This window comes from Inquilinus sp. NPDC058860, from assembly GCF_042743185.1.
Taxonomy (GTDB): domain Bacteria; phylum Pseudomonadota; class Alphaproteobacteria; order DSM-16000; family Inquilinaceae; genus Inquilinus.
On sequence record NZ_JBHYMS010000025.1, the window covers coordinates 1 to 95,567 of the forward strand.

General features: G+C 69.3%; 93 protein-coding genes and 1 pseudogene. 49 read left to right on the top strand and 45 right to left on the bottom strand.

What is annotated here, in order from left to right; translation table 11 throughout:
• A partial coding sequence (locus tag ACFW16_RS18235; RefSeq protein WP_380307510.1) for a sugar ABC transporter substrate-binding protein occupies positions 1-690 on the bottom strand: 690 nt, incomplete at its 3' end.
• Between the two features lie 167 nt (positions 691-857).
• On the opposite strand from ACFW16_RS18235, the gene ACFW16_RS18240 reads away from it, so the two are divergent.
• Complete coding sequence (locus tag ACFW16_RS18240; RefSeq protein ID WP_380307512.1) at positions 858-1,610, top strand: GntR family transcriptional regulator; 753 nt, start codon at positions 858-860, stop codon at positions 1,608-1,610.
• Between the two features lie 5 nt (positions 1,611-1,615).
• On the opposite strand, the gene ACFW16_RS18245 is transcribed toward ACFW16_RS18240, so the two are convergent.
• From ACFW16_RS18245 to ACFW16_RS18255, 3 genes are all read right to left on the bottom strand, one after another.
• The gene (locus ACFW16_RS18245) at positions 1,616-2,725 is read right to left on the bottom strand and encodes a mandelate racemase/muconate lactonizing enzyme family protein (protein ID WP_380307514.1); all 1,110 of its coding nucleotides are present in this window, start codon (positions 2,723-2,725) and stop codon (positions 1,616-1,618) included.
• A 32-nt stretch (positions 2,726-2,757) separates the two neighbouring features.
• Entirely contained in the window at positions 2,758-3,435 is a 678-nt protein-coding gene (locus ACFW16_RS18250; protein WP_380307516.1) for a GntR family transcriptional regulator, read from the bottom strand.
• 138 nt (positions 3,436-3,573) lie between these two features.
• The gene (locus tag ACFW16_RS18255; protein WP_380307518.1) at positions 3,574-4,659 is read right to left on the bottom strand and encodes a LacI family DNA-binding transcriptional regulator; all 1,086 of its coding nucleotides are present in this window, start codon (positions 4,657-4,659) and stop codon (positions 3,574-3,576) included.
• Positions 4,660-4,863: 204 nt separating this feature from the next.
• Here ACFW16_RS18255 and ACFW16_RS18260 point away from each other — a divergent pair, with 204 nt between their 5' ends.
• From ACFW16_RS18260 to ACFW16_RS18275, 4 genes and pseudogenes are all read left to right on the top strand, one after another.
• Positions 4,864-5,670 carry an ABC transporter substrate-binding protein gene (locus tag ACFW16_RS18260; protein ID WP_380307520.1) on the top strand — a complete coding sequence of 269 codons (807 nt, stop codon included), beginning with the start codon at positions 4,864-4,866 and terminating at the stop codon, positions 5,668-5,670.
• 142 nt (positions 5,671-5,812) lie between these two features.
• A pseudogene (locus ACFW16_RS18265) lies at positions 5,813-6,424 on the top strand (amino acid ABC transporter permease); the annotation flags it as partial.
• 141 nt (positions 6,425-6,565) lie between these two features.
• Positions 6,566-7,258, top strand: coding sequence for an amino acid ABC transporter ATP-binding protein (locus ACFW16_RS18270; RefSeq protein WP_380307691.1), 693 nt, complete (start codon positions 6,566-6,568; stop codon positions 7,256-7,258).
• Positions 7,259-7,277: 19 nt separating this feature from the next.
• Complete coding sequence (locus tag ACFW16_RS18275; protein WP_380307522.1) at positions 7,278-8,408, top strand: NAD(P)/FAD-dependent oxidoreductase; 1,131 nt, start codon at positions 7,278-7,280, stop codon at positions 8,406-8,408.
• A gap of 27 nt (positions 8,409-8,435) precedes the next feature.
• Here ACFW16_RS18275 and fhuF read toward each other — a convergent pair whose 3' ends face one another.
• The 4 genes from fhuF to ACFW16_RS18295 form a co-directional block, all read right to left on the bottom strand.
• Positions 8,436-9,182 carry a siderophore-iron reductase FhuF gene (gene fhuF / locus ACFW16_RS18280; protein WP_380307524.1) on the bottom strand — a complete coding sequence of 249 codons (747 nt, stop codon included), beginning with the start codon at positions 9,180-9,182 and terminating at the stop codon, positions 8,436-8,438.
• A 79-nt stretch (positions 9,183-9,261) separates the two neighbouring features.
• Positions 9,262-9,546, bottom strand: coding sequence for a DUF1488 family protein (locus ACFW16_RS18285; RefSeq protein ID WP_380307526.1), 285 nt, complete (start codon positions 9,544-9,546; stop codon positions 9,262-9,264).
• A gap of 91 nt (positions 9,547-9,637) precedes the next feature.
• Positions 9,638-10,504: an alpha/beta fold hydrolase gene (locus ACFW16_RS18290; protein ID WP_380307527.1), complete on the bottom strand. Its 867-nt coding sequence runs from the start codon at positions 10,502-10,504 to the stop codon at positions 9,638-9,640.
• 55 nt (positions 10,505-10,559) lie between these two features.
• Positions 10,560-11,156, bottom strand: a complete 597-nt coding sequence (locus tag ACFW16_RS18295) for a TetR/AcrR family transcriptional regulator (RefSeq protein ID WP_380307529.1) — start codon at positions 11,154-11,156, stop codon at positions 10,560-10,562.
• Positions 11,157-11,246: 90 nt separating this feature from the next.
• Here ACFW16_RS18295 and ACFW16_RS18300 point away from each other — a divergent pair, with 90 nt between their 5' ends.
• Complete coding sequence (locus tag ACFW16_RS18300) at positions 11,247-12,434, top strand: acetyl-CoA C-acyltransferase (protein ID WP_380307530.1); 1,188 nt, start codon at positions 11,247-11,249, stop codon at positions 12,432-12,434.
• On the opposite strand, the gene ACFW16_RS18305 is transcribed toward ACFW16_RS18300, so the two are convergent.
• The 3 genes from ACFW16_RS18305 to ACFW16_RS18315 all read right to left on the bottom strand — a co-directional run bounded on the left by ACFW16_RS18305 (position 12,431) and on the right by ACFW16_RS18315 (position 14,516).
• Positions 12,431-12,922 (bottom strand): GNAT family N-acetyltransferase, encoded by a 492-nt coding sequence (locus ACFW16_RS18305; RefSeq protein WP_380307532.1) that lies wholly within the window; start codon positions 12,920-12,922, stop codon positions 12,431-12,433. The two genes, ACFW16_RS18300 and ACFW16_RS18305, sit on opposite strands and share 4 nt — an antisense overlap.
• A gap of 5 nt (positions 12,923-12,927) precedes the next feature.
• Positions 12,928-13,770, bottom strand: a complete 843-nt coding sequence (locus ACFW16_RS18310) for a hypothetical protein (RefSeq protein ID WP_380307534.1) — start codon at positions 13,768-13,770, stop codon at positions 12,928-12,930.
• A gap of 146 nt (positions 13,771-13,916) precedes the next feature.
• Positions 13,917-14,516, bottom strand: coding sequence for a class I SAM-dependent methyltransferase (locus ACFW16_RS18315; RefSeq protein WP_380307536.1), 600 nt, complete (start codon positions 14,514-14,516; stop codon positions 13,917-13,919).
• A gap of 311 nt (positions 14,517-14,827) precedes the next feature.
• On the opposite strand from ACFW16_RS18315, the gene ACFW16_RS18320 reads away from it, so the two are divergent.
• On the top strand, positions 14,828-16,084 hold the full coding sequence (locus ACFW16_RS18320; protein WP_380307538.1) for an MFS transporter: 1,257 nt from the start codon (positions 14,828-14,830) through the stop codon (positions 16,082-16,084).
• Positions 16,085-16,114: 30 nt separating this feature from the next.
• Here the strand turns inward: ACFW16_RS18320 and hisI are convergent, their stop codons facing one another.
• On the bottom strand, positions 16,115-16,510 hold the full coding sequence (gene hisI, locus ACFW16_RS18325) for a phosphoribosyl-AMP cyclohydrolase (RefSeq protein ID WP_380307540.1): 396 nt from the start codon (positions 16,508-16,510) through the stop codon (positions 16,115-16,117).
• Entirely contained in the window at positions 16,507-17,691 is a 1,185-nt protein-coding gene (metC, locus tag ACFW16_RS18330) for a cystathionine beta-lyase (RefSeq protein WP_380307542.1), read from the bottom strand. Before metC ends, hisI begins: the two co-directional genes overlap by 4 nt.
• Positions 17,692-17,943: 252 nt before the next feature.
• Between metC and ACFW16_RS18335 the strand changes: the two genes are divergently transcribed.
• Positions 17,944-18,357 carry a cupin domain-containing protein gene (locus ACFW16_RS18335; RefSeq protein ID WP_380307544.1) on the top strand — a complete coding sequence of 138 codons (414 nt, stop codon included), beginning with the start codon at positions 17,944-17,946 and terminating at the stop codon, positions 18,355-18,357.
• Positions 18,358-18,372: 15 nt separating this feature from the next.
• On the opposite strand, the gene recQ is transcribed toward ACFW16_RS18335, so the two are convergent.
• Together recQ and ACFW16_RS18345 are read right to left on the bottom strand one after the other, a co-directional pair.
• Entirely contained in the window at positions 18,373-20,196 is a 1,824-nt protein-coding gene (gene recQ / locus ACFW16_RS18340; RefSeq protein WP_380307546.1) for a DNA helicase RecQ, read from the bottom strand.
• 120 nt (positions 20,197-20,316) lie between these two features.
• Positions 20,317-21,456 carry an LptF/LptG family permease gene (locus ACFW16_RS18345; RefSeq protein WP_380307548.1) on the bottom strand — a complete coding sequence of 380 codons (1,140 nt, stop codon included), beginning with the start codon at positions 21,454-21,456 and terminating at the stop codon, positions 20,317-20,319.
• 151 nt (positions 21,457-21,607) lie between these two features.
• On the opposite strand from ACFW16_RS18345, the gene ACFW16_RS18350 reads away from it, so the two are divergent.
• The 4 genes from ACFW16_RS18350 (at position 21,608) to rnk (ending at position 26,075) form a co-directional block, all read left to right on the top strand.
• Entirely contained in the window at positions 21,608-22,057 is a 450-nt protein-coding gene (locus tag ACFW16_RS18350; protein WP_380307550.1) for an RbsD/FucU family protein, read from the top strand.
• 10 nt (positions 22,058-22,067) lie between these two features.
• A complete protein-coding gene (gene rbsK / locus ACFW16_RS18355; RefSeq protein ID WP_380307552.1) occupies positions 22,068-22,997 on the top strand; it encodes a ribokinase in 930 nt (309 codons plus the stop codon).
• Between the two features lie 237 nt (positions 22,998-23,234).
• Positions 23,235-25,286 (top strand): calcium-binding protein, encoded by a 2,052-nt coding sequence (locus tag ACFW16_RS18360; RefSeq protein ID WP_380307554.1) that lies wholly within the window; start codon positions 23,235-23,237, stop codon positions 25,284-25,286.
• A gap of 366 nt (positions 25,287-25,652) precedes the next feature.
• The gene (rnk, locus tag ACFW16_RS18365; RefSeq protein ID WP_380307556.1) at positions 25,653-26,075 is read left to right on the top strand and encodes a nucleoside diphosphate kinase regulator; all 423 of its coding nucleotides are present in this window, start codon (positions 25,653-25,655) and stop codon (positions 26,073-26,075) included.
• Here the strand turns inward: rnk and ACFW16_RS18370 are convergent.
• Positions 26,072-26,785, bottom strand: a complete 714-nt coding sequence (locus tag ACFW16_RS18370; RefSeq protein WP_380307558.1) for an HAD family hydrolase — start codon at positions 26,783-26,785, stop codon at positions 26,072-26,074. The genes rnk and ACFW16_RS18370 overlap by 4 nt on opposite strands.
• Positions 26,786-26,897: 112 nt before the next feature.
• Here ACFW16_RS18370 and ACFW16_RS18375 point away from each other — a divergent pair, with 112 nt between their 5' ends.
• From ACFW16_RS18375 to ACFW16_RS18390, 4 genes are all read left to right on the top strand, one after another.
• On the top strand, positions 26,898-27,767 hold the full coding sequence (locus tag ACFW16_RS18375) for a carbohydrate ABC transporter permease (RefSeq protein WP_380307560.1): 870 nt from the start codon (positions 26,898-26,900) through the stop codon (positions 27,765-27,767).
• Positions 27,764-28,798, top strand: a complete 1,035-nt coding sequence (locus ACFW16_RS18380; RefSeq protein WP_380307562.1) for a carbohydrate ABC transporter permease — start codon at positions 27,764-27,766, stop codon at positions 28,796-28,798. Before ACFW16_RS18375 ends, ACFW16_RS18380 begins: the two co-directional genes overlap by 4 nt.
• A gap of 23 nt (positions 28,799-28,821) precedes the next feature.
• A complete protein-coding gene (locus tag ACFW16_RS18385) occupies positions 28,822-30,282 on the top strand; it encodes an extracellular solute-binding protein (RefSeq protein WP_380307564.1) in 1,461 nt (486 codons plus the stop codon).
• Between the two features lie 65 nt (positions 30,283-30,347).
• Complete coding sequence (locus ACFW16_RS18390) at positions 30,348-31,424, top strand: ABC transporter ATP-binding protein (RefSeq protein ID WP_380307566.1); 1,077 nt, start codon at positions 30,348-30,350, stop codon at positions 31,422-31,424.
• A gap of 275 nt (positions 31,425-31,699) precedes the next feature.
• On the opposite strand, the gene ACFW16_RS18395 is transcribed toward ACFW16_RS18390, so the two are convergent.
• Positions 31,700-31,897, bottom strand: a complete 198-nt coding sequence (locus tag ACFW16_RS18395; RefSeq protein ID WP_380307568.1) for a hypothetical protein — start codon at positions 31,895-31,897, stop codon at positions 31,700-31,702.
• Positions 31,898-32,024: 127 nt separating this feature from the next.
• Here ACFW16_RS18395 and ACFW16_RS18400 point away from each other — a divergent pair, with 127 nt between their 5' ends.
• The 8 genes from ACFW16_RS18400 to ACFW16_RS18435 all read left to right on the top strand — a co-directional run bounded on the left by ACFW16_RS18400 (position 32,025) and on the right by ACFW16_RS18435 (position 42,431).
• The gene (locus tag ACFW16_RS18400) at positions 32,025-32,966 is read left to right on the top strand and encodes a nucleoside hydrolase (protein ID WP_380307570.1); all 942 of its coding nucleotides are present in this window, start codon (positions 32,025-32,027) and stop codon (positions 32,964-32,966) included.
• Positions 32,967-33,273: 307 nt separating this feature from the next.
• Positions 33,274-34,302: an amino acid ABC transporter substrate-binding protein gene (locus ACFW16_RS18405; protein WP_380307572.1), complete on the top strand. Its 1,029-nt coding sequence runs from the start codon at positions 33,274-33,276 to the stop codon at positions 34,300-34,302.
• Positions 34,303-34,398: 96 nt separating this feature from the next.
• Positions 34,399-35,592 carry an amino acid ABC transporter permease gene (locus tag ACFW16_RS18410; protein WP_380307574.1) on the top strand — a complete coding sequence of 398 codons (1,194 nt, stop codon included), beginning with the start codon at positions 34,399-34,401 and terminating at the stop codon, positions 35,590-35,592.
• Position 35,593: 1 nt separating this feature from the next.
• Positions 35,594-36,772: an amino acid ABC transporter permease gene (locus tag ACFW16_RS18415; protein ID WP_380307576.1), complete on the top strand. Its 1,179-nt coding sequence runs from the start codon at positions 35,594-35,596 to the stop codon at positions 36,770-36,772.
• Positions 36,773-36,787: 15 nt separating this feature from the next.
• Positions 36,788-37,555, top strand: a complete 768-nt coding sequence (locus ACFW16_RS18420; RefSeq protein WP_380307578.1) for an amino acid ABC transporter ATP-binding protein — start codon at positions 36,788-36,790, stop codon at positions 37,553-37,555.
• A 500-nt stretch (positions 37,556-38,055) separates the two neighbouring features.
• A complete protein-coding gene (locus ACFW16_RS18425; RefSeq protein WP_380307580.1) occupies positions 38,056-39,234 on the top strand; it encodes a porin in 1,179 nt (392 codons plus the stop codon).
• Positions 39,235-39,674: 440 nt separating this feature from the next.
• A complete protein-coding gene (locus ACFW16_RS18430) occupies positions 39,675-40,847 on the top strand; it encodes a porin (RefSeq protein ID WP_380307582.1) in 1,173 nt (390 codons plus the stop codon).
• A gap of 411 nt (positions 40,848-41,258) precedes the next feature.
• On the top strand, positions 41,259-42,431 hold the full coding sequence (locus ACFW16_RS18435; RefSeq protein ID WP_380307584.1) for a porin: 1,173 nt from the start codon (positions 41,259-41,261) through the stop codon (positions 42,429-42,431).
• Between the two features lie 26 nt (positions 42,432-42,457).
• On the opposite strand, the gene ACFW16_RS18440 is transcribed toward ACFW16_RS18435, so the two are convergent.
• The 5 genes from ACFW16_RS18440 to ACFW16_RS18460 all read right to left on the bottom strand — a co-directional run bounded on the left by ACFW16_RS18440 (position 42,458) and on the right by ACFW16_RS18460 (position 46,344).
• A complete protein-coding gene (locus ACFW16_RS18440) occupies positions 42,458-43,039 on the bottom strand; it encodes a GNAT family N-acetyltransferase (protein ID WP_380307586.1) in 582 nt (193 codons plus the stop codon).
• Positions 43,036-43,896 carry a 3-mercaptopyruvate sulfurtransferase gene (gene sseA, locus ACFW16_RS18445; protein ID WP_380307588.1) on the bottom strand — a complete coding sequence of 287 codons (861 nt, stop codon included), beginning with the start codon at positions 43,894-43,896 and terminating at the stop codon, positions 43,036-43,038. The genes ACFW16_RS18440 and sseA overlap by 4 nt, the downstream gene beginning before the upstream one ends.
• Positions 43,893-44,630 (bottom strand): alanyl-tRNA editing protein, encoded by a 738-nt coding sequence (locus tag ACFW16_RS18450; protein WP_380307590.1) that lies wholly within the window; start codon positions 44,628-44,630, stop codon positions 43,893-43,895. Before ACFW16_RS18450 ends, sseA begins: the two co-directional genes overlap by 4 nt.
• Positions 44,627-45,655 carry a cysteine synthase A gene (locus ACFW16_RS18455; RefSeq protein WP_380307592.1) on the bottom strand — a complete coding sequence of 343 codons (1,029 nt, stop codon included), beginning with the start codon at positions 45,653-45,655 and terminating at the stop codon, positions 44,627-44,629. The genes ACFW16_RS18450 and ACFW16_RS18455 overlap by 4 nt, the downstream gene beginning before the upstream one ends.
• 62 nt (positions 45,656-45,717) lie before the next feature.
• Positions 45,718-46,344, bottom strand: a complete 627-nt coding sequence (locus ACFW16_RS18460) for an NUDIX domain-containing protein (protein WP_380307594.1) — start codon at positions 46,342-46,344, stop codon at positions 45,718-45,720.
• Positions 46,345-46,661: 317 nt separating this feature from the next.
• On the opposite strand from ACFW16_RS18460, the gene ACFW16_RS18465 reads away from it, so the two are divergent.
• From ACFW16_RS18465 to ACFW16_RS18490, 6 genes are all read left to right on the top strand, one after another.
• Complete coding sequence (locus tag ACFW16_RS18465; RefSeq protein WP_380307596.1) at positions 46,662-48,329, top strand: ABC transporter substrate-binding protein; 1,668 nt, start codon at positions 46,662-46,664, stop codon at positions 48,327-48,329.
• 76 nt (positions 48,330-48,405) lie between these two features.
• A complete protein-coding gene (locus ACFW16_RS18470) occupies positions 48,406-49,338 on the top strand; it encodes an ABC transporter permease (RefSeq protein WP_380307598.1) in 933 nt (310 codons plus the stop codon).
• A 9-nt stretch (positions 49,339-49,347) separates the two neighbouring features.
• Positions 49,348-50,238 carry an ABC transporter permease gene (locus ACFW16_RS18475; protein WP_380307600.1) on the top strand — a complete coding sequence of 297 codons (891 nt, stop codon included), beginning with the start codon at positions 49,348-49,350 and terminating at the stop codon, positions 50,236-50,238.
• 4 nt (positions 50,239-50,242) lie between these two features.
• Entirely contained in the window at positions 50,243-52,345 is a 2,103-nt protein-coding gene (locus tag ACFW16_RS18480; RefSeq protein ID WP_380307602.1) for a dipeptide ABC transporter ATP-binding protein, read from the top strand.
• 169 nt (positions 52,346-52,514) lie between these two features.
• Positions 52,515-52,952: a helix-turn-helix domain-containing protein gene (locus ACFW16_RS18485; RefSeq protein ID WP_380307604.1), complete on the top strand. Its 438-nt coding sequence runs from the start codon at positions 52,515-52,517 to the stop codon at positions 52,950-52,952.
• Between the two features lie 250 nt (positions 52,953-53,202).
• Positions 53,203-54,324: a DegT/DnrJ/EryC1/StrS family aminotransferase gene (locus ACFW16_RS18490; protein ID WP_380307606.1), complete on the top strand. Its 1,122-nt coding sequence runs from the start codon at positions 53,203-53,205 to the stop codon at positions 54,322-54,324.
• Between the two features lie 3 nt (positions 54,325-54,327).
• Here the strand turns inward: ACFW16_RS18490 and ACFW16_RS18495 are convergent, their stop codons facing one another.
• Positions 54,328-54,939, bottom strand: a complete 612-nt coding sequence (locus tag ACFW16_RS18495) for a LysE family translocator (RefSeq protein WP_380307608.1) — start codon at positions 54,937-54,939, stop codon at positions 54,328-54,330.
• 260 nt (positions 54,940-55,199) lie between these two features.
• On the opposite strand from ACFW16_RS18495, the gene lpxA (ACFW16_RS18500) reads away from it, so the two are divergent.
• Positions 55,200-55,988, top strand: coding sequence for an acyl-ACP--UDP-N-acetylglucosamine O-acyltransferase (gene lpxA / locus ACFW16_RS18500; RefSeq protein WP_380307610.1), 789 nt, complete (start codon positions 55,200-55,202; stop codon positions 55,986-55,988).
• A gap of 5 nt (positions 55,989-55,993) precedes the next feature.
• Here lpxA (ACFW16_RS18500) and ACFW16_RS18505 read toward each other — a convergent pair whose 3' ends face one another.
• Positions 55,994-57,538: an amidase gene (locus tag ACFW16_RS18505; RefSeq protein ID WP_380307612.1), complete on the bottom strand. Its 1,545-nt coding sequence runs from the start codon at positions 57,536-57,538 to the stop codon at positions 55,994-55,996.
• A gap of 182 nt (positions 57,539-57,720) precedes the next feature.
• Here ACFW16_RS18505 and lpxA (ACFW16_RS18510) point away from each other — a divergent pair, with 182 nt between their 5' ends.
• Together lpxA (ACFW16_RS18510) and ACFW16_RS18515 are read left to right on the top strand one after the other, a co-directional pair.
• Positions 57,721-58,506, top strand: coding sequence for an acyl-ACP--UDP-N-acetylglucosamine O-acyltransferase (lpxA, locus tag ACFW16_RS18510; RefSeq protein ID WP_380307614.1), 786 nt, complete (start codon positions 57,721-57,723; stop codon positions 58,504-58,506).
• 61 nt (positions 58,507-58,567) lie between these two features.
• Complete coding sequence (locus ACFW16_RS18515) at positions 58,568-59,032, top strand: SRPBCC family protein (protein WP_380307616.1); 465 nt, start codon at positions 58,568-58,570, stop codon at positions 59,030-59,032.
• A 95-nt stretch (positions 59,033-59,127) separates the two neighbouring features.
• On the opposite strand, the gene ACFW16_RS18520 is transcribed toward ACFW16_RS18515, so the two are convergent.
• The 5 genes from ACFW16_RS18520 to ACFW16_RS18540 all read right to left on the bottom strand — a co-directional run bounded on the left by ACFW16_RS18520 (position 59,128) and on the right by ACFW16_RS18540 (position 65,197).
• Positions 59,128-60,030: an NAD-dependent epimerase/dehydratase family protein gene (locus ACFW16_RS18520; RefSeq protein WP_380307618.1), complete on the bottom strand. Its 903-nt coding sequence runs from the start codon at positions 60,028-60,030 to the stop codon at positions 59,128-59,130.
• 131 nt (positions 60,031-60,161) lie between these two features.
• Positions 60,162-61,664, bottom strand: coding sequence for an FGGY-family carbohydrate kinase (locus ACFW16_RS18525; RefSeq protein ID WP_380307620.1), 1,503 nt, complete (start codon positions 61,662-61,664; stop codon positions 60,162-60,164).
• Positions 61,665-61,684: 20 nt separating this feature from the next.
• Positions 61,685-62,671 carry an ABC transporter permease gene (locus tag ACFW16_RS18530; RefSeq protein ID WP_380307622.1) on the bottom strand — a complete coding sequence of 329 codons (987 nt, stop codon included), beginning with the start codon at positions 62,669-62,671 and terminating at the stop codon, positions 61,685-61,687.
• 3 nt (positions 62,672-62,674) lie between these two features.
• Positions 62,675-64,180, bottom strand: coding sequence for a sugar ABC transporter ATP-binding protein (locus ACFW16_RS18535; RefSeq protein WP_380307624.1), 1,506 nt, complete (start codon positions 64,178-64,180; stop codon positions 62,675-62,677).
• 51 nt (positions 64,181-64,231) lie between these two features.
• Positions 64,232-65,197 carry a substrate-binding domain-containing protein gene (locus ACFW16_RS18540; protein WP_380307626.1) on the bottom strand — a complete coding sequence of 322 codons (966 nt, stop codon included), beginning with the start codon at positions 65,195-65,197 and terminating at the stop codon, positions 64,232-64,234.
• A gap of 176 nt (positions 65,198-65,373) precedes the next feature.
• On the opposite strand from ACFW16_RS18540, the gene ACFW16_RS18545 reads away from it, so the two are divergent.
• From ACFW16_RS18545 to ACFW16_RS18555, 3 genes are read left to right on the top strand one after another with little or no spacing between them, the layout of a single operon-like run.
• Positions 65,374-66,003 carry a glucose-6-phosphate isomerase gene (locus ACFW16_RS18545; RefSeq protein ID WP_380307628.1) on the top strand — a complete coding sequence of 210 codons (630 nt, stop codon included), beginning with the start codon at positions 65,374-65,376 and terminating at the stop codon, positions 66,001-66,003.
• Between the two features lie 2 nt (positions 66,004-66,005).
• Entirely contained in the window at positions 66,006-66,953 is a 948-nt protein-coding gene (locus ACFW16_RS18550; RefSeq protein WP_380307630.1) for a shikimate dehydrogenase family protein, read from the top strand.
• A 9-nt stretch (positions 66,954-66,962) separates the two neighbouring features.
• Positions 66,963-67,838 (top strand): SIS domain-containing protein, encoded by an 876-nt coding sequence (locus ACFW16_RS18555; protein ID WP_380307632.1) that lies wholly within the window; start codon positions 66,963-66,965, stop codon positions 67,836-67,838.
• A 57-nt stretch (positions 67,839-67,895) separates the two neighbouring features.
• Here ACFW16_RS18555 and ACFW16_RS18560 read toward each other — a convergent pair whose 3' ends face one another.
• The 3 genes from ACFW16_RS18560 to ACFW16_RS18570 form a co-directional block, all read right to left on the bottom strand.
• Complete coding sequence (locus ACFW16_RS18560; RefSeq protein ID WP_380307634.1) at positions 67,896-68,705, bottom strand: DUF72 domain-containing protein; 810 nt, start codon at positions 68,703-68,705, stop codon at positions 67,896-67,898.
• 91 nt (positions 68,706-68,796) lie between these two features.
• On the bottom strand, positions 68,797-69,828 hold the full coding sequence (locus ACFW16_RS18565; protein ID WP_380307636.1) for an NAD(P)-dependent alcohol dehydrogenase: 1,032 nt from the start codon (positions 69,826-69,828) through the stop codon (positions 68,797-68,799).
• Between the two features lie 180 nt (positions 69,829-70,008).
• Positions 70,009-70,518, bottom strand: a complete 510-nt coding sequence (locus ACFW16_RS18570; RefSeq protein ID WP_380307638.1) for a DUF1993 family protein — start codon at positions 70,516-70,518, stop codon at positions 70,009-70,011.
• A gap of 177 nt (positions 70,519-70,695) precedes the next feature.
• On the opposite strand from ACFW16_RS18570, the gene ACFW16_RS18575 reads away from it, so the two are divergent.
• Both ACFW16_RS18575 and ACFW16_RS18580 read left to right on the top strand, forming a co-directional pair.
• Complete coding sequence (locus tag ACFW16_RS18575; RefSeq protein ID WP_380307640.1) at positions 70,696-71,169, top strand: DUF1348 family protein; 474 nt, start codon at positions 70,696-70,698, stop codon at positions 71,167-71,169.
• Between the two features lie 2 nt (positions 71,170-71,171).
• A complete protein-coding gene (locus tag ACFW16_RS18580; RefSeq protein WP_380307642.1) occupies positions 71,172-71,729 on the top strand; it encodes a TetR/AcrR family transcriptional regulator in 558 nt (185 codons plus the stop codon).
• On the opposite strand, the gene ACFW16_RS18585 is transcribed toward ACFW16_RS18580, so the two are convergent.
• The 3 genes from ACFW16_RS18585 to ACFW16_RS18595 are packed head-to-tail and all read right to left on the bottom strand — an operon-like array spanning position 71,716 to position 73,775.
• Positions 71,716-72,624 (bottom strand): alpha/beta fold hydrolase, encoded by a 909-nt coding sequence (locus ACFW16_RS18585; protein ID WP_380307644.1) that lies wholly within the window; start codon positions 72,622-72,624, stop codon positions 71,716-71,718. The two genes, ACFW16_RS18580 and ACFW16_RS18585, sit on opposite strands and share 14 nt — an antisense overlap.
• An 18-nt stretch (positions 72,625-72,642) precedes the next feature.
• A complete protein-coding gene (locus ACFW16_RS18590) occupies positions 72,643-73,206 on the bottom strand; it encodes a GNAT family N-acetyltransferase (protein ID WP_380307646.1) in 564 nt (187 codons plus the stop codon).
• Positions 73,203-73,775 (bottom strand): TIGR00645 family protein, encoded by a 573-nt coding sequence (locus ACFW16_RS18595; protein WP_380307648.1) that lies wholly within the window; start codon positions 73,773-73,775, stop codon positions 73,203-73,205. Before ACFW16_RS18595 ends, ACFW16_RS18590 begins: the two co-directional genes overlap by 4 nt.
• Before the next feature lie 212 nt (positions 73,776-73,987).
• Here ACFW16_RS18595 and ACFW16_RS18600 point away from each other — a divergent pair, with 212 nt between their 5' ends.
• Together ACFW16_RS18600 and ACFW16_RS18605 are read left to right on the top strand one after the other, a co-directional pair.
• Complete coding sequence (locus tag ACFW16_RS18600) at positions 73,988-75,148, top strand: transglycosylase SLT domain-containing protein (RefSeq protein ID WP_380307650.1); 1,161 nt, start codon at positions 73,988-73,990, stop codon at positions 75,146-75,148.
• Between the two features lie 450 nt (positions 75,149-75,598).
• Positions 75,599-76,564: a crotonase/enoyl-CoA hydratase family protein gene (locus tag ACFW16_RS18605; RefSeq protein ID WP_380307652.1), complete on the top strand. Its 966-nt coding sequence runs from the start codon at positions 75,599-75,601 to the stop codon at positions 76,562-76,564.
• Between the two features lie 84 nt (positions 76,565-76,648).
• On the opposite strand, the gene ACFW16_RS18610 is transcribed toward ACFW16_RS18605, so the two are convergent.
• The 6 genes from ACFW16_RS18610 to erpA form a co-directional block, all read right to left on the bottom strand.
• The gene (locus tag ACFW16_RS18610; protein WP_380307654.1) at positions 76,649-79,180 is read right to left on the bottom strand and encodes an ATP-binding protein; all 2,532 of its coding nucleotides are present in this window, start codon (positions 79,178-79,180) and stop codon (positions 76,649-76,651) included.
• A 260-nt stretch (positions 79,181-79,440) separates the two neighbouring features.
• Entirely contained in the window at positions 79,441-80,238 is a 798-nt protein-coding gene (locus tag ACFW16_RS18615) for a sensor histidine kinase (protein WP_380307656.1), read from the bottom strand.
• Positions 80,239-80,465: 227 nt separating this feature from the next.
• Complete coding sequence (locus ACFW16_RS18620) at positions 80,466-81,326, bottom strand: histidine kinase dimerization/phospho-acceptor domain-containing protein (protein WP_380307658.1); 861 nt, start codon at positions 81,324-81,326, stop codon at positions 80,466-80,468.
• Positions 81,327-81,395: 69 nt separating this feature from the next.
• The gene (locus tag ACFW16_RS18625) at positions 81,396-83,531 is read right to left on the bottom strand and encodes an EAL domain-containing protein (protein ID WP_380307660.1); all 2,136 of its coding nucleotides are present in this window, start codon (positions 83,529-83,531) and stop codon (positions 81,396-81,398) included.
• A gap of 144 nt (positions 83,532-83,675) precedes the next feature.
• The gene (xth, locus tag ACFW16_RS18630) at positions 83,676-84,446 is read right to left on the bottom strand and encodes an exodeoxyribonuclease III (RefSeq protein ID WP_380307662.1); all 771 of its coding nucleotides are present in this window, start codon (positions 84,444-84,446) and stop codon (positions 83,676-83,678) included.
• 103 nt (positions 84,447-84,549) lie between these two features.
• On the bottom strand, positions 84,550-84,891 hold the full coding sequence (gene erpA / locus ACFW16_RS18635; protein ID WP_380307664.1) for an iron-sulfur cluster insertion protein ErpA: 342 nt from the start codon (positions 84,889-84,891) through the stop codon (positions 84,550-84,552).
• A 118-nt stretch (positions 84,892-85,009) separates the two neighbouring features.
• Here erpA and ACFW16_RS18640 point away from each other — a divergent pair, with 118 nt between their 5' ends.
• The 3 genes from ACFW16_RS18640 (at position 85,010) to nagZ (ending at position 88,388) form a co-directional block, all read left to right on the top strand.
• Positions 85,010-86,173, top strand: a complete 1,164-nt coding sequence (locus ACFW16_RS18640) for a deoxyguanosinetriphosphate triphosphohydrolase (protein WP_380307666.1) — start codon at positions 85,010-85,012, stop codon at positions 86,171-86,173.
• Between the two features lie 101 nt (positions 86,174-86,274).
• Entirely contained in the window at positions 86,275-87,342 is a 1,068-nt protein-coding gene (locus ACFW16_RS18645; RefSeq protein ID WP_380307668.1) for an SPOR domain-containing protein, read from the top strand.
• 11 nt (positions 87,343-87,353) lie between these two features.
• Entirely contained in the window at positions 87,354-88,388 is a 1,035-nt protein-coding gene (gene nagZ / locus ACFW16_RS18650; RefSeq protein ID WP_380307670.1) for a beta-N-acetylhexosaminidase, read from the top strand.
• Positions 88,389-88,392: 4 nt separating this feature from the next.
• Here nagZ and ACFW16_RS18655 read toward each other — a convergent pair whose 3' ends face one another.
• Positions 88,393-88,953 (bottom strand): flavin reductase family protein, encoded by a 561-nt coding sequence (locus ACFW16_RS18655; RefSeq protein ID WP_380307672.1) that lies wholly within the window; start codon positions 88,951-88,953, stop codon positions 88,393-88,395.
• A gap of 230 nt (positions 88,954-89,183) precedes the next feature.
• Between ACFW16_RS18655 and ACFW16_RS18660 the strand changes: the two genes are divergently transcribed.
• From ACFW16_RS18660 to tatC, 5 genes are all read left to right on the top strand, one after another.
• A complete protein-coding gene (locus ACFW16_RS18660) occupies positions 89,184-89,984 on the top strand; it encodes a segregation and condensation protein A (protein WP_380307674.1) in 801 nt (266 codons plus the stop codon).
• Positions 89,981-90,589, top strand: coding sequence for an SMC-Scp complex subunit ScpB (locus tag ACFW16_RS18665; protein ID WP_380307676.1), 609 nt, complete (start codon positions 89,981-89,983; stop codon positions 90,587-90,589). The genes ACFW16_RS18660 and ACFW16_RS18665 overlap by 4 nt, the downstream gene beginning before the upstream one ends.
• Before the next feature lie 115 nt (positions 90,590-90,704).
• Complete coding sequence (tatA, locus tag ACFW16_RS18670; protein ID WP_380307678.1) at positions 90,705-90,956, top strand: twin-arginine translocase TatA/TatE family subunit; 252 nt, start codon at positions 90,705-90,707, stop codon at positions 90,954-90,956.
• 61 nt (positions 90,957-91,017) lie between these two features.
• Positions 91,018-91,572 (top strand): Sec-independent protein translocase protein TatB, encoded by a 555-nt coding sequence (tatB, locus tag ACFW16_RS18675; RefSeq protein ID WP_380307680.1) that lies wholly within the window; start codon positions 91,018-91,020, stop codon positions 91,570-91,572.
• 3 nt (positions 91,573-91,575) lie between these two features.
• Positions 91,576-92,400 (top strand): twin-arginine translocase subunit TatC, encoded by an 825-nt coding sequence (tatC, locus tag ACFW16_RS18680; protein ID WP_380307682.1) that lies wholly within the window; start codon positions 91,576-91,578, stop codon positions 92,398-92,400.
• Positions 92,401-92,496: 96 nt separating this feature from the next.
• Here tatC and ACFW16_RS18685 read toward each other — a convergent pair whose 3' ends face one another.
• Complete coding sequence (locus ACFW16_RS18685) at positions 92,497-92,955, bottom strand: GFA family protein (RefSeq protein WP_380307684.1); 459 nt, start codon at positions 92,953-92,955, stop codon at positions 92,497-92,499.
• Positions 92,956-93,012: 57 nt separating this feature from the next.
• Positions 93,013-93,483 (bottom strand): VOC family protein, encoded by a 471-nt coding sequence (locus ACFW16_RS18690; protein ID WP_380307686.1) that lies wholly within the window; start codon positions 93,481-93,483, stop codon positions 93,013-93,015.
• Positions 93,484-93,847: 364 nt separating this feature from the next.
• On the opposite strand from ACFW16_RS18690, the gene ACFW16_RS18695 reads away from it, so the two are divergent.
• A complete protein-coding gene (locus ACFW16_RS18695) occupies positions 93,848-94,075 on the top strand; it encodes a hypothetical protein (protein ID WP_380307688.1) in 228 nt (75 codons plus the stop codon).
• Positions 94,076-94,369: 294 nt separating this feature from the next.
• On the opposite strand, the gene ACFW16_RS18700 is transcribed toward ACFW16_RS18695, so the two are convergent.
• Positions 94,370-95,224 carry a hypothetical protein gene (locus ACFW16_RS18700; protein ID WP_380307690.1) on the bottom strand — a complete coding sequence of 285 codons (855 nt, stop codon included), beginning with the start codon at positions 95,222-95,224 and terminating at the stop codon, positions 94,370-94,372.
• Positions 95,225-95,567 lie beyond the last annotated feature (343 nt).

Below are 95,567 nucleotides of genomic sequence, written 5' to 3' on the forward strand. Positions count from 1 at the left end.
GCGCAGCGCGTTGGCGGCGACCACCGACGGCACCCAGGCGGTGCTGACGATGCCGTCGACATCGGCGGCATGGGCGGCGAGATAGGCGTTGATCTTCTCTTCCGCCGGCTCCGGCGCGTCGATGTCGGCGATCACCTGCACGACCTGGGCGCCTTCTTCCTTCGCCGCCTTCTCCACCGCGTCGATGCGCAGCTGGGTGTTGGGGTCGACCAGGAAGCCGGTGACATGCAGGATCCGCTTCTTGCCGGCCATCGCCTTCAAGAGCTCCTTGGTGCCGAGATAGGCGGAGTTGCCGACGTCGGTGCCCAAGCAGAACTGCGCTTCGGACGGGTCCTTCAGGCAGCCGGCGGTGGCGATCACCGGGGCGCCGCTATCCGCCAGCTCGGCCACGGTGCTGACGCTGCCGACCGGGTCGCCGGGGAAGACCAGGAAGGCATTGTAGCCCTGGGTGACCAGGCTCTCGAGCAGCTGGTTCTGGGTGCTCAGCTCCCATTTCTGCGGCACCTTGTAGTCCGCGGCGGCCAGCTTGAAGTCGCGGGCGGCGTCCTTGCCGGCCTGCTCCCAGGCCGAGAAATACGGGTGCGGGCCGCCGGGTACCAGGGCGACGCGGGTGTCGTCGGCGGCAGCTGCGCCGGCCCCCGCCAGCAGCGCCAGACCGGCCAGAATGGCCCTCCGGACATGTCGGGACATCAGATCCTCCCCAAGGTTTCTTATCGGGTGCCGTCCAAGGCGTCAGCGCACTTGAACGGCGCAGCGGAACGCTAGTATCCAAGTGTGCAAGGCGCAATCGAATTGTGGCTCTTCCGGCCGAACAGGTCGGACAAATGGCCGGGGACTGCGCCGTTCGGGAGAGAGAGATGCCGATCGCCGCACCAATCGAAGGACCGCCGATCGCCGCCGCCGAGCCGGATGAGGCATCGGGCGGGCTGCAGGCGATTCGCCTCCGCCTCGACCGCCGCCTGCCGGTCGCCGACCAGGTGCACGAGGCGTTGCGGCACGCCATCGTCGGTGTCCATCTGCTGCCCGGCACCCCGATCAGCGAGAACAGCATCAGCCGGCAGTTCGGCGTGTCGCGCACGCCGATCCGCGCCGCGATCCAGCGGCTGGCGGAGGAGGGGCTGATCGACGTCTATCCGCAGCAGGGCAGCTTCGTCGCCCCGATCCGGCTGGGCGGCATCGGTGACGCGCATTTCGTGCGCCGGGCGCTGGAGGTGGCGGTGCTGCGCGAGACGGCGGAGATCTGGACCCCGGCGATGAGCGCCGCAGCCCGGGCGGTGCCGGCGAAGCAGCGGCTGCTGCTCGAGGCCGGCGACACCGACGGCTTCCACGCCGCCGACGAGGAGTTTCACCACCTGCTGATGAGCTTCGCCAACCGCGAAGGGGTGTGGACCACGATCCAGACCGCCTGGACCCGGCTGGCCCGCTTCATGCGGCTGTTCGGCGGTCCGGACCGGCTGCCGCTGGTGATCGAGGAGCACCTCGCGGTGATCGACGCGCTGGATGCCGGCGACGCGGCGGAGGCCGAAGCACGGCTGGTCTATCACATGGACCGCGCCTTCGTGCTGCTGGACCAGCTGCCCGAGCGCTACCGCCGCTACGTCGTCGACTGAGGCGGTCATCGGCCGCCGTGCCGGCTGCGGTGGACGATGACGCGGTCCAGCGCCTCCCAATCCCACTCGATGCCTAGCCCCGGCTTGTCCGACGGGATGGCCCGGCCGTTCTCGATCCGGATCTCCTCGGTGGTCACGAGGTCGAGCTGCGGGATGTATTCCAGCCAGCGGCTGTTCGGCACGGCGCAGCACAGCGGCAGGTGCAGCTCCATCAGGAAATGCGGGCAGACCGGCACGTTGAAGGCCTCGGCCATGTGCGCGACCTTCAGCCAGGGGGTGATGCCGCCGATCCGGCCGACATCGACCTGGACGATCGAGCAGGCGTCGCTCTGCAGGTAGTCCTTGAACTGCGAGAGGCTGTACATGGATTCGCCGACCGCGATCGGCACGCTGGTCGACGCGACCAGCCGCTGATGGGCGCGCACGTCGTCGGCGTGGATCGGCTCCTCGAACCAGGCGATGCCGACCTCCTGGAAACTGCGCACCCGGCGCACCGCCTCGTCCAGGGTGAAGCCCTGGTTGGCGTCGGTCATGATCTCCCAGTCGTCGCCAACCTGCTCGCGAACGGCGGAGAGGCGGCGCATGTCCTCGGCCACATGCGGCCGGCCGACCTTCACCTTGGTGCCGCCGAAGCCCCGGGCCTTGGCCTGCAGCGCCTCCTCGACCAGCGCCGCCTGGTCCAGGTGCAGCCAGCCGCCCTCGGTGTAGTAGAGCTGGATGCTGTCCTTGGCGCCGCCGGCCAGGCGGTGCAGCGGGATGCCGGTGCGGCGGCTGCGCAGGTCCCACAGCGCCGTGTCGATGGCGGCCAGCGCGATCGAGGTCAGGGCGCCGACCGTGGTGGCGTGGACGCGGTAGAACAGGTCGGGCCAGATCCGCTCGATCTCGTCCGCCTCGCGGCCGATCAGGAGCGGCGCCAGATGGTCGTCCAGCAGCCGGGCGACGGAGGAGCCGCCGGTGCCGATGGTGTAGCTGTAGCCGGTGCCGACGGCGCCGTCCGCGTCGGTGATGCGGACCATCGGCGTCTCCTGCAGCTCGAAGGCCTGCACCGCATCGGTGCGCTTGACCTTGGGCTTGAGGTCGGCCTGCAGGATCTCGACGGAAACGATCTTGGCCACGGGGGATGTCCTCTGCGGTGATGGGATGCCGGTCAGGCCGGCTCGTCGGCCGTCCAGCCGTCGTAACGCTGCCAGGAGGCGCGCAGGTGCCGCTCCAGGGCGCCGGCCGCGCCGTCCTCGTCGCCCGCGGCGATGGCGGCCAGGATGGCCTGGTGCTCGGCGATCACGGGGGCGATCTCCTGCGGCACCTTGGCGAACAGCCGGGCGTGGTGCAGATGCGGGTGCAGGTCGCGCACGCTGCGGGCCAGGATCTCGTTGCCGGTGCCGTCCAGCATGGCCTCGTGAAAGGCCTGGTCGGCCTGGTTGGCGGTCAGGTAGTCGCGCGCCTTGCGGCCCATGCGGCCGCGCTCCATCGCCGCCAGGCTCCGCCGCATCCGCTCGATCGCCGCTGCCGGCCGGCGCCGCGCCATCTGCCGGGCGGCCCAGCCCTCGGTCAGGATGCGATAGGCCAGCAGCTGCTCGAACCAGTCGCGCGACGGCACCGGCGCGACCGAGAAGCCGGCGAAGGAGGAGGACACCACCAGCCCGTCCGCCGCCAGGCGCATCAGCGCCTCGCGGATCGGCGACGAGCTGACATCCAGCTCGCGCGACAGGGCGTCGATGTTCAGCCGCGCGCCGGGCTCATAGACCCGGTCCAGGATGCGCTCCTGCAGCACCTGCACGACCTGGTCGGTCAGGACGACGCGGGAGATGCCGGCCTTCTGGGACATCGCAACTCCTCCCTCAATCCCGGGCGAAATAGCGGTCCGGCCGGGATGGAGTCAATCGTACATCATGGATCGTGCACGATTTCAGGTGCGTTGGGCGAGGCCGGATCGGTGGCAGCTGCCAGCCGCCGGAACCAATCCCTACAAGGGCCCGCCCATCGGATTCCGGAACGCGACCGATGCGCGGGCCACCAGCCTGGTCGGAATCACCATGTGGCGCGCGGGGCCGCCAAATCCCTTCAGCCTCGACACCAGCAGCTCGGCCACCGCCGTGCCGAGCTGATGGACCGGCTGATCGATGACGGTGACAGGCGGGCTGGTGACGCTGGTCCAGTCGGCGTCGTGGAAGGTGATCAGCGACAGGTCGTCCGGGATGGACAGGCGGAGCCCGCGCGCGACCTTGAAGATCTCGAGCGCGATCAGGCTGTCGGACGCGAGGATGGCGGTCGGGGGCTCGGGCGACTTCAAGAGGTTCGTCGCCAGCGTCCGCGTCTCCCCGCGCCCGTTCGCCCCGAGCCAGACCGATCGTCCGGGCGCGGGGATCCGGGCCGTCTCGCATGCTACCAGAAAGCCTTCGATGCGGTGCCGCACGGAGGCGGTGTGGATGTCGGCGAGGTCGCGATAGGTGTGCTCCGGCGTGTCGCAGGCGGTGACGTAGGCGAGGCGCCGATGCCCATGCTCGATCAGCAGGCGGGTCGCGGCCTCGGCCGCCTCGCGGTCGTCGACCGTCACCGTATCGACGGCCAGCTCCGGAATGGCGCGGTCGAGCAGGGCCAGCGGCCGGCCGGAACGCTGGGCATCCCGCAGATGATCGATCTCGCGGGATCGTGACGGGGCGACGATCAGCCCGTCCACCCGCTTGGCGACCAGGGTCCGGATGGCGTCACGCTCGGCCGCGATGTCCTCCCCGGAATTGGCCAGGATCACCGTGTAGCCGGCGGCGCGCGCCACATCGGTGATGCCGCGGACGGCGGCGCTGAAGAACGGATTCTCGATGTCCCCGACCACCACGCCGATGGCGCCCGACCGGCCCGTCGTCATGCTGCGCGCCAGCTCGTTGGGCCGGTAGTCGAGGGCTGTCGCCGCCGCGAGCACCTTCCCGCGCACCGCATCGCTGACGACGCCGTAGCCGCCGAGGACCCGGGCCGCCGTGGCCTTCGAGACACCCGCCGCCCGGGCGACGTCGGCGACGGTGACGGACGGCTTCGCAAGCGGGAACTGTTCCATCGGGCTGCTCTACAGGAGAGATTGACGGCCGGTCAACGCGGCCTTAACAATTCCGAAAAGAGACCGGTCTCATTAAAACGGAGACCGGTCTCTCAAGGAAAGAGATCGGTCTCAGTGGCCGAAAACGCGAGTCCGGCGCTGCGGCCGGGCATGGGCAGGCTGACGGAACACGCAACGGAGGGAGACATGAGGAGATTGGCGGGAATGCTGAAGATGGGAGGCCGGGCGCTTGCCCTCGCGCTGGCTCTGGGCGGCTCGCTTGCGGGGCCGGCCCTGGCCGACTCCAATGCCTATGGCCTGATCGACCCTAAGGTGATCACTGTCGGCACCATGGGCGACGCCAAGCCCTACACCTTCATGACGGCGGACGGTCAGTTCACCGGCTTCGACATCGAGCTGTTCCTCAACGTCGCCGAGCGGATCGGCTTCAAGAAGGACCAGGTCGTCTTCACCGGCCAGGAATTCTCGGCCCTGATGCCGTCGGTCGCCAACGGCCGCTTCGATGTGGCGGTGGCGGCGATCGGCACCACCGAGGCGCGCAGGAAGACGGTCGATTTCTCCGACGGCTATCTGGCCGGCTACCTGTCGGTCCTGACCTCCGACCCGAAGGTCAGCGATGCCGGCCAGCTCGCCGGCAAGCGGCTCGGCGTGGTGCAGGGCACGCTGCAGGAGATCTATGCGGCCAAGAATTTCACTGCGACCGACCTGGTGAAGTTCCCCGACAACAACTCCGCCGTCGTTGCCCTCAACAACGGCACGATCGACGCGCATTTCCTCGATTACGAGGCGGCCAAGGACTATGCCGGCCGCTATCCCTCGCTGAAGGTCGCGATCAACGTCCCCAGCTTCGACGCCCCGGCCGGCTTCGTCATCCGCAAGGGCAACGACGCGCTGCGCACCGCGCTGAACCAGGGGCTGCACGCGGCGATGCAGGACGGCACCTGGAAGACCCTCTACCAGAAGTGGTTCCCGGGCTCGCCGATGCCGGACCAGTACCTGCCCCAGAAATAGGCCGAACCCTGCCCGGCCGCCGCGGCCGGGCAGGCTCTCCTGCCGCAGACGACCCCCGAAGAAACGGCTCCGCATGGACTGGATCGAAACCCTGCGCCGCAGCTTCCTCGACTGGGAGGCGATGGGCGAAGTGCTGCCCACCATGATCGCGGTCGGGCTCAAGAACACGCTGATCCTCGCCTTCGCCTCGACCGTGCTCGGCATCACCATCGGCATGGCGCTGGCCATCATGGGCATCTCGCGCTCGCCCTGGCTGCGCATCCCGGCGCGGATCTACACCGATGTCTTCCGCGGGCTTCCGGCCATCGTCACCATCCTCCTGATCGGGCAGGGCTTGGCCCGGGCGGGGCGGGAGTTGTTCGGGCCGTCGCCCTATCCGCTCGGCATCCTCGCCCTCGGGCTGATCGCCGGCGCCTATATCGGCGAGATCTTCCGCGCCGGCATCCAAAGCGTCGACCGCGGCCAGATGGACGCGTGCCGGGCCCTGAGCATGAGCTACGGCCAGGCGATGCGGCTGATCATCGTGCCGCAGGGCATCCGGCGGGTGCTGCCCGCCCTGGTCAACCAGTTCATCGGCAATGTGAAGGATTCCAGCCTGGTCTACTTCCTGGGCCTGCTGGCGTCGGAGCGGGAGATCTTCCGCATCGGCCAGGACCAGGCGGTGGTCACCGGCAACCTGTCGCCGCTGCTGCTCGCCGGGATGTTCTACCTGCTGGTCACCGTGCCCCTGACCCATCTGGTCAACTGGATCGACACCCGGCTGCGGGTCGGCCGCAGCCTGTCCGGGGCGGGGACCAGCGGCCTGGTCGAGGTCGGCGAACTGAAGGGCGCCGCGAGCGGCGGCGAGGCGGAGATCCGCTTCAGCGGCGGCAGCCTGACCGTGCGCGGCCTCGGCATGGCCTATGGCGAGCATGAGGTGCTGAAGGATGTAGACCTGACCGTGCGGGCCGGATCGGTCACCTGCGTCATCGGCCCGTCCGGCTCCGGCAAGTCGACCCTGCTGCGCTGCCTGAACCGGCTGGTGGAGGTCAAGGGCGGCGACATCCTGCTCGACGGCGACAGCATCCTCGGCATGAAGCCGGACCGGCTGCGCCGCCGGATCGGCATGGTGTTCCAGCAGTTCAACCTGTTCCCGGACCACACCGCGCTGGAGAACGTCGCGCTGTCGCTGACGCGGATCAAGCGCATGCCGAAGGCGGCCGCGGAGCGGATCGCCAAGGCGCGGCTGGCCGAGGTCGGGCTGGCCGGGCGCCAGCACCACCGCCCGTCGCGGCTGTCGGGCGGCCAGCAGCAGCGGGTCGCGATCGCCCGGGCCCTGGCGATGGAGCCCGAGGTCATCCTGTTCGACGAGGTGACCAGCGCGCTCGACCCGGAGCTGGTGAAGGGCGTCCTCACCCTGATGGCAGAGCTCGGCCGGCGCGGCATGACCATGGTGGTCGTCACCCACGAGATGGGCTTCGCCCGGCGGGTCGCCGACCAGGTGGTCTTCATGGATGAAGGCCGGGTGGTCGAGGCCGGCCCGCCCGAGGCGATCTTCGACCGGCCGCAGAGCGAGCGGCTCAAGCGCTTCCTGGCGGAAGTCCTCTAATCCAGGCGGAAGTTCAGTGATGAAAAGCAAAGTCTCGAACGTCGTCGTCATCGGCGCCGGCATCTTCGGCGTCTCCACCGCCGTCCAGCTCGTCCGGCGCGGCGTGGCGACCGTGCTGGTGAATGACGGGCCGGTCGCGAACGGCGCCTCCGGCCGCTCGCTGTCCTGGCTCAACTCGTCGCGCTGGCGCTCCGACGCCTATCACCGGCTGCGCATGGCCGGCATCGACCGCTACCGCAGCCTGGCCCACCGCCATCCCGATGCGGACTGGCTGCGATTCGACGGCGGGCTGACCTGGGACGCCGACGACGAGAGCAACCGGATCGAGGACGCATATCGGCACGAGGTGTCGCTGGCCTATGACGCGCGGCATCTCGCGGCCGCGCAGGTGCCGGCGGTGACGCCCGGCGTCGCCATCGCCGCGATCACGCCGCAGGGGGCGATCTTCAACCCCGGCGAGGGCTGGGTCGACCTGCCGAGCCTGATCCGCCTGCTGGTGGAGGAGTTTGTGGCACGCGGCGGCCGGCTGGTCACCGAGGCCGGGCCGGCGCGCGTGGTCATCGAGGGCGGCCGCGCCGTCGGGGCGGCGACGGCGCGGGGCGGGGAGGTCCGGGCGGATGCCGTGCTGGTCGCCACCGGCCCATCGGTGCCGCAGATGGCGGCGGAGGCCGGTCAGAGGATCGACGACGGCACCCCGGTCTCGCTGCTGGTCACCACCAAGCCGGTCGGCGCGCCGCTGAAGGCCGTGCTGAACACGCCGCGCGTGGCGGTCCGCCCCGCGCCCGGCGGCGCCTTCGTGCTCGATTCGGCCTGGTCGGAGGAAGAGGTCGAGATCCGCCCCGACGGCAGCTACGGGGTGAGGCAGGAGACCGTCGACGGCCTGCTCGCGGAGGCCTCGAAGGTGCTGGAGGGCAACCCGACGCTGGAGCTCGACCGCACCGGCGTCGGCCGCAAGCCGATCCCCGGCGACGGCGATCCGGTGTTCGGCGAGCTGCAGGCGATCCCCGGCTACTTCGTCGCCTTCAGCCACAGCGGCGCCACGCTGGGGCTGATCGCCGGCGAGCTGCTGGCCTTCGAGATCGCGACCGGCGAGCGGCATCCGATGCTGGCCCCGTTCCGGCCGGAGCGCTTCGGGGCCGAGTCCCGATAGCCGGTCGGGCCAAGGGTCGAAGCCGGCTCAGGCGACCTGCCGCGCCGGTGCCTTGCGCAGCCGCGCCCGCAGATGCGGGCAGGTGCCGCATTCGGCGATCTCCGGCAGGCGATAGCGCAGGCAGCACAGCCGGCGCCAGCGCTTGGCCTCGCCGTCCTCCTCGATCGTCTGGATCGGGTCGAACAGCGGGTTCGGCGTGCCGTCCGGCCGCTCGCGGCTGGACAGCAGCCGGCCGGCCTCCGCCGCCAGGCTGCCGTCCGCCAGCGGATGGGCCGCGATCTCGCCCAGGATCCAGTCCAGATAGACCGCGGCGTTGTTCCAGTAGAGGCGGGGCGCCACCCGCGTGTGCCGGGCCCAGGCGGTGATGAAGGGTTCGATATGGCCGTCGATCAGCCGGTCGAAGCGGCGGAAGGCGTCCGGCTCGTCCTCCGGCTCGCCGTCATGCGCCATGCGGAAGGCGATCGGGTGACCCTCCGGCGCGCGGATCACCGCGATCTCGGACAGGCTGATCGGAAAGCGGCGGCCCAGCAGCAGGCTCGCCGCCGTCACCGGCGGCAGCAGCCGGGCGAAATACCATTGCGACCAGAAGGACGCGACGGCGCGCCGGTCCGCCCCGGGATACTGGCCGGCATAGTCGTCCAACACCCGGTCGATCGCCGCCGGGTCGAGCAGGCTCGGGCCGGGCAGGGCGGGGCGGTCGTCGTCCGGCAGCACCACGGCGTCACCGCAATGGGCCAGGTCGCCGGTGAAGATCGGCCGCAGGATCTCGATCATCTCGACGGGTCGGGAATGCGTGTCATTCTCAATTGGCTATCGCAAACCGACGGCGGCTGCAATCGTGGCGAAGAATGTGTCAGCGACGCCGCAGGTCGCGCCCGTCCAGCGTCACATTGGCGTCGGGGTCGAGGCGCCGCTCCTCGATCCGCAGCTCCGCCGCGCGCTCGATCCCGGCGCGGTGGTGATGGTAGATCTCGACCGCCTCGGCCGGCGTCGGCCGATGGCCGAGCAGGGTGCGCAGCGCCGCCGCCGGCAGGAACACCCGGCCGGCATAGTCGCCGACCTCGACGCCGAACTCGACCGCCTGGCGCGTCTCGTTCCAATCGGCGTCGTCGGGGAAGGTGAAGATCGGGCGGGCCATGGCGCCTTCTACCAGCCCGCGGCGCGGCGCGGCAACGTCAGGCGCTGGTGCACTCGTTCCGTACGGGCGCTGAGAGATGGGGGCTCGCTGACTACCTGGCGGTCAGGAATTTGACGACGTCGCCGTCGAACTCCTTCGGGTTCTGCAGCATGCCGAAATGGCTGACATTCGGCAGGATGTGCAGCTCCGCCCCGGGGATGGTGCGGGCCAGGTACTCGGTGTGCTCGCGCCTGATGCCCTCGTCATGCTCGCCGTCGGCGATCGCGGTGCGCACCTTGATGCCGCGCAGCTGGTCGGCGGTGAAGTCGGGCTGGGTCGCCCACATCTGCGAGATCTGCTGCAGGAAGCTGTCGTACTGGTCCGGCGTCTTGGACAGTTTCTTGTATTCCGCGCCGGCGCGCTCGATGAAGGCGGCGAAGGTCGGGTTCTTGTCGAAATCCGGCTTCAGCCCGCTGAGGTCGGAGTTCGCGCCATAGGCGTAGAGCCGGTTCAGCCGCTCCGGATGATGGATGGCGATGTCGAGGCCGATGATGCCGCCGTCGCTCCAGCCGACCAGGTCGGCCTTCGGGATCTTCAGGCGGTCCAGCAGCGCCAGCACGTCGGACGACATCAGGTCGTAGCTGTAGGGCCGGGCCGAGCGGGTGCTGCGGCCATGGCCGCGGCTGTCGGCCACGATCACCTGAAAGCCCTGCGCGGTGAGCGCCGGCACCAGGCTGCCCCAGTAGTCGGAGTTGGACAGGCCGCCATGCAGCAGGATCACCGGCCGGCCCCGGCCGAACACGGCGTAGTACATCTGGATGTCGTTGACCGGCGCCGCGCCGCTCTCGGCCGGCTTGGGCATCGGCGGCGGCTCCGGCAGGGTCTGCCAGACCTCGGCGGCCTGCGTCGTCAGCGCCGCAAGGCCGATGCCGATCGCGGCGGCGGCGCCCAGCAGGGTTCTTCCCAGACCGTGAAACATGATGGTGCTCCCGGTGACGTGAATTGGGATCGAATCACAAGGAGCCACGATCATATCACCCGGACGATCGCTCCGCCCGATGCGGTACGAGGCGGCGGACGGCATCGATCCCGCCGTCGAGGAAACGGTCCGACAACGCCTTGTCGGCGGCACCACGCGCGAGGATCAGGGCGCCGACCATGGCGGCCACCGCCTGCGGCGCCGTCGCCGGGTCGCCGCCATCGGCCTTCAGCGCCTCCTCGGCCAGTTCCACGAGCCCGTGCAGGCCGCGGGTGAACTCGGTCCGGGTCTCGGCCGGGTGGCGTGCGATCTCCGGCCCGATCGCGGCGGCGACGCAGCCCTGGCCCGGGTGGTCGCGATGGGCCGGCGACAGATAGGTCTCGGCCATCGCCGCCAGCCGCCCGCCGGGCGGGCGGGCCTCGACAAGCTGGCGCATCCGGCCTCGGCTCTCGCCGAACCCCTCGGCGCAGGCGGCGGCCACCAGCGCCTCCTTGGACGGGAAATGGGCGTAGAAGCCGCCATGGGTCAGCCCGGCATCGGCCATCAGCGCGGCGACGCCCACCGCCTCCACCCCGTCCTCGCGGAAACGCCTGGCGGCGGTGCGGATGATCCGCTCCCGCGTCTCCTGCTTGTGGTCCTTGCTGTAGCGCATGCCGGCCTCCGGTCTCCTCGCCTGGACATTGTCTTTTTAGATGACGCTTATAATATTGTGTTCGTCATATCACCATCCAAGGGTCCTCCCATGTCCGCCGAAGATCCCGTCGTGATCGTCGGGTCCGCCCGCACGCCGCTCGGCCGCTTCCGCGGCGCGCTGGCGCCGCTGGCCGCGCCGCAGCTCGGCGCCGCGGCGATCGCCGCCGCCCTGGCCAGGGCCGGCGTCGCGCCGGCGCAGGTCGACGAGGCGCTGGTCGGCTGCGTGCTGCCGGCCGGGCAGGGGCAGGCCCCGGCGGGCCAGGCGACCAGAGGGGCGGGCCTGCCCGACGCGGTCGGGGCCACCACCGTGAACAAGGTCTGCGGCTCCGGCATGAAGGCGGCGATGCTCGGCCGCGACCTGATCGCCGCGGGTTCCGCCGACATCGTCGTCGCCGGCGGCATGGAGAGCATGTCGAACGCGCCCTGGCTGCTGCCGGGCGTGCGCGACGGGCTGCGCTTCGGCCATGGCCGGATCTTCGACCATGCGGCGCTGGACGGGCTCGAGGACGCCTATGACAAGGGCCGGGCGATGGGCGATTTCGGCGAGGCCACGGCCGCCCGCTACGGCTTCGGCCGGGCGGATCAGGACGCTTATGCCGCGGTGTCGCTGCAGCGGGCCCAGGCGGCGATCGCCGCCGGCGCCTTCGTGGCCGAGATCGCGCCGGTCTCGGTCCCGGGCAAGGGCGGCCCGGCCGAGGTCGCGGTCGACGAGAATCCGCGGTCGCTCTCGGCCGACAAAATCTCCAGCCTGAAGCCGGCCTTCCGTCCGGACGGCACCATCACCGCCGCCAGCTCCAGCGCCAATGCCGACGGCGCCGCGGCGCTGGTCCTGGCCCGGCGCTCGGCCGCCCATCGGCTGGGGCTGCCGGTGCTGGCGGCGATCCGCGGCCATGCCACACAGTCCCAGGCGCCGGAATGGTTCACCACGGCGCCGATCGGCGCGATCCGGACGCTGCTCGACCGGATCGGCTGGCGGGCCGGCGAGGTCGATCTGTTCGAGATCAACGAGGCCTTCGCCTGCGTGGTGATGGCGGCGATGCGCGACCTCGACCTGCCGCACGACAAGGTCAACATCCATGGCGGCGCCTGCGCCCTCGGCCACCCGATCGGCGCCACCGGCGCCCGGCTGATCGTCACCCTGCTGGCGGCGATGCAGCGCCACGGCCTGCGCCGCGGCATCGCCGCGCTGTGCATCGGCGGCGGCGAGGCGACGGCGATCGCGATCGAGCGGGCCTAGCCGGCGTAGCGGATGTAACGACTCGCGCCGGCGGGACCGAGACGGCGCAGGCCGATCTTCTCGGCCACCCGGATCGAGCCGGCGTTGTCCTGGTCGATATCGGCGATGGCCGTGACCCCCAGCGTCTCGCGCGCATGGACCAGGACCGGCGCCGCGGCCTCGGTGGCATAGCCGTGGCCCCAGGCCGCGCGCACCAGCCGCCACCCGATCTCGATCTCCGGTCCCACGGCGTCGGCGGGGATCAGCAGGATCCAGCCGAGGAAGCGGCCCTCGGGCGCCTTCGTCCGCACGGTCCAATAGCCCATGCCGTCCGGATAGGCCCGGGTGATCCGGTCTTCGACGAAGCGGCGATGCGCTTCGGGATCGCTCCAGGGCCCGTCGATATGGCGCACGACCTCCGGATCGCGGTCCATGGCCAGGCAGTCCGCGAGGTCCGCCATGGTCCGCGGCCGCAGGGTCAGGCGCGGGGTCTCGAAGGTCGGCAGCACCGTTTCTACCGCGGCAGCGGCTTGGTCTGGCCCGGCGCGATGCCGCCCAGCTGGGTCAGCAGCGCCGGGTAGCTCGGATCGGTCGGCAGCACGACGCGCTGCGACGTCCCGGCCCGCGCCGCGCTGGTCGGACCGAAGCTCAGCACGATCGCGGCATCCGGGCGCATCGTTGCGGTGTCGCCGCCCTGGGCCGACCGCACCGGCGGCGGCATGGGGCTCGCGAAGGTGGAAGCCGGCGCCGGCGTGAAGGCGGTGCTCGGTGGAACCGTGCCCGTGACCACCGGCGGCCCACCCTGGATCACCAGCGGGCGGGACGGCGCCACCGGGTTCGCCGGCAGCGGCAGCATCGGCTGCGGCACCGGCCGCGGCGCTGTGAACGGGGATGCAGCCCGGGGCGCGGCCGGCGCGGTCGGGGCGATCAGCACCTGCTGCGGCGGCTGGGGCTGAGGCTGTCGTTGCGGCGGTGGCTGGAACGGTGGCGGGGCCAGGCGTCGCGTCACCGGGGCGGCCGGCAGCGCCACCGGGGTCGCGAGCGGCCGCAGCGCATCGGGCCCGACGGGCTGGAGGGCGCCCGGGCTGCCGGCCAGCCGGGCGTCGAAATAGGACGCCCTGGCGGCGGCGCAGGGGATGAGCAGGTTGACCGGCGTGCCGATCGCCAGCCGGCCGGCGCTGTCGGGATAGGTTCCGATCACGCCGGTGCTGACCTGGCACGATCCGCGGCCCAGATCGGTGGTGGCGTTGACCTGGAGCTGGACATGATAGGCGGGCGCCTGGGCCACCGCCGGCGATACGGGCGGCAGCGCGGACGCGGCGGCCGGAAGAAGGACCAGGAGAAACGCACGTCTCATCGTCGCATATCCTTCGAAGCCCGGCTGTCCCGATGCCGTGGCCATGGGCACGCGGCTGCGCGGCCGGCCGGGGCGTCACCGGTCGAAATCCGTCAGGCGGAAATTATGCCCTGTCCTGCGAGGCGGAGGAAGCGGAGCGGACCGTGTCAGCCGGCGCCGCGCTGCCGATAGGCCCAGACCGAGGCCGGCGGGATGTTGGCCGCGACGAAGCCGACTCGGCGGCCGGCCAGCTCCAGCTTGTCGCGCGGCAGCGGCGAGGAGAGGGCGTAGGTGTAGAGCACCACCTGCCGTCCCTTCGGCATCACCGAATAGGCCGAATCGAGAATCGCCTTCTGCTCCTCCAGCGTCAGCAGCAGCATTGGGATGCCGCACACCGTGGTGCCGACCTTGCCGACCACCTCGGGCGGCAGGATCTCGGCCAGGCGGCGGGCGTCGCCCTCGATCACATGAATGCCCGGAAAGATGTCGCGCAGGTGCTGCGCCATCTCCGGGTTGATCTCGAGCACGTAGAGGCGATCGGCCGGGACGCCGCGCTCCAGGATGCCGCGGGTGATGGCCCCGGTGCCGCCGCCCAGCTCGATCACGTACTCGTCGGGCGCGCGCACGACCTCCTGGGTCAGCCGGCGCTTCAGGGCGGGCGAGGACGGCGCCACCGATCCCACCTCGCGGGGGTTGGCGAGCCAGCGGCGGAAGAACAGCCAGGGATTCATGTCCGGCCGGTCTTGGCCGGCTTTGTGGTCGGTCATCGAGCAACGGGTCCTTGCGACGTCGAACGGATGGAGGCGTCCGGTCCTCCGGGCGACGAACGCTTGATGCTCCGATCCGTTTCCGATCGCAAGATCATCGCGGATCGCCGGTGCTCCCCGGCGGGCGCGGTGCAGCCATGCCGGCGGCGGGGGGCGAGGGGGCGGCTTGCTGTTGACGGTGCGGTCGGGCGCGACACAAAAGGAACCCGGTTCTGCGCCCAGTGCAACAATCGGTACGGCTCTTCATGACAGAGACAACATTCGGGAGGACGGCCGCGCCGGCCGCCGCCAACTCCACCGGCCGGATCGTGATGGCGAGCCTGGTGGGCACCGCCATCGAGTTTTACGACTTCTACATCTACGGCACAGCCGCGGCCCTCGTGTTCGGCCCGGTGTTCTTCCCGCAGGAATCGGATGCGGCGCAGCTACTCCTCTCCTTCGCCACCTTCGCCATCGCCTTCGTCGCCCGGCCGGTCGGCTCGGCCCTGCTGGGCCATTTCGGCGACCGGGTCGGCCGCAAGGCGACGCTGGTGGCCTCGCTGCTGCTGATGGGCGTCTCGACCACGCTGATCGGCGTCCTGCCCGGCTATGCCGCCATCGGCTGGCTGGCGCCGGCGCTGCTGTGCCTGATGCGCTTCGGCCAGGGGCTGGGCCTCGGCGGCGAATGGGGCGGGGCGGCGCTGCTGGCGGTGGAGAACGCCCCGGCCGGCAAGCGCGGCTGGTTCGGCATGTTCCCGCAGCTCGGCGCCCCGATCGGCTTCCTCGCCGCCAACGGCCTGTTCCTGCTGCTGGCGCTGGGGCTGGACGACGACCAGTTCCGGGCCTGGGGCTGGCGCGTGCCGTTCCTGCTCAGCGCCGTGCTGGTGGCGGTCGGCCTCTATGTCCGGCTGAAGCTGGTCGAGACGCCGGTGTTCCGCAAGGCGATGGAGCGGCAGGAGCGGGTGCGCGTGCCGATCGGCGAGGTGCTGACGCGCTACACCCGGATCACCATCCTCGGCACGCTGGCGATGGTGTCCTGCTATGCCCTGTTCTACATCACCACGGTGTTCTCGCTCGGCTATGGCACCAAGGCGCTCGGCTATTCCCGTCAGGCCTTCCTCGGGCTGGAATGCTTCGCCATCGTCTTTCTCGGCCTCGGCATCCCGCTCTCCTCCTGGCTCAGCGACCGGCTCGGGCGGCGCCCGGTGCTGATCGTCGGCGGCATACTTACGGCGCTGTTCGGCTTCGCCCTGGCTCCGCTGCTGGGCAGCGGTTCGGTGCTGCTGGTCACCCTGTTCCTGTGCCTCGGCCTGTTCCTGATGGGGCTGATCTTCGGCCCGATGGGCGCCTTCCTGCCGGAGCTGTTCCCGACCCGGGTGCGCTACACCGGGGCGTCGCTGACCTACAACCTGGCCGGCATCCTCGGCGCGTCACTGGCGCCCTACATCGCCCAGACGCTGGTGGAGCAGGGCGGGCTCGGCTGGGTCGGCGGCTACATCACCATCGCCGCCGTGATCAGCCTGCTCGCCGTCTGGCTGATCCGCGAGACTCACGACCAGGACCTGAGCCGCGTCGGCGGCGACCGTTGAGAGCGAAGTGCTGACGGGCCCGCGGGCCCGTCAGTGGCTGTGCCCGTACAGCGTCTTCGGGTCCTGCAGCACCGGCAGGTCGGTGTGCCAGGCGCCGTCGCGCGCGACCCGGAAGAAGCAGCTGCGCCGGCCGGTGTGGCAGGCGACCCCGGTCTGGTCGACCCGCACCAGCACCGCGTCGCCGTCGCAGTCCAGCCGCAACTCGACCAGGCGCTGGACCTGGCCGGAGGTGTCGCCCTTGCGCCATAGCGCCTGGCGCGATCGCGACCAATAGCAGACCCGGCCGGTGGCCAGCGTCTCCGCCAGCGCCTCGCGGTTCATCCAGGCCAGCATCAGCACCTCGCCGCTGTCGTGCTGCTGGGCGATGGCGGGGACCAGGCCGTCGGCGTCGAACCGGACCTCGTCGAGAAGCCTTTCCGCGTTCATGCCGCCGCCCGCAGCCGGTCCAGCCCGGCCTCCAGGTCGGCGATCAGGTCGGCCGGGTCCTCCAGGCCGACATGCAGCCGCACGCCGGGCCCCTCGGCCTGCCAGGTGGTGGCGGTGCGGATCTTCTCCGGATGGGTCGGCAGGATCAGGCTCTCATAGCCGCCCCAGCTGGCGCCCATCTGGAACAGCTCCATCCCGTCCAGCATCGCCGCCACCTGGGCGGCGGAGGCCGGCTGCAGCACGATCGCGAACAGGCCGGAGGCGCCGGTGAAGTCGCGCCGCCACAGCGCATGGCCGGGGTCCTGCGGCAGGGCGGGGTACAGCACCCGCGACACTTCCGGCCGGGCCTGCAGCCAGCGCGCGACCTCCAGCGCGTTCTCCTGGTGCTGGCGCAGCCGCACTCCCATCGTGCGCAGGCCGCGCTGGGCGAGGTACAGGTCGTCCGGACCGGCGCAGTGGCCGGACGTCACGGCGAAGGTCTTGAGCTTCAGCCAGACCGGCTGCTCGCGGGCGCCGACGATTCCCATCATCGCATCGGAATGGCCGACCATGTATTTGGTCGCGGCATGGACGGTGACGTCGACGCCATGGCCGAAGGCGTCGAAGCCGAGCGGCGTGGCCCAGGTGTTGTCCAGCGCCGTCAGGACGCCGCGCGCCCGGGCGGCCGCCGCGATCGCCGGCACGTCCTGCACCTCGAAGGTCAGCGAGCCGGGGGATTCGAGATAGACCAGCCGGGTGTTGCCGCGGAACAGCGCCTCGATCCCGGCGCCGGCCAGCGGGTCGTAATATTCGACCTCGACGCCGAAGCGGGCCAGCACCGTATCGGCGTAGCGCCGGGTCGGGCCATAGGCGCTGTCGGTGACCAGCACATGGTCGCCGGCCTTGACGAAGGCGGTCAGCGCGACGTTGACCGCGGCAAGGCCGGAGGAGACGGCGACGGTGCCGTACCCGCCCTCCAGCGCCGTGACCGCATCCTCGAAGGCTTCGCTGGTCGGGGTGCCGACCCGGCCGTAGCTGTAGACGCCGTGCTCGAAGCCGGCATGGGACGCATCCATGGCCGCCACCGTCGGCCACAGCACGGTCGAGGTGTGGTAGACGGGCGGATTGACCATGCCATGGTTCTCGCGAGGGTGGCGGCCGGCATGGGCGAGGACGGTGGCGGGGCGGCGGGACTTGGACATGTCGGTCGCTGTCAGTCGTGGCGGCGTGTGTCAGTCGTCAAACTGACAGGGCCGACATCTTTCGGCCAGCCGGCCGGGCCGGTCAAACCCGATCCGCGCAGGGCCGGCCTGACCAAGCCTGATCGCTGTCCGCCAGGGGACGACGAAAATCGTGGCCGCCTGTCTCCGATGTAACACCCTTCCCCGGTTCCGCGATGAGATGCTCATCCGGCCCGCCGACGATGGACGGGTCGATGCGATGGGAAGCGGATGATGGATATGGATCTCGAGCCGACCTGCCGGGTGGTCGGGGCCGGGGCGCGGTTCACCGGCAAGCAGGCGCTGTCCTACACGCCCGGGATCTCGGCCGAATCGGTCGGGGCGACGGGCATCCATCTGCAGCTCGTCACCCTGCCGCCGGGCGGTCGGGCCAAGGCGCATCGCCACGAGGCGCATGAGACCGCGATCCATGTGCTGAGCGGCGAATCCGGCATGTGGTACGGCGACCGGCTGGAGCAGCATCTGATGGCCCGGGCCGGGGACTTCGTCTACATCCCCGCCGGCATGCCGCACCTGCCCTACAATCCGAGCCCGACAGAGGATTGCGTCGCGGTGATCGCCCGCACCGACCCGAACGAGCAGGAGAGCGTGGTCCTGATGCCGGAACTCGACGGCATCCATCCCTAGCTGCGGGGCGCCGCGCTACTCCGCGTGGTGCTCGATCACCTCGAGGAAGGCGTCGGCGTAGCGCAGCAGCTTGGCCTGGCCGACGCCGGGGATGGATGCGAACTCCGTCATCGAGCGCGGCTTGGCGTGGGCCAGCTCGGTCAGGGTGGCGTCGTGGAAGATGACATAGGGCGGCACGCCCTGCTCGCGCGCCAGCTCCAGCCGCTTCGCCCGCAGCGCCTGGAACAGCGAGGCCTCGGCCGGGTCGTCCGGCAGCGCCCGCACAGTGCGGCCGCCCGACTTGCCCGCCGACTTGCCCCGCGTGGGCCGCTTCACCGCCTCGCGCCGCAGATGGATCTGCTTCTCGCCGCGCAGCACCTCGCGGCAGTCGGGCGCCAGGTGCAGCCCGCCATGGCCCTCGGTGTCGACGATCAAGAGGCCGGCCGCCACCAGCTGGCGGAACACCGACTTCCACTCCGCCTTCGACAGGTCGCGGCCGATGCCCCAGGTGCTCAGCCGGTCATGGCCCAGTTGGCGCACCCGGTCGGTCTCGGTGCCGGTCAGCACGTCGATGACATGGCCGACGCCGAAGCGCTGGCCGGTGCGGTAGACGCAGGACAGCGCCTTGCGCGCCAGCTCGGTGCCGTCGAAGGCCTCGACCGGCTCCAGGCAGGTGTCGCAGTTGCCGCAGGGCTGCGGCAGGACGTCGGAGAAATACTCCAGCAGCACCTGGCGCCGGCAGCGTACCGTCTCGCAATAGCCGAGGAGCGCGTCCAGCTTCTGCCGGTCGATCTGCTTCTGCCGCTCCGGCGCGTCCGATTCGGCGATCAGCCCCTGGATCTTGCCGACGTCCTGGATGCCGTAGGCCAGCCAGGCGTCGGACGGCAGCCCGTCGCGGCCGGCGCGGCCGGTCTCCTGGTAGTACGCCTCCAGGCTCTTCGGCAGGTCGAGATGGGCGACGAAGCGGACGTCGGGCTTGTCGATGCCCATGCCGAAGGCGATGGTCGCGACCATCACCACCCCGTCCTCCTTGAGGAAGCGGTCCTGGTTCGACGCCCGCACCTCGCGGTCCAGCCCGGCATGATAGGGCAGAGCCTCTATGCCCTCGCCGCGCAGCCACTCCGCCGTCCCCTCGACCTTGCTGCGCGACAGGCAGTAGACGATGCCGGCCTCGTTCGGATGCTCGCGCCGGATGAAGGTCAGCAGCTGCTGCCGCGGGTTCTCCTTCGGCACGATGCGGTAGCGGATGTTCGGCCGGTCGAAGCCGGCGACGAAGATGCGGCCGTTCTGCAGCTTCAGCCGCTCGGCGATGTCGCGCCGGGTCGGGCCGTCGGCGGTGGCGGTCAGGGCGATGCGCGGCACGCCCGGATAGCGCGTCGCCAGCATGTCCAGCTGCAGGTATTCCGGCCGGAAGTCGTGACCCCATTGCGAGACGCAATGCGCCTCGTCGATGGCGAACAAGGCCAGCCTGCAGTCGTCGAGCATGTCGAGCAGCCCGTCGGTCAGCAGCCGTTCGGGCGAGACATAGAGCAGGTCCAGCTCGCCCGCTCGCATCGCCCGGGCGATGCCGCGCGATTCGCCCGGCGGCAGGGCCGAATGCAGCGCTGCGGCGCGGACGCCGAGCTGGCGCAGCGTCTCGACCTGGTCCTGCATCAGCGCGATCAGCGGCGACACCACCACGCCCAGCCCCGGCCGCACCAGCGCCGGCACCTGGTAGCACAGCGACTTGCCGCCGCCGGTCGGCATCAGCACCAGCGCGTCGCCGCCGGAAATCACCTGGGCCACGATCTCGGCCTGCTCGCCGCGGAAGGCGGTGTAGCCGAAGACGTCGTGCAGGACGGAAAGAGGATCGCTGGGCATCCCCGCTTATAGCGGCCCGCCGGGGTCGGACCAAATACCGTTTGCGATCCGCCTTTTGACCACAACAGGTTGTGGTTCAGGAGCGATATCGCCTCCAGGCCTGCGAGCGGCCCGGAAGCCTCACGCCGGCGCCAGATCCGGGCTCCCGGGCGCCTCCGTCGGCACCTTCCGGCGCCGCGCCACCATCAGGATGGCGAAGCCGACGATCGTGGTCAGCACCGGCAGCACATACATGATCGGCACCAGCTGCAGCGAATCGCGGGCCATGCCGGCGATGCTCATGGTCGTCGCCTGCACGGCGACGACGCCGATGGCGGCGATCAGGATGCGGCGGCTGAGGCCGCGGCGGTTGTAGTCGCCGCTCAGGAGGACGCCGAGGCAGAAGACGACATAGGCGAAGGGCAGCAGCGGGTCGGTGATGCGCTTGTGGCCCTCCATCACCAGCCGGCCGTAGTTCCGCATGTCACGGGGCGAATTCTGGTCGGGGTACAGCAGGTCGGGCAGGAAGCGTTCCGACGGGGCGCGGTAGCTGCGGGCCAGATCCTCGGCGCCGGGGGTGTTCAGCGGCACGGTGTAGCTGTCGAAGGCGACCGGGTCGACCTTGCCGGTCTTGCGGTCGAGCTGCTGGATCACGCCGTGGAGCGCCACGATCCGCGGCCCGTCGTCGCTGTCCTCGACATAGCCGCGGTCGGCGATGATGGTGACCGGCTGGTCCTCGTTGTCGGTGATATGGACCAGGATGCCGCTGAGATCGCCGGTCACCGGGTTGCGGTCGCGCACGAACACCGTCTTGCTGTCGCCGATGGCGTTGAACTCGCCGGTCTGCAGGAAGGCGGCCGAGACGTCGGACTGGGCCATCGCCGTCAGGTCGCGAAACTCGCTGTTGGCCACCGGCCAGAAATACAGCGTCATGCTGTAGCTGACGCCGGTGATGATCAGCCCCATCAACAGGCCGGGCAGGGCCAGCCGCAGCTGGCCGATGCCGGCGCCGCGCATGACCAGCAGCTCGCCGTCCGACAGCATCCGGTTGTAGACGATCAGGCAGGCCGCCACGACGCCGACCGGCAGCACCGCGATCAGGAATTCCGGCATCGACAGGAAGACCAGCTCGAGGAACAGCCCGACGCCGACGCCGCCATCGACGATCATCTGGATCAGCCGCATCGAGGTCGTGAGCATGATCGCGAAGACGAGAATCACGGTGGCGAGCACCGTGGCGACCGCGATCTGGCGGAACATGTAGCGGCTGAGGAGCGACATGGCGGCACCCTATACACGAGCCCTGACGCGACGGCCATGTTGCCAAGCGTCGCGGCGCTGATCCAGAATGCGCCGTGCCGAAAAGCACGACAAATCAGCGCGCGGCGGCAGCTGCCATGCCATCCGAGGAAACCCAGGGAAGATTCTGAAAATGCTCAAGAATATCGATCCGATCATCACCCCGGATCTGCTCAACGTCCTGGCCGGCATGGGGCATGGCGACGACCTGGTGATCTGCGATACCAATTTCCCGTCCCGCTCGGTGGCGCAGCACACGATGGTGAAGACGCCGATCGAGCTGCCGAATGTCAGCGCCGCCCGGGCGGTGCGCGCGATCCTGTCGCTGATGCCGCTCGACAGCTTCGTCGACCATCCGGCGCGGCGGATGGAGGTGGTGGGCCAGCCGGAGGAGATCCCGGAGGTGCAGCGCGAGGTCCAGGCCGAGATCGACCGGGCGGAGGGCCGGTCCTGGCCGATGGGCTCGGTCGAGCGCTTCGCCTTCTACGAGGAGGCCAAGAAGGCCTACGCCGTGGTCCGCGCCGGGGAGGGGCGGTTCTACGGCTGCTTCCTGCTGAAGATGGGCGTGATCCCGCCGAAGTAGGAACCGACCCATGGCCTCGCCGAAGATCGCCGTCCAGGGCGTGTTCGTCGCCGACCTCGCCTTCCGCGCCGCCCGGCTGCCGGTGATGGGCGAGACCCTGCTGTCGAACGGCTTCAAGCTCGGGCCCGGCGGCAAGGGCTCGAACCAGTCGGTCGCCGCGGCCCGGGCCGGTGCCGACGTCGCCTTCATCAGCAAGCTCGGCACCGATCCGTTCGGCGAGATGGCGCGCGGCCTCTATGCCGCCGAGGGGATCGATGCCGCTCATGTGCTGACCGACCCGGAGCGGCCGACCGGTGCCGCCTTCATCTTCGTCGACGGCAAGACCGGCGAGAACGCGATCATCATCGAGCCGGGGGCCGCGGCAGCCCTGACCGAGGCCGAGATGGAGGCCGCGGCGCCCGCCATCGCCGCGGCGCGGGTCTATGTCGCCCAGCTCGAGCTGCCGCTGCCGGTGGTGCGCCGGGGGCTGGAGATCGCGCGGCGGCACGGGGTGACCACGATCCTGAACCCGGCCCCGGCCATGACCCTGCCGGACGATCTCTACCCCCTGGTCGACTATCTGACCCCGAACGAGACCGAGGCCGAGAGCCTGGTCGATTTCGCGGTCGACAGCGGTCAGCAGGCGGCGCGGGCGGCGCAGGTGCTGCTGGACAAGGGCGTCGGCACGGTGATCGTCACCCTGGGGGCCAAGGGCGCTCTGCTGAAGAGCGGTTCGGACACCGCGCATGTGCCGGCCTTCTCGGCGGGAGAGGTGGTCGAGACCGCCGGGGCGGGCGACGCCTTCAACGGCGGTTTCGCCCTGGCCCTGGCCGAAGGCCGGCCGGTGGCCGAGGCGGTCCGCTTCGGCTGTGCCGTCGCCGGCCTCTCGGTCACCCGCCCGGGCACGGCGCCGTCGATGCCGCGGCGCGACGAGGTCGAGGCGCTGCTCCGCAAGGCCTGAGACTGCCGGCCTCATACGGGCCGGCCTCTGATTGTCATTTTATGCAAATGATCCGAGAATATCCGAGAAATATTGCGGTGATTATTGAGTTTTTTCTCCTGTCCATCTGCATAAATTCTTATTCTTCTCCACAATACGTGATAGCCTCCAAGCAGAGGCTCGAAACCGTCCAAAGAACGGTGGCGTCTGGGGATATCCAATTCCCTGGAGGAGGAGATGATGGCTTCGACAAATTCCTTGGATGGACTTCTGGACGGTGACGGTCTGCTTGGAGGACTGCTGGGCGGTCTTCTCGGCGAGGATGGTCTGCTCGGCGGCGTCCTGAGCGGCGTCGGCGGTCTGCTCGGCGGTGTGCTCGGGGGCGTCGGCGGCTTGCTGGACGGCCTGCTCGGCGGCCTGCTGGGCGGCGGCCTCAGCGGCCTGCTCGGCAATCTTCTCGGCGAGCTCGGCGACGCCGGCGGCCTGCTCGGTGAGCTGCTGACCCCCGACCTGATCGGCGGCGTGGTGTCCGGCCTGCTCGGCAATCTCGGCGGCCTGCTGGGCGGGGCGATCGGCGGCGTGCCGGTCGGCGACCTGCTGGACGGGCTGTTCGGCGATGGCGGCCTGCTCAGCCCCGACGGGCTGCTCGGCGGCCTCCTGGGCGAGGACGGGCTGCTGACCCAGCTGGTCGAGGTGCTGCAGGGCTCCGGCGACCTGGTCGGCTCGCTGCTCGGCCCCGACGGGCTGCTCGGCAATCTTGTCGACACGGTCGGCGGCCTCGCCGACGGGCTGGTGAGTGACAACGGCCTCGTCACCAGCCTGATCGGCGGCGTGCTCGGCGATGCCGGCGGGCTGTTCGACGACCTGACCGTCACCGGCATCATCGGCAACCTGCTCGACCCGGACGGCCTGATCGGCGGCATCCTGGCGGACCTCGGCGTCGGCACCGACATCGGCGAGATCATCGGCGGGATCTTCGCCCAGCTGCCGGGGCTGGATGTGCTCGACGGGCTGCTGACCGACGGCATCCTCGGCGGGCTGCTCGGCGATGTGCTGGGCCCGGACGGCAGCGGCCTCACCGATCTTCTGACCGGCATCCTCGGCAGCCTGTCGCCGGATGTCGTGCTGGACGAGCTGCTCGGCAGCGGCGGGGCTGCCGGCCTGCTGCAGAGCGTGCTCGGCGGCGGCATCGGCGTGCTCGACACACTGCTGACCGACGTGCTCGGCGGGGTGCTCAGCGGCAGCCTGCTGCAGGGCGACGGCGGCCTGATCGGCAACATCTTCGGCGAGTTCGGCATCCTCGGCGGCGACCAGCTCGGCCTGCGCGGCGCGCTCGGCGACGGTCTGGTCGGGGATGTGTTCAACACGCTGCTGGATGTCGGCGTGCTGGTGGCCGGGGGCGAGGTGATCAAGGTCGCCGGCCCGCTGGCCATCGCCGGGACCGTGGCCGACCTGCTGGCCGGCGACAACGGCCTGCTGCACGGGCTGGTGCCCGAGGCCGTGATCAACCAGGTCTTCGGCGAGAACGGCGTGATCGGTGCCGCGCTGGAAAGCCTGGTCGGCGGCGAGAACGGCCGCGACGGCCTGCAGGCCGTGCTCGACATGACGCTCACCAACATCTCCGACGTGGTCCAGGACCTGAAGGAGGTGATCGCCGAGCTGCAGGACCTCGGCGGCGGGGTGCCGCAGCTCGACGCCCTGATCACCTTGGCCGGGACGCTCGAGGGCATCGCCAATTCGTCCGGGGCGGTGCTGACCGAGCTGCATGCCGCGATCCGCGATATCGACGACATCCGGGTCGGCACCTCCGGCGCGGACACCATCGACGGCTGGCTCGGCGACGATCAGCTCGACGGCGGCGCCGGCAATGACCAGCTGTCCGGTGGCACGGGCAGCGACGTGCTGAAGGGCGGCGCCGGCACCGACAATCTCAAGGGCGGGCTGGGCGCGGATGTCCTGGTCGGCGGGGCCGGCACCGACACCCTGACCGGCGGCGGCGGCGGCGACACCTTCCGCTTCGGCGCGGCGTCGGACTCGGCGGTCGGCACCGGCCGCGACACCGTCGCCGACTTCAATCATGTCGAGGGCGACAGGATCGACCTGTCGGCGATCGACGCGAACACAACACTCGGAGCCTTCGGCAACCAGGCCTTCGTCTATATCGGCGCCCAAGCCTTCCATAATACCGCGGGCGAGCTGCGCTTCGCCGGCGGCATCGTGGCCGGCGACACCAATGGCGACGGCAGGGCGGATTTCGAGATCCGTGTCCAGACCCACGGCGAGCTGACGGCGGCCGACTTCGTGCTCTGACCGGCTTCCGGTTCCTGCGGCCGCGCGGCGTCCACCGCCGCGCGGCCCTTTTCATGCGTGGGACGGGTCCGGGCCGTCCCGGTTGATTTCCGTCGCGCGGAAGCCTATCTCAATCCTTATGAGAACACCGTGGACGAACCCGTTGGCGGCGCGTCGAACGCCGCTTCACGCCCGGGGCTGCTGACCTCGGGGGCGCTGGCCCCCAGATCCGAGCCGCCCCGCCGTCCGTTCTCGTCCTCGTCGCGCCCAGCGACCTATTTCCCAGCCCCAAGAATTCACGTCCCGGCCGCCCTGATGCGCCGGGCCGCACCCGAGCCCTCCGGAGACATCCCCGGAGCAGCCTGTCCAGAAGAAAGGAAACTCGGCATGTCCCGCAGAAGCCTGCCCAAGCGTCCGGAGATCCACGTCACCGCCGGCGACTATGATCGCCTCGCGGCGCTGGCCGACGCCGCGGCGGATGCCTTCCCGGCGATCGCCGACTTCCTGGCGGCGGAGCTCGACCGCGCCCAGATCATCGACGCGACCGCGGCCAAGGGCGTGGTCCAGATGCATTCGACCGTGGCCTACCGGGACGACGAGACCGGCGAGGAGCACACCGTCACCCTGGTCTATCCGGAGGAGGCCGATATCGAGGCCGGCCGGCTGTCGGTGCTGACCCCGGTCGGCGCCGCGCTGATCGGCCTGCGCCGCGGCCAGACCATCACCTGGATCACCCCTTCGGGCAAGCCGCGCAACCTGACCGTGGTCCGGGTCGAGCCGGCGGTCCGCCCCGGCCTGACCGCAGGCTAGCCCCTCAGCCCCGCCACCAGCCCGGCCAGGTCGTCCATATGCGGGCAGATCAGCCGGGCGCCGGCGGCGCGCAGCCGGTCGGCATGGCCGTCGCGGATGTGGCGGCCGCCCAGGAAGCCGATCACCGTCATGCCGGCGGCGACGCCGGCCGTGGTCCCGGTCACGCTGTCCTCGATCACCAGGCAGCGCCCGGGATCGACGCCGAGCTGCGCGGCCGCGTGCAGATACAGGTCCGGCGCCGGCTTCGGCCGGGCCACCGCTTCCGGCGTGTAGACATGCGCGCCGAACAGCCCGGTCAGGCCGGCGATCTCGAGCGAGCGGCGGACCCGGCCCAGATGGCTGTTCGAGGCCACCGCCATCGGCAGGCCCAGGCCCGCCAGCGCCGGCTGCACGCCCGGGATGGCGTCGAGGCTCAGCGCCAGCGCGTCGTCGATCACCTGCGCCATGCGCGGGCCGATATCCTCCGGAAACACCGTGCCGAAGCGCGCCGCCACCTGGCGCACGATATGCAGGTCGGGCGTGCCGACCAGTTGCTCCACCAGCTCCTCGACCGGCGCCTGCGGCTCGTAATGCGCGATCAGCTCCGCCACCGCCCGGCAGGCGATGATCTCGCTGTCGACCAGCACCCCGTCGCAATCGAAGATCACCGCCGAGATGCCGCCGGCCGACGGGGCAGGGGCGGCAGTCCGCACGGGGTCGACGGTGTCCATCACATCCTTCTCCATCCGGTTCCGCCGGTTGCGCCGGCGGGGCGAGTCACCATAACGTACGACAAGTCAACGAAGCCGCGCGACAGCGGCGCGGCGAGGGGAGGCATACACGGTGCGGGAGCCGATCAAGCACGCCTTCATCTGGCCGGCTTTCCTCGTCGTGCTGCTGGTCGGCATCTTCCCCCTCATCTACTCGCTGACGATCAGCTTCCAGAGCATGCGGCTGGTGCCGCCGCTGCCGCCGCGCTTCGTCGGGCTCGACAACTACGCCTCGCTGCTCGCCAACCCGCGCTTCTGGGCCACCGTGCGGACGACCGCGACCGTCGTCTTCCTGTCGGTCGCGGTGCAGTACGTGCTCGGCTTCGCCATCGCGCTGGCGCTGCATAGCAAGATTCCGGGCGAGCGTCTGTTCCGCGTCGGCTTCCTGCTGCCGATGCTGATGGCGCCGATCGCGGTGTCGCTGGTCGGGCGCATGCTGTTCCATTCGACCGTCGGGCCGGTCAACGACCTGTTCACCCAGTTCGGCCTGCCGAACCTGCCGTTCCTGACCAATGCCACCTGGGCGCTGGGCACCATCATCGCGGTCGAGGTCTGGCAGTGGACGCCCTTCGTCATCCTGATGATGCTGGCCGGGCTGCAGAGCCTGCCGCAGGACGTCTACGAGGCAGCGCAGCTGGAGAATGCCGGTTCCTGGCAGCAGTTCTGGGGCATCACCTTCCCGATGCTGCTGCCGATCTCGGCCGCGGTCGTCTTCATCCGCATCATCGAGGGCTTCAAGATCATCGACACGGTCTTCGTCCTGACCGGCGGCGGCCCGGGCGTGTCGACCGAGACCCTGACCCTGTTCGCCTATCAGGAAGGGTTCAAGAAGTTCAACCTGGGCTACACCTCGGCGCTCAGCTTCCTGTTCCTGATCGTGATCGTCGTCTTCGGCACGATCTATCTCGCGATCCTCAAGCCGCATCTGGAGAAGCAGCGATGAGCCGGGGCGATCTCCAGCGCGGCGGCACCCGGCGCGGCTTGGTCTTCGTGCTCTGCCTGGGCTGGTTCGTGGTGACGCTGTTCCCGATCTACTGGGCGCTGATCACCTCGTTCAAGCCGCCCACGGCCGTCAGCGGCGGGCCGACCTACCTGCCCTGGATCGATTTCGAGCCGACGCTGCAGGCTTGGATCGACGCCCTGACGGGCGTCCGCGGCAACTTCATCACGCCCTTCGTCAACTCCACCCTGATCGGGCTGTCGGCGACGGTGCTGTCGGTGGCCCTGGGGTCGATGGCCGCCTATGCGCTGGTGCGCTTCCCGTTCCGGATCCGGCTCCTGGCCGGCCTTGCCTTCGCCGTGGTCGCGATCGGCGGCTTCCTGCTGCTGCAGAACGTCCTCGGCCTGACCCGGGTGCCGGCGCTGGGCGGCGCGCTGGTGGCGGCGCTGGCGGTGTCGATCACGCTCAACGCGCTGCGCCTGCCCGGCCCGGTGCTGGGCAACGACGACGTCGTGTTCTGGTTCGTCAGCCAGCGCATGTTCCCGCCGATCGTCACCGCCTTCGCGCTCTACCTGCTTTATTCCGAGATCGGCAAGGCCGGGCTGCCGCTGCTCGACAGCTACTGGGGCATGACGCTGTGCTACACCGCGTTCTCGCTGCCGATCGTGGTCTGGCTGATGCGCGACTTCTTCCAGGCGCTGCCGGTCGAGATCGAGGAGGCGGCGCTGGTCGACGACGTGCCGCGCTTCCGCATCTTCCTCGAGATCGTGCTGCCGATGGCGCGGCCCGGGCTGATCGCCACGGCGATGATCACGCTCAGCTTCGTCTGGAACGAGTTCCTGTTCTCCCTGCTGCTGACCGCCGGGAGCTGGCAGACCCTGCCGATCATGCTGTCGGGGCAGAACTCCTATCGCGGCGACGAATGGTGGGCGATCTCGGTCGCCGCCATGATCTCGATCGGGCCGATGATGGTGATGGCGATTCTCCTGGCCAGGCTGATGCGATCCGGCCTGCTGCTGGGCAGCATCCGATGATCGCGAGACAGGGAGGTCCAAGAATGAAGAGCATGTTCCTCGCCGCCGCCGGCGCGCTCGCGCTGACCGCGGCGCTCCACGGCCCCGCCGCCGCGGCCTGCGACCCGGACTATTCCGGCGTGACGCTGACCGCGGGGTCGCAGACCGGGCCCTTCATCGCGCTCGCGCTGCAGATGGCGGCCAAGACCTGGGAGCAGAAGACCTGCGGCAAGGTCAATGTCGTCGAGTTCCCGTTCGGCGAGCTGTACCCGAAATACCTGACGGCGATGACCGCCGGCGAATCGACCTTCGACGTCATCACCTTCGCCCCGGCCTGGATGCCGGACTTCGCGCCCTACCTGTCGGAGATGCCGGACTCGGTCCGCCAGGGCAAGGACTGGGAGGACATCGCCCCGGTCTATCGCGACCGGCTGATGGTGTGGGACGGCAAGCACCTGTCGCAGACCATCGACGGCGACCTCCACACCCTGTCCTACCGAAAGGACCTGTTCGACGACCCGAAGGAGAAGGAGGCGTTCAAGGCCAAGTACGGCTACGACCTGGCGCCGCCGAAGACCTGGAAGGAATATTACGACATCGCCGAATTCTTCACCCGGCCCGACCAGAAGCTGTGGGGCACGGCGGAGGCGTTCCGGCGCGGCGGTCAGCAGTTCTGGTTCTTCTTCACCCATGCCGCCAGCTACACCAACGACCCGCAGAACCCGGGCAGCATGTTCTTCGACCCGGAGACGATGGACGCCCAGGTCAACAACCCCGGCTGGGCCAGGGCGCTGGAGGACTACATCAAGTCGGTGAGATTCTCGCCGCCGGGCGCGCTGAACTTCTCCTCCGGCGACATCCGCACCGCCTTCTCCGGCGGCCAGGTGGCGATGAACTTCGACTGGGGCGACACCGGCGTGATCGGCTCCGACAAGACGCAGAGCAAGGTGGCCGGCCATGTCGGTTCGGCCCTGACCCCGGGCTCGACCGAGATCTGGAACCACAAGACCAAGGCCTGGGACAAGTCCGACCAGCCGGTGTTCTCGCCCTTCATGGCCTTCGGCGGCTGGCAGGCGGCCGTGCCCTCGGCGGGCAAGAACGTCGAGGCCGCCTGGAACTACCTCGAATGGGTCTCGAACCCGGAGAACAGCGGCATCGCCACGGTGACCGGCGGCTCCGGCGTCAACCCGTACCGCCTGAGCCATTTCGCGCCGGACCGCTGGCTGGCCAAGATGACCAAGCAGGAGGCGGACGAATACCTGGCGGCCCAGCGCGGCAGCCTCGAGGCCAAGAACGTGGCCCTCGACATGCGCATCCCCGGCTACTTCTCCTACACCGAGGTGCTGGAGATCGAGCTGTCCAAGGCGCTGGCGGGCGAGACCACGCCGCAACAGGCGCTCGATACGATCGCCCAGGAGTGGAACAAGCTGACCGACGAGTTCGGCCGCGACACCCAGCTCGCCGCCTATCGCGCCTCGATGGGCCTGCCGCCCCTGAAGAAGTAGATCGGACCCGCCCCGCCGCTCATTGCGGCGGGGCGGCCTGCCGAAGCTCGAGACCCAAGGACATCATGGCCCGCGTCAGACTCGAAGCCGTCACCAAGAGCTATGGCGACGTGCCCGTCATCCCGTCGCTCGACCTCGAGATCGCGGACCGCGAATTCGTCGTGCTGGTCGGCCCCTCCGGCTGCGGCAAGACCACGACCCTGCGCATGATCGCCGGGCTGGAGGCGGCGAGCGGCGGCACCATCCGGATCGGCGACCGCGACGTCACCCAGCTGCGCCCCGGGCTGCGCAACTGCGCCATGGTGTTCCAGAACTACGCCCTCTACCCGCACATGACGGTGCGCGAGAACATCGGCTACGGCATGAAGGTGCGCGGCGAGCCGAAGGCGGCGATCGACGGCAAGATCAAGGAGGCGGCGCGCATCCTCGGCCTCGACCCCTATCTCGACCGCCGGCCGAAGCAGCTGTCGGGCGGCCAGCGCCAGCGCGTCGCCATCGGCCGCGCCATCGTCCGCGACCCGGACGTGTTCCTGTTCGACGAGCCGCTGTCCAACCTCGACGCCAAACTGCGCATCGAGATGCGGGCCGAGATCAAGGCGCTGCACCGGCGCCTCAAGACCACCATCGTCTACGTCACCCACGACCAGGTCGAAGCCATGACCATGGCCGACCGGGTGGTGGTGATGAACCAAGGCCGGATCGAGCAGGCGGCCGAGCCGCTGACCCTCTACGAGCGCCCGGCCAACCTGTTCGTCGCCGCCTTCATCGGCGCCCCCAGCATGAATTTTTTGCCCGCGACCCTGGTCGGCGACGGCGGCTTGCGCCTGGCGGACGGGACGGTGCTGCCGGTGCCCGCGGCCAAGCGCGCGGCGCTGGCGGGGCGCGACGGCCTGGCCGTCACCATCGGCCTGCGGCCGGAGCATGTGGCGGGCGGCGCCGCCGGCCCGGTGACGCTGCCGATCCTGCCGCGGGTGATCGAGCCGCTCGGCGCCCACACCCTGATCCTGGGCGAGGTGGCGGGGGCCAGGTTCACCGCCCAGGTCGACGCGCACTACCCGGCCCAGCCGGACGAGCCGACGACGATCAGCCTCGACCCGGAGCGGCTGCACCTGTTCCAGACGGAGAGCGGAAAGGCGCTGTGATGGCGATTGACCGGACAGAGAAAGCCATAAGCGAATGGCTGAAGGAGAAGGTCGAGGAGGCTTTCGCCGATCCGGGCCCCAGCGTACCGGCCCGCGACGTCTTCCGCCGGCTGCGGGCCTATCACGCCGCGCAGACCAAGTCCGATTCAGAGAGGCAGGTTGGGTTCGCATGGCGAACCCAACATCCCGCAACCAGCTGGAAAGTGTTGGGTTCGCGACCGCGAACCCAACCTACTCTGTCATTGTCCTAGGATCAGTGAGGGGCGGCCCAGCGGTCACGCCTTCGGCTTGCCGTAGACCCCGCGCAGGAAGAAATCCCAGATCGCGTAGACCAGGGCGGCGCCCCACAGGAACAGCCACAGCCGGTCGCCCAGCCACAGGAACTCCGCCGCCAGGGCGGCGATCAGGAAGACGACGATCAGCAGCCGGACCCAGAGGGGTTCGAGCCAGGGATGGGCTTGCGGCGTCGGCATCGTCTCCAGCGCGTCCGGCGGGGCAGGGGCGGGGAGAGTGGCATGGAGTATGTCCCGCATCCAGCGGCGTTTTGCGCCACGCCCGGCCGCGCTATGGTCGGGCCGGCGACATGAAAGGACCCTGCCGATGCCGAAGATCATCCTCGACTGCGACGTCGGCATCGACGACGCGCTGGCGATCCTGTGGCTGGCCGATCGGCCGGGGGTCGAGATCGCGGCGCTGGGCAGCGTGCACGGCAACGCCCGTGCCGAGGTCGCCGCGGCCAACGCGCAGCACGTGTTCGACCTGGTCGGGCTCGGCCATGTCCCGGTCGCGGTCGGGGCGGCGGCGCCGCTGGCTCAGCCGGTCAGCATCAGCGGCCATGTCCATGGCGACGACGGGCTCGGCGGCCAGGGGCCGAAGGCGCCGCTGCGGCCCTTCGCGGCCGAGACCGCGGCCGAGCAGCTGGTCCGCTTGGCACGGGCCGAGCCGGGCGCCCTTTCCCTCCTGGCCACCGGGCCGCTGACCAACCTGGCGCTGGCGCTGCATCTCGAGCCCGACCTGCCGAATCTCGTCGAGCGGGTGGTGGTGATGGGCGGCGCGGTGACGGTGCCGGGCAACATCACCGCCGCGGCCGAGGCCAACATCTTCCACGACCCGGAGGCGGCGGAGGCGGTGTTCGCCGCGTCCTGGCCGGTCACGCTGGTCGGGCTCGATGTCACCATGACCGCCTGGCTGGGCGAGGCCGAGCTGGCGCGGATCGAGGCCGATTCCCGGCCCCGCGGACGCTTCGCCTGGTCGATCCTGCAGCACTATGTCGGCTTCTACCACGGCCGCTACGGCATCCGTGGCTGCGCCCTGCACGACCCGGCGGCGGCGATGCTGCTGGTCGACCCCGGCCTCGCCGACACCACCGACTGGCCGGTCCGGGTCGAGCTGAGCGGCGACCTGACCCGCGGCATGACCCTGGCCGACCGGCGCGGCGTGCCCGAGGAGCAGGGGGCGGCGGGACGGCCCGCAATCCGGGTGGCGACCCGGATCGATCGCGACCGCGTGGTCGGCGGCTTCCTCGACGGGCTGCTGCGCTGACCGCGAAAGTCGACCGGCCGCTCTATTCTTGCCGATTGTCGCGATACAAGCGGTCGCGACACGGCTCTTGCCGAAAGAACCGCCAATCCGTTGCGCATGGATTGGTCGGATGATTATTCGGAAAGCACATGGGCCGGTCGCCGTTTGATTGAAATACCATACACCAGCGGCTTGCCGGCCGCGCCAAATCAAAAAAGCCGTGCATTCGTCGGGGATGTTCCATTAAATGACCCTCCCCCGGCGGCGCTTCGTCGGGACGACTTGCGGTTTCGCCCCGGCGAAGGCCGGGGCAAAAAGGGGAGGTTTCATGAAGGTTCGTACTCTGCTCGCGGCGGGGGCTGCGGCCGTGGCCGCGATGGGCTTTGCCGCCTCGGCCCAGGCCGGCGCCGTGCTCGATGCCATCAAGCAGAAGGGCTTCGTGCAGTGCGGCGTCAACACCGGCGCGCCCGGCATGTCGGTGCCCGACAGCCAGGGCAACTGGACCGGTCTCGACGCCGACACCTGCCGCGCCTTCGCGGCGGCGATCTTCGGCGATGCGACCAAGATCAAGTTCACGCCGCTGAACGCGCAGGTCCGCTTCACGGCGCTGCAGTCGGGCGAAGTCGACGTCCTGGCCCGCAACACCACCTATTCGCTGACCCGCGATACCGAGCTCGGCCTGAACTTCACCGCCATCAACTTCTATGACGGCACCGGCTTCCTGGTGCCGACGAAGCTGGGCGTCAAGAGCGCCAAGGAGCTGAACGGCGCCTCGATCTGCGTCCAGCCGGGCACGACCACGGAGCTGAATCTCGCCGACTGGTTCCGGGCGAACAAGCTGGATTTCACCCCGGTCGTGATCGAGCGGCTGGAGGACATCGAGGCCGCCTTCTTCTCCGGCCGCTGCGACGCCTACACCACGGACCTGTCCAGCCTCGCCGGCACGCGGGTCGCCAAGGCGCCCAACCCGGACGACTACGTGCTGCTGCCCGAGGTGATCTCGAAGGAGCCGCTGGCCATCGCCGTGCGCCAGGGCGACGAGCAATGGGCCGACGTCACCCGCTGGGTCTTCAACGCGCTGATCCAGGCGGAGGAGAGCGGCATCACCAGCAAGAACATCGACGAATTCAAGGACTCCCAGGACCCGACCGTCCGGCGCATGCTCGGCACCGACCCCGGCATGGGCAAGGCGCTCGGCCTGCCCGAGACCTGGGCCTATGACGCGATCAAGCAGGTCGGCAACTACGGCGAGATCTTCGACCGGAACGTGGGCAAGGACTCCGCCCTCAAGCTCCAGCGCGGCCTGAACGCCCTGTGGACCAACGGCGGGCTGCAGTACCCGCTGCCGATCCGCTGACATCGGACCGGGACTGCCGTCGGCTCCACCGCGGGCCGGCGGCGGGCCCGCGGACACCCGCAGGTCGGCTGAAGTGGCCCAGGCCGAGGATCATCTATGACCATAACTGTCTCCGGGGGATCCGGAAAAAGCGTCCGTCGCGGGCGCGCGCTCAACGATCCGCGACTGCGGTCGGTCGTCTATCAGATCATCATCCTCGCGGTCGTGGTGGGGGTCGGATGGTTCCTGATCTCGACCATGCTGCAGAACCGCGCCGCGAGCGGGATCGCGGTCGGCTATGACTTCCTCTACGGGCCCGCGAACATTCGGCTCAGCGACGATTCGCTGATCTCGTACGCTCCCTCGGACAACTGGATCCGCGCCCTCGAGGTCGGTGTTCTCAACACCCTGGTCGTCTCCGTTCTCGGCATCGTCCTGGCCACGATCCTCGGCACCGTGATCGGTATCGCGCGGCTGTCGGGCAACTGGCTGGTGGCGAAGCTGGCGGCCATCTATGTCGACGTTCTCCGCAACATTCCGCTGCCCATCCAGCTGCTCCTGTGGATCGGCCTGATCCGGTTCGCACCGCCGCCGAGGGACGCGATCGTTCTCCTGCCCGACGTCTTCATCAGCAACAAGGGCCTCCGGGTGCCCGCAGTGCAGAGCGACCCGATCTTCCTGTGGGTCGGCATCGCCGCGCTGGTCGGCCTCGTCGCAGCCTGGGGAATCGATCGCTGGGCCAAGGCGCGCCAGGCGGCGACAGGGCAGGTCTTCCCGAGCTTCCGGGTGGGGCTCGCCGTGTTCCTGGCCCTGCCGGTCGCGGTCTGGCTGATGGGCGGCGCCCCTGTGGTGCTCGAGCTGCCGGAGCTCGGCCGTTTCGATTTCACCGGCGGATGGACCCGCAGCCCCGAATTCGCGGCCGTGCTGATCGGGCTTTCGGTCTACACCGCCGCCTTCATCGCCGAGATCGTGCGCGGCGGCATCCTCGCGGTGTCGCATGGCCAGACCGAGGCGGCCCGCGCGCTGGGCCTGCATTCGGGCATCACCCTGCGGAAGATCATCCTGCCCCAGGCGCTGAGAACGATCCTGCCACCCTTGACCAGCCAGTATCTCAACCTGACCAAGAACTCCTCGCTCTCGGTCTTCGTCGGGTATTTCGACCTGGTGCTGGTGGGCAACACCATGGGCAACCAGACCGGCCGCTGGGTCGAGGCGATCTCGATCTACATGGCGATCTACCTGACGATCAGCCTCGCGATCTCGATCGGGATGAACGCCTATAACCGTCGCATGGCCTTGCGGGAGCGCTGAGATGTCGGACGGACGCCCCCTCACCGATCCCTTCGTCGCCAGCGGCGAGATCCCGGCCCAGTCGCCGCCCAGCAGCGCCGTCGGGCCGATCGCATGGCTGCGGCGCAATCTGTTCAGCACCTGGTACAACGTCATCCTGACCCTGGCGATCGCCTATCTGGCGTATCTGGTGCTGCCGCCGCTGATCTCCTGGGCGTTCATCGACCCGGTCTGGGGACGGGCGACGCCGGATCAGCCGGCCCGTGAGGTGGTGGACGCCTGTCGCGCCGCCGCGGGGGCGTGCTGGGCCTTCATCGGCGAGAAGTACCGGCTGATCTTCTTCGGCCTCTACCCCTATGGCGAGGAATGGCGGCCGGTCCTGGCCATGATCCTGATGGTCGGGGTCGTGGTCATCAGCACGATGCGCCGGTTCTGGAGCCGCTGGCTGATCTGGGCCTGGGCCGTGGTGATCGTGGCGGCGATCGCGCTGATGTACGGGGCCATCCCCCTCGGCTTCGTCGATATCCCCGTTCCGGGCCTGAGCCTCGTCGAGACCGTGAAATGGGGCGGCCTGCCGCTGACCATCGGCCTGTCGATGGTGGGCCTCGCCGTCGCCTTCCCCTTCGGCATCCTCCTGGCCCTTGGCCGCGCCTCCTCGATGCCGGTCGCCCGGGTGCTCTCCGTGACCTATATCGAGATGATCCGCGGCGTCCCGCTGATCACCGTGCTGTTCATGTCGAGCTACCTGTTCCCGCTGTTCCTGCCGACGGGATGGAGCTTCAACGGGCTGCTGCGGACCCAGATCGCGATCATCCTGTTCTCGGCCGCCTATCTCGCCGAGGTCGTGCGCGGCGGACTGCAGGCGCTGCCGAAGGGCCAGTTCGAGGCCGCCGACAGCCTCGGCCTCGGCTACTGGCAGAAGCAGCGGCTGATCATCCTGCCGCAGGCGATCAGGGTGTCCATTCCCGCCCTGGTCAACTCGTTCATCGGCGTCTTCATGGACACGACGCTGATCACGACGGTCAGCATGTACGACATCCTGCAAGGCGCGCGCGCCGGCCTGGCCGATGCCATCTGGGGGCCGTACTACAAGGAAGCCTATGTGTTCGTGGCGTTGATCTTCTTCGTGTTCTGCTTCTCCATGTCGCGCTACTCGCAGTATCTGGAGAAGTATCTGAACATCGGCACGCGCCGCCGCTGACAGGGAGAGACCGTAATGACTGCTACTCAAGCGACCGCGGCCCAGCCGGAAATCCTGATCCAGATGTCCGGGGTCAACAAATGGTACGGCGAGTTCCATGTCCTGCGGGACATCAACTTCGCCGTCGAAAAGGGCGAGAAGGTGGTGATCTGCGGGCCTTCGGGCTCCGGCAAATCGACCCTGATCCGCTGCCTGAACCGGCTGGAGGAGCACCAGAAGGGCTCGATCGTCGTCGACGGCATCGAGCTGACCAACGACGTCAAGAACATCGACGCCATCCGCCGCGAGGTCGGCATGGTGTTCCAGCAGTTCAACCTGTTCCCGCATCTGACGGTGCTGGAGAACCTGACCCTCGCCCCGATCTGGGTCCGCAAGGTCCCGAAGAAGGAGGCCGAGGAGACGGCGATGTACTTCCTCAAGCGGGTCAAGATCCCCGAACAGGCGCAGAAGTATCCGGGGCAGCTGTCCGGCGGCCAGCAGCAGCGCGTGGCGATCGCCCGGTCGCTGTGCATGAAGCCGAAGATCCTGCTGTTCGACGAGCCGACCTCGGCGCTCGATCCCGAGATGATCAAGGAAGTGCTCGACGTCATGGTCGAGCTGGCCCGCGAGGGCATCACCATGATCTGCGTCACCCACGAGATGGGCTTCGCCCGCACCGTGGCGAACCGGGTGATCTTCATGGATCGCGGTCAGATCGTGGAGCAGAACGAGCCCGAGGAGTTCTTCAAGAACCCGAAGTCGGACCGCACCAAGCTGTTCCTGAGCCAGATCCTGGCGCATTGACCGGCGGCGCCGTTCGCGGCGCCCGTTCCCGCACAAAGGCCGGCGAGGCGCAGCTCGCCGGCCTTTTCCGTGCCGGGTCCTGCCCCGCAGGGCTCCGGAGCCGACCGGCGCGCCCTTTGTGTCGCGCCCGCTGATCCTCTCTGAATCGTACCCGGTGCAAGGTGTGTCTCTTCGGCCACAGCTCGTTGCGATTTTATCTTACATACATTCTAGGATGTATAATCCGATTGCCGCGTCCGCGAGGGCAGGACTATGGTCTGGGAAGTCTCGGGGCACCTTTCAGCCGGCCCGTCGCGGTCGATCGGACTGTGCCTTCGATGACACAGATCGGCGCCGTTTCGGGGGACTCGCTTTCGACACGGCCGCCATCGCCCGACCGGCAGCGTCGGGTTCTGCCTGCAAGCCCCCGATGGGCAGCCAAGACGGGGCGGGCAAGCAGGCGGGCCGAGAGGCGTCTTGAGCGAACCGCCCCGTATCGATGTGGGGCATAGGAGGGAAGAATGAAGAAGGTACTGCTGGGTGGTACGGCGCTCGTCGCCGCTGCTCTGATCGGCGCGATGCCGGCGTCGGCGCAGGATCAGACGTCGAACGTGACATCCGGTCTTGAGATGAAGATCAGCGGCTTCATCGGCTTCCAGGCCGCGCTGAACCTGGGTGATTCCCAGAACTCGGATTTCGACCGCGACTACGACTTCCAGTCCAACGCCCGACTGCAGATCGACGTCAAGAACGTCACCGATGCGGGTCTGGAGTACGGCGGCCGCATCCGCTTGGATTCGGTCAACCGCCGCGACGACGTCGATGTCGGCCGCACCTATGTGTATGTGAAGGGTGGCTTCGGCACGGTGACCCTCGGCAATGCGCCGACGGCCGGTGACGACTTCGGCTACGTCTATGCCCACGACGAGCTTGCCGGTGCGATGGGTGCCGGCGGCATGGGCTACGGCGATCTGCTGGACAGCTACGGCATCATGGGCGGCGGCGAATTCTTTTCGATCGGCCCCACCTATCTCGCCGGTCTCAGCAACGCCGACACCCGCATCAAGTACACCTCGCCGACCTTCGACGGGTTCAGCTTCGGCATCGACTTCACGCCGGTGGTTGGCGGCGCGGAGCATGCCGGCAACGGCGGCCGCGACGACCTGTTCAACGACGACCAGACCTATTACGAGAACGTCGTCACCGGCGGCATCAACTACGAGAACACGTTCGACGGCCTGTTGCTCGGCCTCTCCGCGTCGGCCAGCTACGGCAACGGCGTCAGGACGTCCCTGGACGGCGCCAACCCGAACGGCAATGACCTCGAGGTCTACACCGTCGGCGGCAAGATCGGCTCCGGCGGCATCGTCGCCAGCGTCAACTGGACCCACAACGAGAGCATCGCCGTCGCCGACAAGCCGGTCGACACCATCCTCGGCGACCTCAGCTACCAGTGGGGTCCGTTCCTGGCGTCGGCCTCCTACGCCTACACCTGGGCGGACAAGGGCAGCGGCCTGAACTCGACCGAGAGCAGCGGCCGCGATCTCGAGGACAACCACATCGCCGGCGTGAACTTCACTTACACCGTGGCGCCGGGCCTGAACACCTATGCCGAGGTGGTGTACGAGAAGCAGAATTTCCGCCAGGGCGCGGATTTCGAGACGGGCAACCTCCTGACCGGCGTGCTTGTGGCCTTCTGAGGCCGGAAAGACGCAACCGGGAGGTGCTCCGGAAAGACCGGGCGTGACGGACCACTCCTAACGGTCTCTGTCTCGTCCCCTCGAAGGCTGAAAAGTCACGTCCGGTCGAAGGAGGATGCGCGGCTCTGCAGGCCGCGCATCCTTTTTTTGGGGCCTCTTCCGACACCTGTTGTCAGGTCGCATTACATACGTTCATGTATGTATATTGTTATTGCCACGGCCCGGTGGCGAGATTACCGTCCGGTAATCTTTCGGACGGGCCGATTCCCCGGAACCCTTGGGATCCACGTGGTGAATCGGCCTCGGCCCGGGAGATGCGCTTTCGAGATTTCCTGATGCGAATGGCCAGGTCCCCGGCATCGACAGCCGCCCGATCTCCGGCAACGGATTGATCGGCAGATCGGCGAAACCAGTCGGGACGGACGGGCGGAGGAGGGGAAGTGAAGAAGGTTCTTCTGGGTGGGGCGGCGCTGGCCGCCATGGGATTGGCCGGCGCAGGCCCGGCCTCGGCTGCGGACGCGAATGTGACGTCCGGTCTGCAGCTCAAGATCAGTGGCTTCATCGGCTTCCAGGCCACATTGAATCTGGGCGACACCCAGAACGACGAGTTCGCTCGCGACTATGATTTCCAGAGCGGCGCGCGGCTGATCTTCGACGTCAAGAACGTCACCGATTCGGGCCTGGAATACGGCGGCCGCATCCGCTTCGACCAGGTCAACCGCCGCGACGACGTCAGCGTCGACCGCACCTATGTCTATGTGAAGGGCGGCTTCGGCACGGTGACCTTCGGTAACGCGCCGACGGTGGCCGACGACATCGGCTACGTCTATGCCCATGACGCCCTGGCCAGCGAGATCGGTGCCGGCGGCCTTAATTTCGGCGATCTGCTGGACGGCGACTTCCCGGTGGGCGGCGGCGATCTCTACTCGCTCAACGCCACCTATCTGGCGGGGCTGAGCAACGCCGACACCCGCATCAAATACATCTCGCCGACCTTCAGCGGATTCAGCTTCGGCATCGACTTCACCCCTGTGGTCGGCGGTGCGGAGCATGCCGGCAACGGCGGCCGCAACGACCTGTTCGACGACGACGACAGCTATTACGAGAACGTCGTCACGGGCGGCATCAACTACGAAGAGACGTTCGATTCGGTCTGGGTCCGCCTGGCCGCCACGGCCGCCTACGGCAACGGTGTCCGGACCTCCTTCTCCGGCGCCAACCCGAACGGCAACGACCTCGAGGTTTACACCCTCGGCGGCATGGTCCAGTCGGGCGGCATCGCCGCCAGCGTGAACTGGACCCACAACGAGAGCATTGCGGTCGCTGACAAGCCGGTCGATTCGATCGTCGCCGACCTCAGCTACCAGTGGGGCCCGTACCTGGCGTCGCTGTCCTACGCCTACACCTGGGCGGACAAGAACAACGGCCTGGACTCGCAGTTCTCCAGCGGCACGGATCTCCAGGACAACCACATCGCCGGCGTGAACTTCACCTACACGCTGGCGCCGGGCCTGAACACCTATGGCCAGGTGATCTACGAGAAGCAGAACTATCGCGCCGGTGCGGATTGGGAGACCGCCAATCTGATGACGGGCGTGCTCCTGGCGTTCTGATCAAGCCGTCACCCATGTGACGGTTCGGGAAGACCGGGCGTGACGGACCACTCCTGACGGTCTCTGTCTCGTCCCCTCGAAGGCTGAAATCACGTCCGGTCGACGGAGGATGCGCGGTTCTGCAGGCCGCGCATCCTCTTTTTTTGTGGTCGGCTCGGCCGGGATACCATCATTTCAAAATATACATTCATGAATGTATATAGATGTTGCCGACAATCCGCCTCGGGATTACGGTTCGGTATCTCCCGGGTGCGTTGAGTCCGATTCGCGTGACGGAGCGGAGCTCGCCGTGGGGGATTCGGTCTCTATATTCCTTGACGCAGGCTCTCACGGCCCCCGGACGGGCCTGGCCCGGCAATGAACGCGATCCGGTCGCCAGGCGGTCGTGACGATGGGGCGGGAGGAGGGGAAGTGAAGACAGTTCTCCTAGGTGGGGCGGCTCTCGCCGCCATGGGGCTGGCCGGCGCGGCGCCGGCATCGGCGGCCGACACGAACGTGACCTCGGGTCTTCAGCTGAAGATCAGCGGGTTCATCGGCTTCCAGTCGACCCTGGTGCTGAGCGACAGCCAGCACAGCAGCCTCGACCGCGACTACGACTTCCAGACCAACGCGCGGATCATCTTCGACGTCAAGAACGTCACCGATTCCGGCCTGGAATACGGCGGCCGCATCCGCTTCGACTCGGTCAACCGCCGCGACGACGTCAACGTTACGCGCCTCTATGGCTATGTGAAGGGCGGCTTCGGCACCCTGACCTTCGGCGACGCGCCGACGGTCGCCGACGACATCGGCTATGTCTATGTCCATGACGAGCTGGTCGGCAACATGGGCGCCGGCGCCATGGATTTCGGCGAGCTGCTGGACGGCGACTTCCCGGTGGGCGGCGGCAACTTCTACTCGATCAACGCCACCTATCTCGCCGGGCTGACCAACCAGGACACTCGGATCAAATACACCTCGCCGACCTTCAGCGGCTTCAGCTTCGCCCTTGACTTCACGCCCGTCGTCGGCGGCGCGGACCACGCCGGCAACGGCGGCCGCAACGACCTGTTCGACGACGACGAGACCTATTACGAGAACGTCGTCACCGGCGGCGTGAACTACGAGAACACGTTCGGCGACTGGTCGGTCCGCGCGGCCGCCACGGCCGCCTATGGCCACGGCATCCAGACATCCGGCTCGGGCGCCAATCCGGGCGGCCATGACCTCGAGGTCTACACGCTCGGCGGCCAGGTCGGGTACCAGGGCATCTATGCCAGCGTGAACTGGACCCACAACGAAAGCATCGCCGCCGCCGACAAGCCGGTCGATACCATCCTCGGCGACATCAGCTACCAGACCGGCCCGTTCCTGGCGTCGCTGTCCTATGCCTATACCTGGTCCGACAAGGGCAACGGCCTGGACTCGCAATACACCAGCGGCGTGGATCTGCAGGACAACCATATCGTCGGCGCCAACGTCACCTACACGCTCGCCCCCGGCCTCAACACCTATGCCGAGGTGATCTACGAGAAGCAGAACTTCCGCCAGGGCCAGGATTTCGAGAACGCCAACCTGATCACCGGCGTCATTCTCGGCTTCTGAGCCTCGGGCCGCATCCCCCCCTGGCGTCAGGTGGCCAGGGGGATGTGCGGCGCCGCGCTGCGCGGCAGCAGGCCGGTCAGACGAGGGTCGGGCTTGCGCACCACCCGCTGCGCATAGGGAACGAAGCCGGCGCGCTGGTAATGCGCCAGGGCCTTCGGATGGTCGAGGGTGCAGGTGTCGACCGTCATCCGCCGGATCGGCCGCGTCCAGGCGAGGTCGATCAGCGACCACAGCAGGAACGGCCCCAGCCGGCGGCCGATGAACTCCGGCATCAGCCCGAAATAGGCCAGGTCGGTGGCCTCGCCGCTGGCCTGGAACAGCTCGCCGAAGCCGGCCGGCACGCCGTCGACATAGAGCACGGTGACGCCGGTGCGCTCGTCGTTCAGCCGGGCGGCGAGCTTGTCGTCGTCCCATTCCCTCCGGTCGGTCCACAGCCAGTTGGCGCCGACCGTGTCGTAGAGATAGCGGTAGAAGGACACGGTCGCCGGCTCGGCCCGCATCAAGAGGTGCCGGGCCAGAGGCGGGGGCGGGGGCGTGCGCAACGGCCTGGCCGTCATCTCCAGCTGGGTGACGGTGACCGTCAGCTCCGGCACGGAAGCGGCGCTCACGGCCGCCTCCGCGCCGGGCCGGTCTCGACCGGCGTATCCCCCGGCATGCCCCATTCGGCCCAGGATCCGTCATAGACCGCCGCATCCTCGCGGCCGATCCGGTGCAGGCCGAGGGCCAGGACGCAGGCGGTGATGCCGCTGCCGCAGCTCGCCGTCACCGGCCCGCTGTCCGGCAGGCCGGCGGCGGCGAAGCGCGCGGCGATCTCTTCCGGCGGCAGCAGGGTCTTGGTCGCGGGGGCCAAGAGCTCGCCGAAGGGCAGGTTCAGCGCGCCCGGGATATGGCCGCCGCGCAGGCCGGGCCGCGGCTCCGGCGCCGTGCCCTCGAAGCGCTCGCGCGCCCGGGCGTCGATCACCGCGCCCACCCGGCCGGCCAGGATCTCGGCCTTGCTGCGCACCAGCGCCGGCCGCGGATGCGGGGTGAAGCGCGCCGCGGCGGGTGTCGCCACGCCGCTCTCCAGCGGCCGGCCCTCGGCCTTCCAGGCCGGCAGCCCGCCGTCCAGCACCGCCACGCCGTCATGGCCGAAGGCGCGCAGCATCCACCAGGCGCGGGCCGCGCTCATCAGCCCGTGCACGTCGTAGCAGACGACGAAGCTGTCATTGCCGATGCCCAGCGCGGCCATCCGATCGGCGAACAGCGCGGGCGGCGGCAGCATGTGCGGCAGCCCGCCCGGCGCCTTGCTCTCCGGCGCCGCGATGTCGTCGACATCGAAGAAGACAGCGCCGGGGATGTGCGCCTCGGCGAACTCCGCCGCGGCATCGCGGTTGGTGCCCGGCAGGTGGTAGGTGGCGTCGACGACGCGGACGTCCGGGTCGTCGAGATGATCGGCCAGCCAGGCGGTGGAGACGATGGTGTTCATGCTTCGCCTGCGAAGGTGAGGACGATCCGGCGGTTCTGCTTGCCCTTGTTCTCGATCTTGGCGATCGCGAGGGGGCCGATCTCCGCCGTGTTACGGACATGGGTGCCGCCGCAGGGCTGCAGGTCGATCGGGGTGGCGGCATCGCCGATCCGCACCAGCCGGACGCGGCCGAAGCCGCTCGGCGGCTTCACCGACATGGTGCGCACCAGCTCCGGCCGTGCCGCCATTTCCTCGTCGGTGATCCACTCGGTCCCGATCGGCAGGGCGGCCGCGACCAGCTCGTTCAGCCGGGCGGTGATCGCCGCCGCGTCCAGCGCGTCGCCCGGCAGGTTGAAGTCCAGCCGGCTGCGCTCGGCGCCGATCTGGCCGCCGGTGACGTCGCCGGGCACGGCGACGCACAGCAGGTGCAGCGCCGTGTGCATCCGCATGTGGCGGTAGCGCCGCTCCCAGTCCAGCGCCAGCTCGACCGGCGTGCCGGGGGCGGGCAGGGCGGCGCCGTCGCCCCCCTCCACGGCAGTGACATGGCGGATCTCGTCCGGCGTCGCGCCCTTGCGGGTGTCGGCCACGGCGATCTCGCCCCCGGCCCAGCGGATCGCGCCGGTGTCGCCCGGCTGGCCGCCGGCGGTGGCGTAGAACACGGTCCGGTCCAGGACGATGCCCTCCGGTGCCGCGTCGACCACGATGGCGGTGGCGCCGCTGGCATAGGCGTCGTCGCGGAACAGCAATTCGGTCATGCGCTGGTCTCCAGCCAGTCGGGTTCCGGCAATCCCTTCTCGCGCAGGAAGTCCGGGTTGTAGAGCTTGGACTGATAGCGGCTGCCGTGGTCGGCCAGGATGGTGACGATGGTGTGGCCCGGCCCCATCCGCCGCGCCATCTTCACCGCGCCGGCCAGGTTGATGCCGGTCGACCCGCCCAGCAGCAGCCCTTCGTCCCGGGCCAGGCCGAACAGAACCTCCAGCGCCTCCTGGTCGGTCGCCTGCTGCGCCCAGTCGAGCGGCATGCCCTCGAGGTTCCGGGTCACCCGGCCCTGGCCGATGCCCTCGGTGATCGAGCTGCCCTCGGCCTTCAGCTCGCCATGCTCGTACCAGTTGTACAGCGCCGCCCCCAGCGGGTCGGTCAGGGCGATCTGCACCTTCGGGTCGCGCTCCTTCAGCGCCAGGGCGACGCCGGCCAGCGTGCCGCCGGTGCCGACGGCGCAGGTGAAGCCGTCGACCTTGCCGCCGGTCTGCTCCCAGATCTCCGGCCCGGTGGTCTGGTAATGGCCGTCGCGGTTGGCGACATTGTCGAACTGGTTGGCCCAGATCGCGCCGTTCGGCTCGCTCTGCGCCAGTTCGGCCGCCAGGCGCTCGGAGTAGCGGACGTAGTTGTTCGGGTCCTTGTAAGGCACCGCGTCGACCTCGACCAGCCGGGCGCCGGCCAGGCGGATCGCGTCCTTCTTCTCCTGGCTCTGGGTCCGCGGCAGGACGATGACGCTGCGGTAGCCCAGCGCCCGGCCGACCAGCGCCAGGCCGATGCCGGTGTTGCCGGCCGTGCCCTCGACGATGGTGCCGCCCGGCCGCAGCGTGCCGCGCGCCTCGGCGTCGCGGATGATCGCCAGCGCCGCCCGGTCCTTGACCGAGCCGCCGGGGTTCAGGAACTCCGCCTTGCCCAGGATCTCGCAGCCCGTCTGCTCCGACAGGCGGGCGAGGCGGATCAGCGGCGTGTTGCCGATCGCGCCGACGAAGCCGTCGACGATCTGGCGGGAAGGCGTATCGCTCATGCTCGGTCCCGGTTCTCGGATCAGGGCGTCCTGGGAGACCTTAGAGGGCGCCTTTGGCCGCTTCAAGCGACGCCCAGCGGCGGCGCCCATTGGCGGCGCAACGACTCCCGGTTCAGCGCGAACCACTGCAGCGCGATCAGGGTGATGGCGTTCTGGATCCGGCCCTCGGCCAGCAGCGCCAGGGCCTCGTCCGCCGCCATCGGCAGGATGCGGATGTCCTCCTGCTCGGTCGCCAGCCCGTGCAGGCTGCCCTCGGCCGGGGCCGTGACCCGGCCGCAGAACAGGCTGACCCATTCGTTGAAACCGCCGGGGCTGGTGGCGAACTCGCCGACCGGCAGCAGCTCGGCGACGGCCAGGCCGGTCTCCTCCTGCGTCTCGCGGGCGGCGGAATGCTCCGGCGACTCGCCGGCATCGATCAGCCCGGCCGGGATCTCGACCATCCAGGCCGGCCGGTCGGCGATCCAGGCGCCCAGCCGGAACTGCTCCACCAGCACCACCCGGTCGGCGACCGGGTCGTAGGGCAGCAGGCCGACGGCCGGCCGGCGCAGCACCAGCTCGCGCGTCAGCGGCTCGGTCCAGCCGCCGTCGAAGCGGCGGTGGCGCAGCTGCAGCCGGTCCAGCCGGAAGAAGCCGGCATAATCGGTCTGCCGCTCGATCAGCTCGACATCGGCGTCATTGTCGAAGGCCACTCTCGTTCACTCCTGCGCGGCGGGCGACGCCCGGACCATAGCGGCGCCGTCGGCCGGGCGCCACGGCGCCGCGCGCCGCAGGTGCGAGCGGAGTATGGGGATTAGGGTTTGACGCGGCGCCGCCACGGTCGTGATACTTCCTATCGGGCCCGGCGGGCTGCGATGTCGCGGACGGGCGCTTCGTTGTCGCCAGGGGAAACAAGGGGACGGCCCGCGGGCCGTCTAATGGCCTTGGTTGCGGGCCGAGGCTTCGGAAACTCAAGAAAGCCATCGCCGCCACAGGGTGGTTCCAATAGCGTCTCGACAGGGAGAGCCTGATGGACATCAAGGATCTGGGGAAGGTTCACGTCGCGATTCCGAAGCTGGCCGAGGACCTGCGCGACGGCCGGGTCGACCGGCGCGAGTTCCTGCGCACCTCGGTGCTGCTCGGCCTGGCGATCCCGACCGCCTATTCCGTGGCCTCGGTGCTGACCGGCGAACCGCTGATGCCGCGGGCGGTGGCGCAGGACACGCCGCGCAAGGGCGGGACCCTGCGGGTCGGCATCTTCGTCATGGATGCCAGCGACCCGGCGATCTACGACTGGTCGGAGAAGGGCAACTCCGCGCGGCAGCTGATCGAGCCGCTGGTGCGGATCGGCACCGACAACCTGTCGCATCCCCACCTCGCCGAGAAATGGGAGGCGAATGACGACGTCACGGTGTGGACGCTGTCGCTCCGCAAGGGGGTGAAGTGGAGCAACGGCGACGACTTCAACGCCGACGACGTGATCAAGACCTTCGAGCGCTGGCTCGACAGCAAGACCGGCTCCTCCAACCAGGGCCGGTTCAGCGGCCTGACGGTGAAGGAAGGCGACACCATCAAGATCGCGCCGAACGCGCTGGAGCGCGTGGACGACCACACGGTGCGCTTCCACTTCCAGAACGCCATGCTCTCCTTCCCCGAGAGCCTGGGCGACTATCCGGCGCTGATCACCCATCGCGACTTCGCCACCAAGCACGAAGCCAACCTGATCAAGAATCCGATCGGTACCGGCCCCTTCACCCTGAAGGAATACACGGTCGGCCAGCGCGCCGTGTACACCAAGAAGGCCGATTACTGGGGCGGCGAGCCCAATATCGACGAGCTGCAGTTCATCGACCTGGGCGCCGACCCGGCGGCGGAGCTGGCGGCCCTGTCCTCCGGCCAGGTCGACCTCTTGTACAAGCTCGACCCCAACCTGCTGCCGGGCTACCAGGCCAACCCGACATTCAAGGTCTATGACAAGGACACGGCGATCGTCGGCGTGGCCCGCATGCGGGTGACCGAGAAGCCGTTCGACGACAAGCGGATCCGCCAGGCGGTGCAGGCCTGCATCGACCACGACCGGCTGCTGCAGCTGGCCTATCAGGGCCTCGGCATCGCGGGCCAGGACTTCCACGTCGCGCCGATCCATCCGGAATACACCGATCTCGGCCCGATGAAGCAGGACTACGACAAGGCCAAGAAGCTGCTGGCCGAGGCCGGCCACCCGAACGGCCTCGACATCGAGATCAACTGCGTCGACGACCCGAAATGGGAAGGCCAGATCGGCGTGGTGCTGTCCGAGATGCTGAAGCCGGCCGGCATCAACCTGAAGGTCAACATCCTGCCCGGCGGCACCTATTGGGACCGCTGGACCAAGTGGCCGTTCAGCGTCACCCAGTGGACCACCCGGCCGCTCGGCGTCCAGGTGCTCGACGTCGCCTACCGCAAGGGCGCGGCCTGGAACGAGAGCGGCTACGACAACCCGGAGTTCGAGAAGCTGCTGAACCAGGCGCAGGCCACGATCGACGTGCCGAAGCGCAAGGAGATCGTGAAGCAGATCGAGCAGATCCTGCAGGACGACGCCATCAGCATCATCCCGTTCTGGCTCAAGATCTACACCGCCAGCACGGACAAGGTGCAGGGCTTCGCCTACCACTTCGCCCGCGAGATGTATCTCGACAAGGTGTGGCTGTCGGCGTGAGGACGCAGACCAGAGGCATCGGACGGGGGCGCATCGCCCGTCCCCGGGCCGGCAAGCGTGGGGAGGCGGTCAGGCGATGCTGATCTTCCTCGCCAAGCGCGCCTTCTTCATGATCGTGACCATGCTGGCGGTGTCGCTGCTGGTCTTCCTCCTGCTGGAGGTGAACGGGGCGTCCGTGGCGGTGAAGGTCCTCGGCCCCTACAGCTCGGAGGAGCAGCGCCAGCTCTGGCTCGAGGCGCACGGCTATTTCGCGCCGTGGTACGAGCGCTACCTCGCCTGGCTCGGCCGGATGGCGAGCGGCGAGTTCGGCGATAGCCTGCGCTTCAAGACACCGGTCGCCGACGTGCTCTGGCCGCGGCTGGAGAACACCGCGATCCTTGCCGCCTTCGTCTTCCTGATCATGGTGCCGGTCTCCGTCGTGCTCGGCGTCCTGGCCGGCATGCGCGAGGGCTCGGCCACCGACCGCTCGATCTCGGTGCTGTCGATCGTCACCACCTCGATCCCGGAATTCGCCTCGGCGACCTTCCTGTCCTTCCTGTTCGTGCTGGTCCTGAAATGGCTGCCGGGCACCAGCGGGATGAACCAGGGCTTCGACATCCTGCAGCTGGTGATGCCGGTCGCGGTGCTGGTGCTGTACGATTTCGGCTACGTCACCCGGATGATGCGCGCCTCGATGGCCGAGGTGATGCAGAGCCCCTATATCCGCACCGCGGTGCTGAAGGGCATCCCCTACAGGCGGGTGATCCTGCGCCACGCCCTGCGCAACGCGCTGATCGCGCCCTTCACCGTGATCGTGCTGCAGATCAACTGGCTCTTGTCCGGCGTGATCGTGGTCGAGGCCTTCTTCGGCTACAAGGGCTTCGGCGCCCTGCTGCTCGAAGCCTCGCTGAACCAGGACATCTACCTGATCCAGGCCTGCGCCATGGTCTCGGTCTTCGTCGCCGTGGCGACCCAGACCATCGCCGATGTCGGCTACACCTATCTGAACCCGCGCATCCGCTTCACCTGAGGGGTCGGAATGGCCGAGATTTCGCTGCCGCCACCATCCTCGCTGGGCCGCAACCCGATCCTCCGCGCGTTGCGCTCGGTGCTGCTGCTGCGCGAGAGCTGGGTCGGCGTGGTCGGCGTGCTGATCGTGCTGTTCTGGATCGCCGTGGCGCTGCTGGCGCCGGTGATCGCCCCGTTCCCGCCGAACCAGAACCTGCTGCCGTTCAAGCCGCCCGGCACCGTGGCGCCAGATGGCGGGGTGTTCTGGCTCGGCACCGACCAGCTCGGCCGCGACATCCTCAGCCGGGTGATCTGGGGCGCGCGCCGGGTGCTGATCTACGCCCCGCTGGCCACCGCCTGCGCCTATGCGCTCGGCGTCACCATGGGGCTGCTGGCCGGCTACAAGCGCGGCCTGTGGGACGACGTGCTCAGCCGGGTCGGCGACATCATCCTGTCCTTCCCGATCCTGGTGCTCTACGTCGTCATCATCACCACCTTCGGCCCGTCCGGCATCAACATCGTGCTGGCGGTCACCTGCGCCAGCGCCCCCGGCATCATGCGCATCGTCCGCGGCCTGACGCTGGACCTGCGCAACCGCGACTACGTCGCCGCGGCGCAGACCCGCGGCGAATCCTCGCTCTACATCATGTTCGTCGAGATCCTGCCGAACGCCCGCGGGCCGCTGATCGTCGATGCCTGCCTGCGGCTCGGCTACACCATCATCACCATCGGCGTGCTGGGCTTCCTCGGCCTCGGCCTGCCGCCGCCCGACCCGGACTGGGGCGGCATGGTCAACGAGACCCGCGCCATGGCCGCCTTCGCGCCCTGGATGACGGTCTTTCCCTGCATCGCCATCTCGTCGCTGGTCCTCGGCCTGAACCTGCTGGCGGACGGGCTGCGTGAAATCTCGCTGAAGGATTGAGGCGATGACGGTCGAGCTGATCCCGCCGCGCGACCCCGCCACACCGATCCTGGAGATCGACCGGCTGTCGATCTCCTACCTCACCCGCGCCGCCGAGATCCCGGCCGTGGTCGATTTCTCGCTCACCGTCCGCCCCGGCGAATGCGTCGGGCTGGTGGGCGAGAGCGGCTGCGGCAAGTCGACCGTGGCGATGGCGATCATGCGCTATCTCGGCCGCAACGGCCGCATCGCCGGCGGCACCATGAAGTTCCGCGGCCGCGACCTGATGGCGATGCCGGAGGAGGAGCTGCGGCGGATCCGCGGCGCCGAGATCGCCATGGTCTACCAGGAGCCGATGGCGGCGCTGAACCCGGCGCTCAGGATCGGCGACCAGCTGGCCGAGGTGCCGCTGTGCCACGAGCCCGGCTGCACCCGCGAGCAGGCGCTGACCCGGGCCCGCGACATGCTGGCCCGGGTGCGGCTGGGCGACCCCGACCGCGTGCTGCAGGCCTATCCGCACCAGATCTCGGGCGGCCAGCAGCAGCGCGTGGTCATCGCCATGGCGCTCCTGTCCAACCCCTCGCTGCTGCTGCTGGACGAGCCGACCACGGCGCTCGACGTCACGGTCGAGGCCGGCATCGTCGACCTGATCGCCGAGCTCGGCCGGACGCTCGGCACCGCCATGCTCTACATCAGCCACAATCTTGGGCTGATCCGCGAGACCTGCGACCGGGTCTGCGTCATGTATGCCGGCCAGGCGGTGGAGGAGGGGACGATCGACCAGATCTTCGCCGCCCCGCGCCATCCCTACACCCAGGGCCTGTTCGGCTGCATCCCGACCCCGGGACGGGACAAGACCAGCCGGCCGCTGGTGCCGATCCGCGGCCAGCTGCCGCTGCCGCAGGCCCGGCCGCAGGGCTGCTGGTTCGGGCCGCGCTGCGACCATTTCGAGGCCGGTCGCTGCGATGCCGTGGCGGTGCCGATGCTGCCGGCCAGCGAGACCCGGGGGGTGCGCTGCCTGCGCTGGGAGGAGATCGAGGCGAAGCCGCCGGTCCCGATGCCGCTCGAGGCCGTGCCGGTCGTCGCCGCCGCGAACGACCAGCCCGTGCTGGAGGTCGCGGCGATGCGCAAGCACTACCCGATCTACGACAGCTCGATCGCGGCGCTGCTCGGCAGCGACCGCACCCGCTACGTCCGCGCCAACGAGGCGATCAGCTTCGAGGCGCGCGGCGGCCAGACCGTCGCCATCGTGGGCGAGAGCGGCTGCGGCAAGTCGACCTTCGCGCGGGTGCTGATGGGGCTGGAGACGGCGACCGACGGCACCGTCTCCTTCCGCGGCACCGATATCGGCCGCAAGCCGGTGCAGCGGCGCGACGCCAAGCTCCTGTCCTCGCTGCAGATGGTGTTCCAGAACCCGAACGACACGCTGAACCCCAGCATGACGGTGGGCCAGCAGATCGGCCGGGTGATCCGCAAGTTCGGCGTCAAGAAGGGCCGGCGCAATGTCGAGGAGGAGGTGCTGCGCCTGCTCGACCTGGTCAAGCTGCCGCGCGCCTTCATCGACCGCAAGCCGCGCCAGCTCTCCGGCGGGCAGAAGCAGCGCGTCGGCATCGCCCGCGCCTTCGCCGGCGCCCCGGCCATGGTGGTGGCGGACGAGCCGGTCTCGGCCCTCGACGTCTCAGTCCAGGCGGCGGTCACCGGCCTCCTGGTCGACATCCAGCGCCGCTCCGGCACCACGCTCTTGTTCATCAGCCACGACCTCGGCGTGGTCCGCTACCTGGCCGACCGGGTGGTGGTGATGTATCTCGGTCAGGTCATGGAGCAGGGGACGACCGACGCGGTCTTCCAGCCGCCCTATCATCCCTACACCGAGGCGCTGCTGGCCGCCGTGCCGGTGGCCGACCCGACGATCGAGAAGAAGCGCATCATCCTGGAAGGACCGCTGCCCAGCCCGCTGGATCCGCCGCAGGGCTGTCCCTTCCACACCCGCTGCCCGCGCAAGCTCGGCGGGATCTGCGAGACCGAGGCGCCGCCCGAGCGTGCCGGCACCGACGGCCACCTCATCCGCTGCCATATTCCGCTGCCGGACCTCGCGGCGGTGGAACCCGTCCTGGGGCGTGCGGGTTAACCGTGGCGGTGTAGATCGCCTTATGCGGGTATTGCGGCCCGGTTTCTCGCGACATACTATAGTATGAGGCGGGCCGGGTTCGACACTGCGGCAACGGGGGACCGCACCAGATCGGTCGTTCGCGATCGTATTCGGTGTCGGGCCGAGACCCGCAGGAGGAAGTAACAATATGGCGACCCGCGGTTCGGACCGACAGCGCCGGCGCAAGACCATCACGGAGGATGGCCCGGATCCGGTGGATGTCCATGTCGGTGCCCGACTGCGCCAGCGCCGCACCCTCCTGGGAATGAGCCAGGAGAAGCTGGCCGCGGCCTTCGGCGTATCGTTCCAGCAGATCCAGAAATACGAGCGCGGCGCCAACCGCGTCAGCGCCAGCCGGCTGCACCAGCTGACGCACATCCTCAACGTGCCGGTCGGCTATTTCTTCGAAGGCATGACCGATGCCCCGCAGAACGGCGCGACCCATCCGGCGCACGACGCCGAGATGGTGGCCAGCCGCGAGACGCTGGAGCTGGTGCGCGCCTATTACCGGATCGAGGATGCGACGGTCCGCCGCCGCCTGGTCGACCTGCTGCGCTCGCTCGGGCCGGACGCGACCGAGCACTGAGAGCCCTTTTGGAAATGCGCTGGCGTGAGTCGGCTGGTGGTGGTTTCGAGAACTGGCGCGCAGCGGACGTTTGGGTCCGTGAGCACCGGAAGCGCAGAAACCGCCATCAGACGGCCGCGCCAGTAGCATTTCCAAAAGGGCTCTGAGACGGCCCGACCCCTGGGACGGTTTGCCCGGGTCGCGTTTCCGGCTGGCATCGCGGCCGGGGCGGGGTTACATCACCCTCAGTTCCGATAGCCGAGGCTAGCCCGTGTCGCTCCCCTTCGTCGACCTCAAGCAGCAATATGCCCGCCTGAAGCCGCTGATCGACGCCCGCATCCATGCGGTGCTCGACCACGGCCAGTACATCCTGGGGCCGGAGGTGGCGGAGCTGGAGGGCGAGCTGGCGCGGCGGGCCGGCGCCCGCCACTGCCTGACGGTGGCCAGCGGCACCGACGCGCTGATCATGCCGCTGATGGCGCGGGATATCGGTCCGGGCGACGCCGTCTTCGTGCCGGCCTTCACCTTCACCGCGACGGCCGAGGCGATCCTGCTGCTCGGCGCCTCGCCGGTCTTCGTCGATGTCGATCCCGCGACCTATCTGGTCGACCTCACCGATCTCGAGCGCCGCATCGCCACGGTCGGGGCCGCCGGCAAGCTCAAGCCCAAGGCGGTGATCGCGGTCGACCTGTTCGGCCTGCCGGTCGACTATCCGAAGCTGCAGGCGATCGCCGACGCGCATGGCCTGTTCGTCATCGACGACGCGGCGCAGAGCTTCGGCGGCGCCTTTCACGGCCGCCCGGTCGGGTCGCTGGCACCGGTCACCGCCACCAGCTTCTACCCGGCCAAGCCGCTCGGCTGCTACGGCGACGGCGGCGCCATCTTCACCGATGACGACGAGCTGGCCGCGGTGCTGAAGTCGATCCGCGTCCATGGCGAGGGCAAGAGCCGCTACGACACCGTGCGGGTCGGTCTCAACGCCCGTTTCGACACCATCCAGGCGGCGGTGCTGCTGGCCAAGCTGCCCAGCTTCGGCGAGGAGCTGGCCGCCCGCGACCGGCTGGCGCGGCACTACTCGGCCCGGCTGTCCAACCGCATCCAGACGCCGGTGATGCCGGACGGGCTGACCTGCGCCTGGGCGCAATACACCATCCGCGTGGCGGACCGCGACGCGGTGCGGGCGAAGCTGGGCGAGGCCGGGGTGCCGACCGCGATCTACTACCCGACGCCGATGCATCTGGCCGAGGCCTACCGCGCCCATGGCGAAGGCGAGGGCTCGCTGCCGGTCAGCGAGGCGCTGAGCCGCGAGGTGCTGAGCCTGCCGATGCACCCCTTCCTGTCCGACGCCGACGCCGACCGCGTCTGCGACGCGGTGATCGCGGCGGTCGGCTGAGGCTCAGCGCGTCGCCACCGCCACTGCGGCGCCGGCCATCACCGTGCCGGTGCCGCGGTTGATCGCCTTGAGCGCCCGTGGCGACCGGAACATCCGGCGGGCGCGCAGCGCCAGCACGACATAGGCCGCCAGCACGGCGCCGTAGACCACGACCAGCGTGGCGGCGAGCTCGGCGAAGCCCATCCAGGTCATGTGCTGCAGGTCGATGATGGTCGGCAGCAGCGCCAGGTAGAACAGCGTCGTCTTCGGGTTGCCGAGGCAGACCGAGATGCCGGCCAGGAACAGGCGAACGCCTTCGCCGCGCACCGGCTGCGCCTCGACCGGCGCCGTGGCCGGGGCGGTCCATAGCCGCCAGGCGAGATACAGCAGATAGGCGGCGCCGGCGTATTTGATCACGATGAAGACCGGCTGCAGCGTCGCCGCCAGCATGGCGAGGCCGAGCGCCGTGGCACCGAGCCACATCAGGTCTCCGGCCATCAGCCCGGCGCAGAAGGCCGGCGCGCCCCGGCTGCCGCGGCCCAGCACGCGGGCCACCAGCGCCGCGGTGGTCGGGCCCGGCACGGCGCAGGCGACGCCGAGCGTGACGGCATAGATCAGAAGCGTCGACGCATCCATCGGCTGAACCTTCGGCAGGGGCCGGACAATACCGGCCCGGCCATTATGCACGCTCGAAATCGTCTCGTCTCGCAGCCTATTGAAAAGGCTCGACATTCGTCAGATTGGAGCGCTTCTGATTAGTCGGAATAAATTCAGAAATAAATTTTAACTTTTGTTTGTGTCGTGATTGAGTGCAGTATCGACAAGCGAAAAATTGCGCCGTCGATCTACTCTGGATCCGGCCCGCTTCATCCAAATGTTTTGGGGCATCGGAAATCATGTCTTTGCCGAGCTTGTTTCATGCCACGGCCATCATTGCGTCTGGCGTCGAAATCGGTGAAGGCACCCGCATCGGGGCGTATGCCGTGATCGGCGAAGGGGTCCGGCTCGGGCGCGACAATATCGTCGGGCCTCATGCCGTGGTCGAGGGCGACACCGAGATCGGCGATCGCAATCACATCTTCCAGTTCGCCTCGGTCGGCGCCCAGCCGCAGGACCTGAAGTTCAGCGGCGGCAACAGCCGGCTGCGGATCGGCGACGGCAACGTCTTTCGCGAGCACGTCACCATCCATTCCGGCGCGGCGCGGCCGCTCGGGGTGACCACGATCGGCGACGGCAACCTGTTCATGGCCAACGCCCATGTCGGCCACGACTGCCGCATCGGCAATCACACCCGCTTCGTCAACGGGGCGATGATCGCCGGCTATGGCGAGGTCGGCGACCATGCCTTTCTCAGCGGCCTGGTTGCGGTTCATCAATTCACCCGGATCGGCGCCTTCGCCTTCGTCGCGGCCGGCGCCATGGTGTCCCAGGACGTGCCGCCCTTCTGTCTGGCACAGGGTGACCGGGCCCGGCTGGTGTCGCTGAACGAGGTCGGGCTGCGCCGCAACGGCTTCATCGAGGCGGATGTGCTGATGCTGCGCAAGGTGTTCCGCATGCTGTTCCGCGGCGGCGGCGCCAAGGCCGAACGGATGGCGGCGGTCCATCATGCCTATGGCGACCGCCGCGGGGTCGATCTGCTGCTGCGTTTCCTGCTGGATACGAAGCGAGGCCTGGCAGCGGCCTGAGTGCCTTACAGGCTGAGGATCGGCGGCCTGCGGTGCCGGGTGGCGCTCTCGTAGTCGAAGGCGAAGGACAGCAGGGCCGCCTCGCTCCACATCGGGCCGATGAAGAGCAGGCCGAAGGGCGCGCCCGACGCGGTGCGGCCGGCCGGCACCGTCACGCCGGGCAGGCCGGCGATGTTGATCTCGGAGACCGCGGTCTCCTGGATCGCCTGGCCGCTGCCCGCGAACGGCAGCTCGCCGCGCATCTGCGGGACCGCCAGCCCGTCGAGCCGGTGCCGCGCCATGACCTCGGCGAAGATCTCGAGATAGGCCTCCTTCGCCGCCAGGAAGTCGGACAGGTCCGGCGGCGCCGACGGGTCGGCCAGGCCGGCCCGGAATGCCGGCGCATCCGCCATGAAGGCGAGCACGCCGCCCGGGCCGAACGGGTCCTCGGCGGCGACCGCGGCCTTGAAGGCCTCGAAGGACCGGATCGCGGCGTCCGGGCCCAGCCGCGTCAGGTAACGGTCCAGGTCGTAGGGCAGGCCTTCGATGCCGCGCGGGTCGAACCCCTCGGCGCCCGGCGCCGGGCGGGCGATGTCGGCGAAGCCCGACCCCGCGAACGGATCCTCGACCAGGACCACGCCCCGCGCCTCCAGCTCGCCGGTCGCCCGCCGGTACGCCACAGCCGTCCCGGGCGACAGCGCCTGGCTGCGCCATCCCGGCCCGTACAGGCCGAGGCGCTTGCCGTGCAGCGATCCGGCGTCGAGTCCGGCGGCGTAGCCGCCCCGCGGCCGGTGCCCGATCCCGGCCACGGTCTTGGGGTCCTCCGGGCTGAAGCCGGCCAGCACGTCCAGCGTCAGCGCCGCGTCGCGCACGCAGCGCGCGATCGGGCCGACGACGTCGCGGGTGCTGCCGGCCAGCGGCATGACCCCGGCATTGGGCACCAGGCCGAAGCTCGGCTTGATCCCGACCAGATCCTGGGCCGATGCCGGATTCTGGATCGACCCGCCGGTCTCCTCCGCCAGGCCCAGCACGGCGAGGCTGCCGGCGACCGCGGTGGCGGTTCCGGCGCTGCTGCCGCCGGGCACGCGGCCAGGGTAGGCGGCATTGAGCGTCGCGCCGGCCCAGCTGTCGTCGGCATGGCTGCCCGACGCGCTCAGCACCGGGACATTGGTCTTGCCCAGGATCACGGCGCCCGCGGCGCGCATCCGCGCCACCACCGGCGAATCCGTCGCCGGGATCAGGTCGACGCCGCCGGCCCGGGCGCTCAGCAGCCGCCAGCCGCCGGTGCTGGGCAGCCCGGCCATGTCCATGGTGTCCTTGACCACGACCGGCACCCCGGCCAGCGGGCCCGGCGCCTCGCCCGCGGCGCGCCGCCGGTCGATCTCGCGCGCCTCGCGCAGGGCGTCGGGGTTCGCCGTGATCACCGCGACATGGCGCGGATTGTACCGGGCGATGCGGTCGAGGAAGGCCTGGGTCAGCGCCTCCGCTGTGATGCCCCGGGCCAAGGCGGTCTCGACATCCGCCACCGTCATCTCGACGGGGTCGATCGCGGTCGACGCGGCTGTGGTCATGGCGGCTCCTGGCGAGTGCGGGACGATAGCGCGCGGGTCGTCCATCGGCCAAGCGGTCCTGGGGACAGATGGTGCAACGCAATGATGTGTAACAAATTTTGAGTTCCGCCCTGGCGCCGCGGCCGGCAGGATCGCCAGCGTGCCGGACCGTCCGGCCGCCGTGTTTCCAGTCGGGATCCTGCATGACGTCGTCCCTGATCCACCGCACCGCGATCATCGAGCCCGGGGCCGAGATCGGCGAGGGCACCCGCATCGGCGCCTATGCCGTGATCGGGCCCAAGGTCCGGATGGGCCGCGACTGCATCGTCGGGCCGCATGCGGTGGTCGAGGGGCGGACCGAGATCGGCGACCGCAACCAGGTCTTCCAGTTCGCCTCGGTCGGCGCGCCGCCGCAGGACCTGAAGTACAGGGGCGAGGAGACGCGGCTGGTCATCGGCCACGACAACATCATCCGCGAATACGTCACCATCCAGCCGGGCGTCGGCGTCTCCGGCGGGCTGACCACGGTCGGCGACGGCAACCTGTTCATGGCCTGCTCGCACATCGCCCATGACTGCCGCATCGGCAGCCACGCCCAGTTCGCCAACGCCGCGACCCTGGCCGGCCATGTCGAGGTCGGCGACCACGTCCATGTCAGCGGCCTGGCTGGGGTGCACCAGTTCACCCGCATCGGCGCCCATGCCTTCGTCGCCGCCGGGGCCATGGTGGCGCAGGACGTGCCGCCCTTCTGCCTGGTCCAGGGCGACCGGGCACGCCTCGTGTCGCTGAACGAGGTCGGGCTGCGCCGCCACGGCTTCACCGAGCCGGAGGTGATGGCCCTGCGCCGCGTATTCCGCGCCCTGTTCCGCGGCACCGGGGAGAAGGCCGAGCGGATGGCGCGGGTCCGCCGCGACCATGCCGGCGACAAGGGCGTGGCCGAGCTGCTGGAGTTCCTGTCCGACACCAGGCGCGGGCTGGTCGCGGCCTGACGGCAACGGGCCGGCCTCTCGGCGCGTTGATGACTCGAAGCCGATCGTCGAGGAGGACGCCATGACCGCCGTGAGCCCGATCCAGGCCGGCATCGCCGTCGACGCGCCGCAGGATCGTGCCTTCGACGCCTTCACCCGGGAGATCGGGCGGTGGTGGCCGCTCGCCTACACCTATGCCCAGGCGGAGCTCGACACCGCGGTTATCGAGCCGCGGGCCGGCGGCCTCTGGTTCGAGCGCGACCGCGCCGGCCGTGAGACCGCCTGGGGCGAGGTCCGCGCCTGGGAGCCGCCGTCGCGGCTGGTGCTGTCCTTCGCCGTCAGCCCGGAGCGGGCGCCGGAGCCCGAGGAGCGGGCCAGCGAGGTCGAGATCCGCTTCGTGCCGGAGCAGGGGCGCACCCGGATCGAGCTGGAGCACCGCGACTTCGAGCGCCACGGCGACGGGGCGGCCCGGCTGCGCGACGGCATGGCCTCGCCCGGGGGCTGGCCGCTGATCCTCGCCGACTTCGCGCGGTACATCCGGGGTTGAGGACCAGCGCGTAGGTTGGGTTCGCGGACGCGAACCCAAACCCAACATGTTTTGCCCCTGTTGGGTTCGCCAGAGCGAACCCAACCTACGATGTCTCAGCCGACCGGCATCTCGTTTTCGATCCACTCGGTGAGCGACGCGTGCTTCGGCGCCCAGCCCAGTTCCGCCCGCGCCCGCTTGCCTCGAACCCGGCTGTTCGAGCCGAGCGAGTAGACGGCGTGGCCGAAGCCCAGCGTGGCGACGGCGTCGTCGATCGGCCAGGGCTGCGGCGCGCCGAGGCCGAGACGCCGGGCGAGCGCCGCCGCGGCCTCGGCGAAGGAGGCTTCGCCGTTCTCGACATAGGTGAAGGCGCCGGCCGGCGCGCGGTCCAGCGCCAGGGCATAGAGTTCCGCCATGTCGTCGACATGCACGTTCGACCAGATGTTCAGGCCGCGCCCGACATGCCGGACCACGCCGGATGTCCGTGCCGCGGCGACCAGCGTCGGGATCTGCACGCTGTCGGCATGCAGCCCGGGCCCGGTGCCGTAGATCAGGCTGTTGCACAGCACCACCGACCGCACGCCGCGCCCGGCAGCGTCGACGATCAGCCGGTCGATGGCGACCCGCGCGGCCTTGCCCGGCACCGGCTCGACCGGCGTGTCCTCGTCGTAGATCCGGTCCGAGGCCCATTCGCCGCGGGCGTCGTCGGCCACCACGCTGGTGCCGCTGGTGTGCAGGAAGGGCTTGCCGCTGCCGGCGAGGGCGTCGAGGAAGGCTTCGACCGCCGTCCGGTCGTCGGAATCGGCGGCGTTGACCACCGCGTCGGCCGCCTTCGCCTCCCGCGCCAGCAGCGCCGTGTCCGACAGTTCGCCCCGCACCGGCTCGATGCCCAGCGCCTGCAGCCGCGCCGCCTTGTCCGGCGACCGCACCAGGCCGCGGATCCGGTGCCCGTCTTTCACCAGCCGCAGGGCGACGGCGCCGCCGATATAGCCGCTGGCGCCGGTCAGGAAAATGGTCATGCCGATGCTTTCGTCCGCGTTCAGATCCTGAAGAAGATGGGGGCAGGGAACCTGTGTCGGGAAGCCATCCGGCCGGACAAGCTGGCATGAAGCGAATTCACAGACGGAAGCCCCGCAAACGGACAGGCCTGCTACGACGTGATCCGGTCCAGATCGTCGTAGAGAGCTTGGCTGTGGCGGTACAGCCGGTCGAACACCGGCTGCATCCGGGCGTAGCGCTTGGCCCAGGCGGGGTCCGGTTCGATCTCGGCGCCGTAGCGCACGAACGCCCCGGCCGCGTCCTGCACCGTGGAAAATCGGCCGGTGGCGGCGGCGACCATGGCGGCGCAGCCGACCACGCCGCATTCCGCCTCCTCCGGCACCAGGATCGGCAGGCCGGTGGCGCTGGCCTTGATCTTCAGCCACAGCCCGGTCTTGGCGCCGCCGCCGGAGGCGATCAGCCGGTCCAGCGGCCGGCCCGACGCCGCCTCCATCACCCGGATGTGGCGGGTGACGGCGAAGGCCACGCCCTCCAGCACCGCCCGGTGCAGCTCGGCCAGGCCGTGCCCGGCGCCGAGGCCGAAGAACTGCGCCCGGGCGTTGCGATGGGCGCCCAGCCGCTCGCCCACCAGATAGGGCAGGAACAGCAGGCCGCCGGCGCCCGGCGCGGCCTCGGCCGCCTTGGCGACGATCTCGGGATAGCCCAGCGCGCCCTCGTGGAAGGCGCGGCGGGCCCAGCGCATGGCGTCGCCGCCGCTCTCCAGCAGCACGAAGGGCCCCCAGCCGCCCTCGATCGTGGCGACGTTGCAGATCTCGGGGTCCAGCAGCGGCGCCTCGGTGATCAGGGTGATGATCGAGGACGTGCCGGTGACGTCGGAGACCAGCCCCGGCCGGCAGGCGCCCGAGCCCAGCAGCGCCATCGGATAGTCGGCACCGCCGACCAGCACCGGCGTGCCCGCGAGCAGGCCGGTCTCCACCGCCGCCGCTTCGGTGACGCCGCCCAGGATCTCCAGCGGCGACCGCAGCCGCGGCAGCTTGGCCGCGTCCAGCCCCAGCAGCGCGATCATGGCGGGCGACCAGTCGCGCGTCGCCGGATTCATCAGGAAGCTGCAGGACCCTTCCGTCGCCTCCATGGCGATCTCGCCGGTCAGGCGGAAATTGACCCAGTCCTTCGGCATCATCACCGCCGCCGCCCGGCGGTACGCCTCAGGGTTGTGGTCGCGGATCCAGGCCAGCTTGAAGCCCGGCCAGGCCGGGGTCGGCGGGTTGCCGCTCTCGGCCAGGTAGGTCGCAGGCGCATGGTCGCGCTCGAACGCCGAGACCAGATCCAGCGTGCGCTTGTCGTTCCACAGCGGGACGGTGTCGCGGGTCAGGGCGCCGGTGTCGTCGACCAGCACCGTGCCATGCATCTGGCCGCAGGCGCAGACCGCGGCGATGCGGTCGCGGGCGCCCTCGACCTGGTCCAACACGGTGCGCACCGACTGCACGACCCCGGCCCACCAATCGGCCGGCCGCTGCTCCGACCAGCCGAATTGCGGCACGATCTGCTCGTGCTCCCGCGCGGCGATGGCCAGGATCCAGCCGCCGTCATCGACCAGCGCCGCCCGCGCGCTGCCGGTGCCGACATCGATCGAAAGGGCGAGGTCTCGGGTCATGGCAGTTCCGTGCGGCAGGCCTAATGCCGGCGCAGCCAGCGCGTGCCGTGCTGCAGCAGCACGGCGATCACGATGATCGCGCCCATCAGGACCTGCTGATGATAGCCCGGGACGTTGGCCAGGTTCATGATGTTGCCGATCACGCCCATCACCATGGCGCCCAGCAGCGTGTTGATCATGCCGCCACGCCCACCCATCAGGCTGGCGCCGCCGATCACCACCGCGGCGATCACCGCCAGCTCGGCCCCGACCCCGACCTGGGCCGACCCGACGCCGGCCCGGGCGGTGGAGATGATGCCGGCCAGGGCGGCCAGCGCGCCGGAGATGACATAGACGGCGCAGACATAGCGCGGCACGGCGATGCCGGACAGGCGCACCGCCTCCTCGTTCGAGCCGATGGCCTGGACGATGCGGCCGAACTTGGTGAAGCCCAGCACCACCCCGCCGACGATGAACACGGCGAACATCAGCAGCACCGGCTGCGGCACGCCGAACAGGAAGCCGGCGCCGAAATCGGTGAAGGCCTGGCCGCTGTCGCCCAGCAGGATCGGCTGGCCGTTGGAGATGATCAGCGACAGGCCGCGCGCCGCCGTCATCATCGCCAGCGTCATGACGAAGGCCGGCAGGCGCAGATAGGCGACCAGGATGCCGGTGACCAGACCGCAGCCGGCGCCGGCCAGCACCACCAGCACGGTCGACGCCTCCGGCGACCATGTGGCCACCAGGTACGCGGACAGCACGCTGCCCAGCGCCGAGACCGACCCGACCGACAGGTCGATGCCGCGGGTCAGGATCACCAGCAGCATGCCGACCGCCATGATCCCGGTGCCGGAGATCTGGCGCAGCACGTTCATGATGTTCCGCTCGGTCAGGAAGGCGGGCGACATCAGATGCGCGCCGACGATCAGCAGCACGAAGATGCAGAAGGTACCGTAGCGGTGGAACAGCTCGCCGATATCGGTGCGGCTGCGCGGCTTGTCCGGCGTCCCGGCGGTCGTCGTGGTCATGCGTCAGCCCGCCATCCTCAGCTCGCCGTCGCGGCGGATCATCGCCAGCGACAGCAGGTTTTCCTCGCTGTAGCGCTCCGGCAGCAGCTCGCCGCGGATCTCGCCTTCGCCCATCACCAGCACCCGGTCGCACAGGCCGAACAGCTCCTGGTGCTCGGAGGAGATCACGATCACCGCCTTGCCATCGGCGGCCATGCGCTCGATCAGGGCGTAGATCTCGGCCTTGGCGCCGACATCGACGCCGCGGGTCGGCTCGTCGAGGATGATGACCTCGCCGCCGACATGGAACCACTTGGCCAGCACCACCTTCTGCTGGTTGCCGCCGGACAGGCTGGACACCGGCGCCTCGATGCCGGCGGCCTTGACCCGCAGGCTGCCCGCGAGGTCCCCGACCAGTCGCTTCTCGGCGACGCGGCGGATGAAGCCCAGCGGGTTCACCACCGGCTTCAGCCGGGCCATGGTGGCGTTGACCCGGATCGACAGCCCCAGGATCACGCCCTGGCCCTTGCGGTCTTCCGGCACCAGCCCGATTCCCGCCGCCACCGCGTCGAGCGGGGAGCGGATCGAGACTTTGCGCCCGTTTCGAAAAATATCGCCGCCGTCGCGCCGGTCGGCGCCGAAGATCAGCCGCGCCGTCTCGGTGCGGCCGGACCCGACCAGACCGCCCAGCCCCAGGATCTCGCCGGCCCGCACCGCGAAGCTGACGCCGCGCACCCGGGTGCCGGCGCGCAAGGCCTCGACCCGCAGCGCCTCCGCCCCCGCCTGGCGCCGCGACTTGTCGGCGAACATCGCCGACAGCGGCCGGCCGACCATCATGCGGATGACGTCGTCGATCCCGGCCTCCTGCGGCGTCACGGTGCCGACCGTGCGGCCGTCCTTCATCACCGTCATCCGGTCGGCGATGCGGAACACCTCCTCCAGCCGGTGCGAGATGTAGACGATGCCGACCCCGGCGCCGCGAAGATCGGCGATGATCCGGTGCAGCCGTTCGGCGTCGCGCGCCGCCAGCACCGCCGTCGGCTCGTCGAAGACGATGACGCGGATGTCGCGCGACAGCGCCTTGGCGATCTCCACCACCTGCTGGTGGGCGACGGCCAGGTCGCCGACCAGCCGGCGCGGATCGATGTCGAAGCCCAGCCGCTCGATCAGGGCGCGGGCCCGGCGGTTCAGGCCGCGCCAGCCGATCACCTTCGGCAGCTCGCGCATGAAGATGTTCTCGGCCACCGACAGGTCGGGCGCCAGCGCCAGCTCCTGGTGGATCACGGCGATGCCGCGCTGCAGCGCCTCGCGCGGGCCGCCGAACAGGACCGGCCGGCCCTCGATCCGCACCTCGCCGGCATCGGGCCGCATCTCGCCGCCCAGCACGCGCATCAGGGTCGACTTGCCGGCGCCGTTCTCGCCCAGCAGGGCATGCACCTCGCCGGGCCGCACCGTGAAGTCGACCCCGGCCAGGGCCCGGACGCCGCCGAAGGATTTGGCGATGCCGCGCAGATCCACCAGATCGGTCATGCTGTCCCTCCGGCAGGGCAGGGGCGGCGGGCCGGCCGCCGCCCCCGCTGATCAGAAGACAGCGTCGGGCCGGTAGTACTTGGCCACGTTGTCCTTGGTGATGGCATCGGGGGTGGTCAGGTCGGTCTTCGGGAAGTCGGCGGGCAGCGACCCGTCCAGCGCCTTCATGCCGACATCGACCGCGGTGCGCGCGATCAGGGCCGGGTCGTTCAGCCCGGTGGCGCCGTATTGCCCCTCCTGGATCAGCTGCAGCGCCTCCTTCTGCCCGTCGGCGGCGGCGACCAGCAGCACGTCGTTCAGCTTGCCCGCGGCCTCCAGCGCCTTGCGGGCGCCCAGCACCATCGAATCGTTCTCGCCGAGGACGACGTTGATGTCGGGATGGGCGACCAGCAGGTCCTCCATCGCCTTCAGCCCGCCCTCATGCGTCCAGCCGCCCCAGCCCTGGCCCACCACGGCGAAGCCGACCTTGCCGCCGTTGACCAGCTGGCCCTCGACCAGGCCGCGGAATACGCCCAGCCGGCGCTCCTGCCCGACGACATTGCCCTTCTCGCCGGAGAGCAGGGCGATCTTGAGCTCCTTGCCAGCGGTCGACTGCGCCAGCCACTGGCCGACCTGGAAGCCGTTCTGGTCGTTCGAGGACTGGATCAGGGTGATGTACTTGGCCTTGGGGTCGACCGTGCTGTCGATCGCCACCACCTTCACCCCGGCCGCGGCCGCGGCGTTGATGGCGGGGACCAGCCCCTGCGGGTCGGCGGCGTTGATGATCAGCAGGTTGACGCCCTTGGACACCATGTCCTCGACGTCGCCGATCTGCTTGCCCATGTCGTTCTGGGCGTCGGCGGTGGCCACCTGGCAGCCGGCCTTGGCGGCCTGGTCCTTGGCCGCGGCCTCCTGCGCCGCGAAATAGGGCGCGTTCAGCGTCTTCATCGAGATGCCGATCATGCAGTCCGCCGCCTGGGCGCTGCCGATCAGGAGGGCGGTCGTGGCCAGGCAGCCCGTCAACGCGGTCTTGAACATCCGGATCCTCCCTTGGTGCCCGGGCCTGTGCCGACCCGGTTCTGTAGTTAAAGTACCGAATCGATGGGTGGTCAATTCGATTCTGGGAATGAGGCGCTTGATTGACGCTTGAAACGGCTTTGAAACTGGCTCATTCATTCCGTGTCCGTAGTTTTGCTACGAAATCGGAGCGAACCATGCAGCTGCGCGAGCCGGGGCGATGCGTCATCGGCGTGACCGACGGGGGCCTCTCCGGGGCGACCGGGCGCTACGTCAAGACGCTCTCCGATCTCTCCGGCCTCTATGGCGACGCGGCGGCCTTTGCGGCGGCGGCGGCGGTGGGCGGCGACCGGATCGTCTACGAGGTGCAGGACTACCGGCCCTCCGCCGCCGCCGGCGACCTGATCTTCGGCGTCACCCGCATGGTGCCGGGCCGGATCGGGCGGGAGTTCTTCCTGACCCGCGGCCACATCCACGCCAGGGCCGACCGGCCGGAGATCTATACCGGCGAGGCCGGGCGCGGCCTGATGCTGATGGAATCGCCGTCCGGTGAGGTCCGCATCGTCGAGATCACGCCGCGCACCATCTGCTACGTGCCGCCCTACTGGATCCACCGCTCGGTCAATGTCGGGGATGGGGAGCTGGTGATGAGCTTCTGCTACCCGGCCGATGCCGGGCAGGATTACGGCATCATCGAGCAGGCCGGCGGCATGCGGCAGCGCATCCTGGACGACGGGTTCGGCGGCTGGGTCGCGGTCGACAACCCGGACTACCGGCCGCGGCCGCAGGCGCGGATCGACGCCCTGTTTGCGGCGCAGGGAGCCTGAGCATGGCCGCGTATCCGCCCGCCAGCCAGCCGACGCTGTACTTCATCGGCGTCACCACCGGCAAAAGCTCGATCATGAAGGTGTTCCCGGCCTGGGTCCGCGCGCTCGGCCTGGCGGACGCGGTGATCCGCGGCATCGACTTCCCGCTGCATGCCGACCCGGCGGCCTATCGCGAGGCCGTGACCTTCCTGCGCGACGACAAGCTGTCGCTCGGCGCCCTGGTCACCACCCACAAGATCGACCTGTTCCACGCCTGCCGCGGCCTGTTCGACGTGATCGACCCGCATGCGGCGCTGATGGGCGAGACCAGCTGCATCTCCAAGGCCGACGGCCGGCTGGTCTGCCACGCCAAGGACCCGATCTCCTCCGGCCTCGCCTTCGACGCCTTCGTGCCGGAAGGGCATTTCGCCGGCACGGGGGCGGAGCTGTTCTCGATCGGCGCCGGCGGCTCGACCATCGCCCTGACCTGGCATGCGATGCGGGCCCGGCGCGACCGGCCGTCGCGGATCGTGGTCTCGAACCGCAGCAAGGCGCGGCTGGACGAGATCCGCCGGATCCATGCCGAGATGGGCGCCGACGTGCCGGTCGACTACGCGCTGGCGCCCACGCCAGCAGACAATGATGCGGTGCTTGCCGGGCTGAAGCCGGGCTCGGTTGTGGTCAACGCCACCGGCCTGGGCAAGGACGCGCCGGGGTCGCCGCTGACCGACGCGGCGCGGTTCCCGCAGGGCGGGCTGGCCTGGGATCTCAACTACCGCGGCGACCTGGTGTTCCTGGACCAGGCCCGGCGGCAGCAGGCGGCGCGCGGCCTGACCGTCGAGGATGGCTGGACCTACTTCATCCATGGCTGGACCCAGGTGATCGCCGAGGTCTTCCACCTCCCGATCCCCACATCGGGCCCGCGCTTCGACGCGCTGTCCCGCATCGCCGCCGAGGCCGCGAAGGGGTAGGCTGCGGCCATGGACACGACCGACCGGCCCGCCTCGGCCAACATCCTCGAGGTCGTGCGGACGCTGAGGCCCGAGCTGCGCAAGTCGGACCGCAAGGTCGCCGACGCGGTGCTGGCGGACCCGGCGCGCGTGCTCAAGGCCACGGTGGCGGAGATGGCGCAGCTGGCCGAGGTCAGCCAGCCGACGGTGATCCGCTTCTGCGTCGCCATCGGCTGCTCCGGCTATCAGGAGTTCCGGCTGCGCCTGGCGCACAGCCTGGCGCTGGGCCTGCCGGCGACGCATTCGGTGCTGCTCGGCACCGACACGCCGGCGACGGTGGTCGACAAGATCTTCGACTACACCCTGTCCAGCCTGGACTGGGCCCGGAACCATCTCGACAAGGCCGCGGTCGAGGCGGCGGTGGCGATCCTGGAGACGGCCCGGTCGATCGCCTTCTTCGGCTTCGGCGCCTCCGGCATCGTCGCCCGCGACGCGCAGCAGAAATTCCCGCTGTTCGGCGTACCGTGCTCGGCCGAGCTCGATTCGCACCAGCAGATCATGGCGGCGTCGATGATGCAGCCGGGCGACGTCGCGGTGGTGATCTCCAACACCGGCCGCACCCGCTCGATCATCGAGGTGGCACGGACCGCGCGTGAGAACGGCGCCAAGGTGATCTGCCTGACCGGCACGGATTCGCCGCTGGTGCCCTACAGCGACGTGGCGCTGGTGGCCGAGACGCTGGAGAACACCAGCGTCTACACCCCGACGATCTCGCGCATCGCCGCGCTGGTGGTGATCGACATCCTGTCGACTGCCGTGGCCCTGCGCCGCAACGACACCCATTTCCAGCGCTTCCAGACCATGAAGCGCCGCCTGAACGAGCTGCGGTTCAACGAAAGGCTGTGAGGGAAGGGCGGGCTTCGTAGGTTGGGTTCGCTTCGCGAACCCAACCTACGTCTGGCCTCACCCCAGCTTCTTGATCAGCGCCATGGCCGCGGCCGGGGCCTTCGGCTTGAAGCCGTTGATCATGTAGAGGAAGACGTCGCGCTCCTTCGGCGGCTTCGCCTCGGGCCCGCCGACCGGCTTCAAATCGTCCGGCGCGCCGCCCCCGGCCCAGGCCTTGGCCCGCTTGGCCCATTGGTCGATCGCCTTCGGGGCGTAGCCGGTCTCTATCTCCTCCGAGGCGCGCTGCAGCCGGGCATAGACGAAGGGGGCGGTGATGTCCGGGATCTCCGGGAAACCCTCCTTGTCGGTCAGCACCACCGCCACCTTGTGGGCGCGCAGCATGTCGATGAAGTCGGGGGTGCGGAAGCTGTCGTGCCGGACCTCGACCACGTGGCGCAGGGCGTGGCCGTTGACCTCGTGCGGCAGCAGCTTGAGGAAGGCCTCGAAATCCTTCGGGTCGAACTGCTTGGTCGGCAGGAACTGCCAGTTGATCGGCCCCAGCTTCTCCTTCAGCTCGGTGATGCCGCTGCCGACGAAGCGGTCGATCGACTCGCCGGCCTCGGCCAGCACCCGCCGGTTGGTGGTGAAGCGCGTGCCCTTGACCGAGAACACGAAGCCCTCGGGCGTCTCCTCGCGCCATTTGGCGAAGGTCTCCGGCTTCTGCGAGCCGTAATAGGTGCCGTTGATCTCGATCGAGGTCACCTGCCGCGAGGCGTATTCCAGCTCGCGCTTCTGCGCCAGGCCCTTGGGGTAGAAGGTCTCGCGCCAGGGCTCGAAGGTCCAGCCGCCGATGCCGACGCGAATCCCCGATGCCTGCTTCGACGCCATGACGTCCTCCCCGTTGGCCTGTCCCGGACACTGGAACATAAGGCGAACGAGGAATCAAGCGCCGGCCGCTCGGGGCCGGCGCTTCATGCCGTTACAGCTTGATCTGCAGCTTGACGTCGCCCGGCCTTCCCTCGGCCGCCCGCTCGAAGGCCGTGATGCTGTCCTCGAAGCCGTAGGTGTGGGAGATCAGCGGCTTCAGGTCGACCTTGCCGGAGGCGATCATGGCGATGGCGCGGTCATAGACATTGGCATAGCGGAACACGGTCTCGATCCGCACCTCCTTGGCCGCGGCGGCGACCAGGTCGACCGCCACCGGCTCGACCGGCATGCCGATCACCACCAGGCAGCCGCCGGGCCGCACGGTGTCGAAGATGCCGGGATAGGCGCGCGGGCTGCCGCTGGCCTCGAACACCACATCGGCGCCCCAGCCGCCGGTCGCCTCGGCCACCGCGTCGGCCAGCTTGGTCTCGCGGATGTTGACGCCGGTGATGCCGGGGTAGCGCTCGGCGATCGCCAGCTTCTCCGGCAGCAGGTCGGAGATCAGCACCCGGCTGCAGCCGCCGGCCAGGGCGGCGAGGGCGGCCATGATGCCGATCGGCCCGGCGCCGATCACCACGGCCAGGTCGCCGGGCTGGATCCGTGCCTTCACCGCCGCCTGCAGGCCGACGGCGAAGGGCTCGACCATCGCACCCTCGGCGAAGGAGACGGTGTCCGGCAGCTTGAAGGTGAAGCCGGCGGGGTGCACCACCTCGGGCGTCAGGCAGCCATGCACCGGCGGGGTGGCCCAGAACACGACGCTGGGATCGACATTGTAGAGGCCGAGCTTCGAGGCCTTGGAGGTCAGGTCGGGGATGCCCGGCTCCATGCACACCCGGTCGCCGGGCTTCAGGCCGGTGACGCCGGCGCCGACCTCGGTGACGGTGCCGGCCGCCTCATGGCCCAGCACCATCGGTTCCTTCACCACGAAGGGTCCGATCCGGCCATGGGTGTAGTAGTGCACGTCGCTGCCGCAGACGCCGACGGTGTCGATCCTGATCCGGACGTCGCCCGGCCCGAGGGTCCGCGGCAGGTCGATCTCGCGCAGCGACAATTCCCTCTGCCGCTCCAGGACCAAGGCACGCATCTCACATCCTCCCGAATTGGCCGGACGCGCTGCCGGCCCCTGACACTCCCCTTGGTACGATATTTTGCCGGGGATGGGGAAGGTGGTGCTGCACAGATGTTTAACGCCGGTTACCAATGTTCATGGTGTCGTCCCTCGCTCTGGTGGGGACGACACCATGAAGGATGCCGGGCAGGCTCCTCAGGACACCAGTGCGAGATAGTCCCGCTTGCCGATCTCCACGCCTTTGTGGCGCAGGATGTCGTAGGCGGTGACGACGTGAAAATAGAAGTTCGGCAGCACCATGTTGAGCGCGTAGTTGCGGCCGGTGAAGTCCATCTTTCGGTCGCGGATGGGGATGGTGATCGTCTCCTCCTCGCGGCCGTCGATCTGGCCGGGTCCGACGCTCTCCAGATAGGCGATGGTCTTGGCCAGCCGCTCCTGCAGCTGGGGCAGGGTGGTTTCGTTGTCCTCGAAGGGCGGCGGCGTCAGCCCGGCCAGGCGGGCGGCACCGAACTTGGCGGCGTCGCTGACCCGCTGGATCTGGCCCGACAGAGGATACATGTCGGGGGCCAGGCGGGCGTCGACCAGCGTGGCGGGGTCGATCCCGCCGGCCTCGGCATGGGCGGCGGCCTTGTCCAGCAGCTTCGACAGCATGCGCAGCTTCGGCAGCATCACGCCGACCGAGATCTCGTGCAGGGAGAGGGGCAAGGGAGTGCTCCGATGAAATACGGGCGCCGCATCGGCCCGGGCGTTCGGCGGCGGATGATTCCTCCGCCCTCGACTCGGTTGCGGTCAAGCGCCGCAAGGGCTCGGCTTGACCGATCCCATCATCGTCTGTACCAATTGGTAAAGTCTGTTCCGTTCGGTACAACTCGGAGAGCCGACATGACCGCCGACCGTCCGCCGCTGCCGCCCTTCACCCGCGAAACCGCGATCCAGAAGGTCCGCATGGCCGAGGATGCCTGGAACAGCCGCGACCCGCAGCGGGTCTCGCTGGCCTATACCGAGGACAGCCGCTGGCGGAACCGGGCGGAGTTCCCGCAGGGCCGCGCCCAGATCGTCGAGTTCCTGACCCGGAAATGGGCGCGGGAGCTGGAGTACCGGCTGATCAAGGAGCTCTGGGCCTGGGAGGGCAGCCGCATCGCCGTCCGCTTCGCCTATGAGTGGTGCGACGATTCCGGCCAGTGGTACCGCTCCTACGGCAACGAGAACTGGGAGTTCGACGCGCACGGGCTGATGCGCGCCCGCCACGCCTCGATCAACGACCGGCCGATCGCGGAGGCGGAGCGCAAGTTCCACTGGGACCGGTCCGGCCCGCGGCCGGCGGACCATCCGGGGCTCAGCGACCTGGGCCTCTGACGGTGCCGAGGATCGTCGCCGAACGCACGGATGTGCTGCCCGCCCTGGCCGAGGTGTTCCGCGAGCACGGCTTCGAGGGCGCCAGCCTGGCCCTGATCGGCCAGCGCACCGGCCTGGGCAAGGGCAGCCTCTACCACTTCTTCCCGGGCGGGAAGGAGGAGATGGCGGCGGCGGTGCTGGCCGAGATCGACGCCTGGTTCGCGCAGCACATCTTCCGCCCGCTGCGGGAGGAGGAGCCGCGCCGCGCGGTGGCGGAGATGGTCCGCGCGGTCGACGGCTATTTCCGCTCCGGCCGCCGGGTCTGCCTGGTCGGCGCCTTCGCACTCGGCGATGTGCGCGATCGCTTCGGCGACGCCATCCGCGGCTACTTCGCCGCCTGGACCGATGCGTTGGTGCAAGCCCTGGCACGGTCCGGCCTGCCCGAGGACACGGCCCGGGACCGGGCGGAGGAGGCGGTGGCGGCGATCCAGGGCGCCCTGGTCCTGGCCCGGGCGCTCGACGAGCCCGCCGCCTTCCGCCGCTCGCTGGACCGGATCGAGGTCCGGCTCATGGCGACGTGAGCGGGTCCTCGCGCAGGAACGCGATCAGCGCCTCGGCGGTCTCTTCCGGCCGCTCTTCCTGCAGCGCGTGGCCGCAGGGCAGGGCGCGGCCGCGGACATCCGCCGCCTTGTCCCGCCAGGTCGCCAGCACGTCATAGAGCTCGCCGACCACGCCCTTCGCGCCCCACAGCGCCAGGAGCGGCGCCTCGATGCGACGGTCGGCATCGGCGGCGTCGTGCTCCAGGTCGATCGTGGCGGCCGCGCGGTAGTCCTCGCAGATGGCGTGGACCGCGCCGGGCCGGCGGTAGCAGCGCAGATACTCCTGCACCAGCGCCTCCCGCGGCACGCCCGGGGTCCGGCTCTGCCCGGCCAGATGGTGGCGCAGGTAGAATTCCGGGTCGGCCTCGATCAGCCGCTCCGGCAGCGGCGCCGGCTGGATCAGGAAGAACCACCAGAAGTACCGGGTGGCGAAGGCCCGGTCGGTGCGGGCGTACATCGTCGCCGTCGGCGCGATGTCCAGCACGGCGATCCGGCGCACCGCCTCCGGATGGTCCAGCGCCATGCGGTGGGCGACGCGGCCGCCGCGGTCGTGGCCGACCACGGCGAAGCGGTCGTGCCCCAGGGCGCGCATCACCGCCACCTGGTCGGCCGCCATCGCCCGCTTCGAGTAGGCGGCGTGGTTCTCGCCGCCCTCCGGCCGGGCGCTGTCGCCGTAGCCGCGCAGATCGGCGGCGACCACCGCGTGCCCCGCCTCGACCAGCAGCGGCGCCACCTCGCACCAGGTGACGTGGGTCTGCGGATGGCCGTGAAGCAGCAGCACCGGCGGCCCGTCCCCGGCGCGCACGCCGTGGATGCGGAGGCCGGGCGCGGTCTCGATGTCGAAGGGCGTGAAGCCGGGCATCAGGTCCTGGGTCATGGGCGACATTCCAGCCCCTCAGCGCCGGAGCGGCAACTGGTACCGATACTCGTCGCTGGAACCGCCCTTGAAATGGTCGGCGTCGCGGACCAGCCCGGTCCGCTCGAAGCCCAGCGCCTCGACCAGAGTGACCGAGGCCGCGTTGCGGGTGTCGATCGAGGCGCCGATCGCGGTGATCGCCGGCTCGGCCGCCAGCGCCTCGACCACGGCGCCGACGGCGCGGCGGCCGATGCCGCGCCCCTGGCGCCCACGGAAGACGAAATAGGCGATGTCGGCCGCGCCGCCGCTGCCCACCGTGGCCTCCACCAGCCCGGCATAGGTGCCGTCGGCGGCGACGCGGACGGCCCAGTTCAGCCAGGCCTGGTCCCCGGCCGGCGACCGCCGCGCCGCCAGTCGCTCGAACCGGGCGCGCAGCGCCGCGGCGTCGGCCGGCGGCTGCTGCGGGATGAAGCGGTAGAGCGCAGGGTCGGCCAGGCCGTCGAACAGCGGCTCGGCATGGCCGGGCCGAAGCGGTTCCAGCCGCAGCTCCCCGGCGGCGAGCGGCGTCTCCGCCAGGGCGGCGATGGCCGGGGCTGGGGTCAATGCGGCCGGCTGGGGGCGGGCTGCGAAAGCCGGTCGACGGCGGCGATGCCGATCGCCGACAGGATGAACACGCTGTGGATCACCGTCTGCAGGATGATGCCGGTCTCGGTGTAGCCGGTGTTCTCCGGCGACCCGACATTGCCGGCGCCGATGAAGGTGCGCAGCAGGTGGATCGACGAGATGCCGATGATCGCCATGGCCAGCTTGACCTTCAGGATGCTGGCATTGACGTGGTCGAGCCATTCCGGTTGGTCGGGATGGCCGGTCAGCCTGAGGCGGGAGACGAAGGTCTCGTAGCCGCCGACGATGACCATGATCAGCAGGTTCGAGATCATCACCACGTCGATCAGCCCCAGCACCACCAGCATGATCTGCTGCTCGGTGAAGTCGATCGCGTGGATCACCAGGTGCCACAGCTCCTTGAGGAACAGGAAGGCATAGACCGCCTGGGCCACGATCAGGCCGAGATAGAGCGGCAGCTGCAGCCAGCGCGAGCCGAAGATCACGGCGGGCAGCGGGCGCAGCTTGTGCGGCGTCGGATCGAGGGAGGCGTCGCGGGCCTGCGGCATGATCGGCTCCAGAAGGAAGGTCGGGCGCTCTTATACAGGCGCGACGCAGCCCGGCGGAGAGGGATTCTCCGAAAGCCGGCCCTGCGCCTCGATTCGTCGGGGGTGCCATTCTTTCGACAAACATGATAGGTTTGAATGGCTTGTCGTCGATCCCTGTGATCACGATGTAACAAAGGGCGCTTGTGCCCGGGGGAGTCTGGAGGGGGCCTGCCATGGCCGGTTGGGGACACTGGCTGAGGACCGCGGCGACGCTCGGTCTGGTCGCCGGAATGATCGCCGGTTGCGGCGGCGACAAGCCTCGGCCGTCCGGCGGCAACATCGCCTATTGGGAGCCGCAGATCCAGAAGGCGTCGAGGCGCTTCAACGTGCCGCCGGAATGGATCCGCGAGGTGATGCGGATCGAGAGTGGCGGCCGGTCGACCTGGAAGGGCGGCCAGCCGATCACCAGCTCGGCCGGGGCCCAGGGGCTGATGCAGGTGATGCCGGCGACCTATGAGGAGCTGCGGGTCAAGCACGGGCTCGGCCGCGACCCCTATGACCCCGAGAACAACATCATGGCGGGCACGGCCTATATCCGCGAGCTGTACGAGATGTACGGCTCGCCCGGCTTTCTCGGCGCCTACAACGCCGGTCCCGGCCGCTACCGGCAATATGTCGAGGACGGCCGCAGCCTGCCGCCGGAGACCCGGCGCTACATGGACCTCGTCGGCCCGCAGATCGCCGGCATCGACCCGGGCTCCAGCCGGCCCGACCGGATGACGCAATACGCCGAGCAGCAGATCCAGAACCGGGTCGACGGCGCGATCCAGGCCCGCACCGGCCAGCCCGGCAGCCGGTCGCCGGTGGTGATGGCGATGGCGCCGATCCCCGACCGGCTGGCGCCCGAGGAGCAGGGCACGATGGCACGGGTCGACGCCGCCATCGCCGACCGCACCGGCCAGCCGCTTCCGGTCCAGGCGGTGCCGGTCCAGCAGGTGCCGGCGTCGCGCCCGGCCGTGGTGGCGATGCAGCCGATCCCCGACCGGGTGGCGCCGATCCCGGCGGCAGCGCCGGTCCGCCAGGCCGCGGTGCGGCCTGCTCCGGTCCGGATGGCACCGATCCCGGACCGGCCGCAGGTCGCGCCGGTCGACGACGTGCTGCTGGCGATGGCGGCCTCGCAGCCCGAGCGGCCGAGCGCCGCCCCGGCGGCGCCGCGGGCGGTCGCCCAGCCGCAGGCCCGGCAGGCCAGGGCGGCGCCGGCGCCCGTCCCGGCTCCCGTGGCGGTGGCGCCGACCCGGGTGGCGGCGACGGCCCCCGCCGCGCCGGCTCCCGTTCGGCGTCAGGCCAGCGGCCTGCCCACCGGCTGGTACGTGCCTTCGGCGCCGGGGAAGTAGGGGCTGAGCTCCGGCCGGGGACGACGCTCAACTCGCCGCCATCCGGCCACGACCCGGATCGTGCAGGTGGGCTGCCGCATCCCTATTCATGCCGCCTGCAGCCACTGCCGCCGGCCCGGCCGCTGCCGACCTCCGTGGAATCCGAGAGCCTTCCCGATCCGAAGCCGCATACCTCGGACGGAGGATGGTTGTCGATTTCGATGAGGCTGTGTCCCTATTTTAGGCTAATTCATCCAAAATGAGATCTTATGCATAGTTTGCCGGAGTGCGGCCGGCATAAAATATTATTAAAAGTCGATGCAATTTATACCAATAATACGCGAATAATTGATCCTGGGTGGCCAAAATAAACCGAAATGCGCACTATGTTCGTGCCGCTCCGCAGAAGAAGACCTCCCCTTGCTGACGATCAGGCTTGCAGCGGGGCGGCATCAACCGAAGGAGCACGTCATGACCCCCAGCGTCGCCATTCCTGAGCCAGTTCAGCAGCAGCCCCTTGTGTTCGGACGGCAGTCCCAGGCGCTGGAAGCGCGGGAGCCGGCCCATCTCGAAGTGGCCCGCAGCCGCTACCAGAACCTGGTCGTGGAGCTCGACCCGATCGACCGGATCTACTGGTGCCTGATGCGCCCGGAAGGGCGCCCGAGCTTCACGCCGGAGCTGATGCGCGAGGCCAGCGACATGCAACGGTCGCTGCAGCGGCTGTTCGCCGATCGCGCCGACGAAGCGCAGACCCCGTTCGACTACTATGTCTCCGGATCGACCGTGCCCGGCATCTTCAATCTGGGAGGAGATCTCGGCCTGTTCGGGGAGAAGATCCGCAGGGGCGATCGCGAAGCCCTCCGTCGCTACGGCCAAGCCTGCATCGAGATCGCGTACCGCACCGCGACCGCCTTCGACCTGCCGGTGGTGACCATCGCCCTGGTCCAGGGGGACGCGCTGGGCGGCGGCTTCGAAAGCGCGCTGGCGCACGATCTCATCATCGCCGAGCGGCAGGCGAAGATGGGTCTGCCCGAGATCCTGTTCAATCTGTTCCCCGGAATGGGCGCCTACAGCTTCCTGTCCCGGCGGCTGGGCATGGTCGCTGCGGAGAGGATGATCACCAGCGGCCGGGTCTACACTGCGGAGGAGCTGCATGAGATGGGCGTGGTCGACGTCCTCGCGGAGACCGGGCAGGGGGTGGAGGCGCTGCGCGCCCATGTCGGGCAGCAGCGGCGCAAGCACAACGCCCATCAGGCTCTCTATCGGGTGCGGCGACGGGTGAACCCGGTGACGATGTCCGAGTTGAACGACATCGTCGACATCTGGGTCGAGACGGCTCTGAGGCTCGGTGAGGCGGATCTGAAGAAGATGGAACGACTGACGGCCGCCCAGGACCGTCGTCGAGCAACCACGACGATGCCGCTTGCCGCCGAGTGATGCGACCGGCGTCGTCCGTCCGCCGCAGGGAGGGGTGGACGGACGGTTGGCCGGCCGGGTCCGGAGCCGTGCTCTTCCGGATCCCTAGCCGTTCGTTGCCGATCGCGCGGCGGCACCGCGCCGCCGCAGCAGGATCGGCCGCACCCGCTCGAGTTCGGCCGCCAGGCGACGCATGTGGGCAAGGCCGTTGCGGGCGAGGTCCGGCGCGCTGATCCCCTGCCAGTCCTGGCAGAGATCCGACAGGCCGCGGGCGCCGATATTCGCGGTGGCGCTGCGCATCGCATGGGCATTCGCCCTGAATTGCAGAGCATCCCCCTTCTCCGCCGCCACCCGCAGCTCCCCGGCGACCGTCTCGATATCCGCCAGGAAATCATCGATCAGCTCGATCAGGAAGTCCTTCCCGCCCAGGGCCTCGAGCCGGTCCAGGACGCGCATGTCGACCACGGCCGGGCCGGCTTGCGGCAAAGTCGTGACGTTGTCCGGCAATGTCGGCTGCAGCTTCGGCTGCGCCGCCGGGGCATGTCCGCCTAGGACATCCTTGATCGCCGCGAACAGCCTCTCCGGCTCGATCGGCTTGGTCAGGCAGGCGTCCATGCCGGCTTCGGCGCAGCGCGCGGCCACGCCTGGCGTGGCGTCTGCGGTCAGGGCGACGATCGGAACATGCGGCCGGTCCAGCGCGGTGAAGCGGAACAGCTTCGTGGCCTCGATGCCGTTCATCACCGGCATGTTGATGTCCATCAGCACGAGGTCGAAGGTCGCGGCGTCGAGCGCGTCGAGGGCGGCCTCGCCGTTGGCCACCAGCTGGACCTGGTGGCCGGCCCGCGTCAGGATCTCCCGCAGGACCTTCTGATTCATGCGGTTGTCGTCGGCGACCAGGATGGACAGGCTACGCCCTAGCGGGGCGTGGCGGCCGATCGCCACGATCTCCTCCTGGCGGCCATGAGAGCGCCCGGCCTGCACGATCCGCAGGGCGATGCCGAGGGTCCGGGCGTCCGCATCCGCCGGTATCGTCGTGGCGAAAACCTCCCTCAGGTCGCGCGGCGGCTCCTCGCCGGCGGCTGGGTCGTCGAGCAGAATCGAACGGGCGGACGGGGCTGCGCGCAGCGCGGCAAGGGCCGAGGCCCGTCGCTTCGGGTCGTCGGGCAGGACGCGCCGATCCACGATCAGGACCGCGGTCTCGTCGGCCGAGCCCAACGGAGGCCAGGACAGCGCCGCGTCGATCGAGCCGAAGGTCTCGACCGTGCCGGCCGTCGGCGTCAGCAGCGGCATCAGCCGACCGATCAGCGCGACGTCGCCGGCGACCACGCCGAGCTCGGAGATCGGCTCGACGGTGGGCTGCGTCCCGGCATCGCCCGCGCGGTCGAAGTCGAGGGTGAACCAGAAGGTGCTGCCGGCGCCGGGGGTGCTGTCGACCCCGATCTCGCCGCCGAGCAGGGTCACCAGCCGCTTGCAGATGGCGAGGCCGAGCCCGGTGCCGCCGAAGCGGTCCATGATCGAGGCATCGGCCTGCCGGAAGCTCTCGAAGATATGGCTTGAGGCTTCCGGCGCGATGCCGATGCCGGTGTCCGAGACCTCGAAGCGCAGCCGCGGCCGCTCGCCGAGGCCCGCCTCGGGCCGGACGGAGATCACCACGCTGCCGGCTTCGGTGAACTTGACGGCATTGCCGAGCAGGTTGAGGACGATCTCCCTCAGGTGCCGCTCGCTGCCCCGCAGCCGGAGGGGCACGCGATGGTCGATATGGATGGCGAGGTGCAGGCCCTTGGGGCCGGCCTGGGCCAGGACCATCGCCCGCATCTCCGCCAGCATCGAGGGCAGGTCGAAATCGGCGGCCTGCACCGTCATCTGCCCGGCTTCGATGCGGGAGAAGTCCAGGATGTCGTTGATCAGAGTCAGCAGCTGTTGGCCGGCCGAGACGACGGTTTGCGTCATCTCCCGTTGGGACGGATCCAGCCTGGTGTCGTGCAGCACCGATCCCATGCCGATGATGGCGGTCAGCGGGGTCCGCAACTCATGGCTGACGCTGGCCAGGAACATGCTCTTCGCTTGGCTCGCCTCTTCGGCCTGCTGTTTGGCCCGGGAGAGCTTGCGGATCAGCACGGCGGCATAGAACGGCAGCAGGATCAGCCCGCCGATGAATCCGATCGAGAGGGCGGTATGCTGGGACCAGAAGGGCGTCACCGCGATCATGGCCACGCAGAAGGCGAGGCCGATGCCGGTGGCCAGGGCCAGGAACGGAATGCCGAAGCGGAAGCCGTTGCCGAGAACCACCCAGAAATAGAGGGGAAAGAGAAAGGACGCCGCCTCGCCGCGGATATACATCTCGCAGAACAAGGCGCCGAAATCGCCGATCATGGCGATCGTCCGGCGAATATGGGACACGCCGGGCCGGAGGGCGATGTGCCCGAGGATGAGGAGGCTGAACGTGATGTAGACGACGAAGACGATGAGCTCGTCGAGGCCGAGATTCCCGGTTGCGAGCAGATAGATCAGCGTCGCGGTCGAGAGCACGAGCCCGTTGAGCCGCATCTCATGCTCGCTGTCCGGGCGGGCCCGGAAGCGCTGCACGACGCGCCCGACCAGTGATCTCGAACCTGCCGCTCGTCGCGTGTCGGTCATCGCTCGCAAGGACTCCGTCCTGCCGGCGCGCTCATCCCGTCCGACAGCAGCTGCGCTGAACCACTATAGTCAAAATCAGATGTCACAGGGCCTGTCCATCTGCCTCCGGGAACCGCAGAACTCTTGCAGCGGCGCTCCGGCTTGAGCTCGATGAAATGGAATTCCGATTTTCATAGGGATCCGGCATGTGTGTCGACTTGGTTTGTTTTGGAGTTTCCTCCCCTTCGACGGTCGAGTCCAGGCCGAGGTCGCGGCCGGGATTATCGCGAACTTGTATGATCATGATCCGGAGGCGGCTTCCCGGGGGCGGCATGGCGCTGTGCACGAAGCGCCTCGGCCCTTCTCGGATGTGAGATTTCGGGAACATCGTCGATCATCTTCAGCAGTCGTCGGCCGGCCGAGACCACCCGCCGCGTCATCTCCCGCTGCGCGGGATCGAGCTTGGTGTGCTGCAGCACCGATCCGGTGCCAACGATGGCGGTCAGAGGCGTGCGCAGCTCGTGGCTGACGCTGGCGAGGATGAAGTTTGTCTCCTGGTTCGCCGCCTCGGCCTGCCGCTTCGCCTTTGACAGCTGGCGGATCAGGGGCACGGCGGCGAGCGGCACCAGCACGATGCCGCCGAACAGACCGGCCGAAAGAGCTGTCTGACCACCCCAGAACGGCGTCGTCGCTACCACCGCGCCGAAGGACGCCAGGCCAACACCTGTGGCGAGAGCCAGGAACGGGATGCCGAAGCGGAAGCCGTTGCCCAGGATGACCCACAGATAGATCGGGAACAGGATCGTGGTGACCTCGCCCCCGATATGCATCACCAGAAACAGGGCGCCGAGGTCGGCGAAGATGGAGAAGATCCGGCGCGGCCGGCAAATGCCGGGATGCCACAGGATATGCGCCAGGACGGCCAGATTGAATGCGATGTAGACGGGCGGAACGATGATGATGCCGGAATCATGGCCGACCGTCCCCAGAAGATAGACCAGGATGGCGGTTCCGAAGATCACGCCGTTGAACCGCATCTCGTGCTCGCTGTCCGGACGGGTCCGGAGGCGCTGCAGCATGCGTCCGATCCAGTGTCTGGGTCCGGCCAGCCGTCTGCTCTCCATCATCTCTGAGATCGCTCCAGCCGCATAGGACATGCCGCCCCTGACTGAGCCGGACGGCCAGATACTCGAGGAAAGCGCAGGGCCGTGCGGCACGGGCGCCGCGCCTCATCCCGGCCCCACATATAAGCCATTTCGAGCCGTTCGCGACGTCCATACCGTTCGGCGGGACTGTCCAGGCGGGATCATGGCCGGGACGGAGGATGTCCTCCGTTATCGCCGCCTTCCTGGGGCTGGCCGCCGGGGGGCGCCTGCGGCCGACCAGCATCGGCCCCGGCCAAACGGGAGCCGTTGGGGATACCGTCGATCAACGTCATCAGCCGCTCCCCGGCCGCGACCACCCTCCGGGTCATCTCGCGCTGCGCCGGGTCGAGCTTGGTATCCTGCAGTACCGACCCGGTGCCCAGGATGGCGGTCAGCGGCGTGAGCAAATCGTGGCGGACGCTCGCTAGGAGGAGTTGGCTCTCCCGGTTCGCAGCCTCCGCCTCCTGCTTAGCCTGCAGCAGCCTGCGGATCAGGGGCACGGCGCAGAGCGCCACCAGCAGCATGCTGCCGAGCAGCCCCGCCGACAGGGCCGGCTCCGATCTCCAGAATGGCGTCGTCGTCACCAGGGCGCCGAAGGACGTCAGGCCCGCGGCCGTGGCCAGGGCCAGGAACGGGATGCCGAAGCGGAAGCCGTTGCCCAGGATCACCCAGAGATAGATCGGGAACAGGATCGTCGTGGCGTCGTCGCCGAGATGCATCACCCAGAACAGGGAGATGAAGTCGTTGAGGATCGAGAAGATACGGCGCGGACGGCAGATGCCGGGATGCAGCAGGATATGGGCGAAGACGCAGACGTTGAGCGACATGTAGGCCGACAGGACGATGATCGCGGCCGGATCGGCGGCGCCTCGGCCCAGCAGATAGATCAGGATCGCGATCGCGAAGCCGGTGCCGTTGAACCGCATCTCGTGCTCGCTGTCCGGACGGGCCCGGAGGCGCTGCAGGATGCGTCTGGCCAGGGATCCCGGTCCCGCCCGTCGCCTGCTGTCGGTCATGGTCATGCTCACTCCAGCTCCACGGCACGGCCGCGCCGCCGGAGACTACGCCGAACTGTCAAACCTGGGGAACGGTTACGAAACCCGTCCGTCCGCCGGCCATCCACGGACGAAGTCCCGCAGCTGGTCGTCCGGCATCGGCCTGGCGAAATGAAATCCCTGGACCTCGTCGCAGCCCAGCCCGCGGACGGTCTCGAGCTGCTCCGGAGTTTCCACCCCTTCGGCGGTGACGTCCAGGCCGAGATCGTGGCCGAGATTGGTGATGGCGCGGACGATCGCGGCATCTCCGGGGCTGCTCTCCAGGTTGCGGATGAAGCTGCGGTCGATCTTCAGGCGGTCGACCGGGAAGATCTTGAGGTAGCTGAGCGAGGAATACCCGGTGCCGAAATCGTCGATGGCGAAGCGGATGCCGAGGTCGCGCAGCTCCCGGATCTTCCCCGCCGCCGATTCCGCGTTCTGCATCAGCACGCCTTCGGTCAGCTCGAGCTCCAGGTCCGGCGCGGCCAGGCCGGTGTCGTCCAGGGTCTGCCGGATCAGCTGGCTGATATCCTGCTTGCGGAACTGCAGCGAGGTCAGGTTGACGCCGACGCGCAGCGACAGCCCGTCCCTGGCCCAGGCCGTGGCCCGGGCGCAGGCCTCGCGCAGCACCCAGGTGTTCATGGCGATGATCAGACCGCTTTCCTCCGCCGCCGGCAGGAACTGCGCCGGCAGCAGCAGGCCGCGGGTCGGGTGCTGCCAGCGCAGCAGCGCCTCGGCGCCGATGATCCGGCCGCTGCGCAGGTCGATCTGCGGCTGGTAGTGCAGCACGAACTGCTCGCCCTCGACCGCGGCCCGGAGCTCGGCTTCGAGCGCCACCGCGTCCTGGATGCCGGCGTTCAGCTCGGTGGCGAAGAAGCGGTGCTCGCCCGGCCCGTCGGCCTTGGCCCGGTACATCGCCAGGTCGGCGTTGCGGAACAGCTGGTCAGGATCGTTCCCATCCTGCGGATGCAGGGTGATGCCGATGCTGGCGGTGAGCGAGACGGTGCTGTCGTTGCGGATGTGCGGCCGGGCGATCTCCTGCAGGATCTGCGCCGCCGCCGCGGCCGCATCCTCGCTCCGCGCCACCCCCGGCTGCAGCACCGCGAACTCGTCGCCGCCGAGCCGGGCGACGATGTCCCCCGGGCGCGCCATCAGGATCAGCCGTCGTGCCACCTCCTGCAGGATCTGGTCGCCGAAATGGTGGCCCAGCGCGTCGTTGATCGATTTGAAGCGGTCGAGGTCCATGAACTGCAGGGCGAAGGGCGCGTCGGGATCACGGGCCAGGATCCGGCGGATCCGGTTCAGGAGATGCACCCGGTTCGGCAGGTCGGTCAGCGCGTCGTGGTTGGCCAGGTGGTGCAGATGCTCCTCGGCGAGCTTGCGGTCGGTGATGTCGAGCGCGGTGGTCAGGACGCTCACCACCTCGTTCGACGGCCCCCGCAGCGGTGCCTTGCTGGTCAGGAACACCTGCCGTACGCCGCTGCGCTCGACCACCTCCTCATAGCTCGGCAGCGGCTCGCCGGAGGCGAAGACCAGCTGGTCCAGCTGCAGGCTGCGCCCGCCGCGCTCCCGCCCGAACACGGCGGCGACATCCTCGCCGACCAGGGCTGCGGGGGTGGAGCCGCTGATCGCCGCCTGATAGGCGTTGACGAAGACGCAGCGGCCGTCGCGGTCGGCGGCGCTGATCATCGCCGGCAGGGTGTCGATCACCTGGGCCAGCGCGTCGCGGCTGCTGCGCAGCGCCTCCTCCTGGCTGCGCTTGGTCCGCTCCAGCTCGCGCTCCAGCGTCGCGGCGCGGCGCTTGACCCGCTGCTGCTGCCGCCGCAGCCGCAGCAGGTTGCGGGCCCGGGTCACGAATTCGTGATGGTCGACCGGGCTCTGCAGGAAATCGGTGGCGCCGGCCTCCAGCGCCTGCAGCCGGAAGCTGCGGTCGTCGTAGGCGGTGATGACGATCACCGGCACGTCGGCGACATGCGGGTTGCCGCGCAGGCGGCGGGTGAACTCGGCGCCGTCGAGATTCGGCATCTTGTAGTCGGCGATCACCAGGTCCGGGGTGTGGCCCGACAGCCAGTCGAGCGCCTCCAGCGGGTCGCCGAACGCCTGCACCGTCACCTGGCTCTCGAGCGAGGCGGCCAGCCTGGAGAAGATGTTCCGGTTGGTGGGCCGATCATCCAAGATGACGACGAGCGACATTCCCGCTTCAGCACTCCCCTGTCGAGCCCGCCTCTGTCGAATCCGACAGGTGGTATGACCCACCCCACTATAGTCGGGCCTTCGGCCGTACCAGGAGGGAATTCGTATGACGAGTGGACGGGAGTCCGCCGGCGCCGGCTCCGCCTATGCCGCCAGGGTCATCACCACCGGCGTGTGGTCCGAGGCCTTGTCGCGGCCGCGCGGCTCGCGATCGATGATGCAGGCGTCGAGCCGGTCGGCGAGCTCCGGGCTGACCAGCAGGTGGTCGATGCGGATGCCGTTGTCGGCCTGCCAGGCCTGGCCCTGATAGTCCCAGAAGCTGTAGCCGGTGGCGGTCGGGTTCAGCGCCCGCCAGGAATCGGTCAGGCCCAGATGCGTCAGCGCCCGGAAGCGGCGGCGCGTCTCCAGCAGGAACAGGGCGTCCTCGGTCCAGGCGGCCGGGTCGGCGGCGTCGCGCGCCTCCGGGATGACGTTGAAGTCGCCGCCCATGACGAAAGGCGTCCCGGCGGCCAGCAGGGTCTCGGCCCGGCGGCGCAGCCGGTCCATCCAGGCCAGCTTGTAGTCGTATTTCTCGGTGCCGGCGGGATTGCCGTTCGGCAGGTACAGGCCGCAGACCCGGACGCCCTGGACCGTTCCCTCGACATAGCGGGCCTGGGCGTCGTCGCCGTCGCCGTCCAGCCCGGTCAGCGGGTCCTCGATCGGCGTCTTCGACAACAGGGCGACGCCGTTATAGCTCTTCTGGCCGTGCACCAGCAGCCTGTAGCCCAGCGCCTCGAATTCGAAGCGCGGGAACGCCTCGGTCTCGCATTTGATCTCCTGCAGCACCGCCACGTCGGGGTCGGCGCTGCGCAACCAGTCCAGCACGTTCGACAGCCGGGCCTTGACCGAATTGACGTTCCAGGTGGCGACGCGCATGCCTCAGCCCTCCGCCCGGAGGATCGGTGGCGCGGCGGGCAGGGTGGGGGGCATGGCTGGTCCTCCGGGGCTGGGCGGCCCTCCGACTCCGGCGGGCGGCCGCTCAGATTGCGAAGGAAGTGCCGCAGCCGCAAGAGGAGCTGGCGTTCGGGTTCTTCACCTGGAAGGACGCGCCGATCAGCTCCTCGACATAGTCGATCTCGGCGCCGGCCAGCAGGTCGAGCGAGGTGTCGTCGACCACCACGGTGACGTCGTCGCGCCGGAAGGTCAGGTCGTCGCCGTTGACCTTGTCGTCGAAGCTGAAGCCGTACTGGAAGCCGGAGCAGCCGCCGCCGGACACGGCGATGCGCAGCATCAGCGCCTCGTTCTGCTCCACCTTGCGCAACTCGGCGATCCGCCGGGCGGCGCTTTCGGTCAGGTTCAGGATGCGGCCATCGTCGGGCATGGTTCGATCAATCGCATGGCGTCGGAACTGGTCCCCTCCAATGTAGGGAGCCGCGAGGCGTCTGCAAAGCGCCCACCGCGATTGCCAGCCCCGCATGCGGCGTCTAGCTTGGCCTCCGATGACCGCCGTCTACGCCACCGCTCCGGACCGCAGCCGCGGCCGGCTTCACGCCGAGCCGGACAGCGGCATGCGCTCGCCGTTCCAGCGCGACCGCGACCGCATCGTCCACTCCTCGGCCTTCCGCAAGCTGCAGTACAAGACCCAGGTCTTCATCTATCACGAGGGCGACTACTACCGGACCCGGCTGACCCACACGCTGGAGGTGGCGCAGATCGCCCGCACCATCTGCCGGGCGCTCGGCCTGGACGAGGATCTGGGCGAGGCGGTGGCCCTGGCGCACGATCTCGGCCACACCCCCTTCGGCCATGCCGGCGAGGATGCGCTGCACGCGGCGATGGCCGGCCATGGCGGCTTCCACCACAACGACCAGACCCTGCGCATCCTGACCGCGCTGGAGCGGCGCTACGCCGGCTTCGACGGGCTGAACCTGACCTGGGAGGCGCTGGAGGGCGTGGTCAAGCATAACGGCCCGCTGCTGCCGCTGCCGCCCGGCGGGGCGCTGCCGGCGACGATCGACGCCTTCCGCGCCGTCTGGGACCTCGATCTCGCCTCCCAGCCGGGGCCGGAGGCGCAGGTGGCGGCGCTGGCCGACGACATCGCCTACACCAACCACGACATCGACGACGCGGTCCGGGCCGGGCTGCTCGACCTCGACGCGCTGCGCGGCCTGCCGCTGGTCGGGCCGGTGCTGGCCGAGGTCGAGGCGCTGCATCCCGGCCTGCCGCGCCGCCGGCTGATCCACGAGACGGTGCGGCGGGTGATCGACCAGATGGTCACCGATCTCCTGGCGGAATCGCGCCGCCGCCTTGCGGCGCTGGCACCGGGCTCGGTCGAGGCGATCCGGGCGGCACCGACGCCGGTGATCGCCTTCTCCGACGGCGTTGCGGCCGATCTCGCGGTGGTCCGCAGCTTCATGTTCCGCGAGGTCTACCGCCACTACCTGGTCAACCGCGAGACCAGCAAGGCCCGGCGGGTGGTGCGCGACCTGTTCGAGCTGTTCACGGCCGAGCCCAACACCCTGCCGACCGACTGGCGCCGCCAGGCCGACGCGGCGGGTGCGGCCGGCCTGCCGCGGCTGGTGGCCGACTACATCGCCGGCATGACCGACCGCTACGCCCTGCTCGAGCACCAGCGCCTGTTCGCCCTGGACCGGCCGGTGTGAGGGGAAGGCAGGCCCTCTCCAGAATGATTCATCGTTGAATCAATTTCTTATCGCCCGTTTCTCCGATTCGCGTTACGATTCCGAATCAGTCGGGGGATAGTATGGTCGACACCGCCACACAGCTGCGACTCGCGCCGGACGGACAATGGGTCGAGGCGCCGCACGCGCTGCCCATCACCGCACCTGCTGCGGTCCAGCTCAGGCCGGTGCAGGCCTCGCCGCCCTGGCGCATCATCGTCCCGGCCGGGGTGATCCTGGTCGTCGTCCTGCTGTTCGCCGGCATCCTGATCTCGACCTACACCTCCGGCGGCTCGGTGACGATGGAGGGCGGGGTGCCGATCATCCGCGCCGACCGCGCCGAGTTCCGCACCCGGCCGGAGCAGCCGGGCGGCATCGACATCCCGAACCAGGACCGCCTCGTGCTGCAGGATCTCGGCCGCCGGCAGGCGCCGGTGAATGTGGCCACCGTGCTGCCGCCGCCGGAGCAGCCGATGCCGCGGCCCGTCCAGGCCGGCACCGACCAGCGCGGCTGGCGCCTGCCGCTGCCGGCCGCGGCACCCGGCGCCGGGGTGGTGGAGATCCTGCTGGCGCGCCCCGGCCAGGCCGCCGTGGCGCCCGAGCCGGTCCAGCTGGCCCCGGAGCCGGCTCCTCAGCCGGCCGCCACGGCACCCGCCGCCGCGGATCCCGCACCCGTCGCCGATCCGGCCCCGGTCCAGACCGCCGCGCTGGCGCCGGCAGCTCCGGCCGAGCCGGCCGCGCCCGCGCCCCAGGCGGCCCCCCAGCCGGCCGATCCGATCGCGGCGCTGCTGAACAACCCGGCCGCCGCCGACGGCTGGATCGACCCCGATGCCCGCGCGCCGGCCCAGGTCGCGGCGATCCCGGCCATGCCGGCGCCATCCCTGCCGACGATCACCGCCGTGCCGGACGGGCGCTTCGCGGCCCAGATCGCCGCGGTGACGTCGCCGCAGGAGGCGCAGGCCGAATGGGCCCGCTTCCAGCGCCGCTTCCCGGAGCTGTTCGGCGCGCTGCAGCTCGCCGTGCCGCAGGTCTCGGCCTCGACCCGGCTCGGCTACCGCGTCCAGGCCGTGCCGCTCGACCAGGCGACGGCGATGCGGCTGTGCGAGGCCCTGGCCAGCGAGAAGACCGGCTGCCTCGTCGTCCCCCGCTGAGTTTTTCCGTCATGTCCGCCAAAGTGTCGTATCGGGCGATCCTGTTCGGCTGCGCCGGCCCCGTCCTGACGGCCGAGGAACGGCTGTTCTTCCGCGACGCCGATCCGCTCGGCTTCATCCTGTTCCGCCGCAACTGCGAGACGCCGGACCAGCTCGCCGCCCTGGTCGCCGGCCTGCGCGACGCGGTCGGCCGCCGGGCGCCGGTGATGATCGACCAGGAGGGCGGGCGCGTCGCCCGCCTCAGGCCGCCGCACTGGCCGGCCTTCCCGGCCGCCGGCCGCTTCGGCGCCCTCGACGCGCTCGACATGGCGGCGGCGGAGGAGGCGGCCCGGGCCAACGCCACCGCCATCGCGCTCACCGTCGGCGCCGCCGGCATCGACGTGGTCGCGGCGCCGGTGCTCGACCTCGACCTGCCCGGCGCCGACCGCACGGTCGTCGGCGACCGTGCCTTCTCCGGCGACCCGGCCGTGGTCGCCCGGCTCGGCCGCGCGGTGGCGGAGGGGCTGCTCGACGGCGGTGCACTGCCGGTGATCAAGCATCTGCCCGGCCACGGCCGGTCGCGGGTCGACAGCCATGTCGCCCTGCCGGTGGTCGAGGCCGGCCTCGACACGCTGGAGCGCACCGACTTCGCCCCGTTCCGCGACCTCGCCGGCCTGCCCTGGGGCATGACCGGCCATCTCGTCTTCACCGCGCTCGACCCCGACCACCCGGTCACCCAGTCGCCGACCGCGATCCGCGACGCGGTGCGCGGCCGCATCGGCTTCGATGGCGTCCTGTGCAGCGACGACCTGTCGATGGGCGCGCTGTCCGGGTCCCTGCCGGACCGCGCGTCGCGGGCCCTGGCCGCCGGCTGCGACCTGGCCCTGCACTGCAACGGCGACCTGGCGGAAATGCGGGCGATCGCCGCGGCGGTGCCGGCGATCGGCACGGAGGCCGCGGCCCGCCTGGCCCGCGGCGAGGCCTGGCGCCGCCCGGCCAGCGAGCGGCCGGTGGAGAGCTATCTCGACCGGGTGAAAGATCTGCTCGGCCGCCTGCCGACAGCCTGACTCGTCACAGCATCCACGGCCGAAACAGCAACTTCCGATCGATGATACCACCCGCGGTCACGAACACCCCGCCGCCGGTGTAGTGCAGCGTCTTCGGGTGTTTCGGCGTCGGCGCCACATGCGCCTTCACCACCTCGAAGATGAAGAAGTTGTAGCGTTCGACCAGCGCGTCGTCGTGTAGCCGGCACTCGAAGCTGGCATGGCATTCGCGGATCAGCGGCGCCTCGACCTCCCGCGCGTCCTCGGCGGTCAGGCCGAACTCGCGGAACTTGTCGATCTCCGCGCCGGAGGTGTTGCCGATCCCGACCACCGTGTCGGTCAGGGCGGTCGTCGGCAGGTTGATGACGCATTCGCCGCTGTCGCGGATCAGGCGGAAGCTGTGGTTGCCGCCGGAGATCATGCAGCCGACCAGCGACGGCGAGAACTCGAGCACCGTGTGCCAGCCCAGGGTCATGATGTTGCTGCGGTCGCGCCAGCGCGACGACACCAGCACGATCGGTCCCGGCTCCAGGTAGCGCCGCACCTGGTGGACGGGGAAGTCGGTCTTCCTGCGCTGTCTCGCCATCGTCGATCCTCGGGCACGGCTGTTCGGTCAGAATGAGATGAAGCCTCAATCCATTGTCATCGCCGGGCTTGACCCGGCGATCCAGGGGCCATCCGGAGCGGCATCGACATTCCCTGGATGCCCGGGTCAAGCCCGGGCATGACAATTGATAAATAGGACCTTTCGCTCCGAGGTCCCCCGGTCGCGCGATCGATGTTGCTTCGGCACGCGCAGACAGCGAAACTCCGGCCATGCTGGAAGACTGGTCGAAGGTCGATGCGCCGCCGGTGACGAACCGGGAGGACGCCGCCTTCATTCTCAAATTCGAATCCTACGAGGGGCCGATCGATCTGCTGCTCGAACAGGCGCGCGAGCAGAAGGTCGACCTGACCCAGATCTCCATCCTGGCGCTGGCCGACCAGTACCTCGCCTTCGTCGAGCGGGCGCGGCGCCTGTCGCTGGAGCTGGCGGCGCATTACCTGGTGATGGCGGCCTGGCTGGCCTATCTCAAGTCGCGCCTGCTGCTGCCCGCCCCGCCGGGCGACGACGAGCCGAGCGGCGCCGAGCTGGCCGAGGCGCTGGCTTTCCAGCTGCGCCGGCTGAACGCGATGCGCGAGGCCGGGCAAGCGCTGATGGCGCGGCCGCAGCTCGGCCACGACCTGTTCGCCCGCGGCGCCGCGGAGGAGGATGAGGCGACCCCGACCTCGGTCTGGGCCGTGTCGCTGTACGACCTGCTCAAGGCCTATGCCGAATACCACCGGGCCAAGGCGGCGGCCGAGGGCAGCCTGCGCATCGAGGCCTCGGTGCTGTTCTCGCCGGAGCAGGCGCTGGAGCGGCTCGAGGCTATGCTCGGCCGGTTCCCGAGCTGGACCACGCTCGCCGCCTTCCTGCCGCCGCTGACCGGCAGCCCGCTGGTGCGCCGCTCTGCGCTCGCCTCCACCTTCGTCGCCACGCTCGAGCTGGCCAAGGCCGGCCGGCTCGCGATCCGCCAGGACGGGCCGTTCGGCCCGATCTGGCTCAAGGCTCAAATTCCCCAAACTACTGAAGAATGACCGAACCCACCCAAGCCCTCCGCCTGGTCGAAGCCATGCTGTTCGCCTCGCCGACGCCGCTGACCGAGGCGGCGATCGCCGAGCGCCTGCCCGAGGGCGCCGACGTGCCGGAGCTGATCGACACGCTGGTCGAGCAGTATCGCGGCCGCGGCGTCGCCCTGATGCCGGTCGCCGGCGGCTGGGCCTTCCGCACCGCGCTCGACCTGGCGCCGCTCCTGCGCGACGCCGGCCATGTGGTCCGGCGCCTGACCCGGGCGGCCCTGGAGACGCTGGCGATCATCGCCTATCACCAGCCGGTGACACGGCCGGAGATCGAGGCGGTGCGCGGCGTCGCCGTGGCCAAGGGCACGCTCGACACGCTCTTGGAGGCCGGCTGGATCGCGCCCGGCCGCCGCCGGCAGCAGCCCGGCCGGCCGCTGACCTGGATCACCACCCCGGCCTTTCTCGACCATTTCGGCCTCGCCGGCCTCGAGGACCTGCCGAGCGTCGACGAGCTCAAGGCCTCCGGCCTGCTCGACACCCGCCCGGCCATGGCGGTGCTGCCCGGCGGCACCCTGTCGGGAGAGGACGGGCCGGAGCCGCCGGAGGACGAGGACAGGGAGTAGCGCAGCGGGCCGCGCCGGGCCGTTTTGCCGCGGCCGAAGTCCAGGATTTCCGCGCTATTTCGCCCCGTCCGCCGGCATTGCGGTCGCGGGGGGTTTCTGCGATGATCCGGCCGCCTTGGGGCTGGAGGAAAAGTTTATGGGTGGTTTGAGTATTTGGCACTGGTTGATCGTCCTGGTGGTCGTCCTGCTGATCTTCGGGAACCGGCTGCCGCGGGCGATGGGCGACCTGGCCAAGGGGATCAAGAACTTCAAGACCGGGCTGTCGGACGACCCCAAGAACGAAGGGTCGGACGATCATCCGGCCGTGCCGCCGCCCGCGGGCACCGAAGCCGGCAGTCCGAACCGGACGACCGTCGACCGCCAATAGTCCCCTCGGGGAACCGGAACCGCGCCCCGTCCCTGGTGGCGGGGCGTGATGGACGAATGTGATGTTCGGTTTCGACTGGTCGGAGTTGATGATCATCGTGGTCGTGGCACTCGTCGTGCTCGGCCCGAAGGATCTCCCGCGCGCCCTCTATCAGCTCGGCAAATGGACGCGGCATGCCCGCCGCATCACCGGCGAGTTCCAGCGCCATGTCGACGACATCGTGCGCCAGGCCGAGCTGGAGGAGGTGCGCAAGACCGTCCAGGACGCGACCAAGTCGCTCGACGTCCGCGGCCAGGTGGCCGAGCACGTCAACACCGTGCTGGACCCGGTCAAGGACATCAAGCAGGCCTTCGACAAGGCGGCGCCCGGCGCCACGCCGCTGGCCGAGCCCGACAAGGCCGTGGGCAACGGCCAGGCGGCGCCCCCGGCGGCGGCGCCGCGACCGGTCGAGGGACCGCAGCCGGTCGAGGCCCCGAAGCCGGCAGCTCCCGAGGCTCCGGCCGCCTCGGCTCCCGAGATTGCCGCCGCCGAGCCCGCGCCGACCGCCGTTCCCGCGGCGCCGGCCGCAGCCCCCGCTGCCGCCCCGGCTGCCACCCCGACCGACCGCGCGAGCTGATCCATGGCGCCCTCCGACAAGGAGATCGACGACAAGCAGATGCCGCTGATGGAGCATCTGCTGGAGCTGCGCACCCGGCTGATCTATTCCGTGGTCGCGATCCTGGTCGGATTCTTCATCTGCTACCACTTCGCCGAGACGATCTACCTGTTCCTGACCCAGCCGCTGGCCGATGCGCTGCCGCCGGGCCAGCCCAAGTCGATGATCTACACGGCGCTGACCGAGGTGTTCTTCACCTACATCAAGATCGGCTTCTGGGGCGGCTTCTGCCTGGCCTTCCCGGTGGTGGCGAGCCAGCTGTGGATGTTCGTCGCGCCCGGCCTCTACAAGAACGAGCGCAACGCCTTCCTGCCGTTCCTGGCGCTCAGCCCGGTGATGTTCGTCGCCGGCGGGCTGTTCGTGTACTATTTCGTGTTCCCGCTGGCCTGGAAGTTCTTCCTGTCCTTCCAGGTCATGGGGCCGGATGTCGGCAGCGGCCTGGAGATCAGGCTCGACGCCAAGGTGTCGGACTATCTCGACCTGGTGATGCGCCTCTTGCTGGCCTTCGGCATCGCCTTCCAGCTGCCGGTGCTGCTGACGCTCCTGGTCCGTGTCGGCATCCTCAGCGTCGCCACGCTGAAGAGCAAGCGGCGCTACGCCATCGTCATCGTCTTCGTCGTCGCCGCCGTGCTGACCCCACCGGACGCGATCAGCCAGGTGGCGCTCGCCGTGCCGATGCTGCTGCTCTACGAGATCGCGATCCTGATCGGCGGCATGATCGAGCGCGACCGCGCCAAGCGCGACGCGGAGGCCGAAGCGGAAGACGCCGACGACGGCACGGCGGCCTGATCAAGAGTCCGAAGGCGTAGGTTGGGTTCGCGTCGGCGAACCCAACATTCATGAGCCGCAACGGCAGGATGTTGGGTTCGCGGTCGCGAACCCAACCTACGAAGCGGACCGCGCCGCGAACGCCTCGACCAGCGGGCCATAGGCCTCCGTCGGCGGAAAGGTCTCGTAGCTGTGCATCGCCGGCGTGGCCGCCCAGGGCAGCTTCTCACTGGTGAAGGTCTCGATGAACGGCACGGACCAGGCCGGGTCGTCCAGCATGGTCGACCGGATGTTGACGAACTGGTCCAGCCCTTCCGGCCGGGTGAACAGCCAGCTCAGGCAGTGCGGGCAGAAATAATGCCGCGACGGGCCGTGCAGCCCGCCGATCACCGGCTCGCCCTCCGTCACTGCGAAGCCCTCGCTCGGGATCGCCGCGGACAGGGAGAAGGCGCTGCCGGTCATCCGCCGGCAGCCGGTGCAGTGGCAGGCCATGGTCAGCAGCGGCCGGGCGGTGATGCGGAAGCGCACCCGCCCGCACCGGCAGCGGCCTTCCTGCGGCAGGGTGAGCTTGGTCATGGCGTCCTCCTGTTCGTTGCCCCGTTCTGAGGCGACGGAGGACGCCCGGCCAAGGCCTCAGCCCTTCGCCGCCGCCTCCAGCCCGGCGATGTCGATCTTCACCATCTGCAGCATCGCCTCGGTGACGCGTCTGACCTTGGCCTGGTCGGGATCGCCCATCAACTCGCCCAACCGCTTCGGCACGATCTGCCAGGACAGGCCCCAGCGGTCGCGCAGCCAGCCGCACTGCTCGACCGCGCCGCCTTCCTTCAGCGCGTCCCACAGCCGGTCGACCTCGGCTTGGCTGTCGCATTCGACCATGATCGAGAAGGCGTGGTTGAACGGGTCCAGCGGCCCCGCCTCGATCGCCTGGTAGCGCTGGTCGCCCAGGGTGAAGCCGGCGAGCCGCACGCTGCCGGCCGGGCCGCTCGGGGTGTCGGCGGGCAGGGGGGTGATCCAATGCACCGCCGAGCCGGGGATCAGCGCGGTGTAGAAGCCGATCGCGGCCTCCATGTCCTTCTCGAACCAGAGATGCTGGGTGACCTTCATCGCGTGTTCCTTCCTTCGATCGGGCGATCCTGCGCAGGACCGCTTCCTGGTCCAAGGACGACCGGGGGACTCCGGTCCCGACATCGGCTCGGAAAAATCCGGAGGGGTAGACGATCGGCCAATATCCTCCGAACCGCCGGAGGCCCAATATCAGCGCCTGAAACATTGATCCGTCATGGCGAGCCCCGCCCCGTGCGCCTATTGGGGGGCGCGGCCATCCAGGGCCGCTCGCACCGGCCCCCGGGATGGCCCCTTCTAAACTCAAGGGGGCGCTGCGCGCCTCGCCATGACGACATAGGGGATCTGGAGGTCGATCTCATAGGCCGCTGGTATAGGATGCCGCTGGCGGCTGGGGGAGGCGGCGATGGCCGGGCACGGGCATGTCGGCAAGACGGATGTCGCCGCCCTGGAGCGGTTCCTCGCCGATTCCGCGACTGCCGCGCCCTCGCAATACGCCTTCGTCCGCCGCGGCAAGGTGATGTGCTTCTACGCCGATTCCGGCGTGGCGCTGGAGGTCGGGGCCCGCTGCTTCCCCGACCGCGAATTCTCCGTCATCGACATTCAGGCCCGGAAGGTGGTGCTGCCGCACTGACCGCTCCTTCGTCCGGACGCCCATGCTCCCCAGAGCCTCGACCGGTTTCTGACTCGCACTCACTACGGGGCCAGCGGTGCAGCCGTTGCCGCGGCGATTCCGTCAGTCGAGCGTGGAGGGTTCGGAGCGTCTCGGCATGAAACGCTCCGCCCCAAAAAGAGATCGTGCCTGACTACGGGACTGCCGCCCTGACCTCGGTGCGGGCCGTCGAGTCCACCACGTCCCCACGGCTCGCCTTCCGATGTGTCGCCGTCATCTCCTCCGCCGGCTCCGGAACCGCCAGTACCCAAGCCGCTAGGATCCAGGCATTGGCACAGATATGATGGATGTGCCGATCCACTCTCCTAGCTGTTCTTCTACGTCCTCCTCAATATTTTGAAATAAATCATATTGCAATATAAGTTTTGTTGCCCACACACTTACTTGCCTATCTGCGCCGGAATCACCAAATAGCGAATACCAACTGTCCGGTGTTGGGTTCAGAAATACCGAGGCGTAAGAAAATTCAACTTCGATATTCTCGTTGGCAATATATGGGAAATAACCAAAAAATGATTTTTGATTTTGGATTGCTTTTTGATTCCAGAAAAATTGTCCTACGTCGTTGACTCCTGCCGCGTCACCCTCTGTCATTCGACTGCCGAAGTCGGTAATCACTTGGCCGGCCGGGGGGCCAGCAGCCATGCTTACAGCTCGAGCGACAAAGCTGGCGATCGATTCTCCGCCAGATACAGACGCCGTATAGTTTTGAAACTGAGGCTCCGTAGGCTGGACCCATGCTGTATTATTCACGATAGCCGATTGGACTATTGTTAACCACTCCGTTGAATTCAATTTGTCCGGATTGGAACAGTCATCGTCTGACCAGCCGTGCTTTACTTTTGCAATGCCTTTTGCGACGTGCTGCATCCAAAGAACAGTTATATTTGCAGCTCTCTGCAGCTGTGACAGAATGCCGATTGAAGGGATCAGGCAATCGTTGACGGCCGTGACAATCCCAGGTGAAGATTGATCCAAACGTTGGCCTGTCGGGGGATTCGGTTTGTTCTGACCTGAATTCCGTTCTTTGTAGTCGTTTATAATTTGATTGAGTTTCGACATAAAGGCTTCGTCCGGCAAAAAGCCGGATGCCAATACCTTTGAGGTCATAGGTGGTTCCTTTCCGGGTAAATTCTAAATTATACTCTGAGAGTTCTGAGCAAAAGCGCAATTTAGTTGCAAGCAAGTTGCAGAGTATCTTCCGCGGGACAAAAGTCCATAGAAAATATTCCCATAAAGTTTGGAGAAAAACCGATAGGAAAATCACAATTTATTCAAATTGTGATCTGCGACATATGCACTGACGCTGAAATCCTCCGAGAGATCGTCCATAGTCGCAAACGGTCCGATACCCTCGCGCTCAGCCCCTCGCGCTCAGCCCCTCGCGCTCAGCCCCTCGCGCTCAGCCCCTCGCGCTCAGCCCCTCGCGCTCCACCACCCGCGCGGGGTCGCT

Bases quoted from the DNA above. Each gene is read 5' to 3' on its own strand.
- ACFW16_RS18240 (WP_380307512.1), top strand. From the start codon at position 858: ATGCCGATCGCCGCACCAATCGAAGGACCGCCGATCGCCGCCGCCGAG.
- ACFW16_RS18250 (WP_380307516.1), bottom strand. From the start codon at position 3,435: ATGTCCCAGAAGGCCGGCATCTCCCGCGTCGTCCTGACCGACCAGGTC.
- ACFW16_RS18255 (WP_380307518.1), bottom strand. From the start codon at position 4,659: ATGGAACAGTTCCCGCTTGCGAAGCCGTCCGTCACCGTCGCCGACGTC.
- ACFW16_RS18260 (WP_380307520.1), top strand. From the start codon at position 4,864: ATGCTGAAGATGGGAGGCCGGGCGCTTGCCCTCGCGCTGGCTCTGGGC.
- ACFW16_RS18270 (WP_380307691.1), top strand. From the start codon at position 6,566: ATGGCCTATGGCGAGCATGAGGTGCTGAAGGATGTAGACCTGACCGTG.
- ACFW16_RS18275 (WP_380307522.1), top strand. From the start codon at position 7,278: ATGAAAAGCAAAGTCTCGAACGTCGTCGTCATCGGCGCCGGCATCTTC.
- fhuF (WP_380307524.1), bottom strand. From the start codon at position 9,182: ATGATCGAGATCCTGCGGCCGATCTTCACCGGCGACCTGGCCCATTGC.
- ACFW16_RS18285 (WP_380307526.1), bottom strand. From the start codon at position 9,546: ATGGCCCGCCCGATCTTCACCTTCCCCGACGACGCCGATTGGAACGAG.
- ACFW16_RS18290 (WP_380307527.1), bottom strand. From the start codon at position 10,504: ATGTTTCACGGTCTGGGAAGAACCCTGCTGGGCGCCGCCGCCGCGATC.
- ACFW16_RS18295 (WP_380307529.1), bottom strand. From the start codon at position 11,156: ATGCGCTACAGCAAGGACCACAAGCAGGAGACGCGGGAGCGGATCATC.
- ACFW16_RS18300 (WP_380307530.1), top strand. From the start codon at position 11,247: ATGTCCGCCGAAGATCCCGTCGTGATCGTCGGGTCCGCCCGCACGCCG.
- ACFW16_RS18310 (WP_380307534.1), bottom strand. From the start codon at position 13,770: ATGAGACGTGCGTTTCTCCTGGTCCTTCTTCCGGCCGCCGCGTCCGCG.
- ACFW16_RS18315 (WP_380307536.1), bottom strand. From the start codon at position 14,516: ATGACCGACCACAAAGCCGGCCAAGACCGGCCGGACATGAATCCCTGG.
- ACFW16_RS18320 (WP_380307538.1), top strand. From the start codon at position 14,828: ATGGCGAGCCTGGTGGGCACCGCCATCGAGTTTTACGACTTCTACATC.
- hisI (WP_380307540.1), bottom strand. From the start codon at position 16,510: ATGAACGCGGAAAGGCTTCTCGACGAGGTCCGGTTCGACGCCGACGGC.
- metC (WP_380307542.1), bottom strand. From the start codon at position 17,691: ATGTCCAAGTCCCGCCGCCCCGCCACCGTCCTCGCCCATGCCGGCCGC.
- ACFW16_RS18335 (WP_380307544.1), top strand. From the start codon at position 17,944: ATGGATATGGATCTCGAGCCGACCTGCCGGGTGGTCGGGGCCGGGGCG.
- recQ (WP_380307546.1), bottom strand. From the start codon at position 20,196: ATGCCCAGCGATCCTCTTTCCGTCCTGCACGACGTCTTCGGCTACACC.
- ACFW16_RS18345 (WP_380307548.1), bottom strand. From the start codon at position 21,456: ATGTCGCTCCTCAGCCGCTACATGTTCCGCCAGATCGCGGTCGCCACG.
- ACFW16_RS18350 (WP_380307550.1), top strand. From the start codon at position 21,608: ATGCTCAAGAATATCGATCCGATCATCACCCCGGATCTGCTCAACGTC.
- rbsK (WP_380307552.1), top strand. From the start codon at position 22,068: ATGGCCTCGCCGAAGATCGCCGTCCAGGGCGTGTTCGTCGCCGACCTC.
- rnk (WP_380307556.1), top strand. From the start codon at position 25,653: ATGTCCCGCAGAAGCCTGCCCAAGCGTCCGGAGATCCACGTCACCGCC.
- ACFW16_RS18370 (WP_380307558.1), bottom strand. From the start codon at position 26,785: ATGGACACCGTCGACCCCGTGCGGACTGCCGCCCCTGCCCCGTCGGCC.
- ACFW16_RS18380 (WP_380307562.1), top strand. From the start codon at position 27,764: ATGAGCCGGGGCGATCTCCAGCGCGGCGGCACCCGGCGCGGCTTGGTC.
- ACFW16_RS18385 (WP_380307564.1), top strand. From the start codon at position 28,822: ATGAAGAGCATGTTCCTCGCCGCCGCCGGCGCGCTCGCGCTGACCGCG.
- ACFW16_RS18390 (WP_380307566.1), top strand. From the start codon at position 30,348: ATGGCCCGCGTCAGACTCGAAGCCGTCACCAAGAGCTATGGCGACGTG.
- ACFW16_RS18395 (WP_380307568.1), bottom strand. From the start codon at position 31,897: ATGCCGACGCCGCAAGCCCATCCCTGGCTCGAACCCCTCTGGGTCCGG.
- ACFW16_RS18400 (WP_380307570.1), top strand. From the start codon at position 32,025: ATGCCGAAGATCATCCTCGACTGCGACGTCGGCATCGACGACGCGCTG.
- ACFW16_RS18405 (WP_380307572.1), top strand. From the start codon at position 33,274: ATGAAGGTTCGTACTCTGCTCGCGGCGGGGGCTGCGGCCGTGGCCGCG.
- ACFW16_RS18410 (WP_380307574.1), top strand. From the start codon at position 34,399: ATGACCATAACTGTCTCCGGGGGATCCGGAAAAAGCGTCCGTCGCGGG.
- ACFW16_RS18415 (WP_380307576.1), top strand. From the start codon at position 35,594: ATGTCGGACGGACGCCCCCTCACCGATCCCTTCGTCGCCAGCGGCGAG.
- ACFW16_RS18420 (WP_380307578.1), top strand. From the start codon at position 36,788: ATGACTGCTACTCAAGCGACCGCGGCCCAGCCGGAAATCCTGATCCAG.
- ACFW16_RS18425 (WP_380307580.1), top strand. From the start codon at position 38,056: ATGAAGAAGGTACTGCTGGGTGGTACGGCGCTCGTCGCCGCTGCTCTG.
- sseA (WP_380307588.1), bottom strand. From the start codon at position 43,896: ATGAACACCATCGTCTCCACCGCCTGGCTGGCCGATCATCTCGACGAC.
- ACFW16_RS18450 (WP_380307590.1), bottom strand. From the start codon at position 44,630: ATGACCGAATTGCTGTTCCGCGACGACGCCTATGCCAGCGGCGCCACC.
- ACFW16_RS18455 (WP_380307592.1), bottom strand. From the start codon at position 45,655: ATGAGCGATACGCCTTCCCGCCAGATCGTCGACGGCTTCGTCGGCGCG.
- ACFW16_RS18465 (WP_380307596.1), top strand. From the start codon at position 46,662: ATGGACATCAAGGATCTGGGGAAGGTTCACGTCGCGATTCCGAAGCTG.
- ACFW16_RS18470 (WP_380307598.1), top strand. From the start codon at position 48,406: ATGCTGATCTTCCTCGCCAAGCGCGCCTTCTTCATGATCGTGACCATG.
- ACFW16_RS18475 (WP_380307600.1), top strand. From the start codon at position 49,348: ATGGCCGAGATTTCGCTGCCGCCACCATCCTCGCTGGGCCGCAACCCG.
- ACFW16_RS18480 (WP_380307602.1), top strand. From the start codon at position 50,243: ATGACGGTCGAGCTGATCCCGCCGCGCGACCCCGCCACACCGATCCTG.
- ACFW16_RS18485 (WP_380307604.1), top strand. From the start codon at position 52,515: ATGGCGACCCGCGGTTCGGACCGACAGCGCCGGCGCAAGACCATCACG.
- ACFW16_RS18495 (WP_380307608.1), bottom strand. From the start codon at position 54,939: ATGGATGCGTCGACGCTTCTGATCTATGCCGTCACGCTCGGCGTCGCC.
- lpxA (WP_380307610.1), top strand. From the start codon at position 55,200: ATGTCTTTGCCGAGCTTGTTTCATGCCACGGCCATCATTGCGTCTGGC.
- ACFW16_RS18505 (WP_380307612.1), bottom strand. From the start codon at position 57,538: ATGACCACAGCCGCGTCGACCGCGATCGACCCCGTCGAGATGACGGTG.
- lpxA (WP_380307614.1), top strand. From the start codon at position 57,721: ATGACGTCGTCCCTGATCCACCGCACCGCGATCATCGAGCCCGGGGCC.
- ACFW16_RS18515 (WP_380307616.1), top strand. From the start codon at position 58,568: ATGACCGCCGTGAGCCCGATCCAGGCCGGCATCGCCGTCGACGCGCCG.
- ACFW16_RS18520 (WP_380307618.1), bottom strand. From the start codon at position 60,030: ATGACCATTTTCCTGACCGGCGCCAGCGGCTATATCGGCGGCGCCGTC.
- ACFW16_RS18525 (WP_380307620.1), bottom strand. From the start codon at position 61,664: ATGACCCGAGACCTCGCCCTTTCGATCGATGTCGGCACCGGCAGCGCG.
- ACFW16_RS18530 (WP_380307622.1), bottom strand. From the start codon at position 62,671: ATGACCACGACGACCGCCGGGACGCCGGACAAGCCGCGCAGCCGCACC.
- ACFW16_RS18535 (WP_380307624.1), bottom strand. From the start codon at position 64,180: ATGACCGATCTGGTGGATCTGCGCGGCATCGCCAAATCCTTCGGCGGC.
- ACFW16_RS18540 (WP_380307626.1), bottom strand. From the start codon at position 65,197: ATGTTCAAGACCGCGTTGACGGGCTGCCTGGCCACGACCGCCCTCCTG.
- ACFW16_RS18545 (WP_380307628.1), top strand. From the start codon at position 65,374: ATGCAGCTGCGCGAGCCGGGGCGATGCGTCATCGGCGTGACCGACGGG.
- ACFW16_RS18550 (WP_380307630.1), top strand. From the start codon at position 66,006: ATGGCCGCGTATCCGCCCGCCAGCCAGCCGACGCTGTACTTCATCGGC.
- ACFW16_RS18555 (WP_380307632.1), top strand. From the start codon at position 66,963: ATGGACACGACCGACCGGCCCGCCTCGGCCAACATCCTCGAGGTCGTG.
- ACFW16_RS18560 (WP_380307634.1), bottom strand. From the start codon at position 68,705: ATGGCGTCGAAGCAGGCATCGGGGATTCGCGTCGGCATCGGCGGCTGG.
- ACFW16_RS18565 (WP_380307636.1), bottom strand. From the start codon at position 69,828: ATGCGTGCCTTGGTCCTGGAGCGGCAGAGGGAATTGTCGCTGCGCGAG.
- ACFW16_RS18575 (WP_380307640.1), top strand. From the start codon at position 70,696: ATGACCGCCGACCGTCCGCCGCTGCCGCCCTTCACCCGCGAAACCGCG.
- ACFW16_RS18585 (WP_380307644.1), bottom strand. From the start codon at position 72,624: ATGACCCAGGACCTGATGCCCGGCTTCACGCCCTTCGACATCGAGACC.
- ACFW16_RS18595 (WP_380307648.1), bottom strand. From the start codon at position 73,775: ATGCCGCAGGCCCGCGACGCCTCCCTCGATCCGACGCCGCACAAGCTG.
- ACFW16_RS18600 (WP_380307650.1), top strand. From the start codon at position 73,988: ATGGCCGGTTGGGGACACTGGCTGAGGACCGCGGCGACGCTCGGTCTG.
- ACFW16_RS18605 (WP_380307652.1), top strand. From the start codon at position 75,599: ATGACCCCCAGCGTCGCCATTCCTGAGCCAGTTCAGCAGCAGCCCCTT.
- ACFW16_RS18610 (WP_380307654.1), bottom strand. From the start codon at position 79,180: ATGACCGACACGCGACGAGCGGCAGGTTCGAGATCACTGGTCGGGCGC.
- ACFW16_RS18615 (WP_380307656.1), bottom strand. From the start codon at position 80,238: ATGCTGCAGCGCCTCCGGACCCGTCCGGACAGCGAGCACGAGATGCGG.
- ACFW16_RS18620 (WP_380307658.1), bottom strand. From the start codon at position 81,326: ATGACCATGACCGACAGCAGGCGACGGGCGGGACCGGGATCCCTGGCC.
- ACFW16_RS18625 (WP_380307660.1), bottom strand. From the start codon at position 83,531: ATGTCGCTCGTCGTCATCTTGGATGATCGGCCCACCAACCGGAACATC.
- xth (WP_380307662.1), bottom strand. From the start codon at position 84,446: ATGCGCGTCGCCACCTGGAACGTCAATTCGGTCAAGGCCCGGCTGTCG.
- erpA (WP_380307664.1), bottom strand. From the start codon at position 84,891: ATGCCCGACGATGGCCGCATCCTGAACCTGACCGAAAGCGCCGCCCGG.
- ACFW16_RS18640 (WP_380307666.1), top strand. From the start codon at position 85,010: ATGACCGCCGTCTACGCCACCGCTCCGGACCGCAGCCGCGGCCGGCTT.
- ACFW16_RS18645 (WP_380307668.1), top strand. From the start codon at position 86,275: ATGGTCGACACCGCCACACAGCTGCGACTCGCGCCGGACGGACAATGG.
- nagZ (WP_380307670.1), top strand. From the start codon at position 87,354: ATGTCCGCCAAAGTGTCGTATCGGGCGATCCTGTTCGGCTGCGCCGGC.
- ACFW16_RS18655 (WP_380307672.1), bottom strand. From the start codon at position 88,953: ATGGCGAGACAGCGCAGGAAGACCGACTTCCCCGTCCACCAGGTGCGG.
- ACFW16_RS18660 (WP_380307674.1), top strand. From the start codon at position 89,184: ATGCTGGAAGACTGGTCGAAGGTCGATGCGCCGCCGGTGACGAACCGG.
- ACFW16_RS18665 (WP_380307676.1), top strand. From the start codon at position 89,981: ATGACCGAACCCACCCAAGCCCTCCGCCTGGTCGAAGCCATGCTGTTC.
- tatB (WP_380307680.1), top strand. From the start codon at position 91,018: ATGTTCGGTTTCGACTGGTCGGAGTTGATGATCATCGTGGTCGTGGCA.
- tatC (WP_380307682.1), top strand. From the start codon at position 91,576: ATGGCGCCCTCCGACAAGGAGATCGACGACAAGCAGATGCCGCTGATG.
- ACFW16_RS18685 (WP_380307684.1), bottom strand. From the start codon at position 92,955: ATGACCAAGCTCACCCTGCCGCAGGAAGGCCGCTGCCGGTGCGGGCGG.
- ACFW16_RS18690 (WP_380307686.1), bottom strand. From the start codon at position 93,483: ATGAAGGTCACCCAGCATCTCTGGTTCGAGAAGGACATGGAGGCCGCG.
- ACFW16_RS18695 (WP_380307688.1), top strand. From the start codon at position 93,848: ATGGCCGGGCACGGGCATGTCGGCAAGACGGATGTCGCCGCCCTGGAG.
- ACFW16_RS18700 (WP_380307690.1), bottom strand. From the start codon at position 95,224: ATGACCTCAAAGGTATTGGCATCCGGCTTTTTGCCGGACGAAGCCTTT.